Raw genomic sequence first — 115,056 nt, 5'->3', positions numbered from 1 at the left:
CTAGAAACAATCTCCGCAAAATGCAGCCGGTCTTCTTCATAGACAATCGTCTGGAGATTTACACGGGTGTCTTCCCAAAAATCGCTCGTTTCGTTCAACTGTAATGTCCGATGATTTCCGTGAAGGGCGTACATGGCATAGTTGGCGTTTTCCACATCAACGAAAAAAACGCACTCATAGTCCAGCGATAGAGCAACTGCTGTATCGGCAAAGGTCAATTTGTTATCCATTAAACACCTCTGGATATTATTCTTTGTTAAACTATAAAAAAATAATTAGTGAAAAAAAATCCCGTCAAGACCTAAAAAACGACATTTTTGTTCAAAAACCGCCAATTTTGAAAAAAACGCCTTCAAAAGAAAGTTAATTTATACGTAAAGAACGGAAATTTTTACATTGCCGTCCTTTACAAACAAGATTATTTTGCTATATTTGGCCCAAAACAGTAAAACAAACCCCAAAATTCCCCCAAAAAAGGGATTTTTCACAAAAAGAGGTTAAAATGGCAACCGTTATCCGTCTCGCTCGTTTCGGCAAGCGTCACAACCCCATCTACCGCGCTGTGGTCATCGACTCCCGCAAGGCCCGCGACGATAGCTTTATTGAACAGGTCGGTTTCTACAACCCGAACCTGAAGACCCCGGACATCAAGTTCGATCAGGAAAAGGTTCTGAAGTGGCTCCAGACCGGCGCACAGCCGTCTGACACCGTCCGTAGCCTCCTCAAGAAGGTCGGCATCATGGACCTGTTCCACGAAATCCGCGCCGGTCGCTCCATCGAAGGCAAGAACGCCACTCCGCGTGCTGAAAAGGCCAAGAAGGCCAAGCTCGGTCCTAAGGCTCTCGCCAAGATCGAAGCTGAGAAGGCCGCTAAGGAAGCCGCCGCTGCTGAAGCCGCTGCCGCCGCCGAAGCTCCTGCCGCAGAAGCTCCCGCTGCAGAAGCATAATTTTTGCTTTTAAGGAAACCCCGTGCCCCGAGCGGACACGGGATTTTTTTAAGCGAACGCCTCTTGAAAATGGACAACCGCCTTTCAGCGCTCACTAAACCCTCCTACGTCTTTCATGTCTGAATCCGAAGAATACATCACCGTATGCCAGCTCATGCGCACCCATGGCGTCAAGGGCTACATCAAGGCGATGCCGCTGACTCATGACTTAAACCGTCACGAGAAGCTCTCGGATGTGATGCTAAAGAAGACCAATGGCGAGACGGTTCAATTGACGCTGGAAGATTCCAGGCTTGCAAACAATCTGTGGTTGCTCAAATTCAAGGGATACGACACGCCCGAATCGCTCATCCATTTCGTCAACGGGGACCTGATGATCCCCGAATCGGAAAGGCTCCCGCTCCCCGAGGGTGAGTTCTACCTCGACGAACTGGAAGGATTCCGCGTAAGGCTGGAAGACGGGACCGACATAGGCGAAGTCCTCGAAGTCGAGGAACTGCCGACCGTGAACGCGTTTCACATCAAGTTCGATCCCGCTTTTCAGAATGCATATTCTTCAAAGACAATCCTCGCCCCCTGGATAGACGACTGCGTCTTGAATGTGGACGGAGATGGCAAGTTCATTACCTGCGACAAGGACTATCTGAAGAGCCTTTGTCCGGAGGAAAGATGAAGATCGATTGCATCACCATCTTTCCGGAAATGTTTACGCCCATGAAATCTTCTATCATGGGACGCGCCCAGAGCAAGGGACTGATGGAATTCAACACCGTCTACCTGCGCGACTTTGCCATCAACGACTACGGACAGGTGGATGATGTCCCCTACGGCGGAGAGCCGGGAATGGTCCTACGACCGGAGCCCTTGGCGAAAGCGATCCGCAGCACGGGCGTCAAGGAGGATGGCGGAAAGGTCATCTACCTCACGGCAGATGGAATTCCCTTCAACCACAAGATGGCAGAAGAGCTTTCACACGAAAGCCACTTGGTGCTCGTCTGCGGACACTACAAGGGAATCGACGACCGCATCCGCCAGTCCGAGGTCGATCTGGAGATTTCCATCGGCGACTTTGTCGTAAGCGGTGGCGAACTTCCGGCGATGCTCGTGACCGACGCCATCGTGAGATTAATCGACGGCGCACTCGGCAACCGCGAATCCGGCGATACGGACTCCTTTGCGCAGGGGGTACTGGGATGGCCGGTCTACACGCGCCCCGAAGTTTTTGAAGGAAAAAAGGTACCCGAGGTGCTCCTTTCGGGCCACCATGCAAACATAAAAGCCTGGAGACGCCAAGAATCGTTCAAAAGAACGCAAGAAAGACGTCCAGACATCTTTAAAAATCTTGAAAAAGATTCTAAATTTGGCATCAAATAAAAACGAGGTACACAAATGTCCCTGAACATTGAAGCAATCCATAACGAAAATTTGAAGACCGACCTTCCTGACTTCCGCGCCGGTGACACCGTCACCGTGAACGTGAAGGTGATCGAAGGCACCAAGGAACGTATCCAGCCGTTCAAGGGTGTCGTGATCCAGAAGAAGAATACCGGCATTTCCGCAACTCTCACCGTTCGCAAGATGAGCGGCTCTGTGGCCGTGGAACGCATTTTCCCGCTCCACTCCCCCCGCATCGACTCTATCGTTCTCGACCGTCCGGGTAAGGTTCGCCAGGCTCGCATCTACTACATGCGCAACCTCCGCGGTAAGGCAGCCCGTATCGAAGAACGTCAGGACTAATTAGCGGCTATAGGGCGGTTGTTCTCCGATGATTACGGGGGATTCCCGACAGCCAGTCCGGCAGCAAGTTATCCCGCCCACGCACCAAAGCGTGAAGGCGGGTTTTGTTGTTTATTCTCCCGGAAGCGAAGAGAGAAACATCGTCATTCTTGAAGAAGGCGAACTCACCGCACGCGAGACAACGCCTCCCTATTCAATCGTCTTTACGATGCGACCAGGGGACCTGGTCGGAGTGGCGGCGCTCCTTGAACGCGAACCGTTCAAGTACGAACTTTCGGCAACCAAGGATTCCAAGATTACGCTTGTCACCGAAGACTGCATGGAGTCCGAGCTCAAGCGACTTCCGCTGTGGCTTCTCGCACTAATCCGAAGCATTTCTGCAAAGACGCACCAGCTGAAGCGTTCTGCCGTCGAGACACGCGTACAGAACACGCTCCTGAGCCTTGCCGAATACCTGAGCCACAAGACCGAAAAGAAAGACTTCAACCTAGCCGAGCTTATCCGCGAATTCAGCTTCTTGACAAAGATCCCGACGTCAACTGTCGAGGAGGACCTGAAATCCCTTTTGCGTAGGCACCTGATAAAGCTTTCAGTAAAGAACAAGCGCATCTTCTGCCAGACAATCGACGCGGAACTGTTGCACATTTACACGGACTACCTCCACAATAACGACAACGGCGCAAGCTTCGTTCCATACAAGTTAACACTCGAGTTGAAGCAAATTCTGGTATACCTGTCGACAGAAGACGAATCCATTTCTAAAAACGGCCCCGACTGGATACAGTTCATCCAGCAAAGATTCCCGAAAGCCGCAGTGACTCAATGGATCAACTTGTTAAAGCTGGGATGGTTTAGCGAAGAAAAGAGCAAGCCGGACCACTTTCATATCAACAAGGCAAAGGTGCTCTACTTCTTGAAGGCGCTCCGCTACGAGACCAACATACGGGGGGTGCTATGACGCTGGAAGAAGGCCAGGTGCTGTTCTTTGAAGGGGATTTCGGCAAAAATCTCTATGTTGTCCGTAATGGCGAACTGCGCGGAACCAACACGCGTAATGCAGACATCAACATTTACGGTCCAGGAGCATTGATCGGTGAACTTTCTCTATTGAAAAATGAACCGTGCGGAGAGACCGTCACTGCAACCGAAGATTCAGAGCTCCAAGAAATTACGTCCGAAAACCTGAACGAGGCCCTAGAAAAATCCCCGGCGTGGTTCAAGTCAATCATGCAGTTCTTGACAGGTCGCCTAGCCATCGCGCAGAGTAACAAGCACAAGAGCGACAAGATCAAGGCTCTTCCTAGTCTGCTCTACATTCTAGGTTCCCTTTCCACAAGATCTGCCGAAAATGGCGCAGCCGTATTGCTCACGGACGTCTTCGAAAGCGTCCACAATCTTTTCAACATCGCCCGCGACGACATCAACGAACTGTTGCGGCTACTTGAGGAACTTGACATACTTAAAGTTCAAGGTCCCGAAGTCATCGTCAAGAATCCAAACGTCATTCGCCTTTTGTACGAAAGCATCTGCTTCCGCGCGCGATACAAGAAGATGCCCCCGCAAATTCTTTCAATGACAGACCAGATGGTCCTAAACGCCGTCATCAAGACAGTTCAGCAGAATACCGAGCCACTCAACAACGGAACATTTACCGTGAAGACGCCCGACCTGCTCAAAAATTCGCGCAAGACGATGCACGGAGCAACACTCACCACAAGGACCCTGCTCCCACTGATCGACCGAAGGTTGCTAAACGCATCGGTATCAATCGAGGCCAAGGAGAAACTTCCGGAAATTGACGAAATTTCGTTCTTCTACGGGGATTTCGACACCATTTTGGACCTGATGGAACTCAACCGCATATACCCCCTGCTAGACAAGGGACTCGTCGAAGGTTCAAAGTAAAAATTTGGCTTTTTTTCCGAAAAAGTCCCCTTTTTCGTGACAAATCCCTTTTTTTTATTTATTTTATAGAAGCCTATTCTTTATTAGCGGATGCATTATTCCGACTCAGGCACATTCAATTACATCTAACAAACTCAATCAACAAATCTTTTCTTTTATAACAGGAAACCATCGTGGCTCCAACAAAAAAAACTTCTAAAGGCACACATTTGGCTGATCAAGAATCTACAGGCGTGGAAGTTCCGGCTGAACTGAATATCAACATTGACAAAAATTCTGAAGGCGAAGTTACAAAGCCTAAACGCGGAAGAGCTCCCAAGGCCACAAAAAGCGATAACGAATCCGAACCTAAGAAAACCAAAAAAACTCACAAGGCAAGCGATAGCGAACAGGGCGTTGCAGAACAAGCAGATTTTCCTCAGGCTCCCGTCGCCGAAAAACCGATAGAAGTGCAAACCGAGTCTGAGATTAGCGCACCGAAGGAAGACACAAGCATTGTAGCCGTACAAACGGAATCCAACACCGGAACCCAGGCAGAAGGCGAGGCCAACCAAGGCGACCAGGGAGCAAACCAGAATGCCGATGGACAGCAGCGTTTCCAAAACCAGCAGAACCGCCGATTCGACAAGTTTGGCAAGAACAACCGCCGTTTTGACAAAAACAACCGTCAGAACCAGAGATTCCAGCCTGAAGAAGAAGATACCACCCCGCTGCCGGAACCGGATTCCGAAGCCTGGAACAAGGCTCGCGAATGCTGGAGCAAGTACCGCAAGATGACTATGAGCGACTTACAAGAACTCGCCGCTCAAAAAGAAAACGTAGACTTCAGGCGCTACCGCAAGCAATCCTTGGGACTACTCCTGCAGAGCCTTGAAAACGAGAACAACATCATCTATGCAGAAGGTCTCCTGGAAGTCACGCCGCAAGGCCACGGGTTCCTTCGCAATACCGAATTCAACTACCAGCAGGGACCGGACGATGTTTACGTGAGCCAGAATTTGATTCGCAAGCTCGGCCTCAAAATTGGCGATACCGTTGCCGGTCTTGCCCGCCCGCCGCGCGACCAGAACGACAAGTACTACGCACTCCGCCGTGTAGACAAAGTAAATTTCGAAGATCCAGAAAAAATCAAGCGCCGAGTCGCCTTTGAATACCTCACTCCGATTCATCCTAACGAAAAAATCAAGCTCGAGTGGAACAAGGACGAGCTCACCACACGCGTCATGGATCTATTCGCCCCCATCGGAAAAGGACAGCGCAGTATCATTCTCGCACCTCCGCGCACCGGTAAAACGGTCCTTTTGCAGAACATGGTTCAAGCTATCGCCGCCAACCATCCAGAAGTCATTATCATGGTGCTCCTGATTGACGAACGTCCCGAAGAAGTGACCGAAATGCGATCCATCGTCGGAAAACTGGTCGAAAAAAATCCCGCACTCAAGGCAGAAGTAGTCGCCTCGACCTTCGATGAACCACCTGATCACCACGCCCGTGTCGCCACAATGGTACTCGAAAAGTCTAAGAGACTCGTCGAACAGCAGAAGGATGTCGTAGTGCTTCTCGATTCTATCACCCGCTTTGCCCGAGCAAACAACGTGGTCATTCCGCACTCCGGAAAGATCCTTTCGGGTGGCGTAGATGCAAATGCCATGCAATTCCCGAAAAAGTTCTTCGGTGCAGCCCGCAAAATTGCAGACAAGCTAGGACAACCGTTGAAAAAAGAAGACGGTTCCACAATCTACACCGCCACAGGGCAGCCCGCTTTTGAAATTCTCCAGAAAAACGGTTCCCTTACCATTATTGGCACAGCCCTTATCGAAACGGGTAGCCGCATGGACGAAGTGATCTTCGAAGAATTCAAGGGAACCGGCAACATGGAACTTGTCCTCGACCGCAGACTCGCCGAGAAGCGCACATGGCCCGCCATTGACGTATTCAAGTCGGGAACCCGAAAAGAGGAACTTCTGCAAACTATGCGAGAACGCGATGCAGTTTGGAACTTCCGCAAGAGTATGCAGAACGATACTGAAAACGGAATCATGGACAAACTAATCAAGTTCATGAACCAATATAAGACAAACAGCGAATTGCTGGAATTTTTAAGCAAGGCTAAAGCATAAGGAATTGAACATGTCAGAAAAAATCTTTTTCGCAGGTACAGGAAACATGGGCGGAGCCATTCTCCGCGGACTTTTGAAGGCCGGCACAGATGCATCCAGCATCTTCTTCTTCGACCCCTCCGACAAAGCCGCCGCAGAAGTTTCTGCGCTCGGTTGCGTTCGCGTGGCAAACTTTGCCGAGGGCATCAATAAGGCCGATGTGACTTTCCTTTGCGTGAAGCCGCAGATTTTCAAGCTAGTTTCTGCCGAGTGGAAGGCCGCCGCTGTCGCCGAGAAGTCCACCAAGACCTTCGTGAGCATCATGGCCGGTGTTACACGCAAGGCCCTCATCGAAGTCCTCGGCGAAAAGAACCAGATTCTACGCGTGATGCCGAACCTGCCGCTGACCGTTGGCAAGGGTTCCGTGGGTCTCGCTACCGACGGCGTCACTGAAGAAACGCTCGCCATCGCAGAAAAAATCTTTGGCAACATCGGCGTGACCTGCCGCGTTGCAGAATCCCTGATGGATGCCGTGACCGGACTTTCGGGCAGCGCTCCCGCCTACGTATTCGAATTCATCGAAGGTCTCACCCGCGGCGGCGTGAAGGCAGGTCTTACCCGCGATGTAGCACTCAAGCTCGCGCTTGGCACCATCGAAGGCAGCGTTGAACTGGTAAAGCAGTCCGGCAAGAGCCCCTCTGACCTCTGCGCCATGGTCTGCTCTCCTGCAGGCACCACCATCGCAGGCATCAATGCCCTTGAAGAAGGCGCCTTCCGCAGCACGCTCATCAAGGCCGTTGTTGCTGGCACCGACCGCAGCAAGGAACTGGGAAAGTAAGCCCCTAGATGTCCGCCATAGATTTTTTCACCAGAGAAGAAACAGACACATCCTCGTTTATCCTGGATGTGCTTTCTTCGGTGAATTACCAGGTGGACACCCACTATACCGCAGGCAACGAAAGCAACATCCTATCAGCAGCGGCTTCGGCAAGTTCCGCTTTGAACGTGGTATCACTTGCACCCATCATCATCTGGGACTTGGATTCCTTTACAAGCGGCAATGTCCGGCTGCTTTCAGAAATCCGCCAGCAATTTCCGAATTCGCTAATTCTAGTCTACGCGATTACCCCTGAGCAGTTCAGCGACATTCCAAACAAACTATACGACAGCATCCTCTCCGTGGAATCCCTCAAGGTCCACCTGATGACGCGAATCGCAAAGCTCAAGGAAATTCACAACGCAAGAAAAATTTTCCGCGAACGTATGAGCCACCTAGTCGGCAAAAGCCAAGCTATGCAGGAGCTCCGAAAGACCGTGGAACGCGCCATTCTCCATTCGGGACCGGTACTGATCCAGGGCGAGACAGGAGTCGGCAAGGAACTGATTGCACAGGCCATCGCCTGCATGTACGATAAGTTCATTACCGTGAACTGCAGCGCTATTCCAGACACACTTTTCGAGAGTGAGCTTTTTGGACACACTCGCGGCGCCTTCACCGGTGCGCAGACCGAACGAATAGGGCTTTTTGAAATGGCAGATGGCGGAGCCATCTTCTTAGATGAAATTGGCGACATGCCGCTGCATGCGCAGGTAAAACTTTTACGAGTCTTGCAGAACAAGGAAATTCGACCGCTCGGCGCAAACAAGACAAAGAACATTGACGTTCGCATCATCGCGGCAACAAACAGGAACCTGGAACAGGAAATTGCCGAAAAGCGATTCCGCGAAGATCTCTATTACCGTCTGAACGTCATTTCAATGGAAATTTCTCCGCTGCGCAAACGCAAGGAAGACATCGAGGATCTCGCCAACTACTTCATCCAAATTTACCAGAGCCCCGGTGAAAAGTACACCCTGTCCATAGACACTCTGCGCAAGCTGCAGGAATACGATTGGCCAGGCAACATCCGTGAACTGGAAAACGTAATCCAGCGAGCCCTTTGCTTTACCAACTCCGGAACCTTGCGTCCCGAAGACATTCAGATCGGCGCAGGCAGGTCCATTTCTGATGTGGTCAATGCACCAAACCCCATCAAAAAAGAAGGCGGCACAGAATTGAGCTACGACGCGTTCCGCCAGATGCAGCAGAACCAGGAGCGAGAGTTCCTGATCGAGACCATCCGCAGCTGCAACGGCTCTGTCCGCGTGGCAGCGCAAAAGCTCGGTCTATTCCGCACGGCACTTTACAACCGCCTAAGCCATCTAGGCGTCAACATCAAAGACATCTAGGGATTCGTCCAATCCAGCAGACCTTCGTCGCGAGCACATTGGGCTTTTGCAACACGCATTTGCCCATTTGCAATTACCATAATCCGGTCACAATACTTTTCGGCATATTCCACAGAATGCGTCGATACGATGACTCCCATCTGCATCTTCTTCGCTAGGTTTCTAAGCATTTCAAAGAGCCTTCTGCTACGGGGAATATCCAAGAATGCATTCGGCTCATCAAGCAGTAGCACCTTGACCTGCTGCGCGATTGCCTCGGCAAGGTACACCCGACTGCGTTCACCATCGCTGAGTTCCGTCATCCAACGGTCTGTAAACGAGACGAGATCCAAAAGGGCTATTGACTCGTCGATAATCCGCTCGTCTTCTGCCGAACGGCCATCGAAAAGCCCTGCATAAGGCATACGTCCCAACGAAACATAGTCGCGGACCTTCATGCGGTCACAGACAACAGCCCCCATGCGCGTCAGCGAGACAAGCTTGGCGCGTTCCCTCACTGGAATTTCTTCTAACCCACGCCCCTCAAGGACGATGCGTCCCGAAACAGCTTCAACCAGGCCGCAAATCGTTTTCAAGAAGGTGCTTTTGCCGCAACCGTTTTCGCCAAGCAGAGCAACCACCTCCCCTGCAGAAAGTTCAAAATCGAAGGGCATGACAAGCCCTGCCGCAGCCTTCTTCAAAGAGTCGTAGCCAAAGACAAGCTTTTCACAGTTAAGCACAATGGCCTGGTTCATCGGCGACCTCCTCCACGGACTATCACCCACAAAACAACAGGAACGCCAACCAAGCTAAGGACCGCGTTCAACGGCACTGTCGAAAATTGACATGATGCAAGACAAAGGACGACTCCGCACAAGGACGATGCGGGGAGCAGGACCCTGTGGTTACTCGTCTTAAAAAGCATAAAAGCCAAGTGGGGAACCGCAATTCCAACAAATGCCACAGGACCGCAGAACGCGGTCGAAGCCGCAGCCAGAAGCGATGCGCCCAAAAGCACCATTAGGCGGCCACGACGTACATTCACGCCAAGCCCCTTCGCAAAATCGTCGCCGAGCCTAGCCGCATTCAGATAGCGAATCGACAACAGCACCAGGGCGAGCCCCAACAGAACCGCAAGGACAAACACCCAGACCGAATCCAATGTCAGGCGGCCAAAGCTGCCCATGCCCCAGGACACGTATACACGCAGCGATTCGGCATCGCTTCCCACAATCATCAAGCTTATCAGGGCGTCAATAAAGTAGCCAACCAATAAGCCAACAATCAGGAGCACCGTCGAGTTTTCAAAGCGGGCCGCCACAAGCATCACTAGCGCAGTCACCGCCATGGCGCCAACCGCCGCAGCCGAAAGCACACCGAAATGTCCGAAGCTAAAACCTAGGAGCAGCGAAAGCGCAACACCAAGGCTAGCCCCACTACTGATTCCCAGCACAAAAGGGCCCGCCAGTGGATTTCTAAAAAGCGTCTGCAGCGAAAGACCCGCCACCGCAAGCGAAATTCCAGAGAGAACCGCCGCAACCAGTCGGGGAATACGAATCTCCCAAAGGATCTGTGACTGGACCGAAATGTAGGGAACACTCCGAAAAGAAAGGTCAGACCATGACAGCCCGACCGTGCCAGAAAAAATTGTCAGATAGGAAAGAAGTCCTACCAGGGAAAACAGGAGCACAAACCCTATCAGGATTCGAGTGTCGATGCGACGCACCGTTTTCCCCCTCACGAGAAAACCTTACTTTTTCTTCTTGTTCTTTTCTTGGGCCTGCTTCATTTCAGCAGTACCCTTCGCGTCGCGGATATAGACTTCTGCGGGAATGTTATCGAAGCCCTGCAAAGCATTGAGCCAGTTGTCGTTCAGGTCGCGGAATTCCAGCTTGTTCAGGTTGTAGAGCAGGGAATCCTTGACGATATCGAACGTAATGTAGTCCCAGCGGACCACCTGACGATCCTTGAACACTTCGCGGCTCACCAACGTGCGTTCGCTGTCGAAACGGTAACGCGCCTTGAAGGTGTATTCGCCGGTCATCTGGTAGCGACCAGAGTCGGAATAGGTGCGGGTAATGCCCACCAGCGTATCGTTCGCGCCGAAGCGGAGTTCTGCATCACGGAAAGCGTGGCCATGGGCGATAATGGGAGTGCGCCATGCGCCAAAGACCTGTTCCTTCATCTTCTTCTGGAGAACCGTATCGATATTCCAATGGTCGAAATTGCTCTTGTCATAGCGGGCACGCTGAACATACTTGCCCTGCTGGATCAACTTGCGGACGCTGTCCGTCTTGACCTGGGCTACGCTATCCACATTGCGGGCACCCGTGGCAGGAACCACATGGTTCATCGAATCGAGCTTGGCCTGAATCATTTCGTCCAAGGTGGCAGTAGCACCACGCGGAGTCGCAACCACCTGCGATTCAACCTTCGCCAGGTTCGCTGGCTGGGCAACGGGCTTTGCGGCAGGGGTGGCTGCCGGAGCAGGCTTCGCAGCAGGAGCAGCCGCTTGAGCCGGGGCTGGTTTAGCCGCAGGAGCCGGAGCAGGGGCGGCGGTCTGAGCCGAAACGGCGGGAGCAGAATTAGCGGCAGCAGCGTTAGCGTTTGCGGGAGCCGTCTGGGCCAAAGGCATTCCTACGAAAGCCAAGGACAAAATCGAAAGAACAATATGCTTATACATGGATACACTCATCGCTGTAAATGTAGTTAAAGGATAGAAAAATGGTGGGTCGGGGGTCAAAAAAAGGTATCTTTGGGCACATGGAAAACAATTCTTTAGGCAAACCGCTCGATTATTCGCAGGTTCCCTCCCCCTGTTTTGTGCTTGACGAGACTAGACTCCGCCGCAACATGGAAATTTTGGATGATATCCAGAAGCGGGGGAACGTCAAAATCATTTGCGCCCTGAAGGGTTACAGTTTCTGGCGTAGTTTTCCGCTTATCAAGCAGTACCTTGCCGGAGCAACCGCTTCCAGTCTGAACGAGGCGAGACTCGCCAAAGAAGAAATGGGCAAGGAAGTCCATGTTTTCGCCCCCGTCTACGAGGACGACGAAATTGACCAGATTCTCGCCTGTGCGGGTCACATCACCTTTAACAGCTTTAGCCAGTGGCAGCGCTTTAGGGCAAAGACTTTGACCGCTGGAGTGAGCGCAGGAATCCGCGTGAACCCGCAGTTTTCCACGGTCGAAACCGACCTGTACAACCCGTGCGGCAAATTTTCGAGACTCGGCGTCACCGAAGCAGAATTCAAACCGGAACTCTTGGACGGCATCGAGGGGTTGCATTTCCATGCCCTCTGCGAGCAGGATGCCGACGCGCTGGAAGGAGTCCTCAACGCTTTCGAGCAGCACTTCGGCAAATACCTACCCCAAATGAAATGGGTGAACTTCGGTGGTGGCCACCACATCACCCGCAAGGACTACCACAGGGAAGAACTCGTTCGCATCCTGAACGAGTTCCATAGCCGCTACCCGCACCTGACCGTCATCATGGAACCAGGCGAAGCTGTCGGCTGGCAGACCGGCGAACTGGTCGCATCCGTCGGAGACTTGGTCCACAACGAAATGGACATTGCCATTCTGAACGTGTCCATCAGTGCACATATGCCCGACTGTCTCGAAATGCCGTACCGCCCCGAAGTGATCGGCGCCGGCATGCCGGGCGAAAAGAAGTTTACATACAAACTAGCAGGAAATTCCTGCCTTGCGGGCGACCAGCTTGGAGACTTTTCGTTCGATGTGCCGCTTAAAGTCGGCGACAAGATTATTTTCAAGGACATGATCCACTACACCATGGTGAAGACTACGTTCTTCAACGGGGTGCGTCACCCGAGCATCGGCAAGTTCGACGAGCAGGGCAAATTCCACATGCTCCACAAGTTCACCTACGAACAGTTCAAGGACAAGTTGTAGATTAGACGAAAGATTTCGCAGGAAACAAGAAGTGAAATTCAATAGCGAAGAAGAAACCTACAATTGGGCAGTTGAATTTGGACGCACCCTAAAGCCAGGCGACAAGGTCGCCTTGTTCGGGAACCTTGGTGCAGGAAAGACGGTCATCAGCCGCGGTGTCTGCAAGGGCCTCGGTTTCGAAGGGGCTGTCTGCTCCCCCACCTACACCATCTTGCATGAATACCCGAACGACCCGCCCATTTTCCACTTTGACCTTTACCGACTCGAAGGCGGCGCCGATCTCTACGAGGTTGGACTCGACCCAGATTATCTTGAAAAGGGAATCAGTCTGATTGAATGGCCCGAACGTATCGAAGACAACGATCCCGGCATCACGCACAAGATTGAAATCAATATTCTCTCGGAAACCGAGAGGGAAATTGTCTTAAGCGCCCTGCAGTAGCCCCTATTTTACGCTACTTGAATCCTTGGGGGGAGGCGCCATCAGCTGGCGTAGAGAATCCACAAGTACACTATCTTTCTTAGGGAACATGTTCTGGTAAATCACGGCGCGACGCTTCGCCATGAACTGACTTTCGCGCATGTTCGGGTGATGTTTTCCGGGGCTTGCAAGCATTGCCGCCAGGTTGATAGCCTGGTCCACGCTCAACTTGGAACAGCTCTTCTTGTAGTAAGTGAGACACGCTTCCTGGCAACCAAAGATATCTTTTCCCCACTGGGCATAGTTCAGGTAAAGTTCCAGAATGCGGTCCTTGCCGAGTTCATGTTCCATCAGAAGCGCGTAGGCAAGTTCCTTGAACTTGCGGTTGAACGAGCGTTCTCCGCTCAGGAACAAATTCTTCGCAAGTTGCTGTGTGATCGTAGAGCCGCCGAACTTGGTCTTCCCCGCCACCTGGTTTGCATCGAGAGCTTCGGCAATGGCACGGACGTCAAAGCCTGGATGGAAATAGAAACCGGCATCTTCGCTTGCAATAACCGCCTTGCGCAAGTAGGGGCTAATGGAATCAAGCGGAACATAGGTGTGCTTAATCTGCATGTTCGGACTGGAATCCCGTAGGGCTTCCATGTACTTGCTCATTTCTGGTTGCGAATCCTTGAGTTGCGTCACACCATCATAGATGTCGTAACCATAGATAAAGGCGCGATACAGGGCATACGAAGCCGCCACCGAGAACACCGCCGAATAGATAATCAGAATCAACAAGGCTTGGCGAATGACAAAATTGATTGTCCGGTACAGCCACTTGATAATGAATCCAGTCACCTTCGCAAAGGTGGTATTCGTGAACCACTTAAAAAAATCCCTGACCTTACCTAAAAACAACTTCACCTTATCCATTACTTCCTTCCTCCGAACCAGTCATTAATGTCTTCGCCTTCTTTCATCGCAGTCGGCAGGTTTTCCATACCTTCACCCAAAATTACATTATGAATGCCCGCTTGCGTAAACAGCTTGCCGATATATTCCATGCCAGAGCGACCCGCTTCATCGTGATCCAGACAAAGTACCACATTCTTGTTCTTGAACAAATTCAGCCATTCCACCTTAAAGCTTCGCACGCCGGGAATGCCCACCGCATTGATCTTTTGTCCTAAAAATGTGAGCGTGTCGACCACCCCCTCGCAAAGGTACACCCACCCTGACTTCTGATCGAGCGCCGATAAGTTGTACGGAAACGGCACCGTCCCACGCAAATTGAGTTCCTTCGGGACAACCGTATTATCGATAGCCCTGGCCTGGAAATAGAAGGCCCTTCGTTGCGTATCGAGATATGGAAAAATCAGGGGATGCTTGTAATAGCGCAGGTGGCCCTTGTCATTGAACAGTCCCACGAACTTGAGCACTTCTTCACCAAAATCCGCCTTAAGACTGTTATTTACCGCTTCGTAATTTTTGATAGTGCGCAAAAGCATCTTGTCCCAGACGGGTTTGTAGATGCGACGACGCGTGAGCCACTTCGCCGCAGGAGTGTCATCGACAGGGGAAAGTCGCTTCAAAAAAGACAAGACAATCTTCTTCCGTTCGTCGTCGCTCACAAGCGGTTCCTCTTCGGGGACTGGCGGCGGAGCGATGTCTATAACCGGTGCTTCGACTCGAGAACGGGACGGAACAAATGAGCTGGAGGAACGCTGCGCAAACCGCGTCATTTCCTTACGGGCAGAGGGCGGCACCAGGAACGGATACTGTTCCATCAGCCAGTTCAAGGCTTCCGTAAAGCTACAGCCCTTTGCGATCTGAACTAGAGAAATCACGTCGCCGCGGACATCGTCGCAAACCCAGCATCGAAACGTTCCGCGCTCTTCGGAGATAGACACCGACGGGGTCTGGTCCCCATGGGCATGACGCTGTGGAAAGAAACACCGGAACCGGCCACGCTCAACAGTTCGGCCTAGGTTTTGGGCGACAGCCGTAATCGAAATCGCCGCCTTGAATTGTTTCAGTTCCTCGTTTGTCATGACGGGAATAATAGTAAATAGAAAGTAAGAAGTAGACTGTAGGAAGTAGGAAGTGGAATGTGAGAAGCGGGAAGAAACTAATAACTATATTTTCAGTCATGCAAATTCACGAAAACGAATTGATGAGCAAGCACTCCTCTTTTAAGGTAGGTGGTTCTGCACGCTATTTCGCTAAAACAGAATGCATGAACGACCTCAAGGTGGCGTTGGACTTCGCCCAAGAAAGGGGACTTCCCCACTTTATTTTAGGTAACGGAACCAACCTTCTCGTTTCGGACAAGGGGTACGACGGAGTGATCATCACTCTTGCGGGAGATTTTTCGGGAACAGAGGATTCCGGGAACGGAATATTCAAGGTCGGAGCAGCCGTTTCACTCGGCAGGTTTGCACGGATTGCGATGAAACTTGGTTTTGCAGGCATCCATAAACTCGCCGGAATTCCCGGAACCCTAGGCGGCGCGATTTACATGAATGCGGGCGCCTACGGACAGGAAATCGGAACCTGTTGCACCGCAGTAACCGTTCTTGAAAGCGACGGAAACGCGCGCGAATATGCCGCTAGCGAATGCGAATTCGGGTATAGGCAAAGTATCTTCCAAAAATTAGGCGAAACAATTGTCTCCGCCACATTCCAGCTGCCCGCCGCAAGTACAGAAGGCAAGACTGTCGCCGACCTCGAAGCGGAACTTGCCGAATGCATGGCGAAGCGCAAGGCAAGCCAGCCCCTGAACATGCCGAATGCGGGTTCTACCTTCAAACGACTCACCGCCGGCGCCAAAGACACGCCCACACAAATCGCTCCAGGCTACTACATCGAGCAGGCCGGACTCAAGGGTTACCGCATCGGTGGCGCCGAAGTCAGCACCGTGCACGCAAACTTCATCGTGAACGCAGGTGGCGCCACGGCAAACGACATTAAGCAATTAAGCGAACTTGTACAGCAAAAAGTCGCTGAGAAATTCGGCATCGAACTCAAGAGAGAGATAATTCTATTAGGAGAATTTTAGAACTAATGTGGAGTGCGATACAATGAGAGATGTGGAATGAACGACCTCATTACTCACCTCACATTTCACATCCCTAACCACTAATCACTATCAACTTCCTACTGTCTACCGTCTACTGTCTACTTCGTACTGTCTACTTCTAACTTTTTTTCCGGCACGGGGTCGTAGCGATTCAAGATTCGCGTAACAATGGCGTAAACAACACCGCCCGTGAGGCCACCGGTTAAGTCTGCCACCAAGTCAAGCGCGCTGCTGTCGCGGCCTTCGACAAAGCTCTGGTGGTATTCGTCGGTGCAACCGTAAGCGAGAGCAAGTACGCCCACAATCAGCACGCGCAGCCACTGGCGTTTGGACCATTCGTTACGAGTCCAGAGCATGGCGTAGCAGCCGGCGAGTGTTGCGTATTCGCAGAAATGGGCAAGCTTATCCCAAACATGCGGAAAATCTTCAAGCTGTTCATTCGTCAGCGAAGAAATCTTAAAAATGATTGCCATGCAGAGTACGCAAGGCACGGCTCTAAAGAAGGGGTACTTGTCAAATAGCGATTCAAACATCTTAGGTATGAGGTCGCGCCTTTGGCGCTTTGAGGTATGGGCCCAAAGATAGAAAAAGAGAGCATCTTCAAAAGTCTACATTATTTCTAAATTTGAATCCATGAAAGCGATTACCTTGAAAGCCGGACGCGAAAAGTCCGCATTGCGTTACCACCCTTGGATTTTTAGCGGAGCCGTTGACGAAGTTATCGGCGACCCGGAACTTGGCGACACCGTTGAAGTTTACAGCTACAAGAGCGATTTTCTGGGTCTTGCGGCGTACTCGCCCAAGTCCCAGATCCGTGGGCGTTTTTGGACGTTCGGCGAAAAGGCTAACATTGACCGCGAATTCTTTAGCGACTTGCTTGACCGCGCCATAGCCGCCCGCAAGAGCCGCGGCTTTGACATCGATGACAAGACGAGCGCCTTCCGCCTCATCAACGCCGAGAACGACGGCATCCCGGGCTGCATCATCGACAAGTACGCCGACATCTATTCTGTCGAAATCTTGGCCGCCGGCGCCGAAATCCATCGCGAAACGATTTATGAACTGCTTGCCGAAAAGACGCATTGCCGTGGCATTTACGAACGCTGCGATTCCGATGTGCGCAAGAAAGAAGGCCTGCAGCTGCGCACCGGTTGCGTATATGGCGAAGTGAGCGACGAGCCCGTCATCATCAACGAAAACGGAATTCTCTTCCCCATCGACGTGAAGAACGGTCACAAAACAGGCTACTATTTGGACCAGCGCGACGCCCGCCGCCGCATTGGTGAACTTTCCAAGGGCAAGAAGGTCCTGAACTGCTTCTGCTATACCGGCGGTTTCGGACTTTACGCTCTCCGCGGCGGTTGCGAAAAAGTTTATCAGGTGGATGTTTCCAAGGACGCCCTCAAGCTCGCGAAGGAAGGTATCATGAGAAACAAGCTAAGCACCGCCCACGCCACACATGTGGAAGCCGACGTGTTCCAGTACCTGCGCAAGTGCCGCGACAAGGCCGAGACCTTCGACCTCATCGTGCTGGACCCGCCCAAGTTCGTGGAAAGCAAGGACAACCTGCAAAAAGGCGCCCGCGGCTACAAGGACATCAACTTGCTTGCCATGAAGCTCTTGGCCGAAGGCGGCATGCTCGCGACCTTCAGTTGTTCCGGGCTCATGGAGATGGACCTGTTCCAGAAGATTATCGCGGATGCCGCTGCCGATGCGAGACGGCGCGTTCAAATCATTGAACGCTTCGGCCAACCCGCCGACCATCCCGTGAATACGGCATTCCCCGAAGGGCAATACCTCAAGGGATTGCTCGTACAGGTTGTTTAACCATTCTCTTAAAATAGAAGATGCCCGACTTAGTCGGGCATGACAGCGGGCTCGCGAAAGTTGCTATCTTACTTCTTGAATCGCCGGATTTCCGTGCGGTTCTTATTTTGCACCACCACGTGGTACATTCCTGGAGCAAGCGACTCTACATTGAGAACCGCTGAATGTTCCGCACGTTTGCGCATGACTTCGCGGCCCTGCAAATCCAGAACACGAATCGTAGCCCCATTCTTAAAGGCACTCGCCAATTCTACAAACAACATATCATTTGCATAATGGACAGAAGTTCCGTACACACTAGCATAGTTGCCCAAATACGGAATCGCAGTCTTACCAGTGTCGGTTACGGACGTATCTTTCTTCGTCGTATCCTTCGCAGGAACAATGTCATCCTTGCCCACCAGGCGCCACATCTGGTTCCATTCCCAGTCATCGGCCCAGCTCTGCACCACGCGTTCGCCATCCGTAGTTGCACGCAAGTACAAGCTGCTGTGCTGCATCTTCATACGCACCACGGAGCCTTCGTAACCGGACTGACGCTCCATAACAACCTTCTGGTGTCCGCCGCCGTTCCACTTGTACAGGCCCATGGTAATACCCGCTTCGGTAGATTCATTCGGAGTATCAATGGACAAGTCACCGAAGCCAAACCGGTAAGTTGTTGAAGAAAGCGGAGTAATCGTGACGACGGCAGCATCGGAATTGCAGTCGCCGAGAGCAAGCTTGTCTTCTGCAGTTCTAACCATGCAAGTGCCAAAGTTCATCGAGAAAATGCGAACCGTATCGGGCTTCGCGGGCTTGGCCTGCCACACGCGCACCCAGTCAGCTTCGAAATACGCGGGCTTGTCCGCCGTGATAGCGATGTCATCGCCCGCCCAGCCGCCAATCGCCAAGTTCACGATGATGTACTGCGCCGAGAGTTGCTTGATTTCGGTCGGGCGATTGTAGCTCGCAAACCTCTTATCATCAAAGTAGAAGCTGAGAGTAGATTCGTCCCACTCCACACCATAATTGTGGAAACCTGCGGAACGATCCACGTCGTCATCCTTGTGGCCACCGAAAGAGGCTTCGTGGTCCCAAGCCGAACCATGACTGTTATACCAGCTGGGGTCGGTGTAATGCAAGTAGTAATGATGCTGCTTGCGCGAAGCAGGAATTTCCAAGATATCAATTTCAGGAGGCCAGCCGTCTTGCAGTGTCCAGAAAGCAGGCCACGTTCCCTTTTGCGAAGGCGCCTTGAAACGGCCTTCAATGTAACCGTACTTGACTTCGAAGTGACCCTTGGTATCAATAGCTCCACTCGTGTAGTCTACCGGAATTTCTTTGTTGTTAAACTTTGCCTTTTTCCCGTTGGCATTCGGGTGGACTTTCTTTTCACCCTTCAGCTTGAGCGTGCCGTCAGAGACAATGACGTTCTCTTCGGCACAGTAGGCGCGGTGGTTATGCGTCGGGCCCCAGTTGTACGTGGGGTTCCACTTTTTCTTGTCGAGGCTGGTGCCGTCGAAGTTATCTTCGAATACCTTTTCCCAGCCGCTAAAATTCGCCGGCGGGTCGGCGAACACAAAAGAGGCCGACAACGCCACAATGCTTGACACAACAAAAAGATTTTTCATATCCAACTCCAATCCTCACCCACAACACCAAAAAGCCGTAGGCATTATAAATATACCTACGGCTTCGCTTTTTTCAAAGTCAAAAGTTATTAACAAGCTGTCAAAAGGCCCTATCTAGTTCTTCTAGGTAGCTCCGAGGCGTGCTTTTCGAGCCACACGGCATCTTCAAGCGCGCGTTCGGCTTCGGCAGCCCAGTCGGAATCCGGGAACTGCTGCACGACTTCGCGGTAACGCACCACAGCGCTGTGGAAGTCGCGGAGTTCGCGGTAGGCGTTACCCAGCTGCAACATGGTGAAGTAGCGTTCTTCGGGCTGCTGTTCGGTCTCGAGCAGAGCCTTGTACATCTTGACAGCCGATTCAATGCTACCTGCGCTGTAGAGCAAGTTTGCGTTGGCAAGCGTCGGCGCACCCGACGGAGCATCGGCAATGTCAGCCACCTTCGGTTCTACAACCGGAGCTTCTTCCACAGCCTTTGCCGGAGCAGATTCGACCGTCTTCGATTCAGACTTCGTTTCAACCTTCGCCACTGTTTCGGTTGACGGAGTAGCGGCAGGCTGATTCTTACTTTCCTTTTCAGCTTTGATTTCTGCAATACGGGCTTCGGCAGCGGCACGGTACTTGGCATTCGGTGCCGCCTTCTTCATATACGCGGCAAGGAACTTGAGTTCCTGATCGGACTTGTTGGACTTTTGCGCAATCTTTGCCAAGAAAAAGTTCGCGTCGTTGCCTTCTTCCTTGTATTCAAGGCCCTTCTTCAAGTTGAATTCAGCCTTGTCCATTTCGCCGAGTTCATAACGGGTAAGGCCCGCATAGAAATACGCACCGGCATGTCCCGGCTGCTTACGCAGCACTTCGCGCCACAGGGGGGCAGCTTCCTTGAACTTGCCTTCGGCAAAGAGCGCCTTTCCCTTTTCAAACGGGTCGGTCGGAAGTGCTGTTTCCGTTTTTGCAGGTTCCACAGCCGTTTCAACCTTTGCGGGTTCTGCAGCCTTGATTTCGATCTTCGCCGGTTCCACCTTAGCAGACTCAGCAGGCTTTTCCATTTTGGCAGCTTCGACGGGTTTCGGTTCAGGTTTCGCAGCTTCAACCGGTTTTGCTTCTGGAGCGGTCTGCGCCTTCGGAGTTTCAGCTACAGGTGCAGCGGGGACCGGTTCTGCCTTCGGGGTTTCGGCAACTGCTGCAGGTGCTTCCGCCGGAGTCTCGGCAACAGGATTGTTTTTAGGATCCTTGGCACGTTCGGCATCTGCTTTCGCCTTTTGACCGAGAGCCTCATAAACCTTGGCAGCTCCTTCGTAGGCGGCGCTCATGGTCGGTTCAAACTTGTAGGCAAGGCGGAAGTTTGCAAGCGCCCCACTGTAATCCTTCATCTTCATGCGAACTTGGGCCGCAGCAAAATAAGCTTCGGCACTCTTCGGGTTCTCGGCAAGGATCGCACGGTATTCGCCAAGCGCCATCTCAAACTCACCTTTTGCCTCGAAACGGGCACCCTGTTCCATCCTGGGGTCGGCACTAACGGCCATTCCCACGAGACAAGCTAAAGCAATCGCAGAAATTCGGATATTCATGCCTCTAATTTAGCAAAATTATTTTTAGAATTCCCGCTAGGGCCTCAAGAAATACTACATTCAAGGCATGAGTAAACTGATCGCACGTATCTTTGTCGGAATTATCGTAGCCGCCATTCTGATGGCCATCAACGAATTTCTCGTTCCCGAAAGCCTCTACATGAACGACGCATTCAACCACTTCATGAGCGTCTGCTACTTCGCCTGCATCATTGTCCCATGCGTCATCTACTTTATCAAGACGCCCCCCGGAACAAACAACAAGGGCGAACGCGTCGGCTAGTCTCAAGGGATTGCAAAAAGGACTGTTTCACGACAGTCCTTTTAAATTTCATTACAATGTTCACTCTGTGAATTACTGCTTGCGGCAGCGCACCAGCGAGAGCACGCCGACTGCAACAAGAGCGATTACTGCAACGAGCGTCACCCAAACAGTCTTGTGGAACGGGTCGCTGCGGTATTCCATGCGGACTTCGGAGTTACCAGCCGGAATCTGCACGGCGCGCAAGGTTCCAAACGCCTTGTAGACTTTAGTTTCCTTGCCGTTCACGTAAGCCTTCCAATACGGGTGATAGTTGCCGGCGACGACCATGAAGCCTTCGCGGTCCGCATTCACGCTGAACACCTGCGTATCCATCTTGGGGCTTGCGACTAGTTTTGCAGACCCCTGGATCGGACCCTTGGCAGCCACGCTACCCTTGCCGTCGAATTCCGGAGTTTCAGACAAAATAACTTTTTCGCGGTAGAAGAACTTGCCCGGTTCATCGCCGAATTCTGGGGCAGCCGGTTTTGCCGGAGCCACAGCTACAGCGGAATCAGCGGTAGCGCTATCGGCGGCAGCGCTATCGGCGGTCGTAACGGCAGAGTCCGCAGCAGGTTCTGCCACCGATTCTGCAACTTTCTTTTCGCGGATTGCAGCCTGAGTCTGGAGCGTCTTGATGGCAGCGGAATCATCCATCACCACTGCTTCGCCGTAAAGGTAAGCCTCGCCCATCGCCGTCGGAATCGGCATGTAGGTCGTTCCCTGACGGCTATCAAAAATGATGGCGCCCACGTTCATCAAGTCAAGGAACGGGTGCACTGCCGTTGGGTCATTGATATTCATCAGGTAGTTTGCATCCTGCTGACCGCCGCGGAAAGCGCGGTAGCTCGCCAGTTCGTTATCGTGAATGCCGTCAGCATTACGCATGTGGTACTGCGAGAAAATGTTTCCGCTCAAGGCCTTGTTGCGGGAAAGCGAAAGCACGCGCGGCGTATTCAAGGAATCACTCTTGTACGGAGCCTTGATGGCGGCAACCACCGGATTAGTCGGCTGCAAGTATTCGTTTGCCGGAACATTCTGGATGAACGCTCCATCGATAAAGAAAAGTTCGATACCTGCGGCAAGCGCAAGAACGCCCGCCTTGTGGGCCACCGGAGCCTTCCACTTTGCCACAAAGAGCGTTACCGCGACAATCACCAGCACCAGCACAAAGCCAGGGACAGCCTTGCCGGCAGTCGCATTCATCACGATTTCGTTCAGCGGCTTAAAGTATGGAGCGGTAATCGGATCTTCCAAAAGTTTCTGGCCGCTCATGAGCATCACGCCGAGATAGGCAAAGCCGATAAAGATGCAAGCCTGCAGTGCACGCGGAGTTCCCGGAAGGCCCTTCTGGAAAGCCTCGGTCAAGTTTGCGATAGTAAGCTTTTTCTTCTGGTCATCAAGGCTCATTACGCCAAGGCAAAGGGCGGCATAAAGAATCATCACCACCAAGCCGACAGGACCAATAAAGGTTGTCCAGGCAAAACGGGCAATCAACGCAAGCACCAGGAGCACGCCGTACATGGCAGAACCATGCAACAAGGCGCGACGGTTATCTTCGGCTTCGGCGGCTTCTTCGGGAGTCTTGCTCTCGGCAGACAAAGCCTTAAGTACCGGGCCCGCCATCATCACCAACAAGAGCGGCAACCAGAACAGCGCCATGCCCGGAGCGCGGAAGTTCTTGACACCGGGGAGCACATTGTACCACAGCTTGAACAGCGGAGAATGGTCGCCCATGCCGTAGCTCAAGGCAACGACAGCGCCCAGGCCCCAAAATGCCGCATAGCGGCGCTTGCCCGGCAAGAACAGGCAAAGGAATCCGAGGAAGGTCAACAGCGCACCCGCATTGTTATGGTCCAGCTTGAACGCATTGTGGCCCCAGTAGAACGGCGAACCACCTTGCAACTTGCGGTATTCGTCCATCGAGAAACTCACGAAAGAGGAGCCTTCGAGGTCACCCGTCTTTTCGTTCTGTTCGTAAACGTCCACACCCACAAAGCCCGGCAACAGAATCTGCGCCATTTCTTCTTGGTGCAAGGACCAGCTGACGGCGTGGCCGTAATTGGTGTGGCTATCGTCACCGCGCACTGACTGCGTGGTCGTGTACATGTAAGGCGGCACAATCTGGAAGCAAGAAAGCGCAAGGCCAAAACCGAGGCCCACTGCAGCAAGGCCAAGGCGCTTGCCGCGAGTCTTCAGGGCATCGCAATGGAAGGCGACTTCGTAAAGCGTATAAAGGCCTGCCCCCCACAGGAACAAGTAAGTGAGCTGCAGGTGCGAACCCAAAATCATCCAGGCGACCGAGAGCGCAAGCACAATCATATAGGGAATGCTACCCGAGCGTACCACCTTGCGAATCGCAAGCAGCGTAAGAGGCGCAATGGCAAAGACCATCATCTTGCCGTCGTGGCCGCCGTAGAGGTAGGTGAAGAATTCCGGCGAGAACGCATAAAGCATGCCGAGGAGGCCCGCCCACCAGCGGTTCCCCGTCAGGTTCCAGGCGAGAGCCATGGCACTCATAAAGGCCACCCACAGCGTGAGGATAAACTTGAAGCCCACGGCGCGGGCCGGATCCATCAGGAACTGCACCCACACCAGCGGATGGTAAGCGTCGGCGAACAAGGCGTCGATGGTCGGAACGCCACCCAGGCGGGAATCGTCCCATTCCGTGAGCACAGCACTTTCGGCACGCAGAATGCGGCTACCGATACCGTTCAGCTGGTCGCTGTTGAGCATGAGCTGATTCGGGTCGAACGCAAAGTCGCGGAACACGATCAGCAAAATTCCAAGGAAAATGGCGGAAACCGCCACGAAAAATGCGGGCTTCTTGTTTAGAAAATTCATGTGGATAATGTAGAAAGACGAGAGACGAAAGACGAGTGACGAGAGATGATTTTAACGGAAAAAATCATTTATACGACAAAAGGCGGATGCTTCTTGCAACCGCTAAATTCTAAAAAGTGCGTATAGAACTACTCTTCTGACTTGTCTTCGAGCTTGTCGTCAGCAGAAGAATACTTGATAAGGCAATACACGCCGAAAGCCGAAATGATGCATGCGGCGGCAATGGCTACGTACTTGATGATCTTTCCCATAGGATTCTCCCGAATTAAGCTCTTTTTCCTTAAGATATACAATTTTTCTCAGAAAAGCAAGCGATTCAGAAAAAAAATCTGCTAGAGTTCGCCGTACTTCTGCTTCGGCTTGACTTCGCCCGGAAGCAGCTGGCCGGGGCTAGTTCGTTCCGCGTCCTTCCCTGTGAAATTCGGGTTGAACTTCTTCACCTGAGCCTGTTTCTGCTCCGCTTGGAGGTCAATCATGTGGCGTTCCCACTCCTGCATCGCCTGGTCCAGTTCGGCGCGGGCATTCAGCATCAGTTCCTTAAGTTGCATCAGTTCAAGCATTCGATCGCGCTTGATCATCCAAAGTTCTTCCTCTTCGGGCATCCGTTCGATGTTAAAGAGAAGGTTCAGGTAATCCTTCTCGGCATCGCTATAAGCCTTGTACATTTCCTTGTAGACCATATAGCGATCATCGACCATCGTCTGCTGCGGTGACGGATGCGACGCGCACCCCATAAACATTAGGGTGCTCAGGAAAAAAAGGGATAAGTAGGCAACCTTACGCATCTTTAATTTTCTTGACCCTCTGCATCAAGTTTCTTAACCGTATAAAGGCGTTCCAGCGTAATCTGGCTCTTGAAAGTAGCAGTATCCTTGGTATCGGGGTTCACCATCGTGTGCGTGCCGACCTTCACCTCGCGTTCCTGACAGGGGACGCCAGTCGTAGGATCAATCATCACTTCGAACTGGGTCTGGTATTCCGCTTTGAGCCCCTTGTTGTACTTCTTGAAACCCTCGGGAACAATGTTGCTGTTCACATGCTGCTCCCAGATGTAATAGGGGAAACTCTCCGTCTCCTGCAGGTAAACGACATAGTCCAGACAACGACGATGGTCGCGGTTTTCAAAGCCCTTCACCACCACGGAATCCACCTTAATCAAAGCAAAGTTCAGGCGTCCCTGATCCTTGAGCATCTGCGTGATGTTTCCCTTAGTCGGAACTTCTCCCAGAAGCATGTGGTCCATTTCCCAGCGGTGTTTTTCAAGGCGTTTCAAATGTGGTTTGTATTCGGGGTTCAAGAGCTGCTTGCGCCAGACTTCCGGCATAGGAATGCGTGTCAAAAGTGAATCGTAGCCCGCATCCAGCCCCTCCACATTTTTCACTTCGCGGTCGACCGCCGTCATATCAACGGACTTCACTCGCCAAGCAAGTTCTGACGGCATGTAGTTCTTAAGGTAACCCTGAGACTTGTCCATCACATATTCACGGTGAACCTTCAAGGTGTCTCCCACATTGGAATACAAAAGCGTCGCATAGGCAGCGGTTCTCGTTCCCACCTTTTCATCGCCCTTCAAGTCGATGGTCGAAAAATATCCTTCGGCATAGAGTTCCACCTGAACAGGTTCCGAGAGCTTGTACTGGACATTAATCTTGGATTCACCGCAACCGCCAAGGACAAGGGCAGCTGTGATAGCGCATAGGCATAGAGATTTCATAAATTACCGATTCTTAGTCAAAAGGATTTGTTTTGTGGCAAGAACCTTGCCGTCGCCCGAAACTTCGATAACGATGGAGCCCGGTTCTTTTTTGCGGGTCAGTTCACGCGCCGTCATCAGCCCTCCGCGGCGGGACTTGCCCTGAAGCGTATAGACACCCATCTTTTCGCTCACAGCTACTTCGTGCGTCCAAATTTCAGGGCCGCGGTTGGCCAAAGTTCCTTCAAAGAATGTCGTCTTCAGTTTCGCAAAGTCAAAATTCTGCCCATAGCGGAACTGAACAATAAACGGATCCTTCATTTCGAATTCGCTCGCCGTATCGGCAACCACCTCTAGGGCTGGATTCCATTCCCTGCCACATACGATAGCCGTCTTTTCTACATGGCAGCCCGAAAGCAGGCCCACCAGAGCTACTGAAAGCATCATTAACCACTTTTTCATACAAGCCTCCATCAAACTTTCTTTTAACAAACTAGAAATTTCAGGATTTTTCGGCTAGCGAGAAAGCACAAACAACATTTCTAAATGTGGTGTATGCGGATAAAAAGCGAAACCCTCCGCTTTTTTTAAGGTAAAACCCGTGTCGCGGAACCTCGTAAAATCGCGGGCGAGCGTCACCGGATCGCAAGAAACATAGATTATTCTGTTAACAGAACTTTTCACAATGGCTTCCAAGGCGCTTGGCGGAAGCCCTGTGCGCGGCGGATCCACAATCAAGGTGGCAGGACAATCCACCACATTCTTTGCGAGCCAGTCCTCCGCAGGCGCCGAGACATTCTCAACATTACCTCCACCCGAGAGATTCTCCTTGGCGTGTTTCAGGCAGCCGTCATCTCGCTCTACCGTGGTAATCCGCTTGAACCGATTGCGTAAAACCGTAGCAAAGAAGCCCACCCCGCTGAATAGGTCGATGAGCCATTCGTCACAGGCTTCGCCACTTGCAATTCCCTCGTCCACAGCGTTTTGTACCGACTGCACTAGAGCCGGCAACAGGGAAAGGTTACTCTGGAAGAATACCGACGCATCGGAGCAGATCTTAGAATCCACAATTTCCACGACACTTGAGGCATTCCTCTTGAATTCCGACGCAGGCATTCCCTTATAGTAGTAGCTGATTTCGCCCCTACCATTGTCGAATAGATTCACATCTAACTCAAACGACTTAGAATGATGTTTAAATTCATCAAAAATTTTTGTCGCGTTTTCGCTGAGGAACGCATTGAGGGCAGGCGTAAGCACCGGGCAGTTTTGAAACGGGATAACCCCGTTGCTTTTTTGCATGCGGAATCCGTACAAAACGTCACCACCCTTTTTCTTGTAGATGACGACTCGGGCACGGTTTCTATACCCCCAAGCAGGCCCCGTCCAAATCTTGAAATTTTCAGGAAGTTCCGCATGGGCAAGGCGCCTGAAATTTTCACGTTCGACTTTTTCCAAGTACAAAGCCTGCTTTTCACTTGACAAATGCTGCAGGCTGCAGCCACCACATTTGCCATATAGCGGGCAGCGGGGCTCTACGCGGTCTGGACTTTTTTCAATAATCTTTGCTATGCGGCCCCGAGCGAAATCCTTCTTGTCTTGCAATAATTCCACCCGGCACAACTCTCCAGGGAGCCCACCCCGCACAAAACAAACGCGGCCATCGGGCATACGCCCCATTCCCTCGCCACCCTGCACGAGTTTTTCGATATGCAAGTCAAGAATCATACCACAAATATAGATAACTGAAGAGGTAAAACCTTGGTTTCAACTGAAAACACTTTCTTTATCGAACCCCCTACCTACCACCCCATAAAAGGTTTAGATTTGGAATAAACAAAAGGATGTTTTATGGAAATCTCCAAGCTTTTTACATCGGTACTTACGCTTTCGGCTCTGGGCGCCTCGTCCATTTTTGCCGCAACCGCCTACCAGAACCAGGTAGGTTTCATCACCAAATCCCAGAAACAGATGGCCGTTGTCGGCGCCGAAGGCAAGGAAATCGTCTTCAAAACCTCTAGCGGCAACGAAGTTCTCAAAGTTACCGCTCCGGCTGCCGAAACATGGATTCCCGCAGGCGACACCGCAGCATCCTTGATCGATTTTTCGGAGATCCAAACCGAAGGCGTGTATCAGGCCTACATCGGCGACGAGCCAATCGGCCACCCCATCACCATCGCCGACAATGCTCTTGAAGAAGCGGCAAAGGCATCGCTCAAGTTCTTCTACTTCCAGCGCGCATCCATGGAACTTACCGAAGAATATGCGGGCGCCTACGCCCGTGCCGCAGGTCACCCGGACACCAGCGTCAAGTACCACGCATCTACCGGCAAGACCGATACCGATGCAACTTTTAACGGCTCCAAGGGCTGGTACGACGCCGGCGACTACGGCAAGTACATTGTCAACTCGGGCATTTCCACCTACACCTTGCTGCAGCTCTACCAGCACAACAAGGAATACTTCAAGACTCTCGACCTGAACATTCCCGAAAGCAAGAACGATGTTCCCGACATCCTCGACGAAATCCGCTGGAATCTCGAATGGATGCTCACTATGCAAGATGACGACGGAGGTGTATTCCACAAGCTCACCACCAAGCAGTTCGCAGGTTCTGTGATGCCCATAAAGGCAACCGCCCAGCGTTTCGCCATCGGTAAAGGCGTTGAAGCCACCTGGAACTTTGCAGCCGTCATGACCCTCGCTTCCGAAATTTACAAGCCCTACGACAAAGATTTTGCCGAAAAGTGCATTGAGAAAGCTCAAAAAGCTTATGTGTGGGCTTTGGCAAACCCCGGCGCCGTTTATAAGCAGCCGAGCGACGTGGGAACAGGTTCCTATACTGGAGCTCTCGCCTGGACGGGTAGGCTTTGGACTAGCGTCGAAATGTACCGCGTCAGTGGCGACACCGTCATGTTGAACGGCATAAAGGACATTCCCATCAACCAGAAGAAGGCTTCTCTCCAGAGCTGGCAGAACAGCTACATGTTGGGCATCTTCACCATCGCCACCAACCCCGACATCTTTAACGCCGAAATGGTTGACTCCGCCAAGGCTATCATTACCTCCATGGCCGATGGCTATGTCAAGTCGCTCACGAACAATGGTTATGGCGTGGCCCTTGCCAAGGGAGACTTCTACTGGGGTTCCAATGGTGTTGCATCCAATAAAGCCATGGTCCTTATGCACGCCTACATCCTTACCAAGGACGAAAAATACCTGAACGCAGCCCTGGGCATCGTGGACTATGTTTTGGGCAGGAACCCGCTCGACAAGTCCTACCTCACTGGCTTCGGCGTAAACCCCGTCATGAGCCCGCATCATCGCCCGAGCCAAGCCGATGGCATCGAAGCCCCCGTCCCCGGTATGATTGCAGGTGGCCCCAACGCCGACGCCACGGACTGTGCAAAGAAGTACAACAATAAGAACGCCGTAGCAACATCCTATTACGACAACTCCTGCAGCTACGCAACAAACGAAGTAGCCATCAACTGGAACGCCCCCTTCGCCTATGTCATCGGAAGCATCCAAGCCATTGCAAGCACAGGATCCGCTTACGATGTCAAGACCCCCACAGAAGCAACCTACAAGCTCACTTCGATCCCTGCTGCCAAGAACCGCATCCGTATGGCCCCACAGGCTGCCGGCAAGAAACTCGTCATCCGCGGACAGAAGGTCCAGATCGAAATCACCGACAGAAACGGCGTAAAGAGCTACGTCAATCTCGGTGGCCGACGCATCCGCTAAATTTCTCAAGATAATCCAAACAGAACACTCCCAATCCCTCCTGAAAATGCAGCTCCGTTGGAGCTGCATTTTTCTATTTCAGCAAGGAGATGACTACTTCAGAATATCTTTAACCTGCGTCCGCAGGTGATCTTCATCAAGGGTATTATCGATAAAACGAAGCCTCTTACCGGGGAAAAGGCGCTGCCAATATTCCTCGCTGTCGCGAGAGCGCTGCAGTTCAATGCGTCGACGCGCATCCTCTTCGCTGAACCCCCGCTTTTCCATGAGGCGCTTCAAGCGAACACCTTCAGAAGCGGTCACCACCCAAATTTCATCGAGACGCTCGACCAGCTTCGGAACATTTTCGAACAAGGCTGCTTCAACAAAGGCAGGGTTTGCCCGAAGCAGATAATCCGTCAACACCGGATACACCAGCGATTCAAGTCGCAACCGTGCCGAAGGATCCTTAAAGACCAGTTCCGCCATACGCCCCCGGCTGATTCCCTTTTCGGTCAGCATGTCCGCGCCAAATCCAGCGGCAATCGCACTACGCAGTTCCTGGTTGTCACGGTACAGGTGATGCACCGCGACATCAGCATCAATGACGCGTATTTTACGTTCCCGCAAAATCGCACCGACCAGGGACTTGCCCGCACCTATGGAACCGGTAATGCCTATCATATTGCTACTTCCCGAGAGCGATCATGCAGATACCTAGAATCACGCCTAGAAGTGCTACGAACTTCATCTTGCTCTTGCGTTCCTTGAAGAACAATAGCCCCGCAAAGAACGAAATCATCACGCTGGAGCGGCGGAACACCGTAATAATCGAAATCAGGGCATCGGGATCGCTCACCGCCACAAAGTAGCAGCGGTCCGCAATAATCAAAAGAACAGCCACCAAGAGCATCGACCATCGGAACTGGAAAGGAGTCGCCTTGTGGCGCCTAGGATACCAGGTCACCGCACAAATGACGAACTGCCAGAGCATCATGTAGATGCTGAACCACACCTGCACCGTCAGCGGGTCGAACTTCATCCGTTGCAGAATAAACTTATCGTAGACGCCGCTACATGCCGCAAGGATTGTTCCCAGCACCATGCAGATGACCCAGCCATTGCTAAAGAAATGTCCCATTTCCTTGCGGCCGGCAAGGCTCAAAGCCACATAGGAGCAAATACAAACGGCAACCCCCACCCACTGCAAGGCGAAGGGGCGCTCCCCCATGAACGTGACTGCAATAAAAATCGTGAATACCGGGGCAAGGGCGCGAATGGTTGTCGCTATACTTAGGGGCAAGTGCGCAAGGGCATTATAAGTCAAAATCCAGCTGCCACCCACGATGGCGGCCTTACCGAACAAGTAGAAATGGCTCTGCAAGGGCATGCTTTCGCAGTGCCCCGTCAAAAGCAGGGGGCTCATCAAAAGGGCGTAAAAGGCACTACACAGGAATAGCGTCACGCGGACAGCATTATCCTGCACCGACTTTTTCTTGGCAAGGTCGTAGCAGCCTAAAAAGAACGCCGAAAGAAGGGCCAGAATAAACCATGACATAGCGCACAAAATTTAGAAAACACTCTTGCCAAAGAGATGTTTTAAACATATTTTTATCTTAACTTCAACAAAAGGAACCAATATGGGTATCAAAGGTAAAGCTACATCCCTGATCGAAGAATTCAAAGCCTTCGCTCTCAAGGGCAATATCGTCGACATGGCCATCGGTGTTATCATCGGTGGTGCTTTCGGCAAAATCGTCACCTCCTTCGTCAACGACATCGTCATGCCCTGCGTAAACGCCCTTATCGCAGCTGGTGGTGCAGAAGGTGCCGGCGAAGGTCTCAAGGCCCTCACCTACACAACCGCTTCCGGCGCACAGATTCCGTACGGTGCATTCATCGGCAATATCGTCGATTTCTTCATCGTTGCCATCGTGGTGTTCATCGTCATGAAGAAGTTCCTCGGCTTCGTGCAGAACATGCGCAAGAAAGAAGAAGAGAAGCCTGCCGAACCGCCCGCACCTCCTGAACCGAGCGCCGAAGAAAAGCTTCTCACCGAAATTCGTGATTTGCTGAAGAAGTAATTGAACGAGGTTTGGGGGAAGTTTCCCCCTGGCTCGCATTTCATTGCTCGCCACCCTCTCTAGCGGGGACACCCCGCAACGCCCCGATTCTTCGGGGCATTTTTTTAAGGACTAGCTGCCCAACTTGATTTCGGCATCGGGCGTAAAGGGCATTTCTTCTAGTTGTGGAGTCGCAATAATTACCTGACAGCCCTTTTCACGAATCAGAGAGGCGACCGCATCGCGGCGGTGAACGTCTAGTTCCGCAAAGATATCGTCCAGCAAAAGAATCGGCTTGCTCAGGTAGCGGCTCGCCACATCGACCGCAGCAAAGCGCATGGCGACGGCAGCAGAACGGCACTGCCCCTGCGATCCCGACGAACGCATCTCGGCCCCGCCGATGCACACGCCAAGGTCATCGCGGTGCGGCCCCGCCAAGGTGCCACCAAAGGACTTCTCCGCAATTTCAAGCCCAGAGAGCTTGCGACCATAGGCTATGCGCAGCGATTCTTCGTCAACGGTGCCATCGTCGCATTCACCCGAGATATTGTCTGCAATGCGGTAGGGCGCTCCACTTTCAGCAACCAATGCGGCTCGATCTAAGTCGGAACCGTCGAGGAACTCCGCCCCGTCAAGCGCATCGAGTTCCTTAAGAATTGAGCTCTTGTAGGCACAGGTAATCTCATCGACGCCGCCCGAAAGCCTGCGGTAATACCCCGTAATGACAGGGGAAATCTCCTTCGACAGCGACAATCGGGCCGCCCAAAGCTTTGCTCCCAAGTCTACTAACTGCTCCGTCAAAATATGGAATAGTTCCTCGCCGCCGACAGGGAGCGCACCGTCATTACGCTTGTAATCGCGAAGCCACTTGTTGCGCTGCTGCAACACGCGACGGTAGCGTCTCAAGATAGATGCATTCGCCGCCGAGCGAAAACAAAGGATTTCATCGAGCCAGCTGCGGCGAACTTCAGGGGCTCCCCGCAAAAGTTCAATATCCGAAGGTTGCATCACCACCGCCGGAAGGCTTCCAAAAAAAGCCGTCGGGGACTTCAGCGACTCTCCGTTTTCGCGCACTTCGCAACTGCGGCGACCCACGCGGACGGCACGGTTCACAAGGCCTGCCGAACGTTCCTCTTCAAACTCGCCACGAATCAGGAACAGTTCCCCCTTCCAGGCGATAAGTTCCTTGAGGTCGCGAGCCCTGAAAGAGAATCCCTGCGAAAGCAGATGGACCGATTCCAAAAGCGTCGTCTTGCCGCAACCGTTTGCGCCATGCACCACCGTGATGCCAGGTCCGAATTCACACTCGAACGCAGAAAGGCTGCGGACGCCTTCTATGTGGATTCTGGAAATCACGGAATGTAGCCCCGCAGACCAAAGCTGAGCGGAGTCCAGATACCCGCTTCCGTTTCGTAAATCAAGGCGTAGTTCACGTCAAAGGGAACTTTCTTTTTCCCGATGCGAATATTGAACTTGTAGCCTGCGCCAACGGTCCAGTCGAGATCATCCATGCCCAGGCGAAGAGTACCATCGGAAATCACTTCATATTCAAAGCCGACGCGGCCCGTCCACACATGCAGATCCGGATCAAAAGCCAGGAACTCGTCGGCCACCTGGTAATCAATCGCTTCCATCCAGGCGTAGGCCGACTTGCCAAGCAGCTTGGTGCGGTAGCCAAGTCCAATCTGCAAAACCTTCGGGCGCACGCCATCGGTGCTTGCGACAGAATTGTCTGTGCTCGTATTCTTGCTCCACTTTGCAGACAAGTTTTCGCTAAAGCTCAAGTTGCGAATTACGACCGAAGTAGACCACTTGTCATTCCACTGCCTAAGCCAACTCAGGTTGAGCGTTACTGGGCTGCGGTAGTCATCGACGAGTTCCACGCCATCGTAGTATTCCGCGATGTCCAGGTTGTCGTAGCTCATCGAAAGCGAAAGGCCGAATGCGTCTCGACGCGTAGCACGGTAGGCAAAGCCCAAGTACATCATGGTAAAGTAAGGTGTCGCCGTTCCCATGGTCTCGTCATCTTCGTTAATCACGTCGAAATTCAAGTCGCCACGGTAAAGCATCGCAAAGCCTACCCCCATGCGCTTTCCAATCTTCGATTCCAGGCCTAGAGATCCGCCCATACGGTCCAAGTCGCGCTTTTCGGCATTCAACGTATAGGCAAAGTTTTCGCGGAAACCAAGGATGGCAGGGTTCCAATAGGCCGCCGGCATCGAAGCCGTATCGGCAGAACCCGTGTTGCCACGGCCGAGTTCACGCGTACCCGCGCCCATGCGTTCCACAAAGCCATCGAAGCTACCGAGCGTCGCGCGTTTCCCTGCAAAGACCGGGGATACAAGCAAAATTGCCAAGGCAGCGGCAAACCAAGGACAGCAAGCAAAATTTTTCCGTCTAAGCATCATCACTTGTGCCCTCCCAAGGTCATCACCTTTCCCCAGCCGATATGGCCGTGGTTGTCCTTGACACGCACATAGTAGACACCCATGGTGCAGGGCCTACCCGTCTTATCCTTTCCGTCCCAGAAGTCTTCTTTCGGATTCGTGCTTCGCGAAGCGTCCGCATCGCGTGGCGCATTCTTGACGATGGTGCGGATTTTCCGCATATCGTAGCTGAACACGTCAATCGTAATCTTCGATTCCTTGCCGACCTTATAAGAGACCAGCGACTGGTCCCCTGCCGTAATCACCGAAGGGACCATGCGGATGGAACCTAGGTTGCCGCCCAGCTTCGCTCGGTTCAGAATCGTCGACCAGGTCTTTCCGGAGTCGGCCGACACCGAAATTCCGTTGCCATAAGTCGCAATCGCAAGACCCGTCAAATTCTTCTTCAGCGGGAACGAACAGATGGATGTGATGATTGCATCGCGGTCCGTAGCCCCGGTCTCGTAGCCGTAAAGCCACTGGTTTCTACCGTCTTCATCCATGTCCCACGCACGGATTCCCGCTGAATCCAGCTTGAGATATCCGCTAACAGAACCGCCCGAAGTCCCTACCGCCACAAAAGCCGTCTTTCCGATAAAGGCGACTCCGCTCACGGTGTAGTCCGCGTCATCATAGACATCCTTCTTCTGAGCCTTTCCCGCCGTATCCAGGAACGCCACCTTCGAAAAATCCTTCGCCTTTTGGCGGAGCACCCACAAGGCGCCCTTCACCGATTCCTTTTCCTTGTAAGACGTTTCCGCAATAATCTGAAGCGGGTTCCCGCCCATCCAAAGGCCCGTCACGCGAGCCATCGTATCCAACTTGACGGAAACCTTCGTGACCTTGCCATCCGAACTACGCTTCCAAAGCCCCTTCGATGTTGCAAGCCAAAGCTCCCCCGTTTCGGGATGCAGCTCCACATCGAATACATATGGATTTTTCTTGGCGCTCCACTTGTAATTGGACTTGGCAAGTTCCAATGTCTCAGAAGAAATATTCAGCGCATAATTTTCCTTTTTCGCCGAGTTCTTTCCCGAAAAATCATATAGACCAAGCCCCGCTGCCCCGCGCGCCATCCAAAGCTGCTTATGGACAGAATCGTACGCGAAACCGCTCACAGCGTAATGCATGGCCGTGTCAAGATCTTCCATGGCTTCAAAGACATCAAACGGAGTCTCGACGATGTTTTCCGCACCGCGCACCGACAAGAATCCCGACGGCTGTAGATGATTGCCATCGTCATCGAGGCCAACCATCGGAAGCACGTAGCCCAACTTTCCAGCGTAGACCGACGGAGTCCGCCTATGTTCGGCAAGCACATCGCTAAATATGCCGTCCTGTACCGCTGTCATGGAATCCGAGACCTGGCCCTGTTCAGAGCCTGCGACCTGCACACCCGACGTTCCCAAATTCAAATTCAAAAGAGTTACGCCGCTATAGATGTCTCCGCGGGAAAACACCCAAAGCGCACCGGGCTTTCCGGCTTCGTTCACGTTCAGCGCATAATTGCTAAAGAGCGTCTCCGCGGCATACGAGGCAACAGACAACCCTCCCAGCAATATCGTCATCAAGCATTTTTTCATCAGCATCATCAACATCCTTTTAGCGATGCAGAATCTCCACGCGCCTTACCGCATGTCAATTTCATCGACTCCCTTGAGCGGCTTATACTTGAAGTCTTCTGGGGCGACCGACTTCATTACCTTCAAATTCACAATATTGTACCAGGAACCGTTCCCGGAAGGATCCACCGTGTAAAGACGCTTCGGCGAAAAGTCTTTCTTGGAAAGCCAAACCTCCATTTGGGTAAACTGACCTGCGTACTTGGACGGATCCAACTTCAGCACCCACAGTTTTTCTCCTGCAAATTCCCCCTCCGAAATTTCCTTTGCCTTGCAGTTCAGATACTTAAACAAAAGCTCCGACGGGTGCAGGGAGCTCGACAAGTCTTCGACAGACTTGATCAGCACCTGTTTTTGCTCCATGTTGTGCTGCCACAGGCTTTCGCCGTCGCTATAGAACTTGATTCCCGCCATGTCTAGGACAAAGCGGTTGCCTTCAGCCACGAGGAGCTTTCCGTTCTGGGATGCGATATCCGGGGAATCCGCATAGAACACTTGAACCCTGAAATCGAGACTCCAGGCTTTCCCCGACTTGAACCAAGCCTTTGACTTTTCCATGGCCTGGTCAGCCGTCATCGACATGGTAGGAACCACGACAAACAACAGTGCCAGTGCAAGCAAATGAAACAAACGGCGCATTTCAGGACTCCATATAATAAGGAATATTGGCAAATTTACAAAATTACGGTCTTCGTCAATTGGCTTTCCTCCTTGGAAATTTCTATCTTTGCACAAGAAAAAATTCAATTCTTATTGGAAACTGATATGCGCAAACTGATTTTGCCCCTGGCTATGGTAGCGTTCACTGCTGCGTTCGCCGCTGACATCGAAGTCCACGGCGACGTAAACATGGACTATGCCAGCTATTTTGACAGCGACTTTGACCCCACCAACGCAGGGAACCAGGATATCGACCTCGCCCTCCATGCCCATCTTGATGAAAACATCTCTGTCATCGTCATGGGAACAACCCATAGCACATTCGTCAACGAGAACGGGGACCTTCAGGAATCCGAGGTTCGCCACGGACTTGCCCGTTCAACCGCCATGGGCAGTGATGGCCGCAACAACTCCTTCGATTTCGACGGAGTCCAGTTCCGCTGGGACGTAAGCCACCAGGTGAGCCTCGTCTTTGGCGACATGACCTACAGTGCAGGTGCGTACAACTACTACTTCTGGCGCGATGTTTCTCGCTACGCCGTTATCACCCGTGAACAGAAGCTGCGCGGTGTCGGTCTCGATGTCGGCAACGAAAAATACGGCAAGGGTTCTTTCTACCTGGGTGCATCCGACAACACGGACCACACCATCGCCATGTTCGCCACCTACGCATTTCCGCTCCTAAACCACACTGACGAGCACTTGATTATTACCCCCAGCCTCGACTGGGTGTTCGGTTCCGAAATCGATCGTACTCACACCTATGTTCTAGGTACCGAAGTCGATTGGAGCAAGAGCTACGAAAAGTTCAACTACGACATCTATGTCGTTTGGGGCCTGCATCCATACAAGGGCAAGGGCGTCCACTCCTTCTTGCTCGAGCCCAGCATGAACTACGCCATCTTCAACCTGGCCGCCACGTTCGCCTACACCATCACCGATAAGGAATACGACGCGGCTCCGCAGCTCATGACGGACGACCAGATGCTGTTCGCCATCGAGCCCAGCTTCAACATTCACAAGAAGTACACGATGGGCGTGAGCTACGAATACCACGACCCCGATGTCGAAAAACACAAGGACGACTTCACCTTCTTGGGCATGAACCACTACCTCTACCCCACCATGAAGACCGAAATCGTTATCTGGTACGGTTACAACTTCACCGACACGGACAACACCCCGTTCGGCAAGGGAAGATTCTCCCTCGGTCTGAGCGGCAAGGCAAGTTTTTAGACCGCTCACGCCCAATCATAAAAGTACGTACCCAGAGCGCTCGCTCTCGTAACCACGCCTCGTTAATACGAGGCGTTTGTTACTCACGGACTGGAGCTCCAGCATAAAGCATTCTTCACCAGGTTTTGCTCGGTGTTTTTTGTATTCACGGCCCCTTCTAACGGGCTTCATACGCCAGCAAGAGCCTGCCCCGGACCAGTTCCGGGGTAACGCCTGGCTCGTTCGTCACTAATTTCGCAGTCGGCCTAAACTCAGCCTGAAACTAGCCTCTATTTATTTTCCCACCTATAAACAAAAAGAAAGGCGAGATTGCTCTCGCCTTTCAAAAAATTTAAGGTTTTACCTGAGCGCTCACAGCTCAATGCTCAGAGCGCTTAGCGCGACCTCAAAGCCGTTATTACTGACCGAGGAACTTGCGGCCGATGCCGTATTCGTCCTTGTATTCCACGTAGTCAGGAACGAAATCCTTGGGGAAGGAGAAGGAGACATTCACGGAGCACTGGAACTCGTTCATGAGTTTGCCCTTGCCACCCTTGATAGCCTGCTTCTTCTTTTCAATCTTTTCCTGACCCTTCTTGCCAACGAGGACTTCAGCTTCACACCAGCCACCGCTAGCCTTGGCAATAGCTTCACGACCATCGGTAGACACGACCTTGATCTTGGACGGGTCGAGTTCGGTGTTGTTACCCGTCGAGGCCCAGAACTGGAGTTCACCAGAGAGAGAGCCCGGAGCCATCTTGATGGTCGGGAAAGCCATCACGTAGCCCCACTTGTCAATACGGCGGCTAACCGGTTCACCAATCTGTTCACCGAAAATCAGGAAGTAGCCGCGAGTGCCCTTACGGCTCTTGTTCAAAGCGGCCTTCACGTCGGCGTTTTCCGGAGCCATTTCAGCAATCTTCATAATCTGGTATTCGCTCACCACCGGGTCAGATTCGCCTACGGCATCAGAGAGGTTCTTTGCGACATAGGCATTTTCAGCTTCGGTGCGAATGGTCTTTACGGCAGCTTCGCCAGCACCCTTCGCCTTGGCGGTCACGAGAGCGGAATCAATCTTTGCAAAAGCGTTCACGATTGTACCATAGTCCATACCTTCCTGGGCAGCCTGCTGCTTACCGATCGTAGCGAGCTTGGTCACATATTCTTCCACGACTTCGGCCTTCTGGACATCAGCCATGTTCACGGAAGCCTTGTCAAAGTAACCATTGATCAGGTCGCTGTTCAAGTCCTTCTTGGCTTCGGCTTCGGCAGCGCGCACTAGGGCGAGCGTGAAGTTATCATAAAATTCATCAGACATACTGCCTTTCTTCTTAGCTTCGAGATAAGAATTGATGGCATTGCGATAACGACCTTCTTTCAGGTGTTCGTCACCACGCTTTTCGTTGGTACCCTTACAACCGACCATCGTAAAAGCGACTGCGGCTGCCAAAGAGGCGATTAGCATTTTTTTCATTTTTGATTCCTTCAGTTGATGTTTTCAACTAATATAGATAGATTAAAAGCTTTTTTTCGCAAAAAAACACTTTTGGTACTTTCATTCTAAAAATAATTAAATAAATTTATGCTAAACTTACTTCGTAAGTAAATTTTTGTTTGGAGAGTCAATAAAGGATGAACATCCTCGTTGTAAGCCCCGAAGCCGGTAACTGGAGAAAAACCAGCCCACTGGCGACTGCGGTCAATCGCATGACCGACGCTTTCGCTAGCGCCGGGACTACAGTTATAACCTGTTCGCCCTTTTTCAAAAGCCTTCTTGCAGACACCGACTCCTACCATTGCGTATTCAAGGGTGTCGAAAAATTGCAGAACAAACCCTATGAAATTTGGGTATCCGAAAAGGACCCTCTCCACACCTACATATATAACGAAGAATACTTCGGCAGGCCCTATGTATATGGCCCACCGCAAAGCGCCCCGTATACAGACAACCACATCCGGTTCGCCTTCCTCGCATCGGCGGCACTTGCCTACGCCGAAGACTCGCACTTCCAGTGCCAGGCCGTTCTGGGCCACGAATGGGGTGGAGCTCTCGCGGGCGCCCTCGCCCAGACCACCTACCAAGATTTCGCGGGAAAGATTCCCTTTTTCTTCACCGTCCACAACATCACCTACGATTTCCACATTGCCGCAAGCGAGATCGAAAAGATCGGACTTCCTGCCAAGGATTTCAACATGGACGGCTACGAGTTCTGGGGCAAGGTCAGCCTCCTGAAGGCAGGCATCCTGTACGCCACCAAGGTGCTGTTCCCATCGCCGGGCTACCGTGACGCCATGCTCAATACCAACTTGCCCGGTGGCATTAGCGGATTTTTGAACCGTTGCGCCGACAAGCTTATCGGCGTCCAGTTCGGCGTAAGCTACAAGGTCTGGGATTTCAATCTCAACGACAACTTGCCCATCAAGGAGGCCAAGGCTCGCGCCAAAGCCAAGTTGCAGAGTCAGTTGGGAGTTGACTTCAAGAACCGCATGGTGCTCTATGTTCATCTCGATGAAGAAGCCGGCAACACTTCGGAAACGCTTGCCACCGTTCTTTCCGACATCACGCGACTCGACATCTTCATCATCATCGGGCTTTCGTCAAACAACAGCGAATGGGGTTACTACCAGGACTTCGCCCAGCAGTATCCCGAAAACATGTACCTGCAGGACCTGGACAACGACAAGGACGACGGAATCATTCTGTTGCGCGACACCCTTGCAGGCTCCGATGCCTTGTTCGCTGCCAATCTCCGTGAACCGTCTTCTTCTATCATCCTGAAGGCCATGGCAGCAGGCACACTCCCCCTGACAGGCCGCACTGTGGGTGTTGCTACAATGCTTACGAGCTACGCACTTGAAACTGCCGGCGAAGCAAACGCCTTCCTCGTCGACGATGCCAACGCCCCACACCAGATGCTGCGCTGTGTCAAGGATGCCTTGAATGTCTACAAGACCGAAGTACAAGACTGGGACAAGTGCGTGGTGAACGCCTACAGCGGGTTCCATTACGAATGGTGCAGGACCATTTCCAAATACCTGCTGATTTTTGGGGAACTCGGACTTTAACGTCCCTTTTTCCGAAAAAAAAGACTATATTTGGCGCACTATCGGGACTTTAGCTCAATTGGTTAGAGCAGCGGACTCATAACCCGCGGGTTCCGGGTTCAAGTCCCGGAGGTCCCACGAAAGACGGATTCTTTTGAAGAACCCGTCTTTCTTTTTTGTAATAAATATGCAAGACTACGAGCGGTAGTCAGACAATCTTTCTTTTCTATATTTATTCTCAATAGAATATAACCTTATAAGGAGCCTTTGAAATGGCAAGAGCCTTGATTATCGGTTGTGGCGCAGTGGCCACGGTTGCTATCAAGAAGTGCTGCACCTGCAGCGAAGTTTTCAGCGAAATCTGCATCGCTAGCCGTCACCGCGAAAACTGCGAGAAGCTCGCTCAGGAACTGCGCCCGAACACGAAGACGGTCATCACGACTGCCGCCGTGGATGCGGACAAGGCCGAAAATGTCTCTAAGCTCATCAAGGAATACAAGCCCGACCTGGTGATGAACATCGCGCTCCCCTACCAGGACTTGGCCATCATGGACGCCTGCCTCGAATGCGGCGTGAACTACATGGACACGGCGAACTACGAGCCCGAAAACATCGACGATCCCGAGTGGCGCAAGGTCTACGACAAGCGTTGCAAGGAACAGGGTTTCAGCGCCTACTTCGACTACAGCTGGCAGTGGGCTTATAAAGAAAAGTTTGAAAAGGCCGGTCTCACGGCACTGCTCGGTTCCGGTTTTGACCCGGGTGTTTCCCAGGCATACTGCGCCTACGCCCTCAAGCACCAGTTCGACACCATCGAAGAAATCGACATTCTCGACTGCAACGGCGGCGATCACGGCTACAAGTTTGAGACGAACTTCAACCCCGAAATCAACCTGCGCGAAGTTTCCGCTCCGGGCAGCTACTGGGACACCGACGCAAACGGCAAGGGTCACTGGGTTGAAATCCCAGCCATGAGCATCAAGCGCGAATACGTGTTCGACGAAGTGGGCAAGAAGGACATGTACCTCTTGCACCACGAAGAAATCGAATCCTTGGCCCAGAACATCCCAGGTGTGAAGCGCATCCGCTTCTTCATGACGTTTGGCCAGAGCTACCTCGACCACATGCGCTGCCTCGAAGACGTAGGCATGCTCAGCACCCAGCCCATCAACTTCCAGGGCCAGGAAATCGTGCCTATCCAGTTCCTCAAGGCTCTCCTCCCGGACCCGGCAAGCCTCGGCCCCCGCACCGTGGGCAAGACGAACATCGGTTGTATTTTCAAGGGCAAGAAGGACGGCAAGGACAAGACCTACTACCTGTACAATGTTTGCGACCACCAGGAATGCTACAAGGAACTGGGCAGCCAGGCGATTGCTTACACGACGGGTGTGCCTGCCATGTGCGGCGCCATGATGGTGCTCACCGGCAAGTGGAACAAGCCGGGCGTACATACCGTGGAAGAATTTGATCCGGATCCGTTCATGGAAGCCCTCACCAAGTACGGCCTCCCGTGGAAGGAAAACTTTAACCCGGTGCTGGTGGACTAGAGGTTGTGAGGTATGAGGTCGCGACCTACGGTCGCTTTGGGGTATGAGTTTTTTACTCGCGCCTTTGGCGCCTAACTTGAACCCAAAGGGAGCCCTGAAGCGAAGCATAAGGGCGACCGAGCTCACAGCTCAAAGGGCGAAGCCCGACCTCATAGCTACAATCCGAAGGATTGAACATGAAAAAATGGCGCATTGACGATTCCCGCGACTTGTACAACGTCAAGGGTTGGGGCGTGAACTTTTTCGACATCAACGAAAAGGGACATGCTACGGTTCACCCGCTCAAGGAAGGCGGTCCGGACATCGACCTGTACGACCTGGTGCAGGAACTTTCGCTCCGCGACGTCTCCACTCCGATGCTGCTTCGCTTCCCGGATATCCTGGACAGCCGCATCGAAAAGATCAACGAATGTTTCAACAAGTCTCGCACGGAATACGGCTTTAACGGGAGCTATTACAGCATCTTCCCGATCAAGGTGAACCAGCAACGCGCTGTCTTGGAAGAAATCGTTAGCCACGGTAAAAAGTACAACATCGGTCTCGAAGCCGGTTCCAAGCCGGAACTTCATGCGGTGCTCGCGAACATGGACAACCCGGATTCGCTGATTATCTGCAACGGCTATAAGGACGAGGACTTCATTGAACTTGCGCTTCTCGCCCAGAAGATGGGCAAGAAGATTTTCATCGTCGTCGAGAAGATGAACGAGCTCCACCTGGTGGTGGAACTTTCTCGCCGTATCGGCGTGCGTCCGAATATCGGAATACGCATCAAGCTGGCAAGTTCCGGCAGCGGCAAGTGGGAAGAATCCGGCGGTTACCACAGTAAGTTCGGCCTCAACAGTTCTGAACTGTTGGAAGCTCTAGACTACATCAAGCAAGAGAAGATGGAAGATTGCATGAAGCTCATCCACTTCCACTTGGGTAGCCAGATTACCAACATCCGCCACATCAAGAGCGGCCTTCGCGAAGTTTCGCAGTTCTACGTGCAAATTAAAAAGATGGGCATGGGCCTTGAATTTGTGGACGTAGGCGGCGGCCTCGGTGTCGATTACGACGGCACCCGCAGTTCCAACGCAAGTTCCGTGAACTACTCCATTCAGGAATATGCGAACGACGTGGTGTACGCCATGTTCGAAGCCTGCGAAAACGGCGGAGTCGAACACCCGAACATCATCGCGGAATCGGGCCGTGCACTCGCTGCACACCATTCCATTCTGGTGTTCAACGTGCTTGAAACGGCCGGCCAGGCGTTCTTCGACGAGAACACGCACGAGATTGACGACGACGCTCCCGATGCATTGAAGGACTTGTACGGCATCTACAAGGGACTTACCCCGAAGAACCTGCTGGAAAGCTGGCACGATGCCATTCAGTTGAACGACGATGTGCTCAACGGTTTCAAGGTGGGCGATTATGACTTGCCCACCCGTGCCATGTGCGAACGTCTGTTCTGGAGCATCGTGCGCAAGGTGGACCAACTTGCAAAAGACTTGCGCCATCCGCCTTATGAACTCAGCGAACTCCCGCGCCTCTTGGCGCAGAAGTATTTCTGCAACTTCAGTTTGTTCCAGAGTCTGCCGGACAGCTGGGGCGTGGACCAGGTTTTCCCGCTCATGCCTATCCAGCGCCTGAACGAGGAACCCACAGTCGAGACGACTATCCAGGATGTCACTTGCGACTCTGACGGTAAAATCGACATGTTCGTTCGCGGCGGCGACGTGAGCCGCACTCTCCCGTTGCATGAACTAAAGAATGGCGAACCGTACTACATTGCGGTCTACCTCGTGGGCGCCTACCAGGAAATTCTCGGCGATTTGCACAACCTCTTCGGCGACACGAACGCCGTCCACATTGTCTGCAACGACAAGGGCGGCTACGAAATCGACAAGGTGATTGACGGTGAATCCGTTGAAGACGTGCTCGACTACGTGAACTTCAGCGACAAGGCCCTTGTGCGCACCATGGAAAACTGGGTGTCTCGCTCCGTGAAGGAAGGCAAGATTACCCTGCAAGAAGGCAAGGAATTCTTGAACATCTACCGTGGCGGCCTGTACGGTTACACGTATCTGGAATAAATCGTGATTCACGAGATTCTGCCCCATAAGTTGAGCAACGAGTTCCGGGTTCAAGACCCGAAACCGACGGATTTTTTGATTCGTTACAATGGATCCAAGACGCTTCTCAAAAAAAATGACGAAGGCTACGTCATCCCGCAAGTCGGAGAACTCCTCGCTGTCGAAGGCAAAACGCTCGCCGACTTCGAAGGTCATTACCTTTTCAGCATCGATGACACGGCGTTTTTCCTAGATGACAGTCTTGCCGGCAAGACGGACTCGGCAGCAAGTGCCGCCCCCGAAGGATTCGAGTTCATGGGCAATCGAACCTTCCGCGGAATGAATCCGGTAGAACGCATGGGCGGCGCCACCGCTGCTCACATCGCCCACTGGGAATCCTTGAACAAGTTCTGCGGCAAATGCGGGAATGTGACCATTCGCGGCGACCACGAACGTTCCATCATTTGCCCCAAATGCGGCAACATCGTTTACCCGAGAATTTCACCCGTGGTCATCGTTGCTGTGCGAAACGGCGATAAGCTCCTGATGGCGCACAACATCGACAATCCGAACCCGAGGCTGTTCCTGATTTCAGGATTCGTAGAAATTGGCGAAAGCCTGGAGCAGGCCGTACACCGCGAAGTCATGGAAGAAGCGGGCCTCCGCGTGAAAAACATCCGTTACTTCGGTTCGCAGCCGTGGCCCTTCAGCGACTCCCTCATCGCAGGCTTTACCGCAGAACTCGACGGTGACGACACCATCCACATGCAAAAGGAAGAACTTTCCGAAGCCCTGTGGGTGAAGCGCGAAGACATCCCCGAATACGAAACCGATGTCAGCATCAGCTGCTGCCTCATCGAAAACTTCCGCCGCGGTTTTACGATTAACCCTTAATGTCTTCCCGGACTTGGTCCGAAACAGACTCTTTTACCAAAAAAAGGCAATCACTTTTTACTTGTATCCGCCGGAGCCGCAGCAGGTTCCGGCTTCGGAGCAAGCATCACGAACAAGGTGTCGTGTACTACGACCGTATCGCGCACGTACACCGTATCCGGTTTGCAAACGGCCACCGCAGTGGAATCAGCCAATGCGATCTCTGCACCAGATGAAGATTCCGCAACGGTAGATGATACCGCAGCCTGCGAAGAGGAAGACTTTGCTGCTGCCGAAGAGGACAATGCGACCACCGAGGAAGACTTGCCTTTATTTTTTTCCTCCGCTTCGATCTTTTTCAGCAAGGCCTCGCGGTCCTGCTTCAGCTGAGCCAGTTCCTTCTTATAGCGGTCCTTATTCATCGGACGACGTTCACGGGCGTACTTACCCTCGACGCGGTTGATTTTCCGGTCTAGCTCCCGCAGTTCATCGTACAGGGGGCCTTCGCCTTCTACCGACGATGACGGGCTGAAGAACTCCACAAACTTTGTCCACATGGACTTTTCTTCGGCATGAATCAGCGGCACGGCGATAAACAAGGCGCAGCCAACAGCAACAGAACGACTTAAACGAGAAATGCGAGAATAAGGCATACTCCAATGATAGAAAAAACAAGCAAAAGAACATACCCCAAGAGCGAAACCCCTTTACAAACGGCGCAATTTTTCTAAATTAACGCCAAACGCGGGAGTAGCTCAGTTGGTAGAGCGCGACCTTCCCAAGGTCGATGTCGAGGGTTCGAAACCCTTTTCCCGCTCTAAAATAAAAGATCAGGTCAAAGACCTGGTCTTTTATTTTAAAAAGCACGGGAAAGGGGATGAAGCCGAGTCGAGGGTTCGACTAAATTCTTTTGTGGGCGCAAGCCCGTGAAAAGAATTTAGGACTTACTGCGCAAGCAGTAAGCCCGAAGGGCGGCAAGCCAGCCGCGTAAGCGGAGACTGGCGAAGCTGTCAAACCCTTTCCCAACTCATTAACAAGTGTATCGAGCATTGAGCCCGAAGGTTTTAATCGCAACCTTGCGTCAGCAAGGAATATTGTGAGTTAACAAACCCTTTTGACGCCTACGGCGTCCACGGCTTCACTCGGTTATAAAATTATGCAAGCATAATTTTGCAACACTCGTTTTGCACGTTTTCCCCGCCTCCAGCAACTTATTTCGTAAATTCCGGCAGGATTTCGTAGAATTTTTTCGTAAACATCCCGCGGAACCGTTCATACGGCAAAATCAACACGACATTGCCGCACGCACCACAATTGACCGCATAAGTATGCCACTGAAAAGCGATTCCCTCCGAAGTCGGGAAAATCCAGTCAAAATCAGAGAAGCCCAGTTTCACACCGCAATCGTGTTGATTACTCGGTTCCGTCCGTGCCAATTCCCTCACATAGCGAATCATCGCACTCTTGGGAAACGCAAAAATATCGTGATACAGCAAAGGACGGGACTCCCCCTTCAACAAAACAAATGTCGGCGAATTATACCAACCATGCGCGGCCACCAACGCGTACCCCGAAGACCGAATTTCGTATGCAATCGTACTCTTCGTCTGCGACCTATAGACAATCCAAGTCGAATCATAGCTACTTCCCAACACAGACGCATCTTCAACCTCAAAATTGGCTTTCAGACTTTCGTCATTTTCGGCAACACATTCAAGGCAATTCTTCGCTGGATTCCTGCCACTTCGGATATGGCCGTTACAGGATACCTCAGAATCAATCCAGTCACGAATTGGCTCCACGACAAAAGACGGGCCACTAACCGGATAATCTATCGACAAGTAAGCCAAATGATGATTGCATCGAGCTCCGGCTGTCCATCGTTTCACGACGACAGAATCGCGGAATCCGCCGGCGCAAGCAAAAGCAACCAACAAAAAAATTAGGAGTAAAGAAATCTTTTTCACAGCGACCTCTTATCCATTATCGTTTCAAAGGCCCTTTTTGTAAAAAAGAAATGTAAAAAATCACAAATACCAGTCCGGTCTAATCCCTAAAGCCTTTTCATCCGCCTCAAGTTCATCCACAGGCACATTCCGGCCCACCACCAGGGCGCAGTCAAACCCAGCCACACGAGCCCCTAGCACATCCGTACCCAAGGTATCGCCCACCATCAGCACGCGCGAACCTTCAGGCAAGCTCCGCTTGACCTTTTCCCAAATCGCCGGGAACGGCTTGCCTAAATAATAAGTTTCGCAACCCGCACCCCCATTTGCCTCGCACATGGAATCGCGGCGCAACCTTTCGCTGAGCTCGCCCGATACCGGTTCGCGAACCGTCACACCATTTTCATCTGGAATCTTCGGCGCCCACGCATCGGAATTCAACACCAAGAGCATCGAGCCCGGCCGCCTTAAAATTTTTACCGCTTGTTCGTATGTTTCAGGCGTATCCTTCGCCGACGAAATCGCCACAATCGGTTCCACAGGTTCTGCCGCCGGAGCTACCGCCTTAATGCCACAACTTTCAAGCACATGCTTTCCCGTTTCACGCCCGATGTAGTAGACTTCGCTCAAAGCCTTGCCACAACCGCGCAATTCCGTGCACAAATCCTTGAGCAGGCTCCCCGAAGAAATCGTCTCGGCCTCGCTAAACGCGAAGCCTCGCTTGCCCGCATCGGCCGCAAGCACCGAATCCACATCGGAGGCCGCATTCGTAATCAGGCGCATCTCCTTGCCCGCGGCGCGCAGCATTGTATACCAATCCAGCGCGCCCTCGTAAACAAAGCCCCCGCGGTTATAAAGCGTGCCATAACCGTCAAAGCAGAACGCATCGTAACGGTCCAGCAAATCTTCCATGTGCGTGTAGCGCGGCGCAGGTGACTCGCCCCCTGCGAGCACACTCGTTCCCACACCCTGCGATTCAATAATTTGCCTATACCGCAGGTAGATTTCCGTTTCGAATTGGGTCATTGATTCAAACGCCGCCTAGCAGCGGCTATTCAGAATCCCGTAGTCGCGGCCTTCCACCGGAATCACGAGCTGCAACTTCGAAAGCACATCGATATGCTTGTCGAATTCGGCCTTAAAATCTTCGCCGAGCTCCTCTTCGTCATCGTGATTCAAGTTGTAGGCAATGTAGCTGCCGTCCGGGAAAATCGAAATGCAGCAATCCCACGTGATGTCACCTTCCTGCTCCTCTTCGTCGTCTTCGCGATCCTTGCTTTCAAGCATCAGCATCGGGCGCGGAGCCGGAATCGCTTCGGCGTGGCCATTTTCAAAAATGAAGTAGTTGCGGCTCACCAGTTCGTGTTCAAGCGCCATCGTCGAAGGCGTGCGTTCAAACTCGTTGCGCAGCCTGCGAATGTTACCCAAGTCGTCTTCGTACGGGTCCTGGAAATCCTGCGGCAGCACCACCTGGTAGTAGTCGAATTCCTTTCCGCTCTTGGCGTAAGTTTCCTGCCATTCCTGCGGCGGTTCTGGACGAAGCGTCAAGAAATCCTCGAATGCATCCAGAATTTCGAACAACCTAGAATCCCAGGGTTCGTTCTTCTGGTTCTGCACCAAGTCCATGAAATTCTTCAGACGTTCTTCACCCGAAATTTCCTTCAATTCTTCATTTTCTTCACTCATAAAGCTCTTCTTTTTTGGATTGCTTCGCGTTGCTCGCAATGACGTTACTCTACCATTGTTCAACAGTTTTTGTGGTCAGGCTCATCGCGATATCCTTTTCGTAGTACGCAGGCTCGCTAATGAAAATCGGATACACCGGACTTTCGCCATGGTACAAAATATCTTCGCCGTCGAATGTGCGGAACAGTTTGTCGCCATCCTTGAGTTCGCGATAATCGCGCCCCATCAAATCCGGATGAATCATCGCCTGGATTGGTCCACCGCCCTGCGGCTTGGGGTAACCCAAATCCTTGAACTGCGTGTAAACATCCACCTTGATTGGCGCCCTTTTCTGCAATTCGCCGCGGTTCCATTCCTCGGCAAGCTCCAGGTAGCGCTTCACAAGGCGTTCCGTTTCCTCGAAAATCACGGCATCCAGCGTTCCATGCTGCTGCGGGCCAATTTCGATGCACACATCCGCCTTCGCCACCGTTCCAAAATACGGCGAAGCGGAGCGTTCTTCGGGCTGGTAATAAATCCAAGCATCCTTGAATTCTTGCGTCAGCACCGCCGAAGCGCGCATCGTAAACGGGTCGCGCGCCGAAAGAATCAGGCAATAGCCCATGTTTGAGCCCGTGTTGTGCACATCCAGAAGCAGGTCCGTCTTGGTGGCGGCCCCCTTCGGGCCATACAAAGCATTCAGTTCCTTAGCTCGACGGAACTCGTACTGCTGCGGCTCCACCGTCACATCTAAGCAAGTCTGCGAAAAAGCGCGATTCAAGTCATGATCGCGATAGCGGCGATTCAGGCGCACCGCTTCGGGGTTAGCAAGCACCAAATCCACCTTGGCGCTACAGAGCGAATTATAACACTCCGGGTGTTCCATCCATTTCTGAACAAGGCGAACCCCAGTCCGTTCGTTACCGTGGGTACCACCTGCAACGACTATGGTATTTATCAAACTCATACCCATAATATAGAAAATCCCCGCTTGCGCAGGGATTATTCTACGGATTAAACACCTCCATGGTTAAATCAGTTTTCGCCATTATGCATTTCAGTCTGTTCGCGATCAATCGTGTAAGTCAAGTATTCTCTAAAGTCACGGTCAATCGTAACCCCTTCGAAATCCTCGACATTATCAATATGAACATCGAATACCGACTGATTGTCAATCCATGCCTGGATATTGAACTCGTCGAAAGTGACCGTTTTATCACCCGGGCCTTGCGCCACATATTCGAGTTTTGATTTCGCGACCCACCCCTGACCGCAACTTCCCTTCACAAGAACCTCCGTATCGGAATCCTTGAGAATCGTCAGTTCGTCATTGAAGTGAGCGGTGCAGACAACCGCGCCACCACCTTTCTGAGCTGTGACATCGATGTCCCCCAACTTTGACTTAACCTTCCTGGCAGCGAAAGAGGTCGATACCAGAACGGCTAGCATTACAAACAACATTATTTTTACGCTTTTCATGATGGACCTCCGTGTTATCGGGGCAACCAACCGCCCCACCTCCAAGATACAAACCACCCCATTCGCCAAACCAGCGAATGTAAACATTTTTATAGTCCAAGTTGGAATACCCCCGCGTCATTGCGAGCGCTCCGCGCGAAGCAATCTACAGCACATTCCGTCACAAATGTCTTCCCCGGCCTAGAGCCGGGATCTCCTTTAACCGCATGAAATTGTACACATGCATTCCTTTTCAAGAATTATTAAGTTATATTCAAAAGAAAGCAATTCAAAAATTTTAGGATTAGTAAAATGGGAAAGAAATTTCGCACACATGTTCAAGGAGAATCTCTCCAAAAGAAAATCGATGCCGATTATGAGAATTATTTCACCATTTGGGGAATGTTTATTGCATTCTTTATTTTAACTCTGTTCATTTGGCTTTTCTATTTCAAACTCTTGGAAATAACTTTGGCAATGGCCATAATGTTTTCTGTATTTACAGGAATATTTCTCATCTACGGCATTCGCAAGTCCATCAAACTATTAAGGCATATTCGTAATTGCTATAAAGGAATGGAAGGCGAAAGGCTAGTCGGAGAAACGCTGAACAAATTAAGCAACGATTCCGTTAGAGTTTTCCATGACATTTGCGGCGATTGTTTCAATGTAGACCATCTTATTATTAGCACGAAAGGAATTTTCACTATTGAAACAAAACATTACGACCGAAAGAAGGGATATAAGTTTTTATTTCAAAACGGCAAATTAATGTTTAACGGTCATCAGTGTGCAACACTTTTAAACCAAATGGACGGTGAAGCCAATTTCATTCATGAAAAATTGAACGCACTTTGTGGACGCGACTACCCCATTCAGAAAGTAGCAATTATCATCGGCGCTTACATTGAAAACCCTCAAAATGAATTTTCCAATTATTGGATTTTAAATGAAAATAGTTTCCCAAAGTTTTTTGCAAATACAAAAGAAAGTCTTACCATTGACGAAGTCCGCTCAATAGCAAACCAGATCAGAGAATGGATAAAAGTCTCCGTTGACTAAACATTTTGATCCGAAGCTGTACATCAATCCGCAAGAACTTTCATCAATTCTTTCTTGTTCGCGCCCAAGGCAAAGAACATTTTGATCATCAGTTCTAGAGAAACACTAGAATCAGCATGTTCCACCTTAGCATATCGAGACTGGCTTGTCTTTGCCAAAATTGCAGCGGAAACCTGTGTTTCGCCACAAGCCTTTCGTTTTGCAACCAAAGCCTTCGCCAAGGCTACTTTCATCTCAACAATAGCCATTTCGGCTGGATTCAGGCCAAGGTATTCATCCACATCACCGACTTTCCAGCCTTTCTTCTGCAATTTTTCTTTTTTCGCCTTTTCCATACACGAATCCTTATCATCTCAAATATATATCAGATTTGACATAAAGTCAAGGGATAGAGTCACCACGCCCCCACCTTTGTAAATCATTGTAAAATTTCGTCCTAAAAAGGCTTCAATAGTCCGAAAAAAGCGTGTATAGTATATATGCACCTCAAAAAAGGACTACTATGAGTATAAGAAAAGATACGCCGAATCCGCTAGTTTCTGCCGGCGAAATCGTACTTTACCAACCCGAAGGCGAAGTAAAACTGGAAGTGCACGTTGAAAACGAAACCGTATGGCTTACACAGGCGCAGATGGCTGAGTTGTTTCAGAAAAATCAATCAGTTATTGCCAGACACATTCAAAACGCTATTTCAGAAGGAGAAATCACCAAAGAAGGTAATATGCAAATTTTGCATAATACTCTCTCCAAGTATAAGCCAACGACCATCTATTCTTTAGATGTCATTATTTCTGTCGGTTATAGGGTAAAATCAGCAAATGGTGTAAAATTTCGTCGTTGGGCAAATCAGGTTCTCAAGGACCATTTGCTCAAGGGCTACAGCCTCAATCGTCGGATGCTCGCAGCCGGAATGCAGGTTGAAAGCCGTTTTCAAGAGCAAGAAAAAAAGCTGGAGTCACAAAATGCAGAAATCGCCGAAATGAAGGTTTCGGTTGAATCGCAAAACGCCCGCATCAGAGCTGTCGAAAATCACATTGATTTCTTCGTGAAGGCCGCACAACTTCCAAGTGGCGGTATTATTGCCCCAAACACAAGATTCAACGGCTACGTGCTGATCGCAGACCTTGTGAAATCAGCAAGACGATCTATCGTTTTTATTGACCCATATGCAGACATTAGTGCATTGAAGTTTACCGCAATGAAAGCGGAAGGCGTTGCCGCCACCATTTACTCCGCACGGATTTCGCACCAATTCAAGGAGGAGGCTGCGCTATACAAAAAACAGCATCCAGAATTTGATTTAAAGACCATGCGAGTTATTCACGACCGATTTTTGCTTGTAGATGATATGGTTTACCATTTCGGGGCTAGTTTCAAGGATATGGGTGCGGAATTTTCGGCTTATAGTGTTCTGAACTTCGTGACCCCTGAAGAAGTTATCGAAAAAGTTATGCAGACGACAAAGGAATCTTCTGCAAAGGGGTTTTAGGGGAGCCCCTAGCCCTTTGATCCATTTTACTGCATTAAGTTTTTGCATGAAAATCTCAATCGGCAAATTTATTATATTAAACACCATGGCAAAAGATGAAGACAAGATCGAGGAAGTTGAAGTTCACGAAATTCACCGGGAAGATGTTCCAGTGGAAGAAAATTCTTCGAACATGAAAAAGGCTTTGGCGGTGTTGCTGATGCTTGCTGCCTTGGCTTACGACGCCTCTCCGATAGACTTCATTCCAGACGTTCCCATCATAGGTTGGATTGATGATGCGGGCCTTACGCTCGCAGCAGGCATCAACCTGATTCAACAGTTTATCGGAAACCAGAACGCAAGCCTGGTAAAGCTCCTAAAATACGCCAAGTGGACCTTCGTCTCGATGGTCGCCATAGCCGTTTTGCTGCTAGGCGGTCTAATCGCCCTCATCGTGAATTTGGTCGCCGGATAAATCAAACAACCCTTTACGGTTCCATTGCAGAATCAATGCAAGGAATCTTTTCAGATTCAAGGTAGTCAATGATTTCGTCCAGGGTCATTAGCGAATCCTCAAAAAAACATCATTTTCTCGCTTTTTGCCTAAAAGCCTTTTTTCAGCTATCCTCTAACCACTAATCACCAATCACCAACCACTACTTTTTCTATCTTTCCCCCCGTATTTTATTGTACAGTAAAAACCAGGGATTTATCCCATAGGAAGACACAAATGAAAAAGATCAAGTTCCAGGACACCTCGTTCCGCGATGGTTTCCAATCTATTTTCGGTGCCCGTGTGTTCGCCAAGGACTTTATGCCCGCGGTCGAAGCTGCCGTGAAGGCAGGCATCACCCACTTTGAAGCTGGTGGCGGCGCCCGTTTCCAGGCCCTGTACCAGAACTGCGGCGAAGACGCTTTCGACATGATGGACGAATTCCGCCGCGTAGTCGGCCCGAACATCCGCCTGCAGACCCTCGCCCGCGGTATCAACGTGGTGGCCCTCGCTCCGCAGCCGCGCGACATGATCAAGCTCCATGCCGACATGTTCAAGAAGCATGGCATGACCCGTATTCGTAACTTCGACGCCCTCAACGACGTGAACAACCTCATCTACTCCGGCAAGTGCATTACCGACGCCGGTCTGGAACACGAAGTCGTCGTGACCATGATGGAACTTCCTCCGGGATGCGACCTCAACGCCGCCCACAACCCGGAATTCTACGAACGCATCCTCCGCAACATCTTGGACGCAGGTGTTCCGTTCGCTTCCGTCTGCTTCAAGGACGCTTCCGGTACGACGAACCCGACCAAGGTGTACGAGACCTTCAAGCGCGCCCGCAAGCTCCTCGGTGACAAGGTGGAACTCCGCATTCACAGCCATGACACCTGCGGTACCGGTGTGGCCCAGTACAAGGCCGCTATCGAAGGTGGCGCCGATGGCGTCGACCTCGGCCGCAAGCCGCTTTCCGGCGGTACGGCTCAGCCCGACCTGTTCTCCATGTTCCACGCCCTCAAGGGTACGGAATACAAGCTCGCCCTCGGTGAAGACAGCATCGTCGACGATCACATTCCGGAACTCATGGAAGCCAACAACGTCGCCGTCGAATGCCTCAAGGACTACAACTTCCCGCCTGAAGCCCGTCAGATTACCACCGACGTGATCTTCAGCCCCATGCCGGGTGGCGCTCTTACCGCCAACACCCTCATGATGCGCGAAACCAAGACCTTCCACCTGTTCCCGAAGGTTATCGAGAACATGAGTGAATGCGTCCGCCGTGGCGGCTTTGCTTCTTCTGTGACGCCGGTTTCTCAGTTCTACTTCCAGCAGGCTTACATGAACACCCTGAACCAGGCCGCAGGCCGCGGTACTTGGTTCAAGATGACCGAAGGCTACGGCAAGATGCTCCTCGGTTACCAGGGCAAGACTCCTTGCGAACCGGATCCGGAACTCGTGAAGATCGCTGCCGACCAGTTCAACATGAAGCCGTTCAAGGAAGCCTATCCGGGCGTCCAGTGCGCAGAAGAAATTCTCGAACCGGGCATTCCGAAGGCCAAGGCTCTCCTCGAAGAAAATGGTTTGCCGGTTACCGACGAAACCATCTTCATCACGGGCTGCCTCCAGACGAAGGCTGGCAACAAGGGTATCGAGTTCCTCAAGGGCAACCGCCACATTGGCGTTCCCAAGAAGGACCCGAACGCTGCTCCGGCAGTGGACACCAAGAACATGAAGGCCGGCGCCGCAAGCACCTACCGCATCGCTCTTGGCAACCAGAGCTGGGACGTGCAGGTTCAGACCCTCAAGTAATTTGTTTTAGACAAATTATAAAGAGCCTCCGGCATCACGCCGGGGCTCTTTTTTCATAGATTGCGTTTACCACGTCTTGCTCGAGGCGGACTCGCCTTAAATCTTCGCAATGATGCAGTTAAAAAACGAAGTTCTTGCCTGCGTAAACGGTCCACTCCATCAAGCTATTGTTAGCACCGCCGACAAAGAATCCTGTCGGATGTGCATAGGTAAGCTTGAGTGAAGAGGTCCAGTCGTCCATACCACCTTTGTGCAGGATGTCGTATTCAAGAACAATGTTGCCATTAGAAGCATTTTGTCCGAAATTGAAACCAAACCACCAGGCGGTCATAAAGCCAAAGTCGTTCTTTCCATCGATATCGTCCACCCATTCAACATCGTCCAACGCAGAACGGATGTCATCATGATCCGACGCACCCTGGAAGAACTGAAGGCCAGCACCCATACCGATAATGACCGAAGACGTACTGACATCAGCACCGACAAGTATCCTTTCTTGTATATTCCAGAACGAATACTGTTCACGTCCTTCTTCCGTCTCTAGCCAGGATATATACTTTTTGTCAAAAGTACTCCCCTTGTCGCAACCGTATTCATCGTCGCAGCTAAACTTCAGCGAACCACCAAAGCCCCCTACAGCAGCGTTCAAAAAGAACGGAGCCATTTTTCCGGACCAGCGGTACGTCAGGCCGAGGCTTCCGCCACCAGCATCAAGATTGCTCACATTATAAGCATCATCCGTATGTCCCCAAAAACCAGTTGCTGTCAGAGACATTTCTGATGCGGTGTCGGCAGGCGCTCTATGCGTTAACGGGGCCGGCATCAGAGTCGCACCCATAGAACGAGCGGAGGGTTCAAGGCAACCTGTTAGCAGCACCGAAGTGGCGGCAACAAGAGCTACCGAAACAATTTGATTTTTCATTTTATCTCCTACACAAAATGAAGTGATACCCTTTGCGAGGGCACCCAACCACTCGCTCTAAAGATACATTATTTAATACAAAGAAACCGACTTGACGATGCATTTTTCACTGGCAGCATCGCTCTGCATTGTCAGCCTGAACGCTGCGAACTTATTCTGCGGTGTCATGGATACATCGACAATCTTCGAAAGCGGGATTTCCACCTTCATAAAGTTGCCCGATTTAGCCCCACCTCTCAAGGAAACGGCACCCTTCTTGAAGGAATCGAAGTACACTTTCGTCTTTTGGCATGTGCCCGGCCAGTAAACCACGCTCAGACCCGAAAAACCATCCATGCTCTTCATTCCGGAAAAATCAAAATGGAACCCGCTAGCCACCTTCGCAAAGTTCGATTCAAGACCAGAGCCAAGAGCGTCCGAATAAGTCGAAAGAGATGTTTCTTCGGTCCAGCCATAGGTTTTATAATTCGAATTCGGGAAAATGTTCTTTGATACCTTTTCGCCTGACATCGCATTTCCATCAATGGCATGCACCAGCCTAGGTTCTTTCACAGATACAGATGCTCCATCTGAATTTAGCACCAGGCGGAACCACCTGTAAGACTGAAGGACTTCTTTGCTAAAGGGTAATTTCCACCTTGCCGTAAAGCGATTCCCATCCAAGGGAACATCCACTTCCTGCAACTGGACCTGACCCGCCCCGTTCTTTCCCTTCAACAGTAAAAGTTCCGCCTTCATCCAATTTCCCTTAGCCTTATTGACCTTGATGTCGATTTCAAAGGTACTATTTTCAGGAATGTCGCCCCCATTGTCGAAACTGGCGACACGTTGCCAACCCGCCGGCACATCAAAGTTGAGCCAACGCGAAAGGAGCGCAGGAGTCACAGAATAATCAAACGATGCATAAGCCAAATTTTTCCTTTGCAGGTTTCCACTGTTCTTCAGCAAAAACGGCATCTTGGACTGGTCCATGCAATTTGTCCCCGGAGTAAACAGGGATGCAAGATTTTCATTTCGGTATTCTCTTTTTTCGCCATCAAAGTCGACATTGGCAAGTTCACAAAGGATTCGCCACATGTCAACGCGGAAACCGTTTATCACAACGGAATCTTTGTGTCTGTCATTCGATTCCGGCAGTTCGATATGCCTGCCGCTAATCGGTTCGGAATAGCGCGGATGGGTCGGATCCACCGCATACACCGCATTCGCAGAGCTTCGGGCACCAGGATTCGTAAAGGGAAAATTCTGTGAATTTTGCGTGAACGCACAATAGCCTCTAATAGCTAGATTTCCGCTGCATTTCATATCCATAGCGCTTGCCGTAGGAATGAAGGTACTGTTCTTTTGCAACAGTACATCCTTTTCCCAGGCCGTAGACAGAGAAATCGACGCGCCTAATACATGAGTTTTCATACCACTTGGCATGGCGTCTTCAAAGCCAGATTTTAGGCTCTGATACATAGTTTCCGCGAAGGGATAGGTACTGCCCTGAATGAAATCGTATCGGGAGTCTCCCTTGTTTTTCATCTCATTATCACCGCCAGCCTCGTAGACTCGGTTTCGGGCAATCTGCTCGACCGTTCCATTGTTGGAACGCATCTCACTGACAGCACGCCCCAGCAATATGCCCGCCTTCTTGGCAGAACGATTCAACTCAAAATAAGTATCGAAATGTTTAGGCGCACCGCCCTTCAGCTGTCCCTGAGCAACCAACACCGAAGGAAATCCCTTATATTCGGCAGCACTACGATAAGCCCCGAACAGGAACCTGTCGCTGGTGGCCTTTACCTTGTATTCATAGATGTCATAGACAGCCCGCCCCACTTTCTCGCCTTCGTACAAAAGCAGTTCACTTGCGCCCGAGCCGTTCAGCAAATCCTTGAACGCTTCTGCTGCAGACGAGCCGCCCGCCGTCGACCAAAAATCAATGGTGTAATACAGAGATAGCGGCAAGACAGCTCCCTGGTGTGGCGAATCTAGCGACGCGTACAGACGAATCGGAGCATCTGTCTGTTTATTTCTATGGGTATCGTACAGGTATGACCCATAACGGCCCAATACACCGCCCTGGCTTATGCCCATCACCACCATGCCATCTTCGATCTTGTTTGAAAACCCGATAAGCTTATTTTCATTGATGAACTGAAGAAGTTTGTAAAAATAGGAAGCATTCTTCTCCAACGGTCTACGAACCGTTTCGGAGAACTGTACCAGAACAGGCGTATAGCCGAGTTCCACAAGGACATCCATGATGCCTAGACGGTTTGCCTCATCTTCCAGTTCAGAAAGCGTGCGGACCCCTTCTGTACTTAGGTAAATACCATCCAAGATAAAGAACGGCCTTTTCACAGCAATTCGGAACCGACTTGAAAGGTCTTCTGCAGGTTCAAAAATACGGATTCGAACGGCATCCCTGAAACTGGTAAATCCACAGGCTCTAGCCTGAGCGTTTAAAGGAGCCTTATTCGCAGGAGTACGGGCAACACAAAGGCCACCATTAAACAAGCTCTCCTGAAAATAGAAGTCGCTATAGGCCGCAAACGAACACACCATAGCCATCAATACAGAAAGGCATATCTTCTTAATCATTACCTCACCTCCACGAAAAGATTCTGGTTTACCGTCAGGCCACCTTCAGTCAGGCGAACCTGAATTTTTTGGACACCGGCAGATTCAAATTCCAGTTCCAGGGACGAACCCACATTCAAAACATTCCACCTTCCTGCGGAATAGATTTCCACCTTAGGCAATGTGCTCCGGTTTGTACTCACGAAATACGGATCGTAGAACACCTTAAGACGAGCCCCTTTCACCCAGCTAATAGGCAGACCCGCAAGGAGTGCTCGGGATTTCTGAATCATGGTCTTTTGACAAGACGAATCTGCGCACGCCCTATAGGCAAAATCCACATTGCCGACAAGTAGGGGCGTAAGACGGTTATCCGTCGAAGCCGCAAAAGACTCCGCTTCATAAAAAAGCGATTTCGGGTTCGCAATCAAGCTATCCTGCAACCGGTTCCGTTCAACAAGGAACATACTGCGGAACCAGCCTTCTCGGGATTGTTTGGGCGACATGGAACTCGAATTGACGAAATTGTTAATTCGCTCAAACTCGTCGATGTTCAAGACAAAACCCATCTGTGTAGAATCCTTCAACTTCAGGCGGACATCATCTGCATAGGCGGCCGATGTTACCGGGAAGGTTTCGTCAACAAACTTTCCTTTGCGGTATGCTTTGGACGGATTCATGTCTTCAAACGGATAATCAAACGACTCAATGAAATCGTCCGCAGATTCGTTTTCCGCCACTTGCACACAACTCAGCAAGACATCGTCCACAAACAAGGTGGTGTATTGATGCGCAGGCACATCAAACAAGCCGATACCGAGTTTTTCAACGCTCCTTGGAGAATTTCCGAGCAATTCGTTGACAGGGACATTTAGCGCATAGGTTCGGTTCGCATCGAGTTCGAAGAACTTGACGCCACTATTTCCAAATGTTCCCGCAACCCAAACACCGAACTTGGCCTTTTGCGTCGAACGCACCTTGATGTTCACATTCCCGCCCTGGACGGTGGCAGGCAAGTTGTTCAGGGAAAGCAGCCCCGTCCAGTCCCCCGCCTTGTCCTTCATGCCAGACCAGCGAATGTAAGGCGGGGTAAGCGCCTCCATTTCGCCCCAGTTCGCGCTCCATTCCGGCGCCTCCGGGAACGTCATCGATTCCATTTTTCCTACTTCACCGTTTTTATACAGCGAGACTTCGTTACAGACCTGTGCAAAACTCGACAGGGACAATACGGTCCCCACCAAGGCTGCACACCTTGTTATCCTATTCATCGATAGGACCTCCAATTGATTGATTTTTGTTGTCAGACAGGCGTTCGCAAGCCGACGAAATCTATTAAGCCATATAAGAAAGGAGCACTAAAACAAAAAAAGATACACCCGTAGCTTACAGATGTATCTAAAAACTATTTTATTGCTCCACCAAGAATTATAGATAAAGAAAAACTTCCTGTAAAGAGATTTGCTCAAACTTTTCAAAAAAAGTGTATACAGCGTTTACACGGAGTCTTTTTTCAATTCCACAGTCAGTTCCGTTTTGTATATGCCACCTTCTACGCTAGCATCGTAGCGGTAACGGCCACTATACATAAGTTCTAGGCGTTTCTTGAAGGTCGAAAGCCCAAGCCCGCTCGCATTCGGTTTTGCCTTGCGCGGGAAATTACTGTTCTCGCTCACAAAGCTAAGTTTATCGCCTTGCTGCACAATCTTAATATGAGCAAAGCTCTTGCCGTCTGGATTCACGCAGTGTTTCATCGCATTTTCCATCAAGGGCATCATCAACAAGGGTTCCACCAGACAATCCGGATTTTCAAGTTCGTATTCAAACCTGAAATCAAAGGAGTCGTCATGTCTCAACTTTTCTAATTCCGCATACTTTTCCAAAATACCCACATCTTCTTTAAGCGAAATATACTTGTCGCCAGTCTGGTAAAGCATTACGCGAATCAATTGCGAAAGTTTCGTCATACTTGTTTCGGCAAGGCCAGGGTCTATACGAATCAAGCTAGTAATATTGTTCAAGGTATTGAACAAGAAATGCGGCGATAGCTGGTTCTTCAAGAATTTTAATTCATATTCCAATGTTGAGCGTTTCTTTTCGCGCAATATAAAAGCCCTGATAATTTGTCTCGTAAACATCGAAATCAAGATACACACAAAGCAGATGAGCGCAAGAGCTATCAGGAACACGAGCACCGTCCATACGGAAAAATGTCCACGCCCGGCCCCCGCACTAAAGCAATAGTTGCTAAAGAATTCAACGATGCCTTCTCCCGCCTTGCGTTGCAGCAGGAAATAGAACACCTCGCGCCCAAGCAACGAAAAGAAAAGCAACAGGGCATTGCCGACAAAAAACACCACATAGCGCTTTCTAAAGAAACACTTAGGAACAAGATAACGCTGGTTTACCAAGAAGGTCAAGAAAGTGGCCAAAAGCGGCAAGTAGTAGACTGCAAGGTTGATAAACGACACCGGAGTCATCGGATATGTCGGATCCAGCAACAATATTAGCGGAAACAACAGAATAAACATCCAAATGAGAATCATCAGCGCAAAAGTCGGAATCGGATACTGCGTGTCGTTCTCATCGCCCACGATTTCGATCAATTCCCGCTCATTTTTCTCGAATTGAGCCTCTTGAAGTTCCGCTAAACGTTCATAATTGCGGCGTAAAAAGGCCCTAAGGGCGGATTTTGCATACTTTGTCGTCATTTTATCCTCTTGCAGTCACAAAAATAGCCCTTATTTGGGCAAAAAAAAGGGCTTCATGACAAAAATATGACAAAAGTGCCTTTTTCCTTGACGAAATTCGCAAATAACTTTTGCAAAGACCTGCGTAATCTGTGACACTTCAAAATGAAAACGGAGGTAAATTTAGAAACGTAAACGAAACCATAAACAGCGAGGCTGATATGACAAAGAATACACACGTTCGCGACGACAGGGATGTTTATTTCCAGTACCTGAACGATATTTCTAAATATCCGCTGCTCACCAAGGAACAAGAAAAGGTCTTGCTCCAGAAGATTCGTGAAGGTAGCCGCGAAGCTATGGACATGCTTATCAAGGGCAACCTCCGTTTTGTAGTGAATATTGCAAACCTTTACAAAGGTCAGGGGCTCGATGTAAACGAGCTCATCAACGAAGGCAATATGGGACTTATCGAAGCCGCACGCCGCTTTGACCACTCCCAGAAAATCAAGTTCATCAGCTACGCCGTTTGGTGGGTTCGTCAGAACATCACACGCGCCATCGCTGAACGCGGGCGCCTAGTACGCATCAGCGCCGAAAAGGAACTCGTGCTCCGCCGCTTTGCCAAAAAGGGTGGCACTATGCACCAGGTTGTAGGCGGCGGCCTCATGCTTGACCCGAAAAGTCTCGAAGGCGTTTCCAAGTACAAGGCTAACGACATCGAAAAGATCCTGATGATGGGCAACAAGTCCGCATCGCTCGACGCACCCGTTGGCGAAGACGGCGAAATGACTCTCGGCGACACCATTGCGGCAACAGAATTCCGCACCGACGACCTCGCTGAAAAGAACAACAGAAGCAAGCTTTTCAACAAGGCAATGGACAACAGCCTTTCCGAACAGGAAAAGGAAATCATCAAGCTCTATTTCGGTTTCAAGATGGATTCCGAGCTGAACCTGAAGGAAATCGCCCCGATGGTAGGCCTTTCCAAGGAACGCACGCGTCAGCTCAAGGATTCCGCCCTTGAAAAGCTCCGTAACGAGCAGCTCGCGAGAGTCCTGAACGACGCGGCATAAGCCCCGAACCTTTTTTAGTCTTTTTTTCTCTCTCCTTAATATTAAAAACCGGTCCTTTTCGACCGGTTTTTTCCGTTTTTTGCCCAACATAGAACAATTGAAATTGTATTTTTAGGGCATGAAATTTAAAATGCCGAATTATCGTCTGATTTTTGCAACGACGCTTGCCGCCTTGAGCCTTGCAAGCACCCCCTTTGCCGCACCCGAAAAGAAAGCCGCCCCGGGCGACTTCTATAACGAAGTATCACGCCTGAACAAAGTGCTTTCCGAAGTCAACCGCAAGTACGTGGAAGACGTGGATCCGACCGAACTGACCGACGCTGCCCTGAACGGCATCCGCAACATTCTGGACCCACACACGACCGTTTTCTCCCCGAAGGATTACGAAAGTCTGAAGGTTTCGATGGAAGGCAAGTTCGGTGGCGTAGGCATTACCATTAGCCTCCGCGACAACATTCTGACCGTGATTTCACCCTTGTCCGGCACTCCGGCCTTCCGTCTCGGCATCCGCGCAGGTGACCGCATCCGTAAAATCGACGGCAAGGACACCAAGGGGCTCACCCTCGACGAAGCCGTGAACAAGCTCCGCGGAAAAATCGGCACCGACGTGACCGTTTCTATCGAGCGCGAAGGGGTGCCCGACCTGATGGACTTCACCATCACGCGTGCCGAAATCGTCGTGCACGCCGTTCCCTACTATGGCATGGTCTCTAAGGATATCGGCTACATCAAGCTCGCAACCTTTAGCGACAAGACCACCAGCGATGTGGAAAACGCACTCAAGAGCCTCCAGAAGCAGGGCATGAAGAAAATCATTCTCGACATGCGCTACAATCCGGGCGGACTTTTGAACCAAGCTATTGAAATCAGCGAACTGTTCCTGAAGCAGGGAAACGTGATCGTTAGCACCCGCGGACGCACGCAGAAGACCGAAAGCCACGCCCGCAGGAACGGCATCGTGAAGCCCGATGTTCCCATGGTGGTGCTTTTGAACCAAGGATCTGCGAGTGCCGCCGAAATTGTTGCGGGCGCTCTCCAGGACTGGGACCGCGCCCTGATCATCGGTAAGACATCTTTCGGTAAGGGATCCGTACAGACGATTTTCCCGCTCGATAACCAGGGTAACGCCCTGAAGCTCACCACGGCATTCTACTACCTGCCGTTCGGACGCTGCATCAACAAGCCCGAAAACGGCATCAAGGGTCTGAAGCTCTTGGAAGAGGAATACGCAGAAAGCGAAGGCGACGATACCAAGGCTGACACGACGAACAAGGACACGGCCAAGGTTGACACCTTCTACACCCACAACGGACGCATGATGTTTGGCAGCGGCGGTATTTCTCCCGACGTCGAAGTGGAACTTTCCCCGATGCCCTGGGTCGTGCAGGTGCAGGAACGCATGGCGATGTATTTCAAGTTTGCAGTCAAGATTCGCCCCGACCTTGAAAAGAACAATGTGAAAATCGACGCCAACTGGGAAGTCCCCGACAGCTTGTTCACGCAGTTCCGTGACTTCTGCATGAAGGACACGAACTTTACCAAGGTGAAGAGCAACGCACTGGTAGGCGTAGACCAACTCGAAAAGAGCATTATCCGCGAACAGAACTACATGGGCGACAGTGCAACAACAGTCACCGACACAGCACTTGCTCAGCGCATCGCCGACATGCGCAACGCCCTTGAAAGCAACCGCAACGCCCAGTTCGACGAGAACAAGCAGTACATCAAGGACGGCATCAAGCGCGAACTTTTGACAGCCTTCATCAACGATTCCGTAAGCACCGCTTTCTCCTTGAAGCAGGACAAGCAGCTGAACGAAGCCATCAAGTACCTGAGCGACATGAGCCTTTACAAGAAGGCCATTAGCGCACCGGACAAGAAGGCCGCCAAGAAAGCAAACAAGGATTCCAAGAAAAAGTAGGTGAATCCTTGATTACCGTGATGAACAAAATTGCAGAAAGTCTGGGTAAATTTATCCGGAAATTTCTGCGTACGGTAGTAAGCTATTTCCATTTTGTTTGGATGCTGTTCAAGAGCCTTCCCGGTGCAATCAGCAACCTGCACACAACCGTCGAACAGATGCAGCACGTGGGGCTTACCAGCATTCCCGTGGTGGTGGCGGCGTCCTTGGCGACAGGCGCCATTATGGCATGGCAGCTCGCCTACCAGTTTGCAGACATCATTCCACTCATGTTTGTGGGCATGGCAGTCGGCAAGTCGGTGATGGTGGAACTGTGCCCCATCCTTACGGCAATGGTGCTTGCGGGCCGCATCGGGGCCTCCATGTGTTCGGAACTGGGCACCATGGCGGTAACCGAGCAGCTCGACGCCTACAAGGTTCTTGGACTCAGCCCCTACAAGTTTTTGCTTGCACCGCGCCTGATAGCGACAGTCATTATGTTGCCCACACTCACCATCATCAGTATCTTCATCGGTATTGTCGGCGGTTACGAAGTCGCACACCTCTACAAGGACGTTTCCTTTGCCGTGTTCTTCTACGGAGTTCGCATGTTCTACCAGAACTGGGACCTGGTGGTGGGACTTATCAAGGCCACGCTCTACGGCTACTTTATTGCAAGCTACGCCTGCTTCTTCGGCTTTTACACCCATAGCGGCGCCGAAGGTGTCGGCAAGAGCACCAAGGCAACCGTGGTGGCCGGCATGACAAGCATTTTGATTGGTGGATTCGTTCTGTCGAAGCTATTGTTGCTTTAATTTTTATGCCATTCAAGCGCAGAAAAAAAGCAATCTGTGAAAAACACCCCGAAGACATCGGAGTACTGTTGCAGATGGTTCTGGACAAGAACCACATCACCGATGAAATGGAGCTAAAATCGCTTACAGACGGACTAGAAATCATCGTGGGTCCACTCATTTTGCCCCATGTCAAAATCGAGCGTTTGAACAAGGGAATTTTGACGCTAAAGAGCGATAGTTCCGCCTGGAAACAGGAACTTTTTTTGCAAAAAAAAGCTATTATTGCAAAGTGTAATTTATTGCTCGGAAAGCCTGTCGTGAAGAACATCCTTTTCGTTTAGGAAGTTCACCGGCAAAGTTTCTGGCACAAGGTTTTAGAAGAAGAAAAATAGGTTGAAAATGGCAGAAGAATCCGAAGAAATGAAAAAGGCCGAAGAAGCCTACAGCGGCGAAAGCATTACTGTCTTGGAAGGCCTCGAAGCAGTGCGTGTGCGTCCGGCCATGTACATCGGCTCGACCGACATTCGCGGTCTCCACCACCTGGTTTGGGAAGTGGTCGACAACTCCGTGGACGAAGCGCTCGCCGGATTCTGCTCCCATATCGAAATTTCCATTTTGCCGGGCAACGGCATCCGCGTGACCGACAACGGCCGTGGCATTCCGACCGATATTCACCCCAAGGAAAAGGTGGGCACCATTCAGGTCGTGATGACCAAGTTGCACGCCGGTGGTAAGTTCAACAACAGCTCCTACAAGGTCTCTGCGGGCCTCCACGGCGTGGGCGTGAGCTGCGTGAACGCCCTTTCCAACAAGTTGATTGTTACCGTGCGCCGCAACGGTCGCGTGGTTCAGCAGGAATTTTCTAGAGGCGTTCCGTGCGGTCCGCAAGTGGACCTCGGCGAAAGCGACGGTACGACCGGTACATCCGTTGAATTCTATCCGGATGACACCATCTTTAGCGAGACCGTCTATGTGTACGATACTCTCGCCACGCGTTTCCGTGAACTCGCCTTCCTCATGAGCGGTCTCCGTCTGACCCTTACCGACGAACGTACCGAAGAAAAGCACAGCGAAACTTTCTGCTACCCCGGTGGCGTCTCGGAATTCGTGCGCTTTGTGGACGAGCACCGCACCCCGCTGTTCCAGGAACCAATCCACCTGGTACTCCCCGACGGCCAGTATCCGCTGGAAGTCGCCATGTGGTACAACGACGGCTACCAGGAAAACTTCTTTAGCTTTGTGAACAACGTGAACACCTACGACGGCGGCACCCACGTGACGGGCTTCAAGACAGCCCTTACTCGCGTCATTAGCAAGTTCGCACAGGAAATGCCCAAGGGCAAGAAAGATATCACCATTACTTCTGACGATATCCGCGAAGGCCTCACCGCCGTGATCGCCATTAAGGTGTCGCAGCCGCAGTTCGAAGGCCAGACCAAGCGCAAGCTCGGCAACTCCGAAATTGCAGGCTATGTGGCATCTGCATTCGGTGCAAAGCTCGAAGAATACTTCCAGGAAAATCCGGCCGCAGTCAAGATTATCTTGGACAAGGTCTACAACGCCGCCGTGGCCCGCGAAGCGGCCCACAAGGCACGCACCCTCGCCCGCCGCAAGAACGTTCTCGAAAGCGGTGGACTTCCGGGCAAGCTCGCCGACTGTTCCAGCCGCGACCCCAAAGAATGCGAACTGTTCATCGTGGAAGGTGACTCTGCAGGTGGTTCTGCAAAGATGGGCCGTAACCGCGAGTTCCAGGCCATTCTCCCCCTGCGTGGTAAGATTCTGAACGTGGAAAAGGCAAGCCTCCACCGCGTGCTCGATACCGAAGAAATCCAGAACCTGGTGAACGCCATCGGTTGCGGGCTCGGCACCGAATGCAAGCTCGAAAAGCTGCGCTACAACAAAATCGTCATCATGACCGATGCTGATGTGGACGGCTCTCACATTCAGACTTTGCTCCTCACCTTCTTCTTCCGCTACATGCGCCCGCTCATCGACGAAGGTCACGTGTTCCTCGCCATGCCGCCCCTGTTCAAGCTCAAGGTCGGCACCAAGGACACTTACCTGTTCGACGAAACCGCCAAGGACGAAGCCATGGCGAAGCTCGAAGACAAGAAGAACGTGACCATCAGCCGATTCAAAGGTTTGGGCGAAATGTCTCCGGAACAGCTTTCCGAAACAACGATGGACCCGGCAAAACGCTTCCTCAAGCAGTGCTACGTGGAAGACGCCGTGGCCGCCGACCAGATTTTCAGCATGCTCATGGGCGAAGACGTGGAACCGCGCCGCAAGTTCATTGAATCTAACGCTTACAAGGTCCTGGACGACCTGGATATTTAATTTCGATGGCGCCAAACAAGGCAGATTTTCAGACAGTGCTGTCGCAGGCACGCGAGCTAGTTAAAGAGCAACTCGCACAGACCGAAAAGGTCATTTTTGACGTAGCCAAAAAAGCACCCGCAGGAATCAGTGAAAGGCTAGAATCCCTTTTCAGTCGCAAGGGAAAACGCATTCGCTCCACCCTACTCTGCCTGATTGCGCAGAGCGGGGAGCAAAAGCCAAGCAGCCAGCGCGTGGCACATGCCTGTGCAGGCATCGAGCTTTTGCACCTGGCAAGCCTAGTCCATGACGACATCATCGACGGAACAGATATCCGTCGTGGTCAGAAAACGGCCCATAAGGAATGGGGTACCCAAGTAGCCGTTCTCATAGGAGACTACGTGCTATCGCAGTCGATGCAGTGCGTCATCGACGAGGAATCCCACGACATTCCGACCGTTCTGTCCAAAGCTGCAGACAAATTAATCGCCGGTGAAATTCTAGAACTAGATTACACCGGAGACATGCATCTTTCATTTGAAACCTACGACAAGATCATCGACGGGAAAACGGCATCCTTGATAGCCGCAGCCGCCCGAATTGGAGCAATCCTTGCAGGGTTCGACAAGGAACAAGCCGACCAGTGTGCCGAAATGGGAAGCCACTTCGGCATTGCTTTCCAGATTATCGACGATCTTCTGGACTATGGTTTCGGCAGCAAGAATCTGGACAAGGCGAAATTCACAGATCTTGGCAACGGTCTCATCACGCTTCCGCTGCTCTATTACTTTGCAGACTGCAACGAGCAGGAACGCTCTGAGATGGAGTCACTCATCAAGAACGCGGAGCAAGCCGATGTGCCCGAAAAGATCATCGCCCTGCTCAACAACAAGGACGCTTTCAAGAAGGCCAAAGCCAAAGCACAGGACCATTTGGAAAAGGCGCTCGAAATTGCGGAGAGCCTGCCCGGTTCACAGTTCACCGACGAGATCATCCAGATGTTTTCGTCAATGGACAATCGCGGCAACTAGCTCTTGACAAGATATAGGCTTAATTCTATATTTTCGCGCAATCCTGGGGATATAGCTCAGTTGGTAGAGCGACAGGTTCGCAATCTGTAGGTCATGGGTTCGACTCCCACTATCTCCATAAAAGACCGGAACTTTGTTCCGGTCTTTTTAGTTTGGAATAAATATTCATAAAAAAAGACCCTGGCAAGCCAGGGTCCTTCAAATTCGATCAAGTAAGAAATTACTTGGCGAGTTCGCGCTGAGCAACAACGTTACCTTCGGCGTCAATGGCGCGGATAACGTTTTCATCGCGCTGGAGGGTCAGGACGGCCTTTTCGCCAGCAGCGGTGGTGATTTCAGCAGTCATAGAACCATCAGCGTTCTTGACAGCAGCAATGGTGTTGCCCTGAGCGTCCTTTTCATAGTAGGAGTCGCCGGCAGCGAGCGGGTTGGAGCCAGTCCAGAATTCGACAGTGTTGAGGACGAGGAAGTCCACGAACGTAGCGATACCGTAAACCGGGATCACCCACATCGCGAAGTGGACGATGGAGTTGAGCCACTTGTTACCAAGAGAGCCGTTCCAAGAGAGCAGCTTGTTGAAGCATGCATACTTGCCATAGCAGCCGGAAAGAACGATCATGCCGGCGCAGAGAAGGGTAATGATACCTTTTTTCATTTTATTAACTCCTTAAGGGTTGTTTATCGTTTTTTTACGATACTTGAAATATAACTAAAAAAATATATTTGGCGACCCAAACGCTCAAAAAAAAATGTTTTTTTTGATATTCCGCACTTTTTATAAAAGTTAATATTTATTTACATTCAATCTGGTTTACGGACAATTTATTCCATTTTGGAATATGAAAAACAACATTTGTTAAGTGGTTTTTATCACTTGTACTTTTTTTTTGTTATTTTATGAAAAAATCCGATTTTTATTGGAGCTTAAAGGAGTTGTATTCATGGGTAAAAGATTTAGCGTGTTTAAACTGACAGTGGCAGCAGTTGCCTTAACGGCGGCAAACATTTTAGCAGCACCAAAGCCACTCACCGTTTGGATCATGCCCAACGGAGCCTCCCCCCAAGAGACCCTGGAAAAAAGACTTGACCTGTTTACCAAGAAAACAGGTATTCCCACCAAGGTGCAAGTGCTCGACTGGGGCGAATCCTGGAACCGCATTACGCAAGCCCTTTCAGGGCAGCAAGAAGCACCCGATGTTCTCCAGCTCGGTACAACTTGGATCCCCTATTTTGCATCGCGTAAAGAAATCAAACCTTTGAATGCAGAACTTTCAAGCATCCACCCCGAAAAGTTTGTTCCCGTCAGTTGGAACACGACCCACATAGATGGCGACACGACCATCTACTCAGTACCGTGGTTTATTGATATACGCGCCATCCTAGCCAACAAGAGAATCCTTGCAGAACACGGGATTACCAAGGATTTGGTGAGCACCTACGAAGGTTTCACTAGGGCTGTCCGCAAGATCAACGCCAAGGACGAAGTCCTAGAAGACGGAGCCCATGTTCGCGGTTACGCCTTCCCAGGCAAGAACGACTGGAACATTCCACATAACTTCGCCCCGTGGATCTGGAGCAACGGCGGAAACTTTATCACAAAGGATTCCTCCGGCAAGTGGCACGCCAACATTCTTTCTGAAGAAACCCTGCTTGGCATTTCCAGCTACCTGCACTTCATTCTAGATACGCTGGTCGCTCCAGAAGCATTGCAGACCAACACGGCCCAGATTGCCCAGCAGTTCAACAACGGCGAACTAGCCTTCATCGTGAGCACCTCCGAAATCGTGATGCAGACCCGCATCCACGGTAACCAGGGAGGACTTTCCAACGCGCGCATCGGTTCCGACAGCGTGATGGTGATTCCCATTCCCAAGGGCAAGACCGGTAGCGTAAGCTTTATCGGCGGTTCGAACCTGGCCATCCCCGCCAACAACAAGAGGAAGGAAGCTCTCGACCTACTCCTGTTCCTGACGAATGACGAGAACCTCGATGCCTACACCAAGCAGATTGGTTTTCTGCCGCCGTCGAGAAACGTGCTCAAGACTTGGTCCGAAGACGAAAACTACCGAGTCCTTGTACGCGCCCTCGAAACGGGCAAGACCTATGTCGCCATTCCTGAATGGGGCGACCTGGAACAGCTTTTCGGATTCATGTTCAGCACCATCTGGGAACAAATGGAAATTCCCTCGCTCTACTCCGAAGACAAGCTGTACGAAATCTTCAAGCAGTATACCGTTGAAATCGACAAGAAGCTGAATTACCCGACCACCAACATCATGACCGCAGCCGAGTTCAAGACGGCTTGGAACAAAGTTACCGAAACTACTGAGCAGCAGGACACCCTAGGTGCTCCGAAGGACAGCACAAATGAAGCCGTAAGCGACAACATGAAAAAGGCACCGTTTGTCTTTATCGTTGTCCTTATCCTTGGATTCATCTTTGCGTTTGTGCGAAAGCGGAAAAAGTAATCCTCTTTTGAAGTTCTACGCCTATGCATATTGAGACTCTATCAGGTTTTTCTCGAAGCATCGTCTTCAAGGTGCTTATCGTATTGATAGTTTCCATGACCCTCGTGGTCACGGGAAGTATCTTTATATTCAATTCCAAGCAGTCTAACCTGATGTTGGAGTGGAGCTTCAACAACAACGAGTCTCTACTGAACCAGATTTCTAATATGGCGACCAGCGAGATGAAGCAGTTCGGAGACCGCCTCACCCTTCTGGCAAAGACATCTGAAATTCAGAGCATAGATCCGACCATTGCCGCTAGTTACCTGAAGAGCTTCAACATCTCTTCGTTGTTCATTTCAGGCGAAACAGTCACCTTGTACGACAAGGATAATCAGTTCATTTGCGACAATTCGATGTTAGGGATCCCGACCGAATCTCCCTACCCCATCGACTTTTCGCGAATCACTCCCCACAGGCCCTATGTGACCCCCTGGTACAGAGATGCAAAAGACGCACCCCCGAAAAGAATCTTCGGAATCAACATTTCAAATCGCGCTACCGGTGACGGATCTCTGATTGCGAGTTTTTCACTCCGCAGACTGTGGACTACATTCCCTAATTACAAGATTGGTAGGCGCGGGTTCCTGATTGCGGTCAACGGACAGGGCGAAATTCTTTACCACCCTGACTTGAAGCGATGGCTCACGGACTCCCACAAAATTTCTGAACTTGGCATCAAGGACATTGATCCTCGCAACTACAATGTCACCAAGGCGCAGTTCCAAAAACTTTCCGACAATCAAAAATACCTGGTCAACTACAACTATGACGCCAACTACGACTTCGGTATTTTCTCGTTCCAGCCACAAAGCGAAATTGACCAGCTGATCGCGTCTGCCACACAGGCAAGCATCGCCATCTTGGTGGTATCCATCCTGATCATTCTCATCGTTGCAACCTGGATGTTCTTTGTACTTGGCATTCCGCTGAACCGCATCATTAAACACATCAACTTGATAACCAAAGGCAATCTCGACATTCCAGAAATTGACATTGGACACCGCAAGGACGAACTTGGCCAGCTTGGTGTTGCGTTCAACTCTATGCACGGCACCATCAAGCGCCAGATTCAGGAACTGAACGCCCACAGGGACATCCTTGAACAGGAAGTCCGCGAGCGCACCAAGGATCTAGAACTGGCAAACCAGAAGCTCGAACGCATTTCGAAGACCGACGAACTCACGGGACTCCCGAACCGTCGCGACATGAACGAGACGATTGCGAACGAAATCGGACGCGTACAGCGCACCCACAAGCCGTTCTGCTTTATCTTTATCGACATTGACCACTTCAAGAACATCAACGACACCTACGGCCATGCCTGCGGTGACGTTATCCTGAAATCGGTCGCACAGACGATCCGTGGCCTGCTTCGCAAGTACGACGTATTCGCGCGCTACGGTGGCGAAGAATTCCTGACACTTCTCCCCGAGACTGACCTGGAAGGGGCGGCCGTCGTCGCCGAACGTTTCCGCAAGCAGATCGAGAAGATGACCGTCCGCTACGCCGACTTCACCATCAAGATTACGATTACGCTGGGTGTCGCCAAATACGACGACCGTCTTGGAGCCGACCGAAGCATCCAGATGGCAGACAAGGCGCTGTACCAAGGTAAGGAAAGCGGTCGAAACCGCGTGATTGTATGGGAACCGGAATGGGTGACGAACGCCGACTACGAAGCTGCAGCCATTGAGCAGGCCGCCCAGAAGAAGAACTCAGAAAAAGCAAGTGATGTCCAGGTTAGCCTAGATTACCTTGGCGAAAATAAAGCAAACAAGGAAAACGCATAAAAAAAATCCGCCAAAAGCGGACTTTTTTCATCGGGATGACTGAATTCGAATCAGCGACCTCTTGAACCCCATTCAAGCGCTCTACCAGGCTGAGCTACATCCCGTTGGTTCATTGGTGGGACAAAATTAGTTAAAGTCAGGCTTTTTTGCAAGGCTCAAGCCTCAAAAAAGCCATTTTTTTACTTCCAGTAGCCAACGATCAACACCGAGGGAGTGGCCTGCGGATACTTTTTGCTCTTGAAAGAGACAATCTTGCGGATACTCTTCTGCTTGAGTTCCCAACCTTCGCGGGAAAGGCCCTTGGTAGAAAGCGTCACCTTGAGTCCCGGAACCTTGCCGCCCTCCTTGATCTGGTCAAGCTTGTCGACATTCAGCATCACGGGTTTGGCAGACATCGAGAACTGCTTGGCCGATTCGGGATCAAGCGTCAAGTCGGGGCGATTTTTCTTGTCGGTCTCCCACACATAGAACGTCCATTCACGTTTTTCGCCCTTGGCATAGTAGCCGGCGTCAAAGAGCTTTTCGCCGAAGAAGAACGGGACCTTCACGATGCCGTCCATATTGGCGGTATAGGGTTTTCCGCTCGTATCGACAAGCACCACGACCGGCTTGATTTGACCTTCCATATCGGCAGTGTTAAGGTCGAACTCTATAGTAACAGCCCCCTTAGCCGGAATCGTTTTCGGGAACTTGAAATTCGACATGCCGTTCCCCTGACCAAACACGTTTTCAAGAACGATCTCTTTGCCCGTTGTGTTTGCGCCCTGCAGCACGATATGCTTGGTATCGCCCTGGTTCAAGACGCCAATCGGGTAGTTTTCGGGAACAAAGCGAATGGACTCGTCGGCTATCGATACCGATGTCCCCGCCAAAAAAGCCACTAGAGCAATTGTTTTTAAATTCATGACTACAATATACAAAAAAAGACTGCCTTGAAATACAAGAAAGAAGCCCTCCCGCAGTAAGCAGGAAGGCCTCTTTAGGTGTTTAGGATTTTTTAGAACTTGTTGAAGAATTCCCAAGTGGCCTTTGGTACCCAGGACTGCTGCTGGCCAGGATCCTTGTGATCCCAGATGTGGCCTCCACTCTGCGTGCACCAGCGGACCGGGAAGCGTTCTTCGACCGTCGTGTAGTCGTAGCACTTGTGAGCAGAATAGGGTTGAGCTTCTTCGGCGCGTTCGTTTTTAGCCCTGCCGCCCTCGGAGTTGAGCGTCAAGATGATGTCGCGGGCACTACGCCCCATTTCCGGAGTGCAAAGATTGTCGTCAAAGCCAAGCACGCCCATCCAACCTATACCCTTGTTCTGACGCTGCGGAAGCCAAATGTTGCGTTCGGCAGTCTCGTACACGGCCACAGCGCGGAGAACATCCTGGTGGTTCCAAGAAAGTCCATTACTGAACATGGAGCCGTAGCTGAAGCCCGTTGAGAACACACGGGAAGAGTCTATGCAAAGGTTGCTCTGCAAATCGGCCAGAAGTTCGTCAAAGAGCAGGTAATCATCCTGGCCCCACGGGGCCTGGTTTCCGTTGCCTTCGGGAGCGACAAAGATAGCAGTCTTTTCGGTGTCGAGCGGTTTTAAGCCATAGTAACCTTCTTGCTGCACGCCACCGGCCCAGCAGCCCATGCAGTGCATGCCGAAGATGAGCTTGTACGGTTTCTTGTTGTCGTAATTGTCGGGAATATCGATACGGATGGTACGCTTGCCCTTGCTCCACTGGAACTCGTAGCTACCATTTTTCACGCGATTCCAAGTCTTGCCACATCCGCGCGTCGGAACCGGTGCATTTTTCAAGCCCCATCCATAGGCATACTGCGGTTCGGGTTTCGTAAGCTTTAGCGTCAGGTTCGTGTCGAGATTTGCAAGCTTAACTGTCAAAGTATCAAAGCCATCGGCAATCACGCGGAGTTCGTCTGATTCAACAACTTTCTGAAGCGCGTTTTTGACATTTGCCGACTTTTCGCCAAAAGAGGCTCCGTAATTTCCGTGCGAAGTAAAGCGAATATTTCGCTGAGCACTCCCAATTTTAACATGGGCATAATAGGCCCCCTGTGCCTTGACGCAGGCCCGCAAATCGAGTCTTCCCGATCCATAAAGGGTCTCCTTCAAAAGGCGGTTGCCCATCATGTCAAAGATCTGCACCTGAACAGGTTCACTCGAGCGCTGTGAAAAGGAGAGTACACCGTTATTCACACTGATGTAACCGGGCAACACTCGCCCAAGAACGGCCTCGGGTATAGAATCGTTCCCCAAAGATTCCGCTTGATGCAGGGAAAATTCTCCCTTGAAGTCCGTTGTTGTCGCAAGCCCCTTCTGCAATAGCTGCACCAAGGCTCCACTTACAGACGCCCCCTTTTCATCGCTCACCTTGCCCGATACCGTAAAGGCATGCGCCGACACGGCAAAGGCACAAGCTAGAGCAAGTGATTCCCAAACACTTTTTCTCATAAAAGCTCCTTTATTTCGCTTGCTTTGTTTCTATAAACTATCTTAAAAAAAAGCAAAAAACACCCTATGGGAATAGGGATTCTATGGATAATTCGTCATAAATTTGTTGACGGAATTTTACTTTGCGATATGCGTTTTACCCAGAAATGTCCATTAGCAGATTACACATTTCGGCGTAGCTTTTGACCACATTCTCCGGGGCAAGCGGGAGCAAGTTCACCGGCTTTCCGAACCCGCAGAACAACGTAATGCAGTCGACGCCGGCATTGCGGGCGGCCAGAATGTCGGGCTGGTCGTCACCCACCATCACGGTTTCGGCGGGAGTGACACCCGCGGATTCCATAATTTTCAACAAGCCCGCGGGGCTAGGCTTGCGTTCGGGCGTGGTGTCGCCGCAGAGCACGAATTCAAAGCGGTCGCGGAGCCCAAAATGTTCCAGCAACTTGAATGTCGGGCGCTCCGGCTTGTTGGTAAGCATGGCCACGCGGGCGTGCGTGTTGCGCAGGAATTCGACAACGCCCAGATTCGGGAGCGTGCGCTCGGTGCAGTGTTCCCAGTAAAAATCCGAATAGACCTTGTGAACCATTTCGACTGTAACGCCCGTGCGGGCAATGATTTCCGGGAGGGCCGCCTCCCCCATGCTCCGCTCGATCAGCTTCATGGAGCCGTTCCCGATAAAGGTCCGCACCCGCTGTTCGTCATGTTCCGGCAAGCCGAAATGGGAGAGCGCATAGTTCACCGCCACGGCAAGGTCGCCGAGGGTATTGAACAGCGTGCCGTCCAGGTCAAACACGATGAGGGATTTCTTTTGGAGCATAGCGCGCCCAAATGTAGAAATTTACCGCAAGAATTCCATTTCGACCAAGAAACGGTAAAAGCAAAGCGCCGACACGCCCAAGATGAACACCAGCACGATTACAAACTGCACCGGATGCTCCCGGAAACTGTAATCCGCCTTGCCGTAAGAGAACTGCCCACGGACAATCGCACTGATGAAAAGCGCCAAGAAGATTAAGGCTAGCAGAAGGGACATAGAAGAGTGCGTTATCGGGACTTCAATAGTAGCTTATTATTCCCCTGGAGGCCGTCGTTGTCGAAGCGGACGGTAGAATTCTTGCCGCTCTTGTAGGCATCTTCGCTCTCGTAGAGGGAGAGCGCCACGGAAACGCCAGGCTGGGTTGCGAGATTCGCCTCGCCCACCGGAACATCGCTGCCGAACGTGAACTGCTGCGAAGCGCCGTCCTTGAAGGAAGCCTTCGGAATGCGGATGGTTTTGCCCAACTGCGCGATGGCCGCGCCTGTGCTGTCCACGAATTCCGCCACCAAATAGACATCGAAGAAACAGGGCGCCACGCCGGTGTTCTTGACGGTAATGCTCAGCGTGTTCGTCGCAGCATTGCCCACAGTGGTGTCGGCAGACTTTCCTGCAGTTGATGCCGCATTATCAGCCCCCGCGATAATCAGCAACTCCGCGCGCGTCACGGTAAAGTTGTACCCGATGACCTTACTCATGGAATCGGCCAGCGCCTTGTTGTCCTTGTAGAAATAGTAACCGCAGTCATTGTCCTGGTCCAACACGTAGTAGGTCAGGTGCGCTGTGGTAATCGCATCCACCCAGCGTTCCGCAGTCCACTTCTGGCTGCCTCCGGGAATCAGGTCGTCGTAGGTCAGCATCGTCCTGTAACCGGCGATGTTTTCGGCGATAGTCGGGAGGTTCGCGTTGTATGCCCGCAGCAAGGTATCGGGCCTGCCGGGAATGCCAATGAACCCATCGTCTCGCTTGGTAATGCCGAGGTTGAGCGCATGCGTATAAACATCGCCAAAACCGTTAGAAGGCAGCACCAGCTGGGTCTTCTTGAACACGGACGCATAATAGTCCAGCATGTCCTTCAGCACCGAGTCGGCGGGCATTTCGCTCCCCAATATGTGAGACGTGTGCCATTCGCCCCATTCGCCAAAAGTGCGGACATCGATGTATTCGATACGCGGGTCGCCATCGTATTTTTCGGCCAGGGCCTTCGCAAACTCCTTCGCCGCTTGCAAATAAATCGGGTCATCCCAGACGGGAGCATACGCATGGTATTCTGTCCCGCGCAAGTCAATCTGGATTTTCTTCGCGCCCATCTCGTAGACAAAGGGCGGAGTCCAATCGTAATCCTCCTGGGGCGGGAAGTCGCTCTTGATAAACGAAGGGGTGTATGGCAGCACGCGCAAGGCGTAAGTCATGTTGTGCTCGGCAAGTGCGTTCAGCAGTTTTTCCAGTTCCGTCCAGTCATAAACGCCCTTTGCGGGGTTCAGCTTGTTCCACTGCTGGTAACCGGAACCGTACGAAACCAGGTCCCACGCCCTGTTATTCAGGGAACCGTAAGGGCCGTATTCAAATTCCGGGACAAATGTCCACGCGCCACCCGTCGGCACCGTGAAGCCCTTGTGCGGGTTGGAAAGCGGCCCGTCGAAAGGCTTGAGCGCGTAGGTGATTTTGGTAGTGTCTGCTTTGATTGCGACGGAGGTGTCGGCGATGCTAGAACTTGAGCCGTTTGTATCAGCAACCGAATTGCTAGACAAAATTTCTGCCGACGAACTCGGCTGAGTGACAGACGAAGACTGTGCGACATCCGAAGAACTGCCAAACAAAACAGCGGATGACGAACTTGATTCTTCAACAAGAATTGCACCACCTTCACCGTTCTCAGGGGCAGAACTGCTCGCATCATCACCACAAGCCGCAAAGAACAGCGTCGCGGCTGTCGTCAGAAAAATTTTTTCAAGACTCTTAGCCATAATTTAAGTATAGTAAAAATATTTTCGCGAGCACTGGGGCATTACAGAATCCCCTGCGATTCGGTCATGACAAATCACACAAGCATGAACGTCGATTTTCGCTCAAAAAACGCCACTTTTTCAAGAATTCCCTTGAAAAAGTGTATTCAATCACACAAAAGTGGGTTGAAAAAGTGCATTAAAATATTGATTTATCCCTTGAAAAAGTGTATATTTAGAGTATGTTCAAGCGAAAAATCCTGAAAGAATTCGAAAAATGGAAAAATGGCGGGGGCAAGAAAAAAGCTCTTGTCGTCAAAGGTATGCGCCAAATCGGCAAAACATCCAGTGTACTTGAATTCGCCAAGAGTCACTACAAGCATGTGGTCTACGTAAACTTTAAAGAAAACGACAGTGCGCGCAAAATTTTCGATGGCGACTTCAATGTCAATCGAATGACAATCGACCTGTCAGCCCTGCTACCCGATGCTCGCTTTGAACCTCAAAAGACCATCATCATTTTTGACGAGATTCAAGAATGCGCAAACGCCCGCGCAAGTATTAAACCATTCATGGAAGATGGTCGCTACGATGTCATCTGTACGGGTTCACTCCTAGGAATAAAGGGGTACAACAAGAAAAAGGGCAAGGGCGTTCCCACCGGATTTGAGCGAATCATTTACATGAAGCCCATGGATTTCGAAGAATTTCTGTGGGCAAAGGGCATTGACGAAAAAGTCATTGATTATCTAAAGGAATGCTTCAACAACAAGAAACCCGTCAGCGAAGCCACGCACAACGCCATGCTGCGCTATTTTAGGGAATACCTCTGCGTAGGAGGCCTCCCATACATCGTTTCCAGATTTGTCGAGACAAACGACATGAACGTTGTTTGGCAGGAACAGCAGGACATTCTCGAAGAATACAAGGACGATTTCGGCAAACACCTTGACGAAGATGAAAACGAAGAAATTGACAGGACGCTTCTAGGAAGAATTAACCGAGTATTCGATTCCATTCCGGCACAACTTGCCAAAGAGAACAAAAAATTCGTTTATTCTTCACTTGAAAAAAAAGGTCGTTCTGAAGCATACCAAAACGCAATCCAATGGCTTTATGATTGTGGCATCATCAATCTATGTCACAACCTTACAAACATATCCACACCACTAGATGGCTACAAAATTGAAAATACTTTTAAAATTTACATGCAAGACTCCGGACTGTTCGTCGCGATGCTCGAAAAGGGATGCGCAGCAAAAATCCTTAGCGGAGACTTAGGATTCTACAAGGGCGCTATTTACGAGAACATTGTCGCAGACTGTTTCTCAAAGCAAGGACGAAACTTATACTACTTCCGCAAAGATTCCGGCCTTGAAATTGACTTTGTTGAAACTATTGCGGGCGAAACAGCTTTAATCGAAGTCAAGGCGACCTCGGGGCAAACCAAGTCAGCAAAGACCATCTTGCAAAACGAGAATTACGAAGTAGACATCTGCTACAAACTTTCAGAAAATAATGTTGGCGTTGTCGGGAAAGTTGTAACTCTGCCATACTATATGACGATGTTCCTGGAATAAAAAGCAATGAAAGAAATTCTTTTACTCTTTCCGTTTTATATACTACTAATCGGATGTGCAACAGGTTCATCCAATTCCCACATCATTACAGAATCTGACAATAAGAAAATCGTCACAGTCAAATCATTCAATCTTGATATAAACAGGTATTCATATCCTATGGCTTTCGAAATGAAAGATGATAACGACAGTACGCATGTATATAGGAATCATGGATTTTGCTATGACAACAAAAGAGACGAAATCATCATGAGTCCGTTAGAAGGATGGGACGGAAATTCCAAAAATCAAATTATTGCAGTCCAGCGAGAATCTATCAACATTTGCAAGACAAATAAAATTAAAAGTCCTGATGTCATCACTGAAGATAATGGATTAAGAAATGGTATTATCGGCTTTGGACTGGGATTTGGAATAACATTTGGTTCAATCTGTTCAATTAACATTGGTGGTGCGTTACTTTTGGGAGGTCTAGTAGGAACAGGAACCGGAATTATTGGACTAGCCACAGGAACCCCTGGCGACATTACAGGAGAACATGAATCTTGTGTAGACAATTTTGCCAACGAACAAGAAGAACTAAATTTTTTGAATAATTATCGCTGCCTTTAATTTTTCTATCTTTGCACGCATGAAAAAATACCACTTGGCCACATACGGCTGCCAGATGAACGAGTATGACTCGGCGATGATTGCCCAGGAGCTCGACATGTGCGGTTGCGTCGAGACGAGCAACCAGGAAGATGCCGACTTTATCATCGTGAACACCTGCAGCGTGCGCGAGAAGGCCGAGGAAACCGCCATCGCGAACATCAGCAAGCTCAAGTACCTGAACAAGAAGAACTCCGACGTGAAGGTGGTCGTGTGCGGCTGCATGGCCAAGAATCGCGGGCCGGAACTTTTGAAGCGCCTGCCTAACGTGAGCTACATCGTGGGCCCGGACCAGTACAAGAAAATTCCGGAACTGCTGCTAGGCGACGCCAAAAGCCCGTTGCACCTGACTCACCACAAGATGTTCATCGACGAGGATCTAAGCGAGAACTACCTGGGCGAATATGCGAAGCTCCAGAACGACTTCAGCACGTTCGTCGCCATCCAGCGCGGTTGCAACAAGCGCTGCAGTTACTGTATTGTGCCGTATCTTCGCGGGCCAGAAAAGTACCGCGACATGGAAGATGTTCTTGCCGAAGTCCGCAAGGCGGCCGACAGGGGCATTACCGAGGTGACGCTCCTTGGCCAGACGGTGAACGCCTACAAGACGGAAGGCGGCAATTTTGCCGACCTGCTCACGAAGGTTTCTGAAATCGGGGGCATCCGCCGCATCCGCTTTACGAGCCCGCACCCGAGGCACTACACGAACGAACTCATCGACGTGCTGCTGAACAACCCGAAGGTCTGCCACTACGCGCACATTCCTATCCAGAGCGGCTCCGACGCCATGCTCAAGAAGATGCGTCGCCAGCACAACATGGAGCAGTACCTCTCGATTATCGAGCAGCTGCGTAGCAAGGACCCGTTCTACGGGATTTCAACGGACGTAATTTGCGGTTTCGTGGGCGAAACGGAAGAAGATTTCGAGCAGACACTCAAGGCTTTTGAAACGTGCCAGTTCGACTCAGCCTTCATGTTCATCTACAGCCCGCGCAAGGGAACGGAATCGTACAAGGAAGCGGAAACACTCACCGAGCAAGAAAAGCAGGAGCGCCACACGCGCCTGGTGGAACTGCAGAACGCCATCACGCTCAAGCGCAACCAGATGATGCTCGGCCGCACCGAGGAACTGCTGGTGGAAAAGAACTCCGTGCGCGACGAGACGGAACTGCGGGGCCGCACCGACAACTTCAAGAAGGTTGTGTTCAAGCCGGAAGTTGGCCAAATTGTAAAGCCCGGCGACTACGTGAAAGTGAAGCTGGACGACATCCGCGGGTGGACGATCCGCGGGACGCTGGTGTAAGATGTGGGGTGTGAGGTGTGGGGTCGCGCCTTCGGCGCTTTGAGGTATGAGGTATGAGGTGTGAGGTGTGAGGTGTGGAGTGTGAGGTGTGGAGTGTGGAATGTGCAGTGAGAAGTGCGAGGTGATGAGTATGAAGTTTTGGAATATTCGCGGGATTGCGTTTGCATTGCTTTCTGTTTTTGCAGCAAGTGCATTTGCGCAGACGATGGCAGATGCACAGAAGGCATACGTTGCCGGCAACTGGAAAGAAGCCGCCACCGCGTACGAAAAGGCTTGCCCTAACGAACCCAAAGAAAAGCAGGCCGAATGCTACCTGTGGAATGTTCTCGCGTTATCGCAAACGGGAGATGTTCAGGCTTTCAAGACGGCCGGTAAGCGGCTCGACTCCCTGATTCAAAACGTGAGCCCGCAGAACGCCATCTACGCAGACCTGATGATGACCAGCGCCCAGTTCAGGCTGTATCTTGGCAAATATGAAAAGGCCGCCGAGGACCTGATTCATGCCATCGAAACATCGCAACCTCACCAGGCAGTCGTGCTTCAAAAGGTGTGTTCCGCCGTCAAGGCAAAGATCCATTCGGAAGCGCTCAACGAGCGCTGCGACCTGTTGAGCAAGCCGGATTCGCTTAGCGCAATGCAGGCTAAACTCCAACAGTCCAAGGAACAGTCCGAGCCGACAGTCTCCGACACCACCAAAGTGAAAGTTCCCCAACAGGCGGTGGCAGACAGCGTTAAAACCGCCAAACCGGCACCTGCAGTCGAGCAAGCTAAAGAACAGCCCAAGGCGGCCCCCGCCGTAGCACCCGCCGCCACAGAATACTGGACGCTTCAGCTGGGCGCTTTTGGCACAAAAGCCAACGCCGACTTGCTCGTGACCAACCTTAAAAAGCAGAAAATCACCTGCACCATCATAGAACAGCCCCGCGGCGAAAGAATACTCTATCTGGTGCAGACCGGCAAATTTGAAACTAGGGATCAGGCGGTCGACTTCGCTGCAAGCAAACTTGCCCCCCTCAAAATCGAGTATCAGCCGCTCCTGAAAAGATAAATTTGCACATAATATGCACAAAATGGGTATTTTTCGCTTATTTACCCTGCAAAAAAGCGAAAAGTGTTCTATATTTGTGCAAACCCCGGGCCGGGGTGGTGAAATTGGTAGACGCGCCGGACTCAAAATCCGGTACTCGCGAGAGTGTGAGGGTTCGATTCCCTCCCCCGGCATTACAAATTGAAGGATGAAATTAATGGCGAATTGGTGCAAGATTCTCTCTACGGTGTTGCTGTGCGGCTCCATTGCGTTCGCCCAGTTTGACGACGAATCTTCCGAAGATTCCTATTCCTACGGGGCATCTGCCGAATCAGATGACGCCTTTGCCGACAACGACGGCGAAGAAGCCAGCGTTGGTGAAGCGAGCGCATCTGGAGACGAATGGCAGGGCTTCAATTACGAAGAAATGGGACTTACCCAATGGGAATTCCAGCAGGCAAAGCAGGAAGGCCTTTCTAGGGACAAGCTCACGCACCTTGTTGAAATGGGTGTGCGTCCTTCTGAATATCTGCAGAAACCCTGGGAAAAGCTTGGCGTTTCCGAAGACGAATGGCTCGCCCAGCGCTCTGGCGGATTCGAAGATGCCGACATTGACCGTTCTTACCGCAACAACGCCGGCGAACAAGGCTACGCCTACCTTTCCTTGCTAGTCCCGTCGCTCTACCAGTGGCACAAGGATCAGTCCATGAAGGCCATTTGGATTGACGCTCTCTGGGTAGGCAGTGTTGGTGCAACCGTTTATCTGGCTGTTGACGGAAACAGCGCCTGGTGGTACGGCTTGCTCTTTGTGGCAGGCGCACACATCTGGTCCTTTGCAGATGCATTCTTCAGCACCCAGTGGGACAGCAACCCGGACGCAAACCGTTTCAGCTACGGAATCCTCCCCACTCCCGAAAAAGGCGTTGCTGGATTCTTCAACGTAAAATTCTAAGCGCATCATGCAGCTGGAATTACTCAAAAGCAAAATTCATCGCGCAACCGTAACCGACGCCAACCTCAACTACGAGGGTTCGATTACCATTGCCCGCGATTTGATGGACGCAGCAAACATCCTCCCCTTCGAAAAGGTCGGCGTGCTTGACGTGAACAACGGCAACCGCCTCGACACCTACGTCATCGAAGGCCCCGTCGGTTCCGGCGTGATTTGCCTGAACGGCGCCGCAGCCCGCTTGGTCCAGCCGGGAGACCTGGTGATTATCGTTGCCTATGCGACCATGAGCGAAGCCGAAGCCAAGTCGTGGAAGCCGACCGTGATTCACGTGAACGCCAAGAACGAAATCGTTTAGCGCCGTAAGCTGCACCTAGTTGGATAGCTTCTCCACAAAGAGGATAACTCTACTAAGGCAACAAGTTGCCAAGTATCGTATAGCTACGCTCGCAATGCCGTCATTCCAAGTTCTAATTACTATATTCCTAGCATGCGGTCGTTGTTGCTGACAATGGTATTCGTTGTATTTGCTTTTGCTGCCTCTCCCGTAAAGGCAGACCCAGCTATTGTTTCTACAGCCCAAAAAGACTCTACCCTTGCAAAAAACGCCCCCAAAGACACCATTGTCGATACGGTTTACATCGTTCCCGACGACGGCATTCCCTGGAACCGCGAGCATTTTGACCCAGAGCGCCTGGTGCGGCACGAAACATTCGACCCCGCACTCAAAGTCGCCTATACTTACTCGGTGAGTTTCATGGGAGGAACCTTTGGGACTTTCGCCCACCAGAGCTACATGGCGCACCTCGCTTATGAATTTTCGCCAGAACTTCATTTGTACGCAAACATGGGACTCTGGATGCCGCTATATTCGAATTTTCGATTCGGCACGCCGATTGCCAAGGAAGATGTGCGGCAAGGCAATGTCGACGTGGTCATTCCAGATGTGACTCTTGAATACAAGCCCAACAACAACATGACATTCAGGCTCATGCTCGTAAACGAGAACGACGCCTTCAAGGCGTACGGACCTTACCGTCACTTCTACGGCGGATGCCCGTGGAGAACGCCTTATTATTGCCGATAAGCAGAATGACAAGCAAGGAGCATTTTTTCTAAATTTTAACCGAAAAATGTCCTTGATGTACACCAAAACATTCCATTTCTCTTTCGCCGCAATAGCCTTGATGGCTACATTGCTTTTTACGGGTTGCGAAGAGGAACAAAAGAAGGCGCCGGTAGAAAAGGTGGTGCGCACCTACAAGGGCGATGTCGAGGTGCTGAACAGCTGCGGGATGCAGGGTGCTGCAGCCAAGATGCGCTCTTACCTGCGCGAAAACGGCTTTGACATCGTGAGTTCTAGAAACGATAGATTACAGAACTACGACGAAACCGTATTGGTGCTCAGGAACCCCGAGTGGGAAGGCGCCAAGGCGCTCGCCCGCGCGCTCAAGACGAAGAATGTACTCGTGGTCCACAGCAGCCGCGCCGTCGTAGATGCCGCCGTGTACATCGGCAAAGACTTTGAACAAATCATAGAACCCGAACAGGGAGAAACAGATGACAACGAATAAGCAAGAACTTCCCCAGTCCGTCCAAATGGGCGCAAGCATTTTGTTTGAGCTGCGCGCCCAGAACGTGCAGTTGATTGATTTGCGCGGCATCAAGGATGTCACGGATTATTTCCTCGTGGCAACCTGCGAAAGCGAAGCCCAGATGCAGGCAATTTTGAACGAACTGCGCAAGGAATTCAAGGCGAACAAGCTCCCCTCCGTGGGTGTGGAATACAAGGAAGGCGTGCGCTGGGCAGTGTTCGATGCCGGCCTCGACCTGATGGTTCACCTGTTCGAAGAAGAAAAGCGTAACGAGATTTCGCTGGACCGTCTCTATGCTGACGGCAAGATTGTGGAACTCGACGAAAATGACTTTGTAAAGACCACCGACAAGAAGGCCGACGACAATGAACTCGTTTGAGCAAGAAATCGCAGAGGCGCTCGCCGCCACAGGATCCTTCGAGAAGGAAGCCGCACTCAAGCTTATCTCCGTGCCGCCTGACACCACCCACGGCAACTTCACCATTCCGTGCTTTTCGCTCGCGAAGGTGATGCGCAAGGCCCCGAAGATGATTGCCGAAGACCTGGCCGCACAGGTGAAGCTCCCCGCAGGGCTTTCGAAGGTCGAAGCCGTAAACGGCTACCTGAACTTCTTCATTGACCGCGGATTCCTCGCGAAGTCCACTCTTGAAGAAATCGCCGCCAAGGGTTTGGAATATGGTCACGCGGCACCGAACGGGAAGGTGGTCTGCATCGACTTCAGCTCCCCGAACATCGGCAAGGAACTTGCCTTCCACCACCTGCGTTCGACGATGATTGGAAACTCCCTTTCCCGCATCTACAAGGCCGCTGGCTACAAGGTGGAACGCATCAACCACCTCGGTGACTGGGGAACCGCATTTGGTAAACTGATTGTGATGTACCTGCGCGAAAATCGCCCGACGGACGACGCCACGCTGGATAGCCTCACCGTGAAGGAACTCAACATTCTTTACGCCGCATTCTCCAAGGCATCTAAGGAAGAGCCTGGCCTCGAAGACGAAGCCCGCGCCGCATTTACCAAGCTGGAACAGGGTGACGAATTCTACCGCAAGCTCTGGACCGCCTTCCGCGCCGCAACGCTCAAGGAACTCATGCGCATCTACGACATGATGGGCGTGGGTTTTGACCACTACACCGGCGAATCCTTCTTCGAAGACAAGATTCCGGCCATTCTCGACGAACTCCGCGAAAAGAACCTGATGGTCAAAAGCCAGGATTTGGACGTGGTGATGCTCGACGAGTTCGACCTGAACCCTTGCCTGATCCGCAAGAGCGACGGTTCTACCTTGTACGCCACCCGCGATCTCGCCGCCGCCTGCTACCGCAAGAAGGAATACAACTTCGACAAGTGCCTCTACGTGGTGGACCTGGGACAGGCGCTCCACTTCAAGCAGGTGTTCCACGTACTCAAGAAGATGGGCCGTGAATGGTACAAGGACATGTACCACATTCCGTTCGGCGTGATTCTGCAGCTGGTGGACGGCAAGTGGGAAAAGGGCAAGACCCGCACGGGTACCGCAAGCCTGCTTCGCGACGTGATTGAAGCCGCCCAGAAGAAAATTCTTGAATTCATTGACGAGAAGAATCCGAACCTCGAGAACAAGGAACTCATCGCCCGCCAGATCGGCATTAGCGCCCTTACCTTCAACGACCTCAAGAACAGCCGCCTGAAGGACGTGCGTTTTGACTGGGACGCCGTGATGAGTTTCGAAGGCGATACCGGTCCGTATGTGCAGAACGCCCACGTGCGCCTGTGCAGCATCATGCGCAAGGCCGGCATTGAACGCGCTGACCTCGCCGCCGCAATCAAGGACGTGAACTTTGCCGAACTCGGCGACGATGCCGCTTACAGCCTCATCAACATTCTGTCGAAGAAGGGCAAGAAGATTCTGGATGCCGTCGCCGGTGACGAACCCAGCGTGCTCGCCCAGTACGCCCTTGAAATCGCGGAAGCCGCACACAAGTTCATCCACGAAGACCGCGTGCTCGGGAGCGCCGAAGAAAAATCCCGCCTGTTCCTGGTGCAAGCCACGCAGATTGTGCTTGAAAACGTGCTCGACCTGCTCGGACTCTTCCCGATTAGGCAGATGTAGCAGCGCCGAAGGCGCTGCAGCTGCGAGGCATGAGCTCGGGCCTACGGCCCTTCGGGCTCGCCTTGCAAAGCAAGGCTTTGAGCAAAAGCAGAAAACGAGAGCTTTAAAGCTCTCGTTATTCATTTATACGTTTCCCAAAGCGAAGCGCCCCCATAACTCAAAGGGAGCCTTGGCGACCGACCTCATACCCCTAAAACTAATTTCCGTTGATGCAGCGGACGGAATAGGCGTTGGTCTTGCTCGGCACCAGCTGGCGAACCATCTGATCGCTCATGCGGCCCATGGCCCAAATCCAAATGGTTTCGTTGCGGCCGTTCTGTGCAGACCAGAAGCCGGCATATTCACCCATGTCTTCGTAACGAACGATAGACTTACCCACCATCTTACGGTAGCCCGAAGAGAAAATGGAGAAACCGTATTCGTCGGTACCGCCACCGCCCTGCCAACCGGTGGTAGCCTTCATCTTGTTCGCAAACTTTTCGCACTTGTCCACACCGTCATAGCACTTGGTGAGGCCGGTCAGCAAATCCATCCATTCGCGGTCGCGCGGCAGATGCCAGCCTTCGGGACACGCCTTGCGGGCACCTTCCAGGTCATAGAGACGGCCACCGCGGGCACAGTAGGAATCCTTGTCTTCGTAGCACCAGGAATGACCTTCCACATTGTAGTTCACGTTCTGGGCGAACCATTCGCGGCCTTCAACCTTGATGGTGCGGTACACCTGGCCATCACGCGGATCCTTGACCATACCGGACACGTCGCGAAGCGATGCACGATGTTCCTGCTCGGCTCGGCGGTACTCCACCACCTTTTCGCGGCGGTACTTTTCACGCCCCTCGATACTGTTAACCCAAGCTTCCTGAGCCTTGGCATTTGCAAACTTGATTCTCAAGTCGCCCACGGCATAGAGTTCATCGCCACAGGCCAAGTCGACACCGGCGATGTTGATGATGAGGGATTCTCCACCATAGTCGCGCGGCTTGTTGAAATAGGAAATCCACGCTTCCATGGTCTCGTTGCACTTGGCGTAGAAGTTTTCCTTTTCGATCTTGGCTGCAGGAACCGTCATGTTGCCCGCCACCGAGAATACGAACAAGCTATCCTTCACCTTGAACGATACCGGTTGCACTTCCTTGTAGTGGGTGTACTTGCCGAAACGGATGTTGCCTTCGATTTTTGCGGCAGCATAATCGCCCTCGCCTTCGGCATTGTAGATGGCGTCCCATGTCTTTTGTGGAACCGCGAAAGCGTCGACTAGAGCGAGGCCACAAACAACGGCAAAAAAAGACTTTAGAGAGAACATTTGCATTATCTTTCCCTTCTTGAAAAAACTAACGATGAAAAGGTAGCATTTTTTTCTTTTATTCGGGATAAAGTCGTGTTAGTTTTTATAATTTTGGGCTATGGCTATTACCCGTTACATTTTGCAGATTCATTGCCCCGACCAAAAGGGACTTATCGCCGGAACCACGCAGGTGCTTGCCAAGGCAGGCGCAAACATCGTGGACTTGCAGCAGCATACGGCAAAAGATATTGAGACATTCTTCCTTAGAGCCGTTTTTGAAGCCGATTCCGAAAACATCGAGGAAGTTCGCAAACATTTGGAAACGCTCGAAGGGCACCTGCACCTGAACTGGAAACTGTTCGACACCACCAAGATCGAGCGTGTCGCCATCTTCGTATCGAAGACAGACCACTGCCTTTACGACCTGCTGCTCAAGAGACGCGACGGCGACCTCCCCTGCGAATTCAGCTGCATCGTGGGAAACCACCCCGACCTGGGCCCCGTAGGGGGCACTTTCGGAGTTCCGTTCTACTATGTGCCGAGCAACCCGGACAAGAGTATTCCCGAAAACCGCTTTAGGGAAATTATCGCCGAAACCAATACCGACACCGTGGTTCTCGCCCGCTACATGCAAATTCTGAGCGAAGCGTTTACCGAAGAGTTCAAGTACCGTATCATCAACATCCACCACGGGTTCTTGCCCGCATTCAAGGGCGCGAAGCCCTACCACCAGGCCTGGCACAAGGGCGTAAAGATCATCGGCGCCACGGCACATTTTGCCACCGAAGACCTGGACCAGGGCCCCATCATCTGCCAGGATATCCAGCGCGTGCCCGAGACGGCAAGCATTGACGAACTGGTGGAACTTGGCAAGGATATCGAAAAGCGCACCCTTTCTGCCGCCCTGAAACTTTGGCTGGAACACCGCGTATTCGTTTACGCAGGTAGAACATTTATCCTGTAGGAGCACCATATGTCCGAAGAAAACCTGAACAACACAAATTCCGTTGAATCAGAAGTTCCGGTGAATGCAGCCCCCGCTGCAGACACCCCCGTTGAAGAAATCGCCCCGGCAGAACCCTCCGCTGCCGAACCGGCCCCGCAAGCCGCCACGCAGACTCAAGTGATTGTCCAGCGCGAAAGGGGATTCGCCCATTATGTGGGCTTTGCGCTTCTCTGCTTTCTGTGCATCACCTTCTACTTCATCCCGGGCATAGCACTCACCTACGCCATCAGCCTGATTCCGGGCATTTCTCTAGGCACCATTGCCGCCTGGACATTCAGCGCCATTTTGAGCGTGATTGCATGGGTCATCTTCAAGCTGAAGATCAAAGGATTCAAGAAGTCTTTCTACTTCTACATCGGACTCTGTGTGCTGGTGACGATTCTTTTGATAATCATCGAAGTCCTCACTGAAGAAACTAATGTGTTCTCCAACATCTTTGGCCTTCTCTGCGGAGCAAGCGCATAACCTACAACCTGTAGCCAAACCATGAATATCAAAGACACCTTTGTCCATTTTCTTGTTGAAGCCGGCGCACTCAAGTTCGGCGATTTCGTGACCAAGAGCGGTCGCAACACTCCGTATTTCATCAACACGGGAGAATTCCGTACCGGAGCAACTCTTTCCAAGCTCGCCGAATTCTACGCGAGCACCTACATGGTACACTTTGACGGCAAGGCCCAGAATCTTTATGGACCGGCCTACAAGGGCATTCCCCTATGCGCCGCCACCGCCATGAAGCTTTCTGACGTGTACAACCAGAATCTCACCTTTACCTACAACCGAAAGGAAGTCAAGGACCACGGTGAAGGCGGCTCGCTCGTGGGCTACAAGTACGCCGAAAAGACGAACGTGGTCATCATCGAAGACGTGATTACCGCAGGCACTAGCGTGAACGAAACGATGCAGGCCCTTTCGCAGATTGAAAACGCGAACGTCATCGGTCTCCTGATCTCGGTTGACCGCAGAGAAAAGCTCGAAAACGGCAAGTCTGCGCTCCAGACGGTTCAGGATCAGTACGGCATCGAAGCCCACTCCATCGTGAACATCAACGACATCATCGCGTTCCTCGAAAGCGAAGAAAACCGCAAAAAGATCAACGCTCCCGAAGGAATCCTCGACAAGGTGTATGCCTACCGCGAAAAGTGGGGCGCACCGTAAGTCCGAAAAGGAAGCATGAGACAAAGCCTGCGAACAATGCTTTTAGTGATGGCGCTACTCTTTACGGGTTGCGCCAGTTCTTACCATTGGTCTGCAAGCCACCCCGCCTACAAGCAGGCGCCCTATGCAGAGATTACTCTCACGGGGCTTCAAAAGGCCTTTGTGCTCACCCGCACCAAGTGGTTCGCCAACAGGCTTGGTTACGGGGATTCCACCCAGATCAAGGCAACCGAATTCTGCGCTAGGGCAATGGAGCGCGAATTCCGCGGTGTCTACAGCAAGATTACGGTATTGCCCGATTCCTTGATAGACAAAGCTCCCGAAGAAAGCCAAAAGCTCGACGATCGCATCTTTATGAAGGGGAAGCTCCCGGAGCAAGGCATTGTCGTCAAGGCCCCCGACGGCACCACTCCGCCGCTAATCCTGATTATCCACGAAGTCATCGTCGGTACGGACCTTAAGCGGGAAAACTTCTTCGACTACGCGCTGATCCACAACGAGTCCGAAGAAAAACGCGAAGTCCAGAACATCAGCGCCATTGTCTCGTATACGCTCTGGGACAACCAGAAACAGCGTGCGCTCTTTAGCGCGGTCGACGAAATCCAGCACCCGGTCAAGGCCAAGGCCCTGAGCGAGCAGGATCTTGAGCAGCTGATGCGGCTGACCGTGCAGCAGATTCGCAAGAACCTGTACCTGGGGGTGAGCCGATGAAACACAACTTCCTAGGATTCATTGCAATTGCTCTGCTGATGCTTTTCGCAAGCACCGCCCGCGCAAAGGACGTCTACTTTGATTCCAAGTGGACCCTGTGGCAAAATGCGGACATCTTGATTTGGACCCCTGAAAAGGAACCGCCAATCGACCCCAAGGAATTTTGTCTGTCGCTCAAGCGAAACAACACAGGCATTGGCGACCCCAAGTGCAGACTCTTTGGCGAATGGGAAAGAGACTCGCTTGCCATGCGCTACGCCAACTGGCTTGCAAGTAACATGGAACCGGGCCTTGACGCTCACTATCTGAAAGCACGCCACCCGTCCATGGCCGCAAAAATTCAGGCCATCGAAGACAAGATAGTTCTCTTTATCACGGACAAGGGCAGCTCCCTCCAAATTGCCATTTTTGACGAGAAATCTTCTGAGCCAAGAGCGGCCGGAAGCGTTCCCAAAATGGCAGACAAGATTGCGCAGGGCGACGAAATCGCATCTACCTTCTTTGACCGCCACACCAAGCGCCGCCTGAGCAAGGAGGAACGGCAGAAGATGGAAACCGAGCCCGACGACCTTTACAAGGAAACGCCCCATTTCAGATCGTGGGCCGGAGTTTCGGCAGGGTATGCCCAGGCACAGATTCCGCTTACGCCGAGCAACTGGTACAAGCGCCGCGTCAAAAGCCATGTGGGCAACTACCGCGTGACACGCGACTCCGTAAGTCTCTGGAACTTCATCGACGACTCCACTCCCCTATTCACCCTGTATGCAGGTGGCATCTGGTTCGGTTTTATCGGCGGAGAAATCTTCTACCGCTACTCCAACCACGATGTCAAAATCGATGAGAAGGACCCCGTCTACGAAGAGCTCGACCACTGGGATTTCACGCAGCACGAGATCGGCCTGAACGTGATGCTTTCAAGGACCTACTCGCCGCTCAAGTGGATGGATTTGCACCTATTCGCCTTTCTCGGATTCCAATACAGCTTCTACAGCGAAGACATCGAGCTGAAGGACAGCAAGAAAAAGCCATCCAAGGAATACGAGACGCGCTTCAAAACCGAAGACCCCTACAAGGGAGCCCTTTTCGGAATCGGAACCCAATGTGTGTTCCTGGAGCATTATGGCTTAAGCGTGCGCACCGGAATTTCAAGCCGCGGCAAGGATATCTACACCGAGCCTTCGCCCGAGGCAGCCGCAGAGCCCACGACGATTGGAGCTTCCACCGTCGACTGGTTCATAAGCGTTGGACTTGAATACCACTGGACACCATTTAGGTAGATTTTTTCTAAATTTGCTCGCACTATGAGCGAAGAAGTAAAAGAAGAAAAGAAAGAAGAAAAAGTCAATCCGTTTTTGACTCCCGTAAAAATCATCGAACCTGAACACAAGCTCCCTGACTATACCTTTGACATGCTGCCCGAAGAACAGAAGAATATTCTTCGCGGCCACGGCTGGACCGACCTGATGCCGGTGCAGCGCAAGACGATTCCTTACATGCTCGCCGCACGCGATATGCTGGTGCAGTCCAAGACCGGTTCGGGAAAGACCGGCGCCTATGTTCTCCCGCTTTTGCAGGTGATTGTACGCGACCATATTTTCCCGCAGGCTCTGATCTTGGTGCCGACCCGCGAACTCTGCTTGCAGGTTCAGGACGAAATTGAAAAGCTCTCTGCCGGAACAGGCATTCGCTCGGTGGCTATTTTCGGCGGTGTAAGCTACGAACCGCAGCTCAAAGCTCTCAAGAACGGCGTACATATCATTGTCGCAACGCCGGGCCGACTGATGGACCATGTGCAGCGCGGCAACGTGGACTTCCTTGACATCCGCGACTTGATTCTGGACGAAGCCGATGAAATGCTCTCGATGGGATTCTACCCCGATATGCAGAAGATTCGCCGCTACCTGCCCAAGCAGATTGCCTGCACCATGTTCAGCGCCACCATCCCCCAGACGGTGAAGAGCCTCGCCCGCGAATTCCAGCGTCCGAGTGCCGAATTCCTTTCGCTCAGCTACGACAAGGTGATTGCCAACAACCTGGAACACCGCTGGTACCCCTGCGACGTGATGGACAAGGATTCCATGACCATCAAGGTGCTGGAATACTACAATCCCGAAAGCTGCATGATTTTCTGCAACAAGAAGAGCGACGTGAGCTACCTGGAACAGGTGCTTTCGGGCTACGGATTCAACGTAGGCGCTCTGAGTGGCGATGTCGCCCAGAACATGCGCGAAAAGACCTTGAACGCCTTCCGCGACAAGAAGCTCCGCATTCTCATTTGCACCGACGTGGCCGCACGCGGTATTGACGTGGACCACGTGACCCACGTGATTGTGTACGACCACCCCGACGACCACGAAGTTTATGTGCACCGTAGCGGACGTACCGCCCGTGCGGGCCGCAGCGGACTTTGCATTTCGCTGATTACCCCGGTCGAAGAAATCGACATGAAGCAGACCGCCGCCGACTTCGGCATCAACTTCATCAAGATGGATGTTCCGACAAACGAAGAAATTGCGAAGAAAGTAAGCGAACGTGTGCGCATGAAGCTCGAACAGGAAAAGAACCACTTCGGTGGCCAAAAAGCCCGCGAACGCATCAGCCGCGTGATTCCGCTGGTGAAGGAACTCGCTAACGGCACCGAAGAAGACCAGATGCTGCTCGCCTACCTTGTTGACCGCTACGCATGGAAAAAGTAAACAGTAGACAGTGGTTAGTAGACAGGAAATTATCCTAACCACTAACCACCAACCACTAAGAACTAACCTCAAAACGAGCAACGCGAGCGCCCTCACACCACAAAGCGCGAAGCGCGAGCTCAAAACCTCAAATGGCTAAGATTAAGATTAAATCCGCAAAAGAAATTGAACTGATCCGCGATGCCGGCGCCCTTGCTGCCGAAACGCTGATCCGCGCCGGCGAAATGTGCAAGCCGGGCGTATCCACCTTGGAAATCGACGAATTCATCGGTGACTTCACCCGCAAGAACAAGGGAATCTCCGCCTGCATGGGCTACCACGGTTACCCGCGCTACGCCTGCATCAGCATCAACGAAGTGGTGTGCCACGGCATCCCGAGCGCAAATACCATCCTGAAGGACGGCGATATCGTGAACATCGACATCACGACGATTCTTTCGGGCTACCACGGCGACACTTCCGCCATGTTCTGCGTCGGTCGCGTAAGCAATCTCGCCAAGGAACTCGTCGAGACCGCCAAGTTCTGCATGGAAGAAGGCATCCGCGCCGCAGGCGAACAGGGCGCCCGCTACTATGACATCGGTAACGCCATCCAGGACATCGCCGACGAACACGGATTCAGCGTGGTCGAAGACTACTGCGGACACGGCATCGGCCGCGGTTTCCACGAAGAGCCCACGCTTTACCACTTCCGCAACAATGTGCTTAAGCAGTTCATCGAAATCGGCAACGTCTTTACCGTCGAACCGATGATTAACGTCGGCAAGCCCGGCACCAAGACTCTCAGCGATGGCTGGACGGCCGTCACCCGCGACGGTTCTTTGAGCGCCCAATGGGAACACACTATTGCCCGCACGAAGAACGGGATCGAGATTCTGACTCTCCCCCGCTAAACCATGTCTCTACTCGGTAACTTACGCAACAAGGCGGTCGAAGCCTTTGTCAAGAATCACGAACTGGTCAAGCGCTTCGGCGATGTCCAGTCCATTTTTATTGATTCGGACAACGGCACCGCCGACGTCTCGATACTCCTGCACGGAGAAATTTTCCCGATCAAGTTCCGCGGCTACTACTACTTCGACGACAGCGATTCGGGTACCGACATCGTCATCCGCAAAATTACCAGCGAACGAGAGTGGATTGACCAGGCGCTTTCGTACTGGCTTGAAGGCAAAACGCTCCGCTACAACCTCCCGGGACTCGCCGGCGGCCTCGCAAAAATTATATTCTAGGCTATGAATCGTGAGGCTAGACACCTCAAAGGCACAAAGTGCCGACCTCATAGCTCATAGCGAGCTTGCGAGCGACCTCATACCTCATAATAATGTATATTAGTCTCATAAGGAGTTTCTTATGAGCGATTGCACCGACGAAAAGATGGAAAAATTCAAGGAAAAAATCAGTTCGCTGCTGTTCGAGCTGATTACCGACATTCCCGAATCTCTCTATACGCCATCGGAAAATTCCGACGACAAGATTAAAAAGCTGATTCGCCAAGCATCCATCAAGGCGGCAACGGTAAGTGCCACGCTTTCGGTACCGGCGGGACTTACCGGTGTACTGACATCGATTCCCGACATTGCCGCGATTTGGCGCATCCAGGCACAGCTCGTCTCCGACATCGCAGCGACCTATGGCAAGTTTGCGCAGCTCAGCCGCGAAGCCATGGTCTGGTGCCTGTTCCGCCACAGTGCCGCCCAGCTGGTACGCGACATCGCCGTCCGCACCGGGAGCCGCATCGTGGTGCAGAAGCTCTCCCTTGCTGCACTCGAAACTCTCCTCACCAAGATTGGCATCAAGATTTCAACCAAGTTCCTAGGCAAGGTCGCGCTCCGCGCCATTCCCGCCATAGGCGCTATCGGAAACGGAGCCTACTCCTTCTACGACACCACCGAGGTCGGCAAGACGGCAGCCGCCTACTTCAAGGCACTCGCCGACCAGGAGGCAGAAGTTCAGGAAGCCGATGTCGTCTCCTAAAGGTAAGAAGAACGCGTTCCTCTACGCGGCGCTTTCCCTAGTTGCCCTTGCCATCTTCGCATTTTCGTTTTTCTTCGAAACCATCCCCTACCACGACGGGGCTGGTTTCGACGGGACATTCTACCAGGAAGTCTTCCGCAGCTTTTCGACGGATTTTTTTTCCACAGGCTACGACAGCTTCCGCATCCAGCGGATTTTCCCGTTCTGCCTGCTGCACTATGTCTACAAGGCGCTTTCCATTCCGCTGGATAATGCACACATGACGGCGGGTGTTATCGTAGCGCAATTCATCAACCTGTTGCTCCAGCTTTTCCTGTTCTTCCGGCTCGCTAGGCAACAACAGTGGAAGTTGGCGACGACCACGATCCTCTTCGCCTTGTTCTTCTACAACTTCGGCACCCTGAAGAACTGTGGCTACGACCCTTACCAGACGGATTCCTTCGCCGTTACCATAGCACTCGGTGCGTACTACCTGCTGCTCCAAAAAAAATGGGCCTTATCGTACGCGGTTTCTCTCCTTGGGCTCATCACTTGGCCCATCATCCCCGCGACGACCGCCCTGTTGATTCTGTTGCATGATCAACCAAAGAAATCAAGCGAAAGCCCGAATAAACTTGGGCCGTTCATTTACAAGTATTCCCCGCTAGCGTATCTCCTTGCAGTTGCAAGCATTGTCGCGGCCCTCATTGCAACCCACAAGGCGCACGTTTTCGAAATTCTACTCATGTCTGAACCAAACCCTTGGTGCGTCACGACATCGCTTGCGGTCATGTTCGTTCTACTCCGATTCCTTTTATCCAAAGCGTCGCCTTTCCCCTGGAGCGTTCGGCAAACGCTTTCTGCATTTTCCTTCAGGCGCGCCCTGCTCATCATCGTACCGATCATCGCCATCAAGGCAATACTATGGCTGCACACGAACAACGAGTTTTTCTTCGACGGAAAGCTGTTCCTGCTGCAGACTCTCATCCGTCCACTAAAATACCCCGCCATCACCTTGGCAGGCCACACCGCATACTGGGGCATCCTCCCCCTGCTTGTTCTCGTCTTTTTCCGCAGTTTCACCCAGAAATTCACCAGCGCATCGCCGGGGCACGCCTTGGCGTTCCTTGCGCTTGCCATTTTTGCGCTCGACAGCGAAGCAAGGCACATCGCAACCTTCACCCCGCTTATCCTGGTCGTCCTGGGGCAGATTCTGAACGAAATCCATCTTGGGACAAGAACGGTGGCGGCTCTGGTGGCCCAGCAGCTACTGCTTAGCCACTTCTACATTCCCCTCAACGGCGAAGGAATGGCACTGGCGCTCGAAAAAGAGGAATTTTCTGTATTTCCCGCCCAGATGCTCATGATGAATTTTGGGGCCTGGATGACCCCTGCGACCTACATTTTCTGGATAATTGTCGCACTTGGCACGCTTTTTGCGCTCCGAAAGCTGCTTAAACCCGTCGATTAGCCCCCTGTGGCAAATGTGCCCTTGAGAACGGGGGCAAATTTTTCTATCTTTGGGCGCAACTCAAACAAACATCAACTCCATTTGTGGAATAAAAAATGAAAAACATCGAAAAACACAGAAACATTGGTATTTCTGCCCACATCGACTCGGGTAAGACTACCCTGACCGAACGCATCCTCTACTTCACAAAGCGTATTCACGCTATCCACGAAGTTCGTGGTAAAGACGGCGTCGGCGCCACGATGGACTCCATGGAACTTGAACGCGAACGCGGCATCACGATTCAGTCTGCAGCCACGTTTGCAAACTGGACCCACACCAAGTCTGGCGAAGCCGACTCCATCAACATCATCGATACCCCGGGGCACGTGGACTTCACGATCGAAGTGGAACGTTCTCTCCGCGTGCTCGATGGCGCTATCCTCGTGCTCACCGGCGTGGAAGGTGTTCAGTCCCAGTCTATTACCGTTGACCGCCAGATGAAGCGCTACCATGTGCCGCGCGTCGTGTTCGTGAACAAGTGCGACCGTTCCGGTGCAAACCCGCTCCGCGTGGCTGTCATGCTCAAGGAAAAGCTCAACCACAAGCCCTGCGTCATGCAGATTCCTATCGGTCTCGAAGACCAACTGAAGGGCGTGGTCGACCTCGTCGAAATGAAGGCCTACTACTTCGAAGGCGCTAACGGCGACGACATGATCGAAAAGGATATCCCGGCCGAACTCGTTGACCAGGCTAACGAATACCGTGAAAAGCTGATCGACTGCTGCGCAGACTACAGCGACGAAATCATGGAAAAGGCCATGGAAGGCCAGTATGGTGTGGACCAGATCGACAAGGCCCTCATCAAGAAGACCATCCGCGAAGCAACCATCCGTCTCGACATCACTCCGGTGTTCATGGGTTCTGCTCACAAGAACGTCGGTGTCCAGAAGCTCCTCGACGGCGTTATCGACTACCTCCCGTGCCCGACCGATGTCGAAAACAAGGCTCTCGACCTCGACAACAACGAAGCCGAAGTCGTGCTGAAGTCCGAAGACAACGCACCGCTCGTCTGCTACGCATTCAAGCTCGTGAACGACCGCTACGGCCAGCTCACCTACATCCGCGTTTACCAGGGTACCCTCAAGAAGGGCGACATGATCACCAACATGGCCACCGGCAAGAAGGTGTCCGTGGGCCGTCTCGTGCGTATGCACGCCGACGAAATGGTGGACATCACCGAAGCCGGTGCAGGCGACATCGTTGCCCTGTTCGGTATTGACTGCGCTTCCGGTACGACCTTTACCGATGGCAAGAACCACTACAACATGACTTCTATGCACGTGCCGAATCCGGTGATCGAACTCGTGATCGAAGCCAAGAACCGTGACGACCTGGACAACATGTCCAAGGCTCTGAACCGCTTCACCAAGGAAGACCCGACGTTCCAGGTGGAAGTCGACAAGGAATCCGGCCAGACCATCATCAAGGGTATGGGCGAACTTCACCTCGACGTTTACATCGAACGTATGCGCCGCGAATACAAGTGCGACGTGACGACCGGTGCTCCGCAGGTGGCTTACCGCGAAACCATTACCCGTCCGGCCAAGTTCGACTACACTCACAAGAAGCAGACCGGTGGTTCTGGTCAGTACGCTAAGGTTGTCGGCGAAATGCGTCCGATGGCTGTCGAAGGCGACCAGGAAAAGGTTTACAACTTCGTGAACTCCGTCGTGGGTGGCCGTATTCCGAAGGAATACATCCCGTCTTGCGACAAGGGTTTCCAGAGCTGCATGGAAGCTGGTTCCTTGATCGGCTTCCCGGTTGTGGGTATCGAAATGGAAGTTCAGGATGGTGCATACCACCCGGTCGACTCCTCTGATATGGCGTTCCAGGTTGCTGCCCGTATGGCCTTCCGCGAAGCTTTCGAAAAGGCTGGCGCTCAAATCCTCGAACCGATCATGAAGGTCGAAATCCAGACTCCGACTGAATTCCAGGGCTCTGTCGTGGGTAACGTTTCTCAGCGTCGTGGTACCATCACCGGTACGAGCGAAGAACTCGGCATGACCACCATCACCGCCGAAGTCCCGCTGTCCGAAATGTTCGGCTACGCTACTGACCTGCGTTCTATGACCCAGGGTAAGGCTGAATTCACCATGGAATTCTGCAAGTACCTGCCGGTTCCGAAGAACATCCAGGACGAACTCATCAAGAAGTACGGCGACAAGGCCAAGGCTCGCGCCTAATAAGACCGAAACGGCTAAATTCAGCAGAGTCCCTACTCTGGAGCCAGTTCTCTCGCAAAAGCGTGCAAAACGAGTGTCACAAAAAAATGCTTGCATTTTTTTATGACCGAGTGAAGCCGCGGACGCCGTAGGCGTCAATCGCGACCGGTTAATACCGGTCCCTTTTTGCTCACGGAAGACCGGTCGTGCCCAACTTCTTAGAAGTTTAAAATCCTCGGAGTGTGAGCCACAAGCGACTCTGCGAAAGCGAGTCGTGGTGGCGAGAGGGCAGGCTCTAGAGAATGTATTTTGAAGAATTCAGACAGTCCGGTCTGTATAAGCTCCGGGGATTTTTGTTTTGAATCACACTCTGAAGAGATTGTTCAATTTCCGCTTGACAATGTAAGCGTATTTTTTACATTTGAGATTACAATCATAATCAGGAGCTACAATGAACCGCCTTACCACGAACGCCTCATTATTCGGAGCCGCTCTGGCTGCCACATTCGCCTTTTACGCCTGCGGCGACGACAGCAGCTCGGGTCCCAGCGGAGATTCCGGAACATACACATCCACAGAGACCAACAGCTCTTCGTACCAGATGCTCATTGACGAGAACTCCCAGACGATGCACCTTTCCGGGAGCGGCGATTTCGAAAACATGTGCCTTGTCAAGGGCAACACGGTCGAATGGGGACAGGTCAAGGTTACATCCGGCGAGCGGCTCGCCCAGTACAAGTTCGTTGGCGACACCCTGGCAATTCTTTGGCTTGACAACGAGGAAGGCGAATATGAAGATTACGGTGAGATGTTCGTAGGCGGAACGGCCGGAAACATCTACGGATCCTGGAGCAGCATTCCTTGCATGTACCACGATAGAGGCCGGGACAGCCGCACCATCTGCGATAGCGACTTCGAAGGCGTCCAAACTACGCTTACCATTTCGGACGGCTCCTTCAGCAAGACTACGACGAAAACGACATCGCAAGCATCGGCCAGCGACTACCCCACCAGCCTGTTCAGAATACACCTGTTCACTTATCTCGCCACCGGTAGCAAGGGCGACATTCCCACTGCAGGCGACATATTCGGTCACTCCTTCGATCAAGTTCCAACGGCCGAGGCTTTGGCCATGCTCGGCATCGTTTCTACAGATGTTTCCTTAACTGGCGAATCGTTCACCTATGCAGGCATCCCCGTTACGGTTGAAATTCAAAAGGCCTTTAAAATGGATGACGATAACAAAGCCGCCATCGTAAATGTTACCGCCAATGGCGTAACCTGCACCGGCATACGCGAGGAATTCGAAGAGATTTCCCGCGAATACTGCACCACCGAAAACATCAACTTGTTCGACACCGACTCCGACACCGATGCCAACGGCAACAAGTACTACTACGCCTATGATTACCTGAATAAGAATATCGACGAATTCCGCACATGCATTCAAACGATTCTGCCCGTGACTCCGGCGCAGTAAGTTTAGGCTAAAAGACTTTAAAATTCCCTGGCATTAAGCCGGGGATTTTTTCTTTTCGGTTGAATATATTACATTTTAGGCAAACATTTTTGAGGGTTTCACATGAGTATCCATTTCAAGAAAAGCATCGTTTTTGGCTGCGCCCTGGCAGCAGCAATCACCCTTTCTGCCTGCGGCGACGACAGCAGTTCCAACCCAAGCTCGAATAACGACAATCCGTCCAGTTCCAGCACCGGCGATACAACAATCAACAGCAGCGATGACGGAACGGGCAACGGAACCGGCAGCGACAAGAACTCCGGAAATGGCGGAGCCGGTGCACCGAATGGCGGCTCCAGCACTTCGAATGACAACACGGAACCTTTACCCGCAGGTTTTGAAGACGGGGAAAGACTCGACTTCAGCATAACCGTCGACGAAGCCGCAAAGACGTTTTCGATGACACTCGCCGATCAGGCCAACATGGCCTGCGTCAAGGATCTAGAGAGCATCGAATGGAAGTCGGTTCCAAAGAACCCGCTTGCAGAGACCCTAAAATACGACTTTGTCGGAGACACGCTCGTCATGTACAACTGGGACAGTTACGACAAGGCGTTTGATACCGAAGGAGTTATGTACGTCGGCGGTTCGGCTGGCTCGCTCAACGGTTCCTGGAAATTCACCCCGTGCGAATATGACAGTGATATAGGTAAGTCCACCTGCTATGACGATCTCGACGATTCCTTTGACGCCCTGGTCACTTTCTCCACGAACTCCTTGACGCTCATACAGAAGTCCGGAGCAAACGAATTCGATTATTCAAAGACGGAATTTAGAGCATACCTGCTCAGTTCCATAAATCGCGGATACAATATGTTCCCTTCTGTTTATGATCTTTTCTACAACTCCGAAAGCACAGAAATTTTCGAAAACATTGAATCACTGGACCTGACAAAAACGGGAGAAACATTCAAGTACAAAGGAACGGTTTATACCGTGAATGTTCCCACCATCAAAAAGAGTGGCATCAAGCGCTCCATAACAGTCGAAATTGCTTCTGCCGAAAAAAAATGCACCAGCTCTTACGAAGCGGCATCCTTCGTCACAAAAGAACTCTGTTCCGATGCCAACAGCGACTACCTTGAATTCGATACCGAAGAGGACGAAAACGGCAATATCTTCCATTACGCCGAATACTACGAAAAGGAAAACAACATCGAATTCGAGAACTGCCTAACGGACCTGTTCGGCATGACGGACGACCATGAAATCATTTACGACGATTACTCTCCCCTGTACAAAAAGGCGGCCAAGAAAAATTCGAAGAAGCGCCAGAACATTTTCATGAATTTGTTCTAGTAAAAAAAATCCCGCAGGGCGTAAACCCTGCGGGGAGTGGAATTAGAAGAAAACAAGCGTGCTTCCGGTCTATTCTACCCCGTGATTTGCTCCAGCATCCCTTCGCTAAACCAGAATGGACTGGAAGCACATTACCTAATATAACACGTAATTTCCCGTTGCGAGGAAAAATTCGTAAAAACCTTATTCCAAAGTGGAATGTTCCCATTTAGAAGCCATGAATATCAATTTCAAAAAAAACATCATTCTTAGCAGCATCCTAACAGCAACCATCCTTTCCGCCTGCGGGGACGACAGCAGTTCCAGCACGAATGCGGAGAACGACAATCCGTCGAATTCCAGCATCGGCAACAACACGCAGCCTTTACCCGCATGGTTTGATGATGCGGAAAAGGTCCATTATAACCTGTTTGTCGATGAAGATGCGCAAACCTTTACGATATTGCTCTCTGAACAATCCAGCATGGCCTGCGTCATCGATGGGGACAATGTCGAATGGAAGTCGGTTCCTACGATTTTCGATGAGACCTATAAGTACGACTTCGTGGGCGACACGCTCGTCTTGTACTTTTGGAACCGCGATGACGTAGACTTCAGCACGAACGGAGCGATGTATGTCGGCGGTACGGCAGGAAATCTCTACGGTTTTTGGAAATACATCCCGTGCCTATATGACAGCGAGAAGAGCAAATCGAAATGCAGCGACAACGACCCATTAACTTTCGCTTTCATCTTCTCGGATAAAAACGTAACGACCGCAAAACAAAACCCCGACGACGAAACTTTTGACTACATGAGTTCTAGTTTCAGAGAGTCTCTGCTCTCTGCCTTAGATAACGGACGCGAATGGGTCCCCTACATTGAAGAATTAACCGACCCCGCTAGAGACAAAAAAGAATTCGCTAGCATAAAGGAGTCAAGCATTACAAAAACGGGCGAAACATTCAAGTATAAGGGAACGACCTACACCGTAAATGTTCCCGTATACTCATTCCCAGATGTCGCCTACAATCGTGCGATTACAATCGAGATTGCTTCGGCAGAAAAGAAATGCACCGGCACCTTAAACATTTCACTCAAGATTTCAAAAGAGCTCTGCACGAACGAAAACCGTTCGAATCTTTCGACAGCCATCTTCGAAGACGCTAATGGCAACTCCTTCCGTTATGCAAAACGCTATGATAAAGAAAATAACGGTGAATTCAGAAGATGCCTGGGAGAGCTATTCGGCTTCGAAGACATCGATAGTCTCTTTGACTAAAGCTTTCTCAAAACTTTGAACTCGACTTCTTCGCCTGCTTCCACATTTGTTGCAGACCTTCGAGGCCAATGTCCTTCATTTCCTTGCCTTGGTCGCGGGCCATCTGCTCAACGACACGGAAGCGGCGTTCGAACTTGGAGTTTGCGCGTTCGAGAGCAAGCGCCGCATTGAAGCCGCAATGCCTAGCCACATTCACCAAACTGAACATGATGTCACCGAACTCGTCTTCCATGCGCTCTACATTGCGATTTTCGGGAGAGGCCGCTTGCATTTCGGCGCGAAATTCACTAAATTCTTCTACGACCTTGTCGAATACTGGTTCAGCCTCGGTCCAGTCAAAGCTCACTTTGGCAGCACGGCGCTGGAGTTCCTGGGCACGGGCCAGCGTGGGCAGGCTCTTGCTTACTTTGTCCATAGCGGACTTGCCCTGCATTTGTAGATTGTTTTTTTCTTGAGCCTTGATGCGTTCCCACTGGCGGACAACGCCGTTCGAATCATCGACCTTAGCATCTCCAAAGACGTGCGGGTGGCGACGGATCATCTTCTCGCAGATTCCCTGCACCACATCGTCGATTGAAAAATCGCCGTTCTCCTTGGCTACCTGAGAATGGAACACCACCTGGAACAGGACATCGCCTAGTTCTTCGGCCATGTGCGCCTTGTCGTCTGCCTGGGCAGCATCGATGTATTCATGGGATTCTTCGACCAAATAGGGAAGCAGCGACTGGTGTGTCTGCTGACGGTCCCAAGGGCAGCCTTCCGGAGAACGGAGGGTCGCCATGATTTTCACCAAGTCTTCAAAGGAGTATTTCATGACAGACAAAGATAGAAACATCATTATGCAAAACGAATTTCCGCTTGCGCTTCGGGAATCCCGATTCGCACCGCAGCGGCTGTACTACCGCGGAGCCCTGCCTACGGGCGACGCGATAGGAATTGCGATGGTCGGCACGCGCCGTCCTACCAGTTCAGCCAAAGAACTTTGCCGACGCTTGGTAAAGTCGCTCAAGGGAACTCGCGCCGTGGTGGTCTCGGGGCTTGCCCAGGGAATCGATAGCTACTGCCACGAAGCGGCTCTCGAATTCGGTATACCGACCATCGCGGTAATCGCCCAGGGGCTAGATGTCGCCATCCCCGGAGAACGCCGCGAACTTGCAAGACACATCCTCGAATCAGGTGGGGCAATCATGAGTGAATACGAAAACGACTTCCCCGCCTTCAAGGGGAACTTTCCGGCAAGGAACAGAATCATCAGCGGACTTTGCCGCTCTACCGTCCTGGTGCAGAGCAAGCTGAAGGGCGGCGCCCTCATTACTGCCGACCTGTGTCTGCAAGAGAAAAAGATGCTGTTGGCCATCCCCGGAGATTTTGACAGCGAAGCCGCAGCCGGGCCAAACGCCTACCTGGACCAGGGCAAGGCGAAGCCTGTCTTTGTACCGGAAAGTCTATACGTTGTCGCCGGGATTCCAAAGGTTCAGAACGCGAACAGCGAGCCTACCGCAACGAGCCTTTCCCAAATTGCGGCGACCGGTTGTGAACTTTCGACAGAAGCGCTCACCCTTTTTAAGCGTTTTAACGGATTTCGGAAGACTTTTCAGGAGTTGCAAGACGAGTGTAACTTCAAGTCCAACAACATATTAGCTATATTAACAGAGCTAGAACTTTCGGGACTAGTCCAAACGCAGGACAACTACCAGTTCTATTTCAACGGAACAACATAAATGAGCAAGGGACTATTACTATTCATTCTGGTGATCCTGATCGCTGCCGCCGTGGTGATCATGCCGATCTTTTTTGGCAAGGATAGCCTGAACCAGCAGCACAAGGTTTCTCTCGACATCGAGAAATACCAGGCGCAGATAGAATCCCTGCACCACGCAATAGATTCCTGCAACCTTGAAATCGAACGACTCCGAAACGACTCCCTTTACAAAGAGAACCTGTTGCGCACCCGCTACGGTATGAGCCGCAAGGGTGAGCACGTCTTCCAGATGGTAAAATAAATCAGACGCGAGCGGGCTTCCGTGAGCCATAAGCGACTCGTATCAACGAGTCGTGTTGGCGAGAGTGAGCGCTTCGGGGACGAACAATGCTGATTAGGCGCGAGCGGGCTTCCGTGAGCCATAAGCGACTCGTATTAACGAGTCGTGTTGGCGAGAGTGAGCGCTTCGGGGACGAACGAAGTTGATTAGGCGCGAACGGTCTTATTAAGCCATTTTGGAAGCATCGGTGCTCTTCATGGCATCGAGTCTAACCTTCCCTGCAAAGAAGCTGTAGGCCGCAGGCACAATGAATAGCGTCATGAACGTCGCGAAGGTGAGTCCACCTGCGATGGCGATCCCCATCGCAATACGGCTCGGGGTGCCGGTCATAATGAGCGGCACAGCGCCCAACACCGTCGACATGCTCGTCATGAGGATTGGGCGGAAGCGGCGTTCCGCCGCCATCCGAGCCGCCTCGAGCTTAGAGCAGCCGGTGTTTGCTGCAATCTGGTTTGCAAATTCCACAATCAAGATACCATTCTTTGTCACAAGTGCAATCAAGAGGATCAGCGCAATTTCGCTGAAGATGTTCAAGGTCTGCCCCGTAATGAACAAGCAGGTGAGCGCACCCGCGAGTGCAAGCGGCACCGTAAAGAAAATCACGAAAGGCGCCCGAAAACTTTCGAACTGCCCCGCAAGCACCAGGAACACCATAGCAAGCGCAAGCAGGAACACGATATAGAGTCCGCTAGAACTTTCCTCAAACTCCTTCGACGAACCGCTCAGAGCCGTACTCACGCTGGGGTAATCCTTAAGAATCCTCTTTGCGATGCGGCGCATCTCTTCCACGCCGTCGCCAATCGTCTTGCCCGGTACAAGGCCAGCCTGAATTGTCGCAGCTGAAAAACGGTTGTAGCGAGGCAGCGACGGCGAGGCGGACTTTTCGCTGAAAGTAATGAAGTTGTCTAGACTCACCAGTTCGCCCGCCCGATTCTTGACCGTAAGCATCGAGATGTTTTCGGGCATGCTGCGGTACTGGTAGCCCACCGCACCAATGATATCGTACTGACGGCCGTCCTTGTAGAATTCGCCGTAACTTTGGTCGCTAATGGCAAGCTGCACCGCCTGTGCGATGTCGTTTACAGACACGCCTTCTTCGTTCGCCTTGTCACGCAAAATTTCAATATGGAGTTCCGGCTTGGTAAAGCGCAGGTTCGTGTTTACCACGCTGAACACAGGACTCTTGCTTGCTTCCTCTTCAAACTTGGGAACCAGCACTCGCAGAATTTCGATATTCGGCGCCTGCAGCACAAACTGCACCGGGAGTCCACCGCGTTGCGTGCTGATGCTCTGCGGCTCAAAGACCATCACGCGCAAGTCGGGGTATTCGTTGCCAAGCAGCTGGATGGCACGGGCAATCTCGCTCTGTGAGCGGCGAGCCTTTTTGTCGTCGGTCAAGGTCAAGCGCATTCTCGAATTACCCGCATTCCATGCACCCGCCTGGAATTCGGTATATTCGTTGCTATCCAACAGGGCTAAGACTTCTTCTGCGAAGGCATCGGCCATGCGCTTGGTGCGCGTAAGCGTCACACCTTCGGGCATGTTCAAGTTCACCATGACTGCATTGGAGTCTTCGGTCGGCGCCATTTCGCTACTCATGTTGTTGAAGCAGAAATAAGCAGCCACCAAGAGCGCCGCCACAATCGGAAAAAGCAACAGGCGCAACTTCAAGAACCCACCCAGCAATACAGAATAAATCCGGTTAAGCCCGTCGAAGAACGGCTCCGTCACGCGGAAAAGCCAGCCCTGCTTTTGACGGCTCAAGAACTTGGAACAAAGCATCGGCGAAAGTGTCAAGGCACAAAGCGTAGAAAGGAACACCGTGCCAATCATCACCGCCACGAATTCGCGGAACAGAAGTCCCGTCGTACCGCCCAGCGCAAGCACCGGCACGAACACCGCCATCAGTACCACGGAGGTCGCAATTACCGCAAAGAAAATTTCATTCGTGCCCGCAACTGCAGCCTGCTTCGGCGTCATGCCGCGTTCAATCTTATGATAAATGTTTTCGACAATCACGATGGCATCATCAACCACAAGGCCAATCGCCAAGACCATCGCCAAAAGCGTCAACACGTTTATCGAGAACCCGCACAAGTAAAGCACAAAAAAGCTACCGATCACCGACACCGGCACCACCACCATCGGGATAAGCGTCGTACGGCCTTCGCGGAGGAACGCAAAGATAATCGCAATCACCAAGAGGAACGCAATGAAGATGGTCTCCACCACTTCTTTAATGGATGCGCGGATGTTGACGGACGTGTCGCGACCGTAAAGGACTTCGACGCCTTCGGGAATTTCGCGACGGATGTCCTCGACACGCCTGTAGAATTCATTGGCTATTTCCACATGGTTTGAACCGGGCTGAGCCATAAGCGCAAGCGTAATGGAGTTTTTGCCGTTGCGCCTAAAGCCCGTACGGGTATCCTTGGGTTCGTAATGGATATCCGCAACATCCGAGATGCGAATGACTGTGCCGTCTGCAGCGGTCTTGATTGCGATATTTTCAAAAGCTTTCGGATCAAGAATTCGACCGAGCGTGCGAATCGAAAGGGTCGTCTCGCTACCTTCGATAGAGCCCGAAGGCAGTTCCAGGTTGCCACGCTTTAAAGCAGCCGACATCTCGGCACCGGAGACTCCCAAGGCCTGCATGCGCACTGGGTCAATCCACAAGCGCACCGTCGGGCGCTTCTCGCCCCAGATTGCAATTTCAGAGACTCCATTGATGGTCTGCAGGCGTTCTTTTACAAAGTTGTTCGCGAGTTCCGATACGTCCATCGGATCGAGCTTGTCACTCACAAGGCTCACCATAAGAATCGGGTCGTTGTCGCTGTCGGACTTGTAGACCGTCGGCTCGTCGACATCGTCGGGAAGCCTGCGGCGCACGCGGCTCACACGGTCGCGAATTTCGTTCGCAGCCGCTTCCAAGTCCATGCCCGTCTCGAATTCGATGTTGATGAACGAGAAACCATCGCGACTAGTAGAGGTAAGAGCCTTGATGCCCGAAGCACTGTTGATGGACGCTTCTAGAATTTCGGTCACTTCGGCTTCGACCACCGCCGCGTTCGCTCCGGGGTACGAAGTACGCACCTGGATGAGCGGATAGTCTACGTTCGGGTATTCGCGCACGCCCAGGTTGCTTGCACCAAAGGCGCCCAGCAAAATAATGACGAGCGCCATCACGGTCATGAGCACCGGGCGACGGACGGAAAGGTTCGCTACACTCATCGCTCACCTACTCCACTTCATAATCGGTATTGTGACGGATTTCGCGAATCCTGACAGGAACCCCTTCACGCAGGCTGATGAGTCCCGAAGTAATCACGGTATCGCCTTCGCTTAGGCCAGACACCACGTCCACCGAAATCGGCGTGCGGAGTCCCGTTTCGACATGCTTGATTTTTGCCTTGCCCGCATCGACCACATAAAGGTAGGCGCCATCCTTGTCGAGCGTAAACGCTTCGGCAGGAATCGGGAAACTCTGGCTGTGTCCGGATTCCATCGACATGGAGACTTTTGTATAGGAGCCTGCCAGCAGGTCTCCCTTCGCGTTGTCGACTTCAACTAAAATTTGGCGTGTGCGGCTCGATTCGGAAAGGGCCGCTTCGAGAGCCTTCACCTTGCCGGACTTCGCCACATTGCGTTCTTCGTCGCGGATTTCCACGGCATCGCCCTGCTTCAGGGACGATGCATAGCGCTGCGGAAGCGAGAACTTCGCCTTGAGTTTTTTCACGTCGCTGAGGGTTGCAATGGATGTCCCCGTGGTAAGCCAGGCGCCCACGGACACGTTCACAAAGCCGAGCTTGCCTGCAAACGGGGCCCGCACTTCGGTCTTTGCAATCTGCGCCTTAATCAGTTCTTCGGATGCTTCCGCCGACTTGAGCGAGGCCTCGGCACTTTCCATGTCGGCCTTGGTCGCGCCGTCCTTCTCGTAGAGAGCCTTTGCGCGGTCGTACTTCTGCTGGGCGAGCATCTTGTTCGACTCCGCCTGCTTGAGTTGAGCCCTAAGCTCCGAATCGTCGATCTTTGCAAGGAGCGCACCCTTCTGCACCTGGGCGCCATCGCGAGCGTAAAGGTTCATGAGCCTGCCCGATGCCGCCGCCGTAAGCGCGACGCTGTTCATGGCCTCGAGAGTCGCCATCGTCGAAAATTCCTTAGCCGCACGGTGGGCCTCGGCAATGTAGCCCTCGACCGCAATTTCGCGAGCAGGCCTGCCTCCGGGACCGCCCTTGCCGCCCGGACCGCCCTTGCCCTGCGAAGCACCCGGCCCACCAGGACCGCCCTTACCTTGGGGAACATCACCACCACCGCAAGCGGCTAAAACCAACGCGACAAGCAACAGAGCAAAAAATTTCATGTTCTTTAGATGACTGGGCGAAAAGAAAGGTTGCATCGGAAGGCTGATTAGAATTTCACATTGAGCATGAGCCCGCTGCCGTCTTCGTAGAATTCGGGGACAAATTCCATGCGCTGCGTAAACGCATTGGACGAGGTGGCTCGGTAGACGCGGATGGTATTGAGCATTGACACGACGCGGTTCAAAAGAAGAGCTCCCACCGACACCTGGAACACGATGCGGCTCACGCGGTAATGGCGGAGCCTGCTCTTGTATTCGTCGATATGTTCGGTCGTCTCGGGATTGTCGCTAGAACCCCAGTCCCACTGGATGTCGGCATCGAGATCTTCGTCGATTGTCTTGCCGGAACGCAGCTGCGCCTGGTTGTAGTCTTCGTCCATGTCGGGTGACGAGTTCTGCCCCGCAACACCACCGCGGCTACGGTAGTCGCCCACCGTATTGAGCATTGAGACGCTGTGGCTGTTGCTTGTAAGCCCCGCGTGGCGCACCGCATAGTTGTGCGCCGAGGTAATGTAGCGTTCGCCAATGGCGTAAGAGCCTATCGCCGTGAACCAAAGGGCGATGTCGGTCCACACGAAAGGCCGCACGAACTTCTGTTCGCCCAGGTACAGTTCACCCATACCCGGAAGCAGCGCCGAAGCGCCCATCGCAAGGTACCATTTCTTGCCGGAGTTCTTGCTAACGCTTTCATCTACCGAAACCACCACCTGCGAGAAGGCGGTCGCTGCGGCAAAGAACAATACCAAGAGAAGCTTCATCAGAATCCCCAGCTGGCCTGCACATTCACACCAAAACCGCCCACCAGCGAAACACCGCTGTCGAAGTGCAGGTGGTCGTACCAGGACAGGTCTTCTTCGTAGAGCGACTTATTGTGAGAATTCGCCGTAATGGCTGCGTCGATGGCCGAGACGATGTGGTTCAAGATCAGTCCACCGAAGAACCATGCCTGCATGTCGGCGTAGTCGGTCGCCTTGCCGCGCAGGGAGCGGTACTCCTTGAGATTCTCCGATTCGCCAAGGGCGACCGTAGCAGACTCCGGATCTTCGAGGCCGAGCGCCGTTGCCACCGTGCGGTTTTCGACATCATCCCAGCCGAGCACGTATGCATTGTCGGCAATCAGCTGGTACACTTCGGACTTGTTGTCGAACTTGACCTTGTGCTTTTCGCTCAGGAGCGTCTTCGGGTTCTTCACGAAGTCGTTCACATATTCGACATCGTTATGGTACAGCTTGTCGCGGTCGTAACAGCCGTGCATCGAGGCGTTGCCGAAGATGGCCTCGCAGAACGACTCTCGGCTCCCCAAGTAGCGGCGGCGGAACTCGGATTCATAGTTTACCGCGTCGGCGTTGTAGAGGTCGCGCATGCCGCGTTCATAGCGGCCAATCGAGAAATGTTGCTTCGCAAACTTCTTGTACTTGCTCACCTGTTGGTCGTACTTGTAGACCGAGAAATAATACCAGCTGCCCCACAGAGCCGCTTCGAGCGCCAGATAGACGCCTCCGCGAATATTAGTGAAGTTGGAACCGCCCACATAGAGCTGACCGGAGCCCGGCACCAAAAGCGACATGAACAGCGCCTTGCGCGGGCTCTTGTAGCGGCCCTTCATCTCGTCGATGCCGTTCACCTTGGAAACCTTCACCGGGCCGAGCAAGTCGCGGCGGTTCATGCTGCTAGAAGAAGGAGCATCGGATGCAGACGAAGAACTGGAAAGAGCGGCGAGCGAATCACGTTTGCGGGCTTCTTCAATAGACGCATTGATGGCAGCTTGCTTTTGAGCGGCATAATCCATGGCCGCCGAATCAGAAGCAGCAACCGAGTCGACTGCCGCGGAATCGGCGTCCAGAGAATCAGCATCAAGCGTGTCGGCTGCAGCAACCGTCGTAGAAGAATCAGCAACTGGGGCGACAACAGCGGAGTCAGCTACACTGCTCGACGAGACTTCGACAGAGCTAGACGATGCAACCGACGAACTTGAAACGGAGGCCACGCTGCTGGAGCTTGCAAGCGAACTCGACGACGCAACCACGCTGCTGGAACTTGCGACCTTCGCGCTGCTCGATACAGGCGCCGATGCTGCAGGAGCGACAGCGGCACTCGAAACCGGAGCGGGGGTAACGCTACTAGAAGACGCGACCGCCGCAGAGGACTGTTCGGCGGCTTCCGCCTCCGCCTCAAATTCCGCAAAAAGGTCGCGGGGTTGAGCAAAGGACTGAACCACAAAAAGACCGGCTACACAGGCCGTAAAAAGAAACTTGCGCATACGATAATAAAATAGAAAAAACACTAAAAAAGGACCGCCCCCGAAGGAGCGGTCTTTAAGATTTCTAGTGATTTAGAAAAAGCTTAGGCTTTCTCTGCAACCACCCAAACCTTGACCTGAGCTTCAACGTCGCTGAAGACCTTGATCGTCACGGTGTAGACACCGAGCTGCTTGATCGGTTCTTCGAGAGCAACCTGAGCACGGGTAACCTTAACGCCCTGCTTGGTGATGGCATCAGCGATGTCGGCAGCGGTCACAGAACCATACAGACGTTCGCCTTCCACAACGCGGCGTTCGAGGTTGACAGAAACCTGAGAAAGCTTGGCAGCCACGTCACCTGCGGCAGCGAGTTCCTTCTGGAACTGAGCTTCGACAGCAGCGCGGTTGTTTTCGATTTCAAGCTTGGCTTCCTTAGTTGCGCGAACAGCGAGCTTGCGCGGGAAGAGGTAGTTACGGGCATAGCCGTCCTTAACCTTAACCACGTCGAGCATCTTGCCCAAGTGGGGAACATTGGCCTTAAGAATAATTTCCATAGTCTAGTTCCTCCTTAGCGCAGACTGTCCGAAACGAACGGGAGAATAGCCATCTGACGGGCACGCTTGATAGCTTCGTTCAGCATACGCTGATACTTGGCGGAGGTGCCAGAAATGCGGCGAGGAATGATCTTACCACGTTCAGAGATGAAGCGACGAAGAGTCTTTTCGTCCTTGTAGTCAATGAACTTGACGTTGTTTTCCGTGAACCAGCAAGTCTTCTTGCGGCGGATACGGGTTGCCTGCTTCTTATCTTCAAAAGCCATTATTCAGCCTCCCCTTCTTCTGCGTCAACCGGGACGATGTCTTCGGTAGACTGGGTCTGAGTTTGGTCGTAAACGATTTCGCTCATCGGATAATCAGCGAGAGTCATCCAGCGGAGGACATTTTCGTTCAGCTTGAGGGCTGCTTCCATAGAGGCGACCGTAGCGGCTTCTGCCTTGTAGTAGAAGATAACGTAGAAGCCATGCTGGCGCTTCTTGATAGAATAGGCGAGCTTACGCTTGCCCCAATCGTCGCGGCGGAGGATTTCGCCGTTGCCGTCGGTGATGTTCTTGGCGATAGTCTCGATTTCGGCCTTGATAGCGTCGTCAGAGATCATAGCGTCGATGATCACCATCGTTTCGTATTGTCTCATAATGAGTCCCTTTGGTCTTTCGCCCAGGTTACCACCATTGGCCCCGGGAGGGTTCCGATAAAATCGGTGACCCAAATATAGAAAATGAAGGTAAAATGTCAAACCTCGGGGGCTGGTCTACCGCAAAAAAGCGGTCAGGCACCGAACTGAATCCCCAAGAAAACGGTTTTGGACCATCCATCCTTGCGTCGGTTCATGTACTTTTGGCCCCCGACCTCAAAAGAAATCCAGGACGAACGCAGGGTTTGGGACACCCAGGGCCACACTTCCCGAAGATTAAACGCGATCCCCGGAACCAGGCTCAGGAGGAAGTCCTTCCTAAAGTTGTAGTCGAGCTGCGCCCCAAAAGTCCCACCGAAAAGACGCGAAAAGTTATAGCCAGCCCCTAACGAGATCCCTCCCGAAAAGCCCGACAGCGAAAACGATTGCTCGCAAAGCGCTTCCGTTTCTGCAGAATCCAGTTCCGCCAGACTGGACGTTTTCCACCAGTGGTTCTTCTTGGTCGATTTGTCGGAGACCTGCTTGCGGAACTCCGCGAAGCTCGTATTTTCAAAGCCTAGTACCGAGCCCACATACATGTCCACCGAACCGATCGTGGTGTGCAGACGGATGTAGCCGCTGTAGCGCTGGTACATGACCATCACGTCATTGTCCAAATCACCGCCATAGAACCGAACGTTGCCGCCCCCACTTAACCAGTCCAGGTAGAAGTATTCCATCTGCACCTGCCAGGAGCCCATGCAGTCGCAATCATGCGGCGGGATGTACATTCCAAAGCCCATGCCAAATGTAAGGCCCACCCCATTGTAGGCGGTCTGCCCCGGAAGGGGGATGGACCGGTATTCCTTCTGTTGCGACAGCGTGTCGGTCGCTGGCGAGTCGGACTTGTCCTCAACATGCTGATCTACGGCGTCTGCCGCAAACGAAGCCGACAACCCGAACACAAGCGCTATCAAAAGAAACAAGAAAGGCACGGGTATAAGCTAGAAAAAAATAAAGGGGGAAGCATCCCCCTCGTTACAATCGCAGCCCTGCTGCGTTTTCCACTACCCCTTCTCCTAGGGCTCCGCCCTAAAACCCGGATAGCGTTAGTTGTTGGCCTTTCGGCTCCTCTGTGAGCAACAAAGCCCTCGGGTGTTAACCGAGGGCGGTTGCGAGAGGATTGGCTCCAGAGTAAGAACCCTGATGGGCTTAGCCAATCCGGTCTTTAGTCGTTGGTCTCGCTACGCGAGCCCATGACTCGTCGGCTCGGTCCTATATTTAAAAAGGACGAAAATCACCCCTTCATTAGTCTATTTTTAGAAATGGGTAGGAGATGGGCAACCCGGCGGCTCGGTAGCGCCCGACGCAGTGCATGACATTGGGACCCATCTCCTTCAACCCA

108 protein-coding genes and 5 tRNA genes (1 of these 113 only partly in view) are annotated in these 115,056 nt (G+C 51.9%); 63 read left to right on the top strand and 50 right to left on the bottom strand.

The window, feature by feature from the left end; translation table 11 throughout:
• Positions 1-230 carry the 5' end (the start) of a GGDEF domain-containing protein gene (locus tag ACKI61_RS09090; protein ID WP_407457416.1) on the bottom strand. It extends 1,558 nt beyond the left edge of the window, so only the first 230 of its 1,788 coding nucleotides appear in the window; it begins with the start codon at positions 228-230; its stop codon lies beyond the left edge, outside the window.
• 272 nt (positions 231-502) lie between these two features.
• Here ACKI61_RS09090 and rpsP point away from each other — a divergent pair, with 272 nt between their 5' ends.
• The 9 genes from rpsP to ACKI61_RS09045 all read left to right on the top strand — a co-directional run bounded on the left by rpsP (position 503) and on the right by ACKI61_RS09045 (position 8,916).
• Positions 503-946 carry a 30S ribosomal protein S16 gene (gene rpsP / locus ACKI61_RS09085; protein ID WP_407457415.1) on the top strand — a complete coding sequence of 148 codons (444 nt, stop codon included), beginning with the start codon at positions 503-505 and terminating at the stop codon, positions 944-946.
• Between the two features lie 115 nt (positions 947-1,061).
• The gene (gene rimM / locus ACKI61_RS09080) at positions 1,062-1,619 is read left to right on the top strand and encodes a ribosome maturation factor RimM (RefSeq protein WP_407457414.1); all 558 of its coding nucleotides are present in this window, start codon (positions 1,062-1,064) and stop codon (positions 1,617-1,619) included.
• The gene (trmD, locus tag ACKI61_RS09075) at positions 1,616-2,320 is read left to right on the top strand and encodes a tRNA (guanosine(37)-N1)-methyltransferase TrmD (RefSeq protein WP_173565451.1); all 705 of its coding nucleotides are present in this window, start codon (positions 1,616-1,618) and stop codon (positions 2,318-2,320) included. The genes rimM and trmD overlap by 4 nt, the downstream gene beginning before the upstream one ends.
• 15 nt (positions 2,321-2,335) lie before the next feature.
• On the top strand, positions 2,336-2,683 hold the full coding sequence (gene rplS / locus ACKI61_RS09070; RefSeq protein ID WP_173565452.1) for a 50S ribosomal protein L19: 348 nt from the start codon (positions 2,336-2,338) through the stop codon (positions 2,681-2,683).
• A 28-nt stretch (positions 2,684-2,711) separates the two neighbouring features.
• Complete coding sequence (locus tag ACKI61_RS09065) at positions 2,712-3,641, top strand: Crp/Fnr family transcriptional regulator (protein ID WP_407457413.1); 930 nt, start codon at positions 2,712-2,714, stop codon at positions 3,639-3,641.
• On the top strand, positions 3,638-4,588 hold the full coding sequence (locus ACKI61_RS09060; RefSeq protein ID WP_407457412.1) for a Crp/Fnr family transcriptional regulator: 951 nt from the start codon (positions 3,638-3,640) through the stop codon (positions 4,586-4,588). Before ACKI61_RS09065 ends, ACKI61_RS09060 begins: the two co-directional genes overlap by 4 nt.
• A gap of 209 nt (positions 4,589-4,797) precedes the next feature.
• Complete coding sequence (rho, locus tag ACKI61_RS09055; protein WP_407457411.1) at positions 4,798-6,708, top strand: transcription termination factor Rho; 1,911 nt, start codon at positions 4,798-4,800, stop codon at positions 6,706-6,708.
• Between the two features lie 10 nt (positions 6,709-6,718).
• Positions 6,719-7,525 carry a pyrroline-5-carboxylate reductase gene (gene proC / locus ACKI61_RS09050; RefSeq protein ID WP_407457410.1) on the top strand — a complete coding sequence of 269 codons (807 nt, stop codon included), beginning with the start codon at positions 6,719-6,721 and terminating at the stop codon, positions 7,523-7,525.
• Positions 7,526-7,533: 8 nt separating this feature from the next.
• Positions 7,534-8,916, top strand: a complete 1,383-nt coding sequence (locus ACKI61_RS09045; RefSeq protein ID WP_407457409.1) for a sigma-54 interaction domain-containing protein — start codon at positions 7,534-7,536, stop codon at positions 8,914-8,916.
• On the opposite strand, the gene ACKI61_RS09040 is transcribed toward ACKI61_RS09045, so the two are convergent.
• Genes ACKI61_RS09040 through ACKI61_RS09030 form a run of 3 tightly spaced genes read right to left on the bottom strand, consistent with a single transcriptional unit; the run spans position 8,913 to position 11,590 of the window.
• Positions 8,913-9,650 carry an ABC transporter ATP-binding protein gene (locus ACKI61_RS09040; RefSeq protein WP_407457408.1) on the bottom strand — a complete coding sequence of 246 codons (738 nt, stop codon included), beginning with the start codon at positions 9,648-9,650 and terminating at the stop codon, positions 8,913-8,915. The two genes, ACKI61_RS09045 and ACKI61_RS09040, sit on opposite strands and share 4 nt — an antisense overlap.
• Positions 9,647-10,621 carry a FecCD family ABC transporter permease gene (locus ACKI61_RS09035; protein ID WP_407457407.1) on the bottom strand — a complete coding sequence of 325 codons (975 nt, stop codon included), beginning with the start codon at positions 10,619-10,621 and terminating at the stop codon, positions 9,647-9,649. The genes ACKI61_RS09040 and ACKI61_RS09035 overlap by 4 nt, the downstream gene beginning before the upstream one ends.
• 24 nt (positions 10,622-10,645) lie before the next feature.
• Positions 10,646-11,590: a hypothetical protein gene (locus ACKI61_RS09030; RefSeq protein ID WP_407457406.1), complete on the bottom strand. Its 945-nt coding sequence runs from the start codon at positions 11,588-11,590 to the stop codon at positions 10,646-10,648.
• Between the two features lie 68 nt (positions 11,591-11,658).
• Here ACKI61_RS09030 and nspC point away from each other — a divergent pair, with 68 nt between their 5' ends.
• Both nspC and tsaE read left to right on the top strand, forming a co-directional pair.
• Positions 11,659-12,810, top strand: coding sequence for a carboxynorspermidine decarboxylase (gene nspC, locus ACKI61_RS09025; RefSeq protein ID WP_407457405.1), 1,152 nt, complete (start codon positions 11,659-11,661; stop codon positions 12,808-12,810).
• A 31-nt stretch (positions 12,811-12,841) separates the two neighbouring features.
• A complete protein-coding gene (tsaE, locus tag ACKI61_RS09020; protein ID WP_407457404.1) occupies positions 12,842-13,252 on the top strand; it encodes a tRNA (adenosine(37)-N6)-threonylcarbamoyltransferase complex ATPase subunit type 1 TsaE in 411 nt (136 codons plus the stop codon).
• A gap of 3 nt (positions 13,253-13,255) precedes the next feature.
• On the opposite strand, the gene mtgA is transcribed toward tsaE, so the two are convergent.
• Positions 13,256-14,149, bottom strand: a complete 894-nt coding sequence (mtgA, locus tag ACKI61_RS09015; protein ID WP_407457403.1) for a monofunctional biosynthetic peptidoglycan transglycosylase — start codon at positions 14,147-14,149, stop codon at positions 13,256-13,258.
• Positions 14,149-15,267, bottom strand: coding sequence for a toprim domain-containing protein (locus tag ACKI61_RS09010; protein ID WP_407457402.1), 1,119 nt, complete (start codon positions 15,265-15,267; stop codon positions 14,149-14,151). The genes mtgA and ACKI61_RS09010 overlap by 1 nt, the downstream gene beginning before the upstream one ends.
• A 98-nt stretch (positions 15,268-15,365) precedes the next feature.
• On the opposite strand from ACKI61_RS09010, the gene murB reads away from it, so the two are divergent.
• The gene (murB, locus tag ACKI61_RS09005; RefSeq protein WP_407457401.1) at positions 15,366-16,274 is read left to right on the top strand and encodes a UDP-N-acetylmuramate dehydrogenase; all 909 of its coding nucleotides are present in this window, start codon (positions 15,366-15,368) and stop codon (positions 16,272-16,274) included.
• A 119-nt stretch (positions 16,275-16,393) separates the two neighbouring features.
• Here murB and ACKI61_RS09000 read toward each other — a convergent pair whose 3' ends face one another.
• Entirely contained in the window at positions 16,394-16,828 is a 435-nt protein-coding gene (locus tag ACKI61_RS09000) for a VanZ family protein (RefSeq protein ID WP_407457400.1), read from the bottom strand.
• A 100-nt stretch (positions 16,829-16,928) separates the two neighbouring features.
• On the opposite strand from ACKI61_RS09000, the gene ACKI61_RS08995 reads away from it, so the two are divergent.
• Positions 16,929-18,122 carry a class I SAM-dependent rRNA methyltransferase gene (locus ACKI61_RS08995; protein ID WP_407457399.1) on the top strand — a complete coding sequence of 398 codons (1,194 nt, stop codon included), beginning with the start codon at positions 16,929-16,931 and terminating at the stop codon, positions 18,120-18,122.
• 68 nt (positions 18,123-18,190) lie between these two features.
• On the opposite strand, the gene ACKI61_RS08990 is transcribed toward ACKI61_RS08995, so the two are convergent.
• Positions 18,191-19,735 carry a family 16 glycosylhydrolase gene (locus ACKI61_RS08990; RefSeq protein ID WP_407457398.1) on the bottom strand — a complete coding sequence of 515 codons (1,545 nt, stop codon included), beginning with the start codon at positions 19,733-19,735 and terminating at the stop codon, positions 18,191-18,193.
• A gap of 110 nt (positions 19,736-19,845) precedes the next feature.
• Positions 19,846-21,300 carry a tetratricopeptide repeat protein gene (locus ACKI61_RS08985; RefSeq protein ID WP_407457397.1) on the bottom strand — a complete coding sequence of 485 codons (1,455 nt, stop codon included), beginning with the start codon at positions 21,298-21,300 and terminating at the stop codon, positions 19,846-19,848.
• A 67-nt stretch (positions 21,301-21,367) separates the two neighbouring features.
• Here ACKI61_RS08985 and ACKI61_RS08980 point away from each other — a divergent pair, with 67 nt between their 5' ends.
• Positions 21,368-21,583, top strand: coding sequence for a hypothetical protein (locus ACKI61_RS08980; protein ID WP_407457396.1), 216 nt, complete (start codon positions 21,368-21,370; stop codon positions 21,581-21,583).
• Positions 21,584-21,655: 72 nt separating this feature from the next.
• On the opposite strand, the gene ACKI61_RS08975 is transcribed toward ACKI61_RS08980, so the two are convergent.
• From ACKI61_RS08975 to ACKI61_RS08950, 6 genes are all read right to left on the bottom strand, one after another.
• A complete protein-coding gene (locus ACKI61_RS08975; RefSeq protein WP_407457395.1) occupies positions 21,656-24,445 on the bottom strand; it encodes a hypothetical protein in 2,790 nt (929 codons plus the stop codon).
• Between the two features lie 128 nt (positions 24,446-24,573).
• Entirely contained in the window at positions 24,574-24,696 is a 123-nt protein-coding gene (locus ACKI61_RS08970; protein WP_298768196.1) for a hypothetical protein, read from the bottom strand.
• 81 nt (positions 24,697-24,777) lie between these two features.
• Entirely contained in the window at positions 24,778-25,185 is a 408-nt protein-coding gene (locus ACKI61_RS08965; protein WP_407457394.1) for a hypothetical protein, read from the bottom strand.
• 47 nt (positions 25,186-25,232) lie between these two features.
• Positions 25,233-26,159 (bottom strand): hypothetical protein, encoded by a 927-nt coding sequence (locus ACKI61_RS08960; RefSeq protein WP_407457393.1) that lies wholly within the window; start codon positions 26,157-26,159, stop codon positions 25,233-25,235.
• Positions 26,160-26,162: 3 nt separating this feature from the next.
• Positions 26,163-26,600 (bottom strand): hypothetical protein, encoded by a 438-nt coding sequence (locus ACKI61_RS08955; RefSeq protein ID WP_407457392.1) that lies wholly within the window; start codon positions 26,598-26,600, stop codon positions 26,163-26,165.
• A 54-nt stretch (positions 26,601-26,654) separates the two neighbouring features.
• Entirely contained in the window at positions 26,655-27,866 is a 1,212-nt protein-coding gene (locus ACKI61_RS08950) for a class I SAM-dependent RNA methyltransferase (protein ID WP_407457391.1), read from the bottom strand.
• 123 nt (positions 27,867-27,989) lie between these two features.
• On the opposite strand from ACKI61_RS08950, the gene ACKI61_RS08945 reads away from it, so the two are divergent.
• On the top strand, positions 27,990-29,885 hold the full coding sequence (locus ACKI61_RS08945) for a glycoside hydrolase family 9 protein (protein WP_407457390.1): 1,896 nt from the start codon (positions 27,990-27,992) through the stop codon (positions 29,883-29,885).
• 93 nt (positions 29,886-29,978) lie between these two features.
• Here ACKI61_RS08945 and coaE read toward each other — a convergent pair whose 3' ends face one another.
• On the bottom strand, positions 29,979-30,548 hold the full coding sequence (gene coaE / locus ACKI61_RS08940; protein ID WP_407457389.1) for a dephospho-CoA kinase: 570 nt from the start codon (positions 30,546-30,548) through the stop codon (positions 29,979-29,981).
• Between the two features lie 4 nt (positions 30,549-30,552).
• Entirely contained in the window at positions 30,553-31,422 is an 870-nt protein-coding gene (locus ACKI61_RS08935) for an EamA family transporter (RefSeq protein WP_407457388.1), read from the bottom strand.
• Positions 31,423-31,504: 82 nt separating this feature from the next.
• On the opposite strand from ACKI61_RS08935, the gene mscL reads away from it, so the two are divergent.
• Positions 31,505-31,948: a large conductance mechanosensitive channel protein MscL gene (mscL, locus tag ACKI61_RS08930; protein WP_407457387.1), complete on the top strand. Its 444-nt coding sequence runs from the start codon at positions 31,505-31,507 to the stop codon at positions 31,946-31,948.
• Between the two features lie 111 nt (positions 31,949-32,059).
• Here the strand turns inward: mscL and recF are convergent, their stop codons facing one another.
• The 4 genes from recF to ACKI61_RS08910 are packed head-to-tail and all read right to left on the bottom strand — an operon-like array spanning position 32,060 to position 36,614.
• On the bottom strand, positions 32,060-33,283 hold the full coding sequence (gene recF / locus ACKI61_RS08925) for a DNA replication/repair protein RecF (protein WP_407457386.1): 1,224 nt from the start codon (positions 33,281-33,283) through the stop codon (positions 32,060-32,062).
• Entirely contained in the window at positions 33,280-34,335 is a 1,056-nt protein-coding gene (locus ACKI61_RS08920; RefSeq protein WP_407457460.1) for a hypothetical protein, read from the bottom strand. The genes recF and ACKI61_RS08920 overlap by 4 nt, the downstream gene beginning before the upstream one ends.
• Entirely contained in the window at positions 34,335-35,942 is a 1,608-nt protein-coding gene (locus tag ACKI61_RS08915; protein WP_407457385.1) for a hypothetical protein, read from the bottom strand. Before ACKI61_RS08915 ends, ACKI61_RS08920 begins: the two co-directional genes overlap by 1 nt.
• Positions 35,943-35,981: 39 nt before the next feature.
• Positions 35,982-36,614, bottom strand: coding sequence for a LolA family protein (locus tag ACKI61_RS08910; RefSeq protein WP_407457384.1), 633 nt, complete (start codon positions 36,612-36,614; stop codon positions 35,982-35,984).
• A gap of 126 nt (positions 36,615-36,740) precedes the next feature.
• Between ACKI61_RS08910 and ACKI61_RS08905 the strand changes: the two genes are divergently transcribed.
• Positions 36,741-37,871 carry a hypothetical protein gene (locus tag ACKI61_RS08905; protein WP_407457383.1) on the top strand — a complete coding sequence of 377 codons (1,131 nt, stop codon included), beginning with the start codon at positions 36,741-36,743 and terminating at the stop codon, positions 37,869-37,871.
• 397 nt (positions 37,872-38,268) lie between these two features.
• On the opposite strand, the gene ACKI61_RS08900 is transcribed toward ACKI61_RS08905, so the two are convergent.
• On the bottom strand, positions 38,269-39,324 hold the full coding sequence (locus tag ACKI61_RS08900) for a hypothetical protein (protein WP_407457382.1): 1,056 nt from the start codon (positions 39,322-39,324) through the stop codon (positions 38,269-38,271).
• A 158-nt stretch (positions 39,325-39,482) separates the two neighbouring features.
• On the opposite strand from ACKI61_RS08900, the gene ACKI61_RS08895 reads away from it, so the two are divergent.
• The 5 genes from ACKI61_RS08895 to nudC all read left to right on the top strand — a co-directional run bounded on the left by ACKI61_RS08895 (position 39,483) and on the right by nudC (position 45,390).
• Complete coding sequence (locus ACKI61_RS08895) at positions 39,483-40,916, top strand: glycogen synthase (protein WP_407457381.1); 1,434 nt, start codon at positions 39,483-39,485, stop codon at positions 40,914-40,916.
• Between the two features lie 43 nt (positions 40,917-40,959).
• Positions 40,960-41,033 (top strand) — tRNA-Ile (locus ACKI61_RS08890).
• A gap of 134 nt (positions 41,034-41,167) precedes the next feature.
• On the top strand, positions 41,168-42,442 hold the full coding sequence (locus tag ACKI61_RS08885) for a saccharopine dehydrogenase family protein (protein ID WP_407457380.1): 1,275 nt from the start codon (positions 41,168-41,170) through the stop codon (positions 42,440-42,442).
• 176 nt (positions 42,443-42,618) lie between these two features.
• Positions 42,619-44,517 (top strand): biosynthetic arginine decarboxylase, encoded by a 1,899-nt coding sequence (gene speA / locus ACKI61_RS08880; protein WP_407457379.1) that lies wholly within the window; start codon positions 42,619-42,621, stop codon positions 44,515-44,517.
• Positions 44,518-44,520: 3 nt separating this feature from the next.
• Positions 44,521-45,390, top strand: a complete 870-nt coding sequence (nudC, locus tag ACKI61_RS08875) for an NAD(+) diphosphatase (RefSeq protein ID WP_407457378.1) — start codon at positions 44,521-44,523, stop codon at positions 45,388-45,390.
• Positions 45,391-45,440: 50 nt separating this feature from the next.
• On the opposite strand, the gene ACKI61_RS08870 is transcribed toward nudC, so the two are convergent.
• On the bottom strand, positions 45,441-46,022 hold the full coding sequence (locus ACKI61_RS08870; protein WP_407457377.1) for a hypothetical protein: 582 nt from the start codon (positions 46,020-46,022) through the stop codon (positions 45,441-45,443).
• A gap of 91 nt (positions 46,023-46,113) precedes the next feature.
• On the opposite strand from ACKI61_RS08870, the gene ACKI61_RS08865 reads away from it, so the two are divergent.
• Positions 46,114-46,186 (top strand) — tRNA-Gly (locus tag ACKI61_RS08865).
• Between the two features lie 394 nt (positions 46,187-46,580).
• Here ACKI61_RS08865 and ACKI61_RS08860 read toward each other — a convergent pair.
• The 5 genes from ACKI61_RS08860 to ACKI61_RS08840 all read right to left on the bottom strand — a co-directional run bounded on the left by ACKI61_RS08860 (position 46,581) and on the right by ACKI61_RS08840 (position 50,429).
• The gene (locus ACKI61_RS08860) at positions 46,581-47,336 is read right to left on the bottom strand and encodes a DUF3298 domain-containing protein (protein WP_407457376.1); all 756 of its coding nucleotides are present in this window, start codon (positions 47,334-47,336) and stop codon (positions 46,581-46,583) included.
• Between the two features lie 60 nt (positions 47,337-47,396).
• Complete coding sequence (locus tag ACKI61_RS08855) at positions 47,397-48,341, bottom strand: HAD-IIA family hydrolase (protein ID WP_407457375.1); 945 nt, start codon at positions 48,339-48,341, stop codon at positions 47,397-47,399.
• A gap of 15 nt (positions 48,342-48,356) precedes the next feature.
• Positions 48,357-49,001, bottom strand: coding sequence for a hypothetical protein (locus tag ACKI61_RS08850; protein ID WP_407457374.1), 645 nt, complete (start codon positions 48,999-49,001; stop codon positions 48,357-48,359).
• 49 nt (positions 49,002-49,050) lie between these two features.
• Positions 49,051-49,947: an aspartoacylase gene (locus tag ACKI61_RS08845; RefSeq protein ID WP_407457373.1), complete on the bottom strand. Its 897-nt coding sequence runs from the start codon at positions 49,945-49,947 to the stop codon at positions 49,051-49,053.
• A 68-nt stretch (positions 49,948-50,015) separates the two neighbouring features.
• A complete protein-coding gene (locus ACKI61_RS08840; RefSeq protein ID WP_407457372.1) occupies positions 50,016-50,429 on the bottom strand; it encodes a hypothetical protein in 414 nt (137 codons plus the stop codon).
• Positions 50,430-50,750: 321 nt separating this feature from the next.
• Between ACKI61_RS08840 and ACKI61_RS08835 the strand changes: the two genes are divergently transcribed.
• A complete protein-coding gene (locus ACKI61_RS08835) occupies positions 50,751-51,500 on the top strand; it encodes an NERD domain-containing protein (protein ID WP_407457371.1) in 750 nt (249 codons plus the stop codon).
• A gap of 23 nt (positions 51,501-51,523) precedes the next feature.
• On the opposite strand, the gene ACKI61_RS08830 is transcribed toward ACKI61_RS08835, so the two are convergent.
• Complete coding sequence (locus ACKI61_RS08830) at positions 51,524-51,835, bottom strand: transcriptional regulator (protein WP_407457370.1); 312 nt, start codon at positions 51,833-51,835, stop codon at positions 51,524-51,526.
• A gap of 167 nt (positions 51,836-52,002) precedes the next feature.
• Here ACKI61_RS08830 and rhuM point away from each other — a divergent pair, with 167 nt between their 5' ends.
• From rhuM to ACKI61_RS08815, 3 genes are all read left to right on the top strand, one after another.
• Positions 52,003-52,989, top strand: a complete 987-nt coding sequence (rhuM, locus tag ACKI61_RS08825; protein WP_407457369.1) for a RhuM family protein — start codon at positions 52,003-52,005, stop codon at positions 52,987-52,989.
• Between the two features lie 85 nt (positions 52,990-53,074).
• Positions 53,075-53,443, top strand: coding sequence for a DUF1232 domain-containing protein (locus ACKI61_RS08820; RefSeq protein ID WP_407457368.1), 369 nt, complete (start codon positions 53,075-53,077; stop codon positions 53,441-53,443).
• Between the two features lie 255 nt (positions 53,444-53,698).
• Positions 53,699-55,273, top strand: coding sequence for a biotin attachment protein (locus ACKI61_RS08815; RefSeq protein WP_072976800.1), 1,575 nt, complete (start codon positions 53,699-53,701; stop codon positions 55,271-55,273).
• A gap of 118 nt (positions 55,274-55,391) precedes the next feature.
• On the opposite strand, the gene ACKI61_RS08810 is transcribed toward ACKI61_RS08815, so the two are convergent.
• The 4 genes from ACKI61_RS08810 to ACKI61_RS08795 form a co-directional block, all read right to left on the bottom strand.
• Positions 55,392-56,195, bottom strand: coding sequence for a hypothetical protein (locus ACKI61_RS08810; protein WP_407457367.1), 804 nt, complete (start codon positions 56,193-56,195; stop codon positions 55,392-55,394).
• A 72-nt stretch (positions 56,196-56,267) separates the two neighbouring features.
• The gene (locus ACKI61_RS08805) at positions 56,268-58,784 is read right to left on the bottom strand and encodes a hypothetical protein (RefSeq protein ID WP_407457366.1); all 2,517 of its coding nucleotides are present in this window, start codon (positions 58,782-58,784) and stop codon (positions 56,268-56,270) included.
• The gene (locus ACKI61_RS08800) at positions 58,784-60,031 is read right to left on the bottom strand and encodes a hypothetical protein (RefSeq protein WP_407457365.1); all 1,248 of its coding nucleotides are present in this window, start codon (positions 60,029-60,031) and stop codon (positions 58,784-58,786) included. Before ACKI61_RS08800 ends, ACKI61_RS08805 begins: the two co-directional genes overlap by 1 nt.
• A gap of 225 nt (positions 60,032-60,256) precedes the next feature.
• Positions 60,257-61,471: a sensor histidine kinase gene (locus ACKI61_RS08795; protein WP_407457364.1), complete on the bottom strand. Its 1,215-nt coding sequence runs from the start codon at positions 61,469-61,471 to the stop codon at positions 60,257-60,259.
• A 200-nt stretch (positions 61,472-61,671) separates the two neighbouring features.
• Here ACKI61_RS08795 and ACKI61_RS08790 point away from each other — a divergent pair, with 200 nt between their 5' ends.
• From ACKI61_RS08790 to ACKI61_RS08760, 7 genes are all read left to right on the top strand, one after another.
• Positions 61,672-62,526: an RNA polymerase sigma factor RpoD/SigA gene (locus ACKI61_RS08790; protein WP_407457363.1), complete on the top strand. Its 855-nt coding sequence runs from the start codon at positions 61,672-61,674 to the stop codon at positions 62,524-62,526.
• 118 nt (positions 62,527-62,644) lie between these two features.
• Entirely contained in the window at positions 62,645-64,447 is a 1,803-nt protein-coding gene (locus tag ACKI61_RS08785; protein ID WP_407457362.1) for a S41 family peptidase, read from the top strand.
• A 20-nt stretch (positions 64,448-64,467) separates the two neighbouring features.
• Positions 64,468-65,241, top strand: a complete 774-nt coding sequence (locus ACKI61_RS08780; RefSeq protein ID WP_407457361.1) for an MlaE family ABC transporter permease — start codon at positions 64,468-64,470, stop codon at positions 65,239-65,241.
• A gap of 5 nt (positions 65,242-65,246) precedes the next feature.
• Positions 65,247-65,564 (top strand): DUF721 domain-containing protein, encoded by a 318-nt coding sequence (locus tag ACKI61_RS08775; RefSeq protein WP_407457360.1) that lies wholly within the window; start codon positions 65,247-65,249, stop codon positions 65,562-65,564.
• Positions 65,565-65,622: 58 nt separating this feature from the next.
• Positions 65,623-67,560: a DNA topoisomerase (ATP-hydrolyzing) subunit B gene (gyrB, locus tag ACKI61_RS08770; protein ID WP_407457359.1), complete on the top strand. Its 1,938-nt coding sequence runs from the start codon at positions 65,623-65,625 to the stop codon at positions 67,558-67,560.
• A 5-nt stretch (positions 67,561-67,565) separates the two neighbouring features.
• The gene (locus tag ACKI61_RS08765; protein ID WP_407457358.1) at positions 67,566-68,570 is read left to right on the top strand and encodes a polyprenyl synthetase family protein; all 1,005 of its coding nucleotides are present in this window, start codon (positions 67,566-67,568) and stop codon (positions 68,568-68,570) included.
• Positions 68,571-68,615: 45 nt separating this feature from the next.
• Positions 68,616-68,688 (top strand) — tRNA-Ala (locus ACKI61_RS08760).
• A 102-nt stretch (positions 68,689-68,790) separates the two neighbouring features.
• On the opposite strand, the gene ACKI61_RS08755 is transcribed toward ACKI61_RS08760, so the two are convergent.
• Complete coding sequence (locus tag ACKI61_RS08755; protein WP_407457357.1) at positions 68,791-69,225, bottom strand: DUF3332 family protein; 435 nt, start codon at positions 69,223-69,225, stop codon at positions 68,791-68,793.
• A 286-nt stretch (positions 69,226-69,511) separates the two neighbouring features.
• On the opposite strand from ACKI61_RS08755, the gene ACKI61_RS08750 reads away from it, so the two are divergent.
• Together ACKI61_RS08750 and ACKI61_RS08745 are read left to right on the top strand one after the other, a co-directional pair.
• Positions 69,512-71,038: an extracellular solute-binding protein gene (locus ACKI61_RS08750; RefSeq protein ID WP_407457356.1), complete on the top strand. Its 1,527-nt coding sequence runs from the start codon at positions 69,512-69,514 to the stop codon at positions 71,036-71,038.
• Positions 71,039-71,061: 23 nt separating this feature from the next.
• Positions 71,062-72,870, top strand: a complete 1,809-nt coding sequence (locus tag ACKI61_RS08745; protein WP_407457355.1) for a diguanylate cyclase — start codon at positions 71,062-71,064, stop codon at positions 72,868-72,870.
• Between the two features lie 30 nt (positions 72,871-72,900).
• Here ACKI61_RS08745 and ACKI61_RS08740 read toward each other — a convergent pair.
• The 6 genes from ACKI61_RS08740 to ACKI61_RS08715 all read right to left on the bottom strand — a co-directional run bounded on the left by ACKI61_RS08740 (position 72,901) and on the right by ACKI61_RS08715 (position 78,097).
• A tRNA-Pro gene (locus ACKI61_RS08740) sits at positions 72,901-72,974 on the bottom strand.
• A gap of 75 nt (positions 72,975-73,049) precedes the next feature.
• The gene (locus ACKI61_RS08735; RefSeq protein WP_407457354.1) at positions 73,050-73,775 is read right to left on the bottom strand and encodes a hypothetical protein; all 726 of its coding nucleotides are present in this window, start codon (positions 73,773-73,775) and stop codon (positions 73,050-73,052) included.
• Between the two features lie 92 nt (positions 73,776-73,867).
• Positions 73,868-75,316, bottom strand: a complete 1,449-nt coding sequence (locus tag ACKI61_RS08730) for an esterase (protein ID WP_407457353.1) — start codon at positions 75,314-75,316, stop codon at positions 73,868-73,870.
• 136 nt (positions 75,317-75,452) lie between these two features.
• Positions 75,453-76,133 carry an HAD family hydrolase gene (locus ACKI61_RS08725; RefSeq protein ID WP_407457352.1) on the bottom strand — a complete coding sequence of 227 codons (681 nt, stop codon included), beginning with the start codon at positions 76,131-76,133 and terminating at the stop codon, positions 75,453-75,455.
• Positions 76,134-76,154: 21 nt separating this feature from the next.
• Positions 76,155-76,349 carry a hypothetical protein gene (locus ACKI61_RS08720; RefSeq protein WP_073056062.1) on the bottom strand — a complete coding sequence of 65 codons (195 nt, stop codon included), beginning with the start codon at positions 76,347-76,349 and terminating at the stop codon, positions 76,155-76,157.
• A gap of 11 nt (positions 76,350-76,360) precedes the next feature.
• On the bottom strand, positions 76,361-78,097 hold the full coding sequence (locus ACKI61_RS08715; RefSeq protein ID WP_407457351.1) for a beta-galactosidase: 1,737 nt from the start codon (positions 78,095-78,097) through the stop codon (positions 76,361-76,363).
• 221 nt (positions 78,098-78,318) lie between these two features.
• Here ACKI61_RS08715 and ACKI61_RS08710 point away from each other — a divergent pair, with 221 nt between their 5' ends.
• The 11 genes from ACKI61_RS08710 to argS all read left to right on the top strand — a co-directional run bounded on the left by ACKI61_RS08710 (position 78,319) and on the right by argS (position 87,274).
• Positions 78,319-79,656: an ATP-binding protein gene (locus tag ACKI61_RS08710; protein WP_407457350.1), complete on the top strand. Its 1,338-nt coding sequence runs from the start codon at positions 78,319-78,321 to the stop codon at positions 79,654-79,656.
• Between the two features lie 6 nt (positions 79,657-79,662).
• A complete protein-coding gene (locus tag ACKI61_RS08705) occupies positions 79,663-80,268 on the top strand; it encodes a hypothetical protein (protein ID WP_407457349.1) in 606 nt (201 codons plus the stop codon).
• Positions 80,269-80,287: 19 nt separating this feature from the next.
• A complete protein-coding gene (miaB, locus tag ACKI61_RS08700; protein ID WP_407457348.1) occupies positions 80,288-81,610 on the top strand; it encodes a tRNA (N6-isopentenyl adenosine(37)-C2)-methylthiotransferase MiaB in 1,323 nt (440 codons plus the stop codon).
• 130 nt (positions 81,611-81,740) lie between these two features.
• Positions 81,741-82,658, top strand: coding sequence for an SPOR domain-containing protein (locus ACKI61_RS08695; RefSeq protein WP_407457347.1), 918 nt, complete (start codon positions 81,741-81,743; stop codon positions 82,656-82,658).
• A gap of 89 nt (positions 82,659-82,747) precedes the next feature.
• Positions 82,748-82,831, top strand: a tRNA-Leu gene (locus ACKI61_RS08690).
• Between the two features lie 23 nt (positions 82,832-82,854).
• Positions 82,855-83,589, top strand: coding sequence for a hypothetical protein (locus tag ACKI61_RS08685; RefSeq protein WP_407457346.1), 735 nt, complete (start codon positions 82,855-82,857; stop codon positions 83,587-83,589).
• Positions 83,590-83,596: 7 nt separating this feature from the next.
• On the top strand, positions 83,597-83,944 hold the full coding sequence (gene panD, locus ACKI61_RS08680; protein ID WP_407457345.1) for an aspartate 1-decarboxylase: 348 nt from the start codon (positions 83,597-83,599) through the stop codon (positions 83,942-83,944).
• Between the two features lie 132 nt (positions 83,945-84,076).
• Positions 84,077-84,673, top strand: coding sequence for a hypothetical protein (locus tag ACKI61_RS08675; protein WP_407457344.1), 597 nt, complete (start codon positions 84,077-84,079; stop codon positions 84,671-84,673).
• Between the two features lie 100 nt (positions 84,674-84,773).
• Positions 84,774-85,160 carry a LytR C-terminal domain-containing protein gene (locus ACKI61_RS08670; RefSeq protein ID WP_407457343.1) on the top strand — a complete coding sequence of 129 codons (387 nt, stop codon included), beginning with the start codon at positions 84,774-84,776 and terminating at the stop codon, positions 85,158-85,160.
• The gene (gene rsfS, locus ACKI61_RS08665) at positions 85,147-85,560 is read left to right on the top strand and encodes a ribosome silencing factor (protein ID WP_173352226.1); all 414 of its coding nucleotides are present in this window, start codon (positions 85,147-85,149) and stop codon (positions 85,558-85,560) included. Before ACKI61_RS08670 ends, rsfS begins: the two co-directional genes overlap by 14 nt.
• Entirely contained in the window at positions 85,547-87,274 is a 1,728-nt protein-coding gene (argS, locus tag ACKI61_RS08660) for an arginine--tRNA ligase (protein WP_407457342.1), read from the top strand. The genes rsfS and argS overlap by 14 nt, the downstream gene beginning before the upstream one ends.
• Positions 87,275-87,470: 196 nt before the next feature.
• Here argS and ACKI61_RS08655 read toward each other — a convergent pair whose 3' ends face one another.
• Positions 87,471-88,577, bottom strand: a complete 1,107-nt coding sequence (locus ACKI61_RS08655; protein ID WP_407457341.1) for a fibrobacter succinogenes major paralogous domain-containing protein — start codon at positions 88,575-88,577, stop codon at positions 87,471-87,473.
• A gap of 100 nt (positions 88,578-88,677) precedes the next feature.
• Here ACKI61_RS08655 and purU point away from each other — a divergent pair, with 100 nt between their 5' ends.
• The 14 genes from purU (at position 88,678) to ACKI61_RS08585 (ending at position 103,840) form a co-directional block, all read left to right on the top strand.
• Positions 88,678-89,523: a formyltetrahydrofolate deformylase gene (gene purU / locus ACKI61_RS08650; RefSeq protein ID WP_073320986.1), complete on the top strand. Its 846-nt coding sequence runs from the start codon at positions 88,678-88,680 to the stop codon at positions 89,521-89,523.
• A 9-nt stretch (positions 89,524-89,532) separates the two neighbouring features.
• Complete coding sequence (locus ACKI61_RS08645) at positions 89,533-90,030, top strand: hypothetical protein (RefSeq protein WP_407457340.1); 498 nt, start codon at positions 89,533-89,535, stop codon at positions 90,028-90,030.
• Positions 90,031-90,051: 21 nt separating this feature from the next.
• Positions 90,052-90,723 (top strand): orotate phosphoribosyltransferase, encoded by a 672-nt coding sequence (gene pyrE, locus ACKI61_RS08640; protein WP_407457339.1) that lies wholly within the window; start codon positions 90,052-90,054, stop codon positions 90,721-90,723.
• A gap of 36 nt (positions 90,724-90,759) precedes the next feature.
• Positions 90,760-91,434 carry a hypothetical protein gene (locus ACKI61_RS08635; protein WP_407457338.1) on the top strand — a complete coding sequence of 225 codons (675 nt, stop codon included), beginning with the start codon at positions 90,760-90,762 and terminating at the stop codon, positions 91,432-91,434.
• Positions 91,431-92,711 (top strand): hypothetical protein, encoded by a 1,281-nt coding sequence (locus tag ACKI61_RS08630; protein WP_407457337.1) that lies wholly within the window; start codon positions 91,431-91,433, stop codon positions 92,709-92,711. The genes ACKI61_RS08635 and ACKI61_RS08630 overlap by 4 nt, the downstream gene beginning before the upstream one ends.
• A gap of 24 nt (positions 92,712-92,735) precedes the next feature.
• Positions 92,736-94,130, top strand: coding sequence for a DEAD/DEAH box helicase (locus tag ACKI61_RS08625; RefSeq protein WP_407457336.1), 1,395 nt, complete (start codon positions 92,736-92,738; stop codon positions 94,128-94,130).
• A 131-nt stretch (positions 94,131-94,261) separates the two neighbouring features.
• A complete protein-coding gene (map, locus tag ACKI61_RS08620) occupies positions 94,262-95,023 on the top strand; it encodes a type I methionyl aminopeptidase (RefSeq protein WP_407457335.1) in 762 nt (253 codons plus the stop codon).
• 3 nt (positions 95,024-95,026) lie between these two features.
• A complete protein-coding gene (locus tag ACKI61_RS08615; RefSeq protein WP_407457334.1) occupies positions 95,027-95,362 on the top strand; it encodes a hypothetical protein in 336 nt (111 codons plus the stop codon).
• A gap of 121 nt (positions 95,363-95,483) precedes the next feature.
• Positions 95,484-96,107 (top strand): EcsC family protein, encoded by a 624-nt coding sequence (locus tag ACKI61_RS08610; protein ID WP_407457333.1) that lies wholly within the window; start codon positions 95,484-95,486, stop codon positions 96,105-96,107.
• Positions 96,094-97,557 carry a hypothetical protein gene (locus tag ACKI61_RS08605; RefSeq protein ID WP_407457332.1) on the top strand — a complete coding sequence of 488 codons (1,464 nt, stop codon included), beginning with the start codon at positions 96,094-96,096 and terminating at the stop codon, positions 97,555-97,557. The genes ACKI61_RS08610 and ACKI61_RS08605 overlap by 14 nt, the downstream gene beginning before the upstream one ends.
• 95 nt (positions 97,558-97,652) lie before the next feature.
• Positions 97,653-99,782, top strand: a complete 2,130-nt coding sequence (gene fusA / locus ACKI61_RS08600; RefSeq protein ID WP_407457331.1) for an elongation factor G — start codon at positions 97,653-97,655, stop codon at positions 99,780-99,782.
• A 430-nt stretch (positions 99,783-100,212) separates the two neighbouring features.
• Entirely contained in the window at positions 100,213-101,241 is a 1,029-nt protein-coding gene (locus ACKI61_RS08595; RefSeq protein ID WP_407457330.1) for a hypothetical protein, read from the top strand.
• Between the two features lie 102 nt (positions 101,242-101,343).
• Positions 101,344-102,579: a hypothetical protein gene (locus tag ACKI61_RS08590; protein ID WP_407457329.1), complete on the top strand. Its 1,236-nt coding sequence runs from the start codon at positions 101,344-101,346 to the stop codon at positions 102,577-102,579.
• A 217-nt stretch (positions 102,580-102,796) separates the two neighbouring features.
• A complete protein-coding gene (locus tag ACKI61_RS08585; RefSeq protein ID WP_407457328.1) occupies positions 102,797-103,840 on the top strand; it encodes a hypothetical protein in 1,044 nt (347 codons plus the stop codon).
• Between the two features lie 7 nt (positions 103,841-103,847).
• Here ACKI61_RS08585 and mazG read toward each other — a convergent pair whose 3' ends face one another.
• Positions 103,848-104,654: a nucleoside triphosphate pyrophosphohydrolase gene (gene mazG, locus ACKI61_RS08580; RefSeq protein WP_407457327.1), complete on the bottom strand. Its 807-nt coding sequence runs from the start codon at positions 104,652-104,654 to the stop codon at positions 103,848-103,850.
• Here mazG and ACKI61_RS08575 point away from each other — a divergent pair.
• Both ACKI61_RS08575 and ACKI61_RS08570 read left to right on the top strand, forming a co-directional pair.
• Positions 104,653-105,561 (top strand): DNA-processing protein DprA, encoded by a 909-nt coding sequence (locus tag ACKI61_RS08575; RefSeq protein WP_407457326.1) that lies wholly within the window; start codon positions 104,653-104,655, stop codon positions 105,559-105,561. The genes mazG and ACKI61_RS08575 overlap by 2 nt on opposite strands.
• Positions 105,562-105,843 carry an FtsB family cell division protein gene (locus tag ACKI61_RS08570; protein WP_407457325.1) on the top strand — a complete coding sequence of 94 codons (282 nt, stop codon included), beginning with the start codon at positions 105,562-105,564 and terminating at the stop codon, positions 105,841-105,843.
• A gap of 204 nt (positions 105,844-106,047) precedes the next feature.
• Here ACKI61_RS08570 and ACKI61_RS08565 read toward each other — a convergent pair whose 3' ends face one another.
• The 8 genes from ACKI61_RS08565 to ACKI61_RS08530 form a co-directional block, all read right to left on the bottom strand.
• Positions 106,048-109,113: an efflux RND transporter permease subunit gene (locus ACKI61_RS08565; RefSeq protein ID WP_407457324.1), complete on the bottom strand. Its 3,066-nt coding sequence runs from the start codon at positions 109,111-109,113 to the stop codon at positions 106,048-106,050.
• A 7-nt stretch (positions 109,114-109,120) separates the two neighbouring features.
• On the bottom strand, positions 109,121-110,242 hold the full coding sequence (locus tag ACKI61_RS08560) for an efflux RND transporter periplasmic adaptor subunit (RefSeq protein ID WP_407457323.1): 1,122 nt from the start codon (positions 110,240-110,242) through the stop codon (positions 109,121-109,123).
• Between the two features lie 47 nt (positions 110,243-110,289).
• On the bottom strand, positions 110,290-111,000 hold the full coding sequence (locus tag ACKI61_RS08555; RefSeq protein WP_407457322.1) for a hypothetical protein: 711 nt from the start codon (positions 110,998-111,000) through the stop codon (positions 110,290-110,292).
• A complete protein-coding gene (locus tag ACKI61_RS08550) occupies positions 111,000-112,502 on the bottom strand; it encodes a hypothetical protein (protein ID WP_407457321.1) in 1,503 nt (500 codons plus the stop codon). Before ACKI61_RS08550 ends, ACKI61_RS08555 begins: the two co-directional genes overlap by 1 nt.
• 83 nt (positions 112,503-112,585) lie before the next feature.
• The gene (gene rplI, locus ACKI61_RS08545; protein WP_072977508.1) at positions 112,586-113,035 is read right to left on the bottom strand and encodes a 50S ribosomal protein L9; all 450 of its coding nucleotides are present in this window, start codon (positions 113,033-113,035) and stop codon (positions 112,586-112,588) included.
• Positions 113,036-113,049: 14 nt separating this feature from the next.
• A complete protein-coding gene (gene rpsR, locus ACKI61_RS08540; protein WP_173355777.1) occupies positions 113,050-113,301 on the bottom strand; it encodes a 30S ribosomal protein S18 in 252 nt (83 codons plus the stop codon).
• The gene (rpsF, locus tag ACKI61_RS08535; RefSeq protein WP_407457320.1) at positions 113,301-113,672 is read right to left on the bottom strand and encodes a 30S ribosomal protein S6; all 372 of its coding nucleotides are present in this window, start codon (positions 113,670-113,672) and stop codon (positions 113,301-113,303) included. Before rpsF ends, rpsR begins: the two co-directional genes overlap by 1 nt.
• Before the next feature lie 134 nt (positions 113,673-113,806).
• Complete coding sequence (locus ACKI61_RS08530; RefSeq protein WP_407457319.1) at positions 113,807-114,646, bottom strand: hypothetical protein; 840 nt, start codon at positions 114,644-114,646, stop codon at positions 113,807-113,809.
• Between the last annotated feature and the right edge of the window lie 410 nt (positions 114,647-115,056).

Origin of the sequence: Fibrobacter sp. (assembly GCF_045601785.1) — a bacterium.
GTDB lineage: Bacteria > Fibrobacterota > Fibrobacteria > Fibrobacterales > Fibrobacteraceae > Fibrobacter.
This window is presented reverse-complemented; position numbering and strand designations above follow the sequence as displayed.

What these genes read in the sequence shown, in the direction of transcription:
- rpsP (WP_407457415.1), top strand. Translation starts at nt 503, where the DNA reads ATGGCAACCGTTATCCGTCTCGCTCGTTTCGGCAAGCGTCACAACCCC.
- rimM (WP_407457414.1), top strand. Translation starts at nt 1,062, where the DNA reads ATGTCTGAATCCGAAGAATACATCACCGTATGCCAGCTCATGCGCACC.
- trmD (WP_173565451.1), top strand. Translation starts at nt 1,616, where the DNA reads ATGAAGATCGATTGCATCACCATCTTTCCGGAAATGTTTACGCCCATG.
- rplS (WP_173565452.1), top strand. Translation starts at nt 2,336, where the DNA reads ATGTCCCTGAACATTGAAGCAATCCATAACGAAAATTTGAAGACCGAC.
- ACKI61_RS09065 (WP_407457413.1), top strand. Translation starts at nt 2,712, where the DNA reads ATGATTACGGGGGATTCCCGACAGCCAGTCCGGCAGCAAGTTATCCCG.
- ACKI61_RS09060 (WP_407457412.1), top strand. Translation starts at nt 3,638, where the DNA reads ATGACGCTGGAAGAAGGCCAGGTGCTGTTCTTTGAAGGGGATTTCGGC.
- proC (WP_407457410.1), top strand. Translation starts at nt 6,719, where the DNA reads ATGTCAGAAAAAATCTTTTTCGCAGGTACAGGAAACATGGGCGGAGCC.
- ACKI61_RS09045 (WP_407457409.1), top strand. Translation starts at nt 7,534, where the DNA reads ATGTCCGCCATAGATTTTTTCACCAGAGAAGAAACAGACACATCCTCG.
- ACKI61_RS09040 (WP_407457408.1), bottom strand. Translation starts at nt 9,650, where the DNA reads ATGAACCAGGCCATTGTGCTTAACTGTGAAAAGCTTGTCTTTGGCTAC.
- ACKI61_RS09030 (WP_407457406.1), bottom strand. Translation starts at nt 11,590, where the DNA reads ATGAGTGTATCCATGTATAAGCATATTGTTCTTTCGATTTTGTCCTTG.
- nspC (WP_407457405.1), top strand. Translation starts at nt 11,659, where the DNA reads ATGGAAAACAATTCTTTAGGCAAACCGCTCGATTATTCGCAGGTTCCC.
- mtgA (WP_407457403.1), bottom strand. Translation starts at nt 14,149, where the DNA reads ATGGATAAGGTGAAGTTGTTTTTAGGTAAGGTCAGGGATTTTTTTAAG.
- ACKI61_RS09010 (WP_407457402.1), bottom strand. Translation starts at nt 15,267, where the DNA reads ATGACAAACGAGGAACTGAAACAATTCAAGGCGGCGATTTCGATTACG.
- murB (WP_407457401.1), top strand. Translation starts at nt 15,366, where the DNA reads ATGCAAATTCACGAAAACGAATTGATGAGCAAGCACTCCTCTTTTAAG.
- ACKI61_RS09000 (WP_407457400.1), bottom strand. Translation starts at nt 16,828, where the DNA reads ATGTTTGAATCGCTATTTGACAAGTACCCCTTCTTTAGAGCCGTGCCT.
- ACKI61_RS08995 (WP_407457399.1), top strand. Translation starts at nt 16,929, where the DNA reads ATGAAAGCGATTACCTTGAAAGCCGGACGCGAAAAGTCCGCATTGCGT.
- ACKI61_RS08990 (WP_407457398.1), bottom strand. Translation starts at nt 19,735, where the DNA reads ATGAAAAATCTTTTTGTTGTGTCAAGCATTGTGGCGTTGTCGGCCTCT.
- ACKI61_RS08985 (WP_407457397.1), bottom strand. Translation starts at nt 21,300, where the DNA reads ATGAATATCCGAATTTCTGCGATTGCTTTAGCTTGTCTCGTGGGAATG.
- ACKI61_RS08980 (WP_407457396.1), top strand. Translation starts at nt 21,368, where the DNA reads ATGAGTAAACTGATCGCACGTATCTTTGTCGGAATTATCGTAGCCGCC.
- ACKI61_RS08975 (WP_407457395.1), bottom strand. Translation starts at nt 24,445, where the DNA reads ATGAATTTTCTAAACAAGAAGCCCGCATTTTTCGTGGCGGTTTCCGCC.
- ACKI61_RS08970 (WP_298768196.1), bottom strand. Translation starts at nt 24,696, where the DNA reads ATGGGAAAGATCATCAAGTACGTAGCCATTGCCGCCGCATGCATCATT.
- ACKI61_RS08965 (WP_407457394.1), bottom strand. Translation starts at nt 25,185, where the DNA reads ATGTTTATGGGGTGCGCGTCGCATCCGTCACCGCAGCAGACGATGGTC.
- ACKI61_RS08960 (WP_407457393.1), bottom strand. Translation starts at nt 26,159, where the DNA reads ATGAAATCTCTATGCCTATGCGCTATCACAGCTGCCCTTGTCCTTGGC.
- ACKI61_RS08955 (WP_407457392.1), bottom strand. Translation starts at nt 26,600, where the DNA reads ATGAAAAAGTGGTTAATGATGCTTTCAGTAGCTCTGGTGGGCCTGCTT.
- ACKI61_RS08950 (WP_407457391.1), bottom strand. Translation starts at nt 27,866, where the DNA reads ATGATTCTTGACTTGCATATCGAAAAACTCGTGCAGGGTGGCGAGGGA.
- ACKI61_RS08945 (WP_407457390.1), top strand. Translation starts at nt 27,990, where the DNA reads ATGGAAATCTCCAAGCTTTTTACATCGGTACTTACGCTTTCGGCTCTG.
- coaE (WP_407457389.1), bottom strand. Translation starts at nt 30,548, where the DNA reads ATGATAGGCATTACCGGTTCCATAGGTGCGGGCAAGTCCCTGGTCGGT.
- ACKI61_RS08935 (WP_407457388.1), bottom strand. Translation starts at nt 31,422, where the DNA reads ATGTCATGGTTTATTCTGGCCCTTCTTTCGGCGTTCTTTTTAGGCTGC.
- mscL (WP_407457387.1), top strand. Translation starts at nt 31,505, where the DNA reads ATGGGTATCAAAGGTAAAGCTACATCCCTGATCGAAGAATTCAAAGCC.
- ACKI61_RS08920 (WP_407457460.1), bottom strand. Translation starts at nt 34,335, where the DNA reads ATGATGCTTAGACGGAAAAATTTTGCTTGCTGTCCTTGGTTTGCCGCT.
- ACKI61_RS08915 (WP_407457385.1), bottom strand. Translation starts at nt 35,942, where the DNA reads ATGCTGATGAAAAAATGCTTGATGACGATATTGCTGGGAGGGTTGTCT.
- ACKI61_RS08910 (WP_407457384.1), bottom strand. Translation starts at nt 36,614, where the DNA reads ATGCGCCGTTTGTTTCATTTGCTTGCACTGGCACTGTTGTTTGTCGTG.
- ACKI61_RS08905 (WP_407457383.1), top strand. Translation starts at nt 36,741, where the DNA reads ATGCGCAAACTGATTTTGCCCCTGGCTATGGTAGCGTTCACTGCTGCG.
- ACKI61_RS08900 (WP_407457382.1), bottom strand. Translation starts at nt 39,324, where the DNA reads ATGAAAAAAATGCTAATCGCCTCTTTGGCAGCCGCAGTCGCTTTTACG.
- ACKI61_RS08895 (WP_407457381.1), top strand. Translation starts at nt 39,483, where the DNA reads ATGAACATCCTCGTTGTAAGCCCCGAAGCCGGTAACTGGAGAAAAACC.
- ACKI61_RS08885 (WP_407457380.1), top strand. Translation starts at nt 41,168, where the DNA reads ATGGCAAGAGCCTTGATTATCGGTTGTGGCGCAGTGGCCACGGTTGCT.
- speA (WP_407457379.1), top strand. Translation starts at nt 42,619, where the DNA reads ATGAAAAAATGGCGCATTGACGATTCCCGCGACTTGTACAACGTCAAG.
- ACKI61_RS08870 (WP_407457377.1), bottom strand. Translation starts at nt 46,022, where the DNA reads ATGCCTTATTCTCGCATTTCTCGTTTAAGTCGTTCTGTTGCTGTTGGC.
- ACKI61_RS08855 (WP_407457375.1), bottom strand. Translation starts at nt 48,341, where the DNA reads ATGACCCAATTCGAAACGGAAATCTACCTGCGGTATAGGCAAATTATT.
- ACKI61_RS08850 (WP_407457374.1), bottom strand. Translation starts at nt 49,001, where the DNA reads ATGAGTGAAGAAAATGAAGAATTGAAGGAAATTTCGGGTGAAGAACGT.
- ACKI61_RS08845 (WP_407457373.1), bottom strand. Translation starts at nt 49,947, where the DNA reads ATGAGTTTGATAAATACCATAGTCGTTGCAGGTGGTACCCACGGTAAC.
- ACKI61_RS08840 (WP_407457372.1), bottom strand. Translation starts at nt 50,429, where the DNA reads ATGCTAGCCGTTCTGGTATCGACCTCTTTCGCTGCCAGGAAGGTTAAG.
- ACKI61_RS08835 (WP_407457371.1), top strand. Translation starts at nt 50,751, where the DNA reads ATGGGAAAGAAATTTCGCACACATGTTCAAGGAGAATCTCTCCAAAAG.
- ACKI61_RS08830 (WP_407457370.1), bottom strand. Translation starts at nt 51,835, where the DNA reads ATGGAAAAGGCGAAAAAAGAAAAATTGCAGAAGAAAGGCTGGAAAGTC.
- rhuM (WP_407457369.1), top strand. Translation starts at nt 52,003, where the DNA reads ATGAGTATAAGAAAAGATACGCCGAATCCGCTAGTTTCTGCCGGCGAA.
- ACKI61_RS08820 (WP_407457368.1), top strand. Translation starts at nt 53,075, where the DNA reads ATGGCAAAAGATGAAGACAAGATCGAGGAAGTTGAAGTTCACGAAATT.
- ACKI61_RS08815 (WP_072976800.1), top strand. Translation starts at nt 53,699, where the DNA reads ATGAAAAAGATCAAGTTCCAGGACACCTCGTTCCGCGATGGTTTCCAA.
- ACKI61_RS08810 (WP_407457367.1), bottom strand. Translation starts at nt 56,195, where the DNA reads ATGAAAAATCAAATTGTTTCGGTAGCTCTTGTTGCCGCCACTTCGGTG.
- ACKI61_RS08805 (WP_407457366.1), bottom strand. Translation starts at nt 58,784, where the DNA reads ATGATTAAGAAGATATGCCTTTCTGTATTGATGGCTATGGTGTGTTCG.
- ACKI61_RS08800 (WP_407457365.1), bottom strand. Translation starts at nt 60,031, where the DNA reads ATGAATAGGATAACAAGGTGTGCAGCCTTGGTGGGGACCGTATTGTCC.
- ACKI61_RS08795 (WP_407457364.1), bottom strand. Translation starts at nt 61,471, where the DNA reads ATGACGACAAAGTATGCAAAATCCGCCCTTAGGGCCTTTTTACGCCGC.
- ACKI61_RS08790 (WP_407457363.1), top strand. Translation starts at nt 61,672, where the DNA reads ATGACAAAGAATACACACGTTCGCGACGACAGGGATGTTTATTTCCAG.
- ACKI61_RS08785 (WP_407457362.1), top strand. Translation starts at nt 62,645, where the DNA reads ATGAAATTTAAAATGCCGAATTATCGTCTGATTTTTGCAACGACGCTT.
- ACKI61_RS08780 (WP_407457361.1), top strand. Translation starts at nt 64,468, where the DNA reads ATGAACAAAATTGCAGAAAGTCTGGGTAAATTTATCCGGAAATTTCTG.
- ACKI61_RS08775 (WP_407457360.1), top strand. Translation starts at nt 65,247, where the DNA reads ATGCCATTCAAGCGCAGAAAAAAAGCAATCTGTGAAAAACACCCCGAA.
- gyrB (WP_407457359.1), top strand. Translation starts at nt 65,623, where the DNA reads ATGGCAGAAGAATCCGAAGAAATGAAAAAGGCCGAAGAAGCCTACAGC.
- ACKI61_RS08765 (WP_407457358.1), top strand. Translation starts at nt 67,566, where the DNA reads ATGGCGCCAAACAAGGCAGATTTTCAGACAGTGCTGTCGCAGGCACGC.
- ACKI61_RS08755 (WP_407457357.1), bottom strand. Translation starts at nt 69,225, where the DNA reads ATGAAAAAAGGTATCATTACCCTTCTCTGCGCCGGCATGATCGTTCTT.
- ACKI61_RS08750 (WP_407457356.1), top strand. Translation starts at nt 69,512, where the DNA reads ATGGGTAAAAGATTTAGCGTGTTTAAACTGACAGTGGCAGCAGTTGCC.
- ACKI61_RS08745 (WP_407457355.1), top strand. Translation starts at nt 71,062, where the DNA reads ATGCATATTGAGACTCTATCAGGTTTTTCTCGAAGCATCGTCTTCAAG.
- ACKI61_RS08735 (WP_407457354.1), bottom strand. Translation starts at nt 73,775, where the DNA reads ATGAATTTAAAAACAATTGCTCTAGTGGCTTTTTTGGCGGGGACATCG.
- ACKI61_RS08730 (WP_407457353.1), bottom strand. Translation starts at nt 75,316, where the DNA reads ATGAGAAAAAGTGTTTGGGAATCACTTGCTCTAGCTTGTGCCTTTGCC.
- ACKI61_RS08725 (WP_407457352.1), bottom strand. Translation starts at nt 76,133, where the DNA reads ATGCTCCAAAAGAAATCCCTCATCGTGTTTGACCTGGACGGCACGCTG.
- ACKI61_RS08720 (WP_073056062.1), bottom strand. Translation starts at nt 76,349, where the DNA reads ATGTCCCTTCTGCTAGCCTTAATCTTCTTGGCGCTTTTCATCAGTGCG.
- ACKI61_RS08715 (WP_407457351.1), bottom strand. Translation starts at nt 78,097, where the DNA reads ATGGCTAAGAGTCTTGAAAAAATTTTTCTGACGACAGCCGCGACGCTG.
- ACKI61_RS08710 (WP_407457350.1), top strand. Translation starts at nt 78,319, where the DNA reads ATGTTCAAGCGAAAAATCCTGAAAGAATTCGAAAAATGGAAAAATGGC.
- ACKI61_RS08705 (WP_407457349.1), top strand. Translation starts at nt 79,663, where the DNA reads ATGAAAGAAATTCTTTTACTCTTTCCGTTTTATATACTACTAATCGGA.
- miaB (WP_407457348.1), top strand. Translation starts at nt 80,288, where the DNA reads ATGAAAAAATACCACTTGGCCACATACGGCTGCCAGATGAACGAGTAT.
- ACKI61_RS08695 (WP_407457347.1), top strand. Translation starts at nt 81,741, where the DNA reads ATGAAGTTTTGGAATATTCGCGGGATTGCGTTTGCATTGCTTTCTGTT.
- ACKI61_RS08685 (WP_407457346.1), top strand. Translation starts at nt 82,855, where the DNA reads ATGGCGAATTGGTGCAAGATTCTCTCTACGGTGTTGCTGTGCGGCTCC.
- panD (WP_407457345.1), top strand. Translation starts at nt 83,597, where the DNA reads ATGCAGCTGGAATTACTCAAAAGCAAAATTCATCGCGCAACCGTAACC.
- ACKI61_RS08675 (WP_407457344.1), top strand. Translation starts at nt 84,077, where the DNA reads ATGCGGTCGTTGTTGCTGACAATGGTATTCGTTGTATTTGCTTTTGCT.
- ACKI61_RS08670 (WP_407457343.1), top strand. Translation starts at nt 84,774, where the DNA reads ATGGCTACATTGCTTTTTACGGGTTGCGAAGAGGAACAAAAGAAGGCG.
- rsfS (WP_173352226.1), top strand. Translation starts at nt 85,147, where the DNA reads ATGACAACGAATAAGCAAGAACTTCCCCAGTCCGTCCAAATGGGCGCA.
- argS (WP_407457342.1), top strand. Translation starts at nt 85,547, where the DNA reads ATGAACTCGTTTGAGCAAGAAATCGCAGAGGCGCTCGCCGCCACAGGA.
- ACKI61_RS08655 (WP_407457341.1), bottom strand. Translation starts at nt 88,577, where the DNA reads ATGTTCTCTCTAAAGTCTTTTTTTGCCGTTGTTTGTGGCCTCGCTCTA.
- purU (WP_073320986.1), top strand. Translation starts at nt 88,678, where the DNA reads ATGGCTATTACCCGTTACATTTTGCAGATTCATTGCCCCGACCAAAAG.
- ACKI61_RS08645 (WP_407457340.1), top strand. Translation starts at nt 89,533, where the DNA reads ATGTCCGAAGAAAACCTGAACAACACAAATTCCGTTGAATCAGAAGTT.
- pyrE (WP_407457339.1), top strand. Translation starts at nt 90,052, where the DNA reads ATGAATATCAAAGACACCTTTGTCCATTTTCTTGTTGAAGCCGGCGCA.
- ACKI61_RS08635 (WP_407457338.1), top strand. Translation starts at nt 90,760, where the DNA reads ATGCTTTTAGTGATGGCGCTACTCTTTACGGGTTGCGCCAGTTCTTAC.
- ACKI61_RS08630 (WP_407457337.1), top strand. Translation starts at nt 91,431, where the DNA reads ATGAAACACAACTTCCTAGGATTCATTGCAATTGCTCTGCTGATGCTT.
- ACKI61_RS08625 (WP_407457336.1), top strand. Translation starts at nt 92,736, where the DNA reads ATGAGCGAAGAAGTAAAAGAAGAAAAGAAAGAAGAAAAAGTCAATCCG.
- map (WP_407457335.1), top strand. Translation starts at nt 94,262, where the DNA reads ATGGCTAAGATTAAGATTAAATCCGCAAAAGAAATTGAACTGATCCGC.
- ACKI61_RS08615 (WP_407457334.1), top strand. Translation starts at nt 95,027, where the DNA reads ATGTCTCTACTCGGTAACTTACGCAACAAGGCGGTCGAAGCCTTTGTC.
- ACKI61_RS08610 (WP_407457333.1), top strand. Translation starts at nt 95,484, where the DNA reads ATGAGCGATTGCACCGACGAAAAGATGGAAAAATTCAAGGAAAAAATC.
- ACKI61_RS08605 (WP_407457332.1), top strand. Translation starts at nt 96,094, where the DNA reads ATGTCGTCTCCTAAAGGTAAGAAGAACGCGTTCCTCTACGCGGCGCTT.
- fusA (WP_407457331.1), top strand. Translation starts at nt 97,653, where the DNA reads ATGAAAAACATCGAAAAACACAGAAACATTGGTATTTCTGCCCACATC.
- ACKI61_RS08595 (WP_407457330.1), top strand. Translation starts at nt 100,213, where the DNA reads ATGAACCGCCTTACCACGAACGCCTCATTATTCGGAGCCGCTCTGGCT.
- ACKI61_RS08590 (WP_407457329.1), top strand. Translation starts at nt 101,344, where the DNA reads ATGAGTATCCATTTCAAGAAAAGCATCGTTTTTGGCTGCGCCCTGGCA.
- ACKI61_RS08585 (WP_407457328.1), top strand. Translation starts at nt 102,797, where the DNA reads ATGAATATCAATTTCAAAAAAAACATCATTCTTAGCAGCATCCTAACA.
- ACKI61_RS08575 (WP_407457326.1), top strand. Translation starts at nt 104,653, where the DNA reads ATGACAGACAAAGATAGAAACATCATTATGCAAAACGAATTTCCGCTT.
- mazG (WP_407457327.1), bottom strand. Translation starts at nt 104,654, where the DNA reads ATGAAATACTCCTTTGAAGACTTGGTGAAAATCATGGCGACCCTCCGT.
- ACKI61_RS08570 (WP_407457325.1), top strand. Translation starts at nt 105,562, where the DNA reads ATGAGCAAGGGACTATTACTATTCATTCTGGTGATCCTGATCGCTGCC.
- ACKI61_RS08565 (WP_407457324.1), bottom strand. Translation starts at nt 109,113, where the DNA reads ATGAGTGTAGCGAACCTTTCCGTCCGTCGCCCGGTGCTCATGACCGTG.
- ACKI61_RS08560 (WP_407457323.1), bottom strand. Translation starts at nt 110,242, where the DNA reads ATGAAATTTTTTGCTCTGTTGCTTGTCGCGTTGGTTTTAGCCGCTTGC.
- ACKI61_RS08555 (WP_407457322.1), bottom strand. Translation starts at nt 111,000, where the DNA reads ATGAAGCTTCTCTTGGTATTGTTCTTTGCCGCAGCGACCGCCTTCTCG.
- ACKI61_RS08550 (WP_407457321.1), bottom strand. Translation starts at nt 112,502, where the DNA reads ATGCGCAAGTTTCTTTTTACGGCCTGTGTAGCCGGTCTTTTTGTGGTT.
- rplI (WP_072977508.1), bottom strand. Translation starts at nt 113,035, where the DNA reads ATGGAAATTATTCTTAAGGCCAATGTTCCCCACTTGGGCAAGATGCTC.
- rpsR (WP_173355777.1), bottom strand. Translation starts at nt 113,301, where the DNA reads ATGGCTTTTGAAGATAAGAAGCAGGCAACCCGTATCCGCCGCAAGAAG.
- rpsF (WP_407457320.1), bottom strand. Translation starts at nt 113,672, where the DNA reads ATGAGACAATACGAAACGATGGTGATCATCGACGCTATGATCTCTGAC.